Annotated in this window: 106 protein-coding genes, 5 tRNA genes and 1 pseudogene (1 of these 112 only partly in view); 59 read left to right on the top strand and 53 right to left on the bottom strand. The window is 59.5% G+C overall.

All coding sequences use genetic code 11. From position 1 onward, the window contains the following. Positions 1–154: 154 nt before the first annotated feature. On the bottom strand, positions 155–772 hold the full coding sequence (thrH, locus tag HDC30_RS08235) for a bifunctional phosphoserine phosphatase/homoserine phosphotransferase ThrH (protein ID WP_183782135.1): 618 nt from the start codon (positions 770–772) through the stop codon (positions 155–157). 163 nt (positions 773–935) lie between these two features. Here thrH and HDC30_RS08230 point away from each other — a divergent pair, with 163 nt between their 5' ends. The 3 genes from HDC30_RS08230 (at position 936) to HDC30_RS08220 (ending at position 4570) form a co-directional block, all read left to right on the top strand. After that, positions 936–1670 carry a phosphoadenylyl-sulfate reductase gene (locus HDC30_RS08230; RefSeq protein WP_003223260.1) on the top strand — a complete coding sequence of 245 codons (735 nt, stop codon included), beginning with the start codon at positions 936–938 and terminating at the stop codon, positions 1668–1670. 579 nt (positions 1671–2249) lie between these two features. Next, positions 2250–3788: an NCS1 family nucleobase:cation symporter-1 gene (locus tag HDC30_RS08225; protein WP_183782132.1), complete on the top strand. Its 1539-nt coding sequence runs from the start codon at positions 2250–2252 to the stop codon at positions 3786–3788. Positions 3789–3841: 53 nt separating this feature from the next. Beyond that, positions 3842–4570 (top strand): aspartate/glutamate racemase family protein, encoded by a 729-nt coding sequence (locus HDC30_RS08220; RefSeq protein ID WP_027613303.1) that lies wholly within the window; start codon positions 3842–3844, stop codon positions 4568–4570. A gap of 116 nt (positions 4571–4686) precedes the next feature. Here the strand turns inward: HDC30_RS08220 and HDC30_RS08215 are convergent, their stop codons facing one another. Beyond that, positions 4687–5613, bottom strand: coding sequence for a LysR family transcriptional regulator (locus HDC30_RS08215; RefSeq protein ID WP_183782130.1), 927 nt, complete (start codon positions 5611–5613; stop codon positions 4687–4689). 126 nt (positions 5614–5739) lie between these two features. Between HDC30_RS08215 and HDC30_RS08210 the strand changes: the two genes are divergently transcribed. After that, on the top strand, positions 5740–6486 hold the full coding sequence (locus HDC30_RS08210) for a 3-oxoacyl-ACP reductase family protein (RefSeq protein ID WP_183782127.1): 747 nt from the start codon (positions 5740–5742) through the stop codon (positions 6484–6486). 65 nt (positions 6487–6551) lie between these two features. Here HDC30_RS08210 and HDC30_RS08205 read toward each other — a convergent pair whose 3' ends face one another. After that, on the bottom strand, positions 6552–7247 hold the full coding sequence (locus tag HDC30_RS08205) for an HAD-IA family hydrolase (RefSeq protein WP_027613306.1): 696 nt from the start codon (positions 7245–7247) through the stop codon (positions 6552–6554). A 246-nt stretch (positions 7248–7493) separates the two neighbouring features. Between HDC30_RS08205 and HDC30_RS29435 the strand changes: the two genes are divergently transcribed. Beyond that, positions 7494–12272, top strand: a complete 4779-nt coding sequence (locus HDC30_RS29435) for an RHS repeat-associated core domain-containing protein (protein ID WP_183782124.1) — start codon at positions 7494–7496, stop codon at positions 12270–12272. Continuing rightward, entirely contained in the window at positions 12269–12700 is a 432-nt protein-coding gene (locus HDC30_RS08195) for a DUF6896 domain-containing protein (RefSeq protein WP_027613307.1), read from the top strand. The genes HDC30_RS29435 and HDC30_RS08195 overlap by 4 nt, the downstream gene beginning before the upstream one ends. A 150-nt stretch (positions 12701–12850) precedes the next feature. Here the strand turns inward: HDC30_RS08195 and HDC30_RS08190 are convergent, their stop codons facing one another. The 4 genes from HDC30_RS08190 to HDC30_RS08175 form a co-directional block, all read right to left on the bottom strand. Further along, positions 12851–13021 (bottom strand): hypothetical protein, encoded by a 171-nt coding sequence (locus HDC30_RS08190; protein WP_169844085.1) that lies wholly within the window; start codon positions 13019–13021, stop codon positions 12851–12853. Positions 13022–13144: 123 nt separating this feature from the next. Then, positions 13145–13570 carry a YMGG-like glycine zipper-containing protein gene (locus HDC30_RS08185; RefSeq protein WP_027613308.1) on the bottom strand — a complete coding sequence of 142 codons (426 nt, stop codon included), beginning with the start codon at positions 13568–13570 and terminating at the stop codon, positions 13145–13147. A gap of 134 nt (positions 13571–13704) precedes the next feature. Continuing rightward, the gene (locus HDC30_RS08180) at positions 13705–14073 is read right to left on the bottom strand and encodes a glycine zipper domain-containing protein (RefSeq protein WP_007960728.1); all 369 of its coding nucleotides are present in this window, start codon (positions 14071–14073) and stop codon (positions 13705–13707) included. 325 nt (positions 14074–14398) lie between these two features. Further along, positions 14399–14587 carry a hypothetical protein gene (locus HDC30_RS08175; protein ID WP_007960727.1) on the bottom strand — a complete coding sequence of 63 codons (189 nt, stop codon included), beginning with the start codon at positions 14585–14587 and terminating at the stop codon, positions 14399–14401. Positions 14588–14826: 239 nt separating this feature from the next. On the opposite strand from HDC30_RS08175, the gene HDC30_RS08170 reads away from it, so the two are divergent. Beyond that, complete coding sequence (locus tag HDC30_RS08170; RefSeq protein ID WP_103368910.1) at positions 14827–15105, top strand: hypothetical protein; 279 nt, start codon at positions 14827–14829, stop codon at positions 15103–15105. 66 nt (positions 15106–15171) lie between these two features. Here the strand turns inward: HDC30_RS08170 and HDC30_RS08165 are convergent, their stop codons facing one another. Next, positions 15172–15492: a YbjQ family protein gene (locus HDC30_RS08165; protein ID WP_027613311.1), complete on the bottom strand. Its 321-nt coding sequence runs from the start codon at positions 15490–15492 to the stop codon at positions 15172–15174. Between the two features lie 1126 nt (positions 15493–16618). On the opposite strand from HDC30_RS08165, the pseudogene HDC30_RS08160 reads away from it, so the two are divergent. Together HDC30_RS08160 and HDC30_RS08155 are read left to right on the top strand one after the other, a co-directional pair. Further along, positions 16619–17640, top strand: a pseudogene (locus HDC30_RS08160) (tyrosine-type recombinase/integrase); the annotation flags it as partial. A 231-nt stretch (positions 17641–17871) separates the two neighbouring features. Beyond that, a complete protein-coding gene (locus HDC30_RS08155; RefSeq protein ID WP_183782121.1) occupies positions 17872–18810 on the top strand; it encodes a hypothetical protein in 939 nt (312 codons plus the stop codon). A 519-nt stretch (positions 18811–19329) separates the two neighbouring features. On the opposite strand, the gene HDC30_RS08150 is transcribed toward HDC30_RS08155, so the two are convergent. Beyond that, a tRNA-Ser gene (locus tag HDC30_RS08150) sits at positions 19330–19419 on the bottom strand. Between the two features lie 295 nt (positions 19420–19714). Between HDC30_RS08150 and HDC30_RS08145 the strand changes: the two genes are divergently transcribed. From HDC30_RS08145 to HDC30_RS08135, 3 genes are all read left to right on the top strand, one after another. Next, complete coding sequence (locus HDC30_RS08145) at positions 19715–20404, top strand: crotonase/enoyl-CoA hydratase family protein (protein ID WP_096797004.1); 690 nt, start codon at positions 19715–19717, stop codon at positions 20402–20404. Between the two features lie 217 nt (positions 20405–20621). Then, entirely contained in the window at positions 20622–21344 is a 723-nt protein-coding gene (locus tag HDC30_RS08140; RefSeq protein WP_096797005.1) for a 1-acylglycerol-3-phosphate O-acyltransferase, read from the top strand. Positions 21345–21478: 134 nt separating this feature from the next. Next, positions 21479–22450: a magnesium and cobalt transport protein CorA gene (locus HDC30_RS08135; RefSeq protein WP_027613314.1), complete on the top strand. Its 972-nt coding sequence runs from the start codon at positions 21479–21481 to the stop codon at positions 22448–22450. 98 nt (positions 22451–22548) lie between these two features. On the opposite strand, the gene HDC30_RS08130 is transcribed toward HDC30_RS08135, so the two are convergent. The 3 genes from HDC30_RS08130 to HDC30_RS08120 all read right to left on the bottom strand — a co-directional run bounded on the left by HDC30_RS08130 (position 22549) and on the right by HDC30_RS08120 (position 26742). Beyond that, positions 22549–23271, bottom strand: coding sequence for an amidotransferase (locus HDC30_RS08130; RefSeq protein WP_095139972.1), 723 nt, complete (start codon positions 23269–23271; stop codon positions 22549–22551). A 95-nt stretch (positions 23272–23366) separates the two neighbouring features. Further along, positions 23367–25511, bottom strand: coding sequence for a 3-hydroxyacyl-CoA dehydrogenase NAD-binding domain-containing protein (locus HDC30_RS08125; RefSeq protein ID WP_096797006.1), 2145 nt, complete (start codon positions 25509–25511; stop codon positions 23367–23369). 25 nt (positions 25512–25536) lie between these two features. After that, complete coding sequence (locus tag HDC30_RS08120; protein WP_027613317.1) at positions 25537–26742, bottom strand: acetyl-CoA C-acetyltransferase; 1206 nt, start codon at positions 26740–26742, stop codon at positions 25537–25539. 60 nt (positions 26743–26802) lie between these two features. On the opposite strand from HDC30_RS08120, the gene HDC30_RS08115 reads away from it, so the two are divergent. After that, complete coding sequence (locus HDC30_RS08115) at positions 26803–26997, top strand: hypothetical protein (RefSeq protein ID WP_096797007.1); 195 nt, start codon at positions 26803–26805, stop codon at positions 26995–26997. A 383-nt stretch (positions 26998–27380) separates the two neighbouring features. Continuing rightward, positions 27381–28148, top strand: coding sequence for a cytochrome c (locus HDC30_RS08110; RefSeq protein ID WP_183782154.1), 768 nt, complete (start codon positions 27381–27383; stop codon positions 28146–28148). Positions 28149–28268: 120 nt separating this feature from the next. Here HDC30_RS08110 and HDC30_RS08105 read toward each other — a convergent pair whose 3' ends face one another. The 10 genes from HDC30_RS08105 to HDC30_RS08060 form a co-directional block, all read right to left on the bottom strand. Next, positions 28269–29072: a transglutaminase family protein gene (locus tag HDC30_RS08105; protein WP_027613320.1), complete on the bottom strand. Its 804-nt coding sequence runs from the start codon at positions 29070–29072 to the stop codon at positions 28269–28271. Then, positions 29069–30019: an alpha-E domain-containing protein gene (locus tag HDC30_RS08100; RefSeq protein ID WP_027613321.1), complete on the bottom strand. Its 951-nt coding sequence runs from the start codon at positions 30017–30019 to the stop codon at positions 29069–29071. Before HDC30_RS08100 ends, HDC30_RS08105 begins: the two co-directional genes overlap by 4 nt. Positions 30020–30031: 12 nt before the next feature. Then, positions 30032–31441 carry a circularly permuted type 2 ATP-grasp protein gene (locus tag HDC30_RS08095; RefSeq protein WP_027613322.1) on the bottom strand — a complete coding sequence of 470 codons (1410 nt, stop codon included), beginning with the start codon at positions 31439–31441 and terminating at the stop codon, positions 30032–30034. Between the two features lie 474 nt (positions 31442–31915). Beyond that, positions 31916–32263 carry a ribonuclease E inhibitor RraB gene (locus tag HDC30_RS08090; protein WP_007960698.1) on the bottom strand — a complete coding sequence of 116 codons (348 nt, stop codon included), beginning with the start codon at positions 32261–32263 and terminating at the stop codon, positions 31916–31918. Positions 32264–32475: 212 nt separating this feature from the next. After that, positions 32476–32709 (bottom strand): hypothetical protein, encoded by a 234-nt coding sequence (locus HDC30_RS08085; protein WP_027613323.1) that lies wholly within the window; start codon positions 32707–32709, stop codon positions 32476–32478. 215 nt (positions 32710–32924) lie between these two features. Then, entirely contained in the window at positions 32925–33800 is an 876-nt protein-coding gene (gene speE, locus HDC30_RS08080; protein ID WP_041068886.1) for a polyamine aminopropyltransferase, read from the bottom strand. Positions 33801–34055: 255 nt separating this feature from the next. Further along, complete coding sequence (locus HDC30_RS08075; protein WP_007960694.1) at positions 34056–34247, bottom strand: PLDc N-terminal domain-containing protein; 192 nt, start codon at positions 34245–34247, stop codon at positions 34056–34058. 71 nt (positions 34248–34318) lie between these two features. Continuing rightward, entirely contained in the window at positions 34319–34849 is a 531-nt protein-coding gene (locus HDC30_RS08070) for a hypothetical protein (protein WP_183782118.1), read from the bottom strand. A 165-nt stretch (positions 34850–35014) separates the two neighbouring features. Then, positions 35015–35533, bottom strand: coding sequence for an ankyrin repeat domain-containing protein (locus tag HDC30_RS08065; RefSeq protein ID WP_183782115.1), 519 nt, complete (start codon positions 35531–35533; stop codon positions 35015–35017). A 97-nt stretch (positions 35534–35630) separates the two neighbouring features. Further along, positions 35631–37469 (bottom strand): long-chain-acyl-CoA synthetase, encoded by a 1839-nt coding sequence (locus HDC30_RS08060; RefSeq protein WP_183782112.1) that lies wholly within the window; start codon positions 37467–37469, stop codon positions 35631–35633. 379 nt (positions 37470–37848) lie between these two features. On the opposite strand from HDC30_RS08060, the gene HDC30_RS29315 reads away from it, so the two are divergent. Then, complete coding sequence (locus tag HDC30_RS29315) at positions 37849–38127, top strand: DUF3509 domain-containing protein (RefSeq protein ID WP_027613327.1); 279 nt, start codon at positions 37849–37851, stop codon at positions 38125–38127. A gap of 193 nt (positions 38128–38320) precedes the next feature. On the opposite strand, the gene mtnC is transcribed toward HDC30_RS29315, so the two are convergent. The 5 genes from mtnC to aroC all read right to left on the bottom strand — a co-directional run bounded on the left by mtnC (position 38321) and on the right by aroC (position 42538). After that, positions 38321–39004, bottom strand: coding sequence for an acireductone synthase (gene mtnC, locus HDC30_RS08050; RefSeq protein ID WP_027613328.1), 684 nt, complete (start codon positions 39002–39004; stop codon positions 38321–38323). A 4-nt stretch (positions 39005–39008) separates the two neighbouring features. Then, entirely contained in the window at positions 39009–39554 is a 546-nt protein-coding gene (locus tag HDC30_RS08045) for an acireductone dioxygenase (protein WP_027613329.1), read from the bottom strand. Between the two features lie 92 nt (positions 39555–39646). Next, positions 39647–40273, bottom strand: a complete 627-nt coding sequence (locus tag HDC30_RS08040) for a methylthioribulose 1-phosphate dehydratase (RefSeq protein ID WP_041068872.1) — start codon at positions 40271–40273, stop codon at positions 39647–39649. Continuing rightward, positions 40270–41415, bottom strand: a complete 1146-nt coding sequence (locus HDC30_RS08035; RefSeq protein ID WP_183782109.1) for an MFS transporter — start codon at positions 41413–41415, stop codon at positions 40270–40272. The genes HDC30_RS08040 and HDC30_RS08035 overlap by 4 nt, the downstream gene beginning before the upstream one ends. Positions 41416–41446: 31 nt before the next feature. Further along, complete coding sequence (gene aroC / locus HDC30_RS08030) at positions 41447–42538, bottom strand: chorismate synthase (protein ID WP_027613332.1); 1092 nt, start codon at positions 42536–42538, stop codon at positions 41447–41449. Positions 42539–42668: 130 nt separating this feature from the next. Between aroC and HDC30_RS08025 the strand changes: the two genes are divergently transcribed. After that, the gene (locus tag HDC30_RS08025) at positions 42669–43622 is read left to right on the top strand and encodes an alpha/beta hydrolase (protein ID WP_096797012.1); all 954 of its coding nucleotides are present in this window, start codon (positions 42669–42671) and stop codon (positions 43620–43622) included. A 99-nt stretch (positions 43623–43721) separates the two neighbouring features. Beyond that, entirely contained in the window at positions 43722–44513 is a 792-nt protein-coding gene (locus tag HDC30_RS08020) for a hypothetical protein (RefSeq protein WP_183782106.1), read from the top strand. A gap of 99 nt (positions 44514–44612) precedes the next feature. Here the strand turns inward: HDC30_RS08020 and prmB are convergent, their stop codons facing one another. Continuing rightward, the gene (gene prmB / locus HDC30_RS08015; protein ID WP_007960672.1) at positions 44613–45521 is read right to left on the bottom strand and encodes a 50S ribosomal protein L3 N(5)-glutamine methyltransferase; all 909 of its coding nucleotides are present in this window, start codon (positions 45519–45521) and stop codon (positions 44613–44615) included. A gap of 238 nt (positions 45522–45759) precedes the next feature. On the opposite strand from prmB, the gene HDC30_RS08010 reads away from it, so the two are divergent. The 5 genes from HDC30_RS08010 to HDC30_RS07990 all read left to right on the top strand — a co-directional run bounded on the left by HDC30_RS08010 (position 45760) and on the right by HDC30_RS07990 (position 48531). Further along, complete coding sequence (locus tag HDC30_RS08010) at positions 45760–46350, top strand: cysteine hydrolase family protein (protein WP_003223193.1); 591 nt, start codon at positions 45760–45762, stop codon at positions 46348–46350. 130 nt (positions 46351–46480) lie between these two features. After that, positions 46481–46801 carry a hypothetical protein gene (locus HDC30_RS08005; RefSeq protein WP_183782103.1) on the top strand — a complete coding sequence of 107 codons (321 nt, stop codon included), beginning with the start codon at positions 46481–46483 and terminating at the stop codon, positions 46799–46801. Between the two features lie 74 nt (positions 46802–46875). Continuing rightward, positions 46876–47433: a Smr/MutS family protein gene (locus tag HDC30_RS08000; RefSeq protein ID WP_027613336.1), complete on the top strand. Its 558-nt coding sequence runs from the start codon at positions 46876–46878 to the stop codon at positions 47431–47433. A 77-nt stretch (positions 47434–47510) separates the two neighbouring features. Continuing rightward, positions 47511–48056: a GTP cyclohydrolase I FolE gene (gene folE / locus HDC30_RS07995; RefSeq protein ID WP_003442011.1), complete on the top strand. Its 546-nt coding sequence runs from the start codon at positions 47511–47513 to the stop codon at positions 48054–48056. A gap of 103 nt (positions 48057–48159) precedes the next feature. Beyond that, the gene (locus tag HDC30_RS07990) at positions 48160–48531 is read left to right on the top strand and encodes a glutathione S-transferase N-terminal domain-containing protein (protein ID WP_007960660.1); all 372 of its coding nucleotides are present in this window, start codon (positions 48160–48162) and stop codon (positions 48529–48531) included. A gap of 158 nt (positions 48532–48689) precedes the next feature. Here HDC30_RS07990 and HDC30_RS07985 read toward each other — a convergent pair whose 3' ends face one another. Beyond that, positions 48690–49856, bottom strand: a complete 1167-nt coding sequence (locus tag HDC30_RS07985) for a PLP-dependent aminotransferase family protein (protein WP_115990353.1) — start codon at positions 49854–49856, stop codon at positions 48690–48692. Between the two features lie 82 nt (positions 49857–49938). Here HDC30_RS07985 and HDC30_RS07980 point away from each other — a divergent pair, with 82 nt between their 5' ends. From HDC30_RS07980 to HDC30_RS07970, 3 genes are all read left to right on the top strand, one after another. Next, complete coding sequence (locus HDC30_RS07980; protein WP_183782100.1) at positions 49939–50385, top strand: MarR family winged helix-turn-helix transcriptional regulator; 447 nt, start codon at positions 49939–49941, stop codon at positions 50383–50385. 318 nt (positions 50386–50703) lie between these two features. Continuing rightward, positions 50704–52053, top strand: a complete 1350-nt coding sequence (locus HDC30_RS07975; RefSeq protein WP_183782097.1) for an NCS2 family permease — start codon at positions 50704–50706, stop codon at positions 52051–52053. 90 nt (positions 52054–52143) lie between these two features. Further along, positions 52144–52770 (top strand): LysE family translocator, encoded by a 627-nt coding sequence (locus tag HDC30_RS07970; RefSeq protein ID WP_183782094.1) that lies wholly within the window; start codon positions 52144–52146, stop codon positions 52768–52770. Positions 52771–52961: 191 nt separating this feature from the next. On the opposite strand, the gene uraH is transcribed toward HDC30_RS07970, so the two are convergent. Then, positions 52962–53315 (bottom strand): hydroxyisourate hydrolase, encoded by a 354-nt coding sequence (gene uraH, locus HDC30_RS07965; protein WP_003223171.1) that lies wholly within the window; start codon positions 53313–53315, stop codon positions 52962–52964. 421 nt (positions 53316–53736) lie between these two features. Between uraH and puuE the strand changes: the two genes are divergently transcribed. The 8 genes from puuE (at position 53737) to HDC30_RS07925 (ending at position 61886) form a co-directional block, all read left to right on the top strand. Then, positions 53737–54663: an allantoinase PuuE gene (gene puuE, locus HDC30_RS07960; RefSeq protein ID WP_027613340.1), complete on the top strand. Its 927-nt coding sequence runs from the start codon at positions 53737–53739 to the stop codon at positions 54661–54663. Further along, positions 54660–55175 (top strand): 2-oxo-4-hydroxy-4-carboxy-5-ureidoimidazoline decarboxylase, encoded by a 516-nt coding sequence (gene uraD, locus HDC30_RS07955; protein ID WP_098967921.1) that lies wholly within the window; start codon positions 54660–54662, stop codon positions 55173–55175. The genes puuE and uraD overlap by 4 nt, the downstream gene beginning before the upstream one ends. 88 nt (positions 55176–55263) lie before the next feature. Continuing rightward, complete coding sequence (gene alc / locus HDC30_RS07950) at positions 55264–56259, top strand: allantoicase (protein WP_003223166.1); 996 nt, start codon at positions 55264–55266, stop codon at positions 56257–56259. A 117-nt stretch (positions 56260–56376) separates the two neighbouring features. After that, positions 56377–56880 carry an ureidoglycolate lyase gene (locus tag HDC30_RS07945; protein WP_027613342.1) on the top strand — a complete coding sequence of 168 codons (504 nt, stop codon included), beginning with the start codon at positions 56377–56379 and terminating at the stop codon, positions 56878–56880. 51 nt (positions 56881–56931) lie between these two features. Then, on the top strand, positions 56932–58254 hold the full coding sequence (locus HDC30_RS07940) for a urate hydroxylase PuuD (protein WP_027613343.1): 1323 nt from the start codon (positions 56932–56934) through the stop codon (positions 58252–58254). Between the two features lie 169 nt (positions 58255–58423). Then, complete coding sequence (locus HDC30_RS07935; protein WP_027613344.1) at positions 58424–59782, top strand: nucleobase:cation symporter-2 family protein; 1359 nt, start codon at positions 58424–58426, stop codon at positions 59780–59782. A gap of 159 nt (positions 59783–59941) precedes the next feature. Further along, positions 59942–60727: an outer membrane protein OmpK gene (locus HDC30_RS07930; RefSeq protein WP_027613345.1), complete on the top strand. Its 786-nt coding sequence runs from the start codon at positions 59942–59944 to the stop codon at positions 60725–60727. Between the two features lie 373 nt (positions 60728–61100). Further along, positions 61101–61886 (top strand): outer membrane protein OmpK, encoded by a 786-nt coding sequence (locus HDC30_RS07925; RefSeq protein ID WP_027613346.1) that lies wholly within the window; start codon positions 61101–61103, stop codon positions 61884–61886. A gap of 90 nt (positions 61887–61976) precedes the next feature. On the opposite strand, the gene HDC30_RS07920 is transcribed toward HDC30_RS07925, so the two are convergent. Then, the gene (locus HDC30_RS07920; protein WP_103368928.1) at positions 61977–63149 is read right to left on the bottom strand and encodes a patatin-like phospholipase family protein; all 1173 of its coding nucleotides are present in this window, start codon (positions 63147–63149) and stop codon (positions 61977–61979) included. Positions 63150–63184: 35 nt separating this feature from the next. After that, entirely contained in the window at positions 63185–64120 is a 936-nt protein-coding gene (locus HDC30_RS07915) for a lipid A biosynthesis lauroyl acyltransferase (protein ID WP_183782091.1), read from the bottom strand. A 117-nt stretch (positions 64121–64237) separates the two neighbouring features. Here HDC30_RS07915 and minC point away from each other — a divergent pair, with 117 nt between their 5' ends. From minC to HDC30_RS07870, 9 genes are all read left to right on the top strand, one after another. Next, complete coding sequence (minC, locus tag HDC30_RS07910; RefSeq protein ID WP_027613349.1) at positions 64238–64975, top strand: septum site-determining protein MinC; 738 nt, start codon at positions 64238–64240, stop codon at positions 64973–64975. Positions 64976–65174: 199 nt separating this feature from the next. Further along, positions 65175–65987, top strand: coding sequence for a septum site-determining protein MinD (gene minD, locus HDC30_RS07905; RefSeq protein ID WP_007960626.1), 813 nt, complete (start codon positions 65175–65177; stop codon positions 65985–65987). Then, positions 65987–66241, top strand: a complete 255-nt coding sequence (gene minE, locus HDC30_RS07900; RefSeq protein ID WP_003223146.1) for a cell division topological specificity factor MinE — start codon at positions 65987–65989, stop codon at positions 66239–66241. The genes minD and minE overlap by 1 nt, the downstream gene beginning before the upstream one ends. Positions 66242–66332: 91 nt before the next feature. Next, on the top strand, positions 66333–66968 hold the full coding sequence (locus tag HDC30_RS07895) for an RluA family pseudouridine synthase (protein ID WP_027613350.1): 636 nt from the start codon (positions 66333–66335) through the stop codon (positions 66966–66968). Positions 66969–67019: 51 nt separating this feature from the next. Continuing rightward, on the top strand, positions 67020–68117 hold the full coding sequence (locus HDC30_RS07890; protein WP_183782088.1) for a hypothetical protein: 1098 nt from the start codon (positions 67020–67022) through the stop codon (positions 68115–68117). A 172-nt stretch (positions 68118–68289) separates the two neighbouring features. Then, the gene (locus HDC30_RS07885) at positions 68290–69579 is read left to right on the top strand and encodes a M18 family aminopeptidase (RefSeq protein WP_047598982.1); all 1290 of its coding nucleotides are present in this window, start codon (positions 68290–68292) and stop codon (positions 69577–69579) included. A gap of 188 nt (positions 69580–69767) precedes the next feature. Continuing rightward, complete coding sequence (locus tag HDC30_RS07880; RefSeq protein ID WP_007965354.1) at positions 69768–69944, top strand: hypothetical protein; 177 nt, start codon at positions 69768–69770, stop codon at positions 69942–69944. Positions 69945–70021: 77 nt separating this feature from the next. Further along, entirely contained in the window at positions 70022–72175 is a 2154-nt protein-coding gene (locus HDC30_RS07875; protein WP_183782086.1) for a mechanosensitive ion channel family protein, read from the top strand. A 66-nt stretch (positions 72176–72241) separates the two neighbouring features. After that, positions 72242–73576 carry an amidohydrolase gene (locus HDC30_RS07870; RefSeq protein ID WP_183782083.1) on the top strand — a complete coding sequence of 445 codons (1335 nt, stop codon included), beginning with the start codon at positions 72242–72244 and terminating at the stop codon, positions 73574–73576. Between the two features lie 870 nt (positions 73577–74446). Here the strand turns inward: HDC30_RS07870 and HDC30_RS07865 are convergent. Next, positions 74447–75160: a UTRA domain-containing protein gene (locus HDC30_RS07865; protein WP_025113378.1), complete on the bottom strand. Its 714-nt coding sequence runs from the start codon at positions 75158–75160 to the stop codon at positions 74447–74449. A 352-nt stretch (positions 75161–75512) separates the two neighbouring features. Between HDC30_RS07865 and HDC30_RS07860 the strand changes: the two genes are divergently transcribed. The 6 genes from HDC30_RS07860 to HDC30_RS07835 all read left to right on the top strand — a co-directional run bounded on the left by HDC30_RS07860 (position 75513) and on the right by HDC30_RS07835 (position 80869). Further along, a complete protein-coding gene (locus HDC30_RS07860) occupies positions 75513–76580 on the top strand; it encodes an ABC transporter substrate-binding protein (RefSeq protein WP_027613356.1) in 1068 nt (355 codons plus the stop codon). A 179-nt stretch (positions 76581–76759) separates the two neighbouring features. After that, positions 76760–77566 carry an alkaline phosphatase family protein gene (locus tag HDC30_RS07855; protein WP_183782080.1) on the top strand — a complete coding sequence of 269 codons (807 nt, stop codon included), beginning with the start codon at positions 76760–76762 and terminating at the stop codon, positions 77564–77566. Positions 77567–77571: 5 nt separating this feature from the next. Then, a complete protein-coding gene (locus HDC30_RS07850) occupies positions 77572–78408 on the top strand; it encodes an ABC transporter permease subunit (protein WP_163005303.1) in 837 nt (278 codons plus the stop codon). Beyond that, the gene (locus HDC30_RS07845; protein ID WP_007965346.1) at positions 78395–79195 is read left to right on the top strand and encodes an ABC transporter permease; all 801 of its coding nucleotides are present in this window, start codon (positions 78395–78397) and stop codon (positions 79193–79195) included. The genes HDC30_RS07850 and HDC30_RS07845 overlap by 14 nt, the downstream gene beginning before the upstream one ends. After that, positions 79192–80181, top strand: a complete 990-nt coding sequence (locus tag HDC30_RS07840; RefSeq protein WP_003223124.1) for an ABC transporter ATP-binding protein — start codon at positions 79192–79194, stop codon at positions 80179–80181. Before HDC30_RS07845 ends, HDC30_RS07840 begins: the two co-directional genes overlap by 4 nt. 34 nt (positions 80182–80215) lie before the next feature. Then, a complete protein-coding gene (locus HDC30_RS07835; protein ID WP_103368935.1) occupies positions 80216–80869 on the top strand; it encodes an HAD family phosphatase in 654 nt (217 codons plus the stop codon). A gap of 176 nt (positions 80870–81045) precedes the next feature. Here the strand turns inward: HDC30_RS07835 and HDC30_RS07830 are convergent, their stop codons facing one another. Beyond that, on the bottom strand, positions 81046–82008 hold the full coding sequence (locus HDC30_RS07830) for a zinc-binding dehydrogenase (protein WP_150368063.1): 963 nt from the start codon (positions 82006–82008) through the stop codon (positions 81046–81048). Positions 82009–82146: 138 nt separating this feature from the next. On the opposite strand from HDC30_RS07830, the gene HDC30_RS07825 reads away from it, so the two are divergent. Together HDC30_RS07825 and HDC30_RS07820 are read left to right on the top strand one after the other, a co-directional pair. Continuing rightward, complete coding sequence (locus tag HDC30_RS07825) at positions 82147–84231, top strand: carboxy terminal-processing peptidase (protein ID WP_167734107.1); 2085 nt, start codon at positions 82147–82149, stop codon at positions 84229–84231. 133 nt (positions 84232–84364) lie between these two features. Continuing rightward, positions 84365–86155, top strand: coding sequence for a bifunctional diguanylate cyclase/phosphodiesterase (locus HDC30_RS07820; RefSeq protein ID WP_123586140.1), 1791 nt, complete (start codon positions 84365–84367; stop codon positions 86153–86155). Positions 86156–86242: 87 nt separating this feature from the next. Here the strand turns inward: HDC30_RS07820 and HDC30_RS07815 are convergent, their stop codons facing one another. The 9 genes from HDC30_RS07815 to HDC30_RS07775 all read right to left on the bottom strand — a co-directional run bounded on the left by HDC30_RS07815 (position 86243) and on the right by HDC30_RS07775 (position 95152). Further along, on the bottom strand, positions 86243–86659 hold the full coding sequence (locus HDC30_RS07815) for a hypothetical protein (RefSeq protein ID WP_183782077.1): 417 nt from the start codon (positions 86657–86659) through the stop codon (positions 86243–86245). After that, a complete protein-coding gene (locus tag HDC30_RS07810; RefSeq protein ID WP_238547078.1) occupies positions 86659–86829 on the bottom strand; it encodes a hypothetical protein in 171 nt (56 codons plus the stop codon). Before HDC30_RS07810 ends, HDC30_RS07815 begins: the two co-directional genes overlap by 1 nt. Before the next feature lie 299 nt (positions 86830–87128). After that, positions 87129–87503 carry a hypothetical protein gene (locus HDC30_RS07805; RefSeq protein WP_311659856.1) on the bottom strand — a complete coding sequence of 125 codons (375 nt, stop codon included), beginning with the start codon at positions 87501–87503 and terminating at the stop codon, positions 87129–87131. Beyond that, positions 87500–92218: an RHS repeat-associated core domain-containing protein gene (locus tag HDC30_RS07800; protein WP_183782074.1), complete on the bottom strand. Its 4719-nt coding sequence runs from the start codon at positions 92216–92218 to the stop codon at positions 87500–87502. The genes HDC30_RS07805 and HDC30_RS07800 overlap by 4 nt, the downstream gene beginning before the upstream one ends. A gap of 246 nt (positions 92219–92464) precedes the next feature. Next, positions 92465–92863: an SEL1-like repeat protein gene (locus HDC30_RS07795; RefSeq protein ID WP_027613365.1), complete on the bottom strand. Its 399-nt coding sequence runs from the start codon at positions 92861–92863 to the stop codon at positions 92465–92467. Next, positions 92864–93235 (bottom strand): hypothetical protein, encoded by a 372-nt coding sequence (locus HDC30_RS07790; RefSeq protein ID WP_003223109.1) that lies wholly within the window; start codon positions 93233–93235, stop codon positions 92864–92866. Beyond that, positions 93232–93573 (bottom strand): helix-turn-helix domain-containing protein, encoded by a 342-nt coding sequence (locus HDC30_RS07785; RefSeq protein ID WP_027613366.1) that lies wholly within the window; start codon positions 93571–93573, stop codon positions 93232–93234. The genes HDC30_RS07790 and HDC30_RS07785 overlap by 4 nt, the downstream gene beginning before the upstream one ends. 112 nt (positions 93574–93685) lie before the next feature. Further along, positions 93686–94141 carry a YkvA family protein gene (locus HDC30_RS07780; RefSeq protein ID WP_096797729.1) on the bottom strand — a complete coding sequence of 152 codons (456 nt, stop codon included), beginning with the start codon at positions 94139–94141 and terminating at the stop codon, positions 93686–93688. Between the two features lie 294 nt (positions 94142–94435). Then, positions 94436–95152, bottom strand: a complete 717-nt coding sequence (locus HDC30_RS07775; protein WP_007966725.1) for an FKBP-type peptidyl-prolyl cis-trans isomerase — start codon at positions 95150–95152, stop codon at positions 94436–94438. Positions 95153–95422: 270 nt separating this feature from the next. Here HDC30_RS07775 and HDC30_RS07770 point away from each other — a divergent pair, with 270 nt between their 5' ends. Together HDC30_RS07770 and HDC30_RS07765 are read left to right on the top strand one after the other, a co-directional pair. Further along, positions 95423–97231, top strand: coding sequence for a di-heme-cytochrome C peroxidase (locus tag HDC30_RS07770; protein WP_183782071.1), 1809 nt, complete (start codon positions 95423–95425; stop codon positions 97229–97231). Continuing rightward, the gene (locus HDC30_RS07765; RefSeq protein WP_409347905.1) at positions 97228–98391 is read left to right on the top strand and encodes a catalase family protein; all 1164 of its coding nucleotides are present in this window, start codon (positions 97228–97230) and stop codon (positions 98389–98391) included. The genes HDC30_RS07770 and HDC30_RS07765 overlap by 4 nt, the downstream gene beginning before the upstream one ends. Positions 98392–98610: 219 nt before the next feature. Here the strand turns inward: HDC30_RS07765 and HDC30_RS07760 are convergent. The 4 genes from HDC30_RS07760 to HDC30_RS07745 all read right to left on the bottom strand — a co-directional run bounded on the left by HDC30_RS07760 (position 98611) and on the right by HDC30_RS07745 (position 99153). Beyond that, positions 98611–98687 (bottom strand) — tRNA-Asp (locus HDC30_RS07760). Between the two features lie 19 nt (positions 98688–98706). Next, positions 98707–98782, bottom strand: a tRNA-Val gene (locus HDC30_RS07755). Positions 98783–98981: 199 nt separating this feature from the next. Continuing rightward, positions 98982–99058: transfer RNA gene (locus tag HDC30_RS07750), tRNA-Asp, on the bottom strand. Positions 99059–99077: 19 nt separating this feature from the next. After that, positions 99078–99153: transfer RNA gene (locus HDC30_RS07745), tRNA-Val, on the bottom strand. A gap of 159 nt (positions 99154–99312) precedes the next feature. Here HDC30_RS07745 and rdgC point away from each other — a divergent pair. The 3 genes from rdgC to sugE all read left to right on the top strand — a co-directional run bounded on the left by rdgC (position 99313) and on the right by sugE (position 101779). Continuing rightward, positions 99313–100233 carry a recombination-associated protein RdgC gene (gene rdgC, locus HDC30_RS07740; protein WP_003223096.1) on the top strand — a complete coding sequence of 307 codons (921 nt, stop codon included), beginning with the start codon at positions 99313–99315 and terminating at the stop codon, positions 100231–100233. Between the two features lie 146 nt (positions 100234–100379). Further along, a complete protein-coding gene (locus HDC30_RS07735; protein ID WP_096797726.1) occupies positions 100380–101345 on the top strand; it encodes a bile acid:sodium symporter family protein in 966 nt (321 codons plus the stop codon). A gap of 119 nt (positions 101346–101464) precedes the next feature. After that, positions 101465–101779, top strand: a complete 315-nt coding sequence (gene sugE / locus HDC30_RS07730; protein ID WP_003223093.1) for a quaternary ammonium compound efflux SMR transporter SugE — start codon at positions 101465–101467, stop codon at positions 101777–101779. Positions 101780–101874: 95 nt separating this feature from the next. Here sugE and HDC30_RS07725 read toward each other — a convergent pair whose 3' ends face one another. From HDC30_RS07725 to HDC30_RS07710, 4 genes are all read right to left on the bottom strand, one after another. After that, positions 101875–103749: an MFS transporter gene (locus HDC30_RS07725; protein ID WP_183782069.1), complete on the bottom strand. Its 1875-nt coding sequence runs from the start codon at positions 103747–103749 to the stop codon at positions 101875–101877. Positions 103750–103846: 97 nt separating this feature from the next. Beyond that, the gene (locus tag HDC30_RS07720) at positions 103847–104998 is read right to left on the bottom strand and encodes a TDT family transporter (protein WP_096797724.1); all 1152 of its coding nucleotides are present in this window, start codon (positions 104996–104998) and stop codon (positions 103847–103849) included. A 105-nt stretch (positions 104999–105103) separates the two neighbouring features. Continuing rightward, positions 105104–105415 carry a cupin domain-containing protein gene (locus tag HDC30_RS07715; protein WP_115990372.1) on the bottom strand — a complete coding sequence of 104 codons (312 nt, stop codon included), beginning with the start codon at positions 105413–105415 and terminating at the stop codon, positions 105104–105106. Positions 105416–105466: 51 nt separating this feature from the next. Further along, on the bottom strand, positions 105467–106654 hold the full coding sequence (locus HDC30_RS07710; RefSeq protein ID WP_096797722.1) for an MFS transporter: 1188 nt from the start codon (positions 106652–106654) through the stop codon (positions 105467–105469). Between the two features lie 91 nt (positions 106655–106745). Between HDC30_RS07710 and HDC30_RS07705 the strand changes: the two genes are divergently transcribed. Together HDC30_RS07705 and HDC30_RS07700 are read left to right on the top strand one after the other, a co-directional pair. Next, the gene (locus tag HDC30_RS07705) at positions 106746–107288 is read left to right on the top strand and encodes a TetR/AcrR family transcriptional regulator (RefSeq protein ID WP_098967895.1); all 543 of its coding nucleotides are present in this window, start codon (positions 106746–106748) and stop codon (positions 107286–107288) included. Between the two features lie 247 nt (positions 107289–107535). Further along, positions 107536–111006, top strand: coding sequence for a PAS domain-containing hybrid sensor histidine kinase/response regulator (locus HDC30_RS07700; protein WP_183782066.1), 3471 nt, complete (start codon positions 107536–107538; stop codon positions 111004–111006). A gap of 113 nt (positions 111007–111119) precedes the next feature. Here the strand turns inward: HDC30_RS07700 and rmuC are convergent, their stop codons facing one another. Beyond that, positions 111120–112484: a DNA recombination protein RmuC gene (rmuC, locus tag HDC30_RS07695; RefSeq protein ID WP_183782148.1), complete on the bottom strand. Its 1365-nt coding sequence runs from the start codon at positions 112482–112484 to the stop codon at positions 111120–111122. A 175-nt stretch (positions 112485–112659) separates the two neighbouring features. Then, the gene (locus HDC30_RS07690) at positions 112660–112983 is read right to left on the bottom strand and encodes a sel1 repeat family protein (RefSeq protein ID WP_081730279.1); all 324 of its coding nucleotides are present in this window, start codon (positions 112981–112983) and stop codon (positions 112660–112662) included. A gap of 1010 nt (positions 112984–113993) precedes the next feature. Here HDC30_RS07690 and HDC30_RS07685 point away from each other — a divergent pair. Together HDC30_RS07685 and HDC30_RS07680 are read left to right on the top strand one after the other, a co-directional pair. Beyond that, complete coding sequence (locus HDC30_RS07685; protein ID WP_007962908.1) at positions 113994–114218, top strand: hypothetical protein; 225 nt, start codon at positions 113994–113996, stop codon at positions 114216–114218. Positions 114219–114493: 275 nt separating this feature from the next. Next, positions 114494–114570: the 5' end (the start) of a hypothetical protein gene (locus HDC30_RS07680; RefSeq protein ID WP_007962906.1), read on the top strand. Its footprint extends 406 nt past the window's final position; 77 of the gene's 483 nt are visible here — the first part of the coding sequence; its start codon is at positions 114494–114496; its stop codon lies beyond the right edge, outside the window.

Raw genomic sequence — 114570 nt, 5'->3', positions numbered from 1 at the left:
AGCTCTGCCGAGTGGCATTCACCCTGATGAAGAATCAGGGCGAATACCGATCAGTTTGAGATTCTAGGGTTGCTGAGCAACATAGAATCTCCCACATTAGGAATGCATTTCCCTGTGGGAGCGAGCCTGCTCGCGAAAGCGTCCTTCCAGACGACTACAAACTCAACGCTCTGTTAGAAGCTTTGAGGAACTGCTGCTTCAACTCGGCAAACGTATGCACCGCCGGAAACTGCGGGAACTCGCGAATCACGTTGTCCGGCGCATGGAACAGAATTCCCGCATCCGCCTCACCCAGCATGCTCGTGTCGTTATACGAATCCCCCGCCGCAATTACCCGGTAGTACAGGCTCTTGAATGCCAGCACCGACTGACGCTTGGGATCTTTCTGACGCAATTGATAGCCGGTCACCCGCCCGCTGTCGTCAGTGATCAGGCGATGGCAGAGCAAGGTCGGGAAGCCCAGTTGCCGCATCAGCGGCTGGGAGAATTCGTAGAAAGTGTCCGAGAGAATCACCACCTGAAAGCGCTCGCGCAGCCAGTCAACGAACTCCACCGCGCCATCCAGCGGCTTGAGGGTGGCGATCACTTCTTGAATGTCCGAGAGTTTCAGGCCGTGCTCGTCGAGGATGCGCAGACGCTGCTTCATCAGCACGTCGTAATCGGGAATGTCCCGGGTGGTGGCCTTGAGGGATTCGATTCCGGTTTTTTCGGCGAAGGCGATCCAGATTTCCGGCACCAGTACCCCTTCAAGATCCAGGCAAGCAATTTCCACAAGACACTCCCGTTTGTAGTGATTATTGAGTCGAGCGAGCCCGAACTCTAGCGACTCCCCCGCCACCGCGCAACGCAGCGGGCACACCCTACTCCGCCGCTTTTTGTTACCATCGCCGCCATATAGAGCGCCCAGCGCCACCGACCTGTAGGAAGCCGCCCTGATGAGCCCAACGTTCGATGTCGTGGAACTCGCCACGACCTATGCCAACAAATCCGCCCAAGACATCCTGAAACTCGCGTTCGCCGAGTTCGGTGACGAGCTGTGGATATCTTTCAGTGGTGCCGAGGATGTGGTGCTGGTGGACATGGCCTGGAAGCTGAACAAGAACGTCAAGGTGTTCAGCCTCGACACCGGCCGCCTGCATCCGGAAACCTATCGCTTCATCGATCAGGTGCGCGAGCACTACAAGATCGATATCGAACTGGTGTCACCGGACTACACGAAGCTGGAACCGTTCGTGAAGGAAAAAGGCCTGTTCAGTTTCTACAAGGACGGCCATGGCGAATGCTGCGGCATCCGCAAGATTGAACCGCTGCGGCGCAAACTGTCCGGCGTCAAAGCCTGGGCCACCGGCCAGCGCCGCGATCAGAGCCCGGGCACCCGCAGCGCCGTGGCGGTGCTGGAGATCGACACCGCGTTCTCCACGCCCGAACGCACCCTGTACAAGTTCAACCCGCTGGCGCAGATGACCAGCGAAGAGATCTGGGGTTACATCCGCATGCTCGAACTGCCGTACAACAGCCTGCATGAACGCGGCTTCATCAGCATCGGCTGCGAACCGTGCACCCGCCCGGTGCTGCCGAACCAGCACGAGCGCGAAGGCCGCTGGTGGTGGGAAGAAGCGACGCAGAAAGAGTGCGGGCTGCATGCGGGGAATATCATCAGCAAGGCCTGATTTCCAATTCCAGTGACATCCTCTGTGGGAGCGAGCCTGCTCGCGAATGCGTAGTCTCAGTCGACATCTTCGTTGACTGATCCAACGCATTCGCGAGCAGGCTCGCTCCCACATTTTTCAATTGCGCCACCTTAAAAATGTGTACACACGAATGTCACCATCGGTGCCATTTATGTGTGCACTTTTTGCTTTCACGCCCTGAAAAGTTACATCCCTGCTGAATTCCCCTGCGCTCCGCCACCTCCGCAAAATCCCTCGCAAAAAATAAATACCTGTTCAATCGGTCAATTTATAACCACTGATTTTCAGTCACTTAGCGCTCATCGATAACTTTTCGAAATGAGCACAGCGCTGCATAGATCGCTGACTGGCACAGATCTGGCTTTGGTGCATACATGTTTTGTATACAAAACTGCAAAACATCAATCCACACTTTCGATCCGCAAGCCTGAAGCGCCCTATCCCGTACAGGCTGCAGATGCCCCGTAACCAGTGATGTCTGCTGGCCGCGACGAAGATTTGTCGAGCCCTGAGCTCATGCACAGTCATCGCGGCCCCGCCCATCAGGAGCCTGCCGGAATGCGTACAAGTCTCTCCAACAACATCGCGCTGAATCTGCCCGCCTCTGCACTCGACCAGCCATTGCCCAACGCGGGTCTGGCCGAACCGTTACAACTGAGCCCACGCCTGCACAACAGCGACCTGGCACCGACCCGGGCCGAAGGTCGGCGCTGGGGCAAATACAGTATTTTTGCCCTGTGGACCAACGATGTGCACAACATCGCCAACTACTCGTTCGCCATCGGTCTGTATGCGCTGGGCCTGGGGGGCTGGCAGATTCTGTTGTCGCTGGGGATCGGCGCGGCGCTGGTGTACTTCTTCATGAACCTGTCCGGCTACATGGGGCAGAAAACCGGGGTGCCGTTTCCGGTGATCAGCCGGATCAGTTTCGGCATCCACGGCGCGCAGATTCCGGCGTTGATCCGCGCGGTGATCGCCATCGCCTGGTTCGGGATTCAGACGTATCTGGCGTCGGTGGTTTTTCGCGTGCTGCTGACGGCGATTCATCCCGGTTTCGCCGATTACGACCACAACTCGATCCTCGGCCTGTCGACCCTCGGCTGGGTGTGTTTCGTGGCGATCTGGTTCGTGCAGTTGGCGATTCTCGCCTACGGCATGGAAATGGTTCGTCGCTACGAAGCGTTTGCCGGCCCGGTGATTCTGCTGACCGTCGCCGCCCTCGCCGCGTGGATGTACACCCAAGCCAACGCCACGATTGCCTGGTCGATCCGCGAACCGCTGAGCGGTGGCGAGATGTGGCGCAACATCTTTGCCGGCGGCGCCTTGTGGCTGGCGATCTACGGCACGCTGATCCTGAATTTCTGTGACTTTGCGCGTTCTTCGCCGTGCCGCAAGACCATCAAGGTCGGCAATTTCTGGGGCCTGCCGGTGAACATACTGGTGTTCGCCGCCATCACCGTCCTGCTCTGCGGTGCGCAATTTCAGATCAACGGACGGATCATCGAAAGCCCGACCGAAATCATCGCCTCGATTCCCAATACGTTCTTTCTGGTGCTCGGTTGCCTGGCGTTCCTAATCGTCACCGTGGCGGTGAACATCATGGCCAACTTCGTCGCCCCGGCCTTCGTCCTCAGCAACCTGGCGCCGAAGTACCTGACCTTCCGCCGCGCCGGGCTGATCAGCGCGACCATCGCCGTGCTGATCCTGCCGTGGAACCTCTACAACAGCCCGCTGGTGATCGTGTACTTCCTCTCCGGCCTCGGCGCCCTGCTCGGCCCGCTGTACGGGGTGATCATGGTCGACTACTGGCTGATCCGCAGAGGCCGGATCAACGTCCCGCAGTTGTACAGCGAAGACCCCAACGGCGCCTATTACTACAGCCGTGGAGTGAATTTCCGCGCGGTGGCGGCGTTCATTCCGGCAGCGTTGATCGCCATCGTCCTGGCGCTGGTGCCGGGCTTCCACAGCATCTCGCCGTTCTCCTGGCTGGTGGGCGCCGGCATTGCCGCGATGCTCTACCTGATCATCGCCAAACGTCAGCCGCACTACGCCGACATCAGCGGCGAATCGATCGCCGTCGACAACGTCAGCCATTAACTTCCTTGCGGCCCGGATTTGGGCCGCTGAACTGCCCGCAATAAGGACTTCCCATGCGTATTCTTGTGGTCAACGTCAACACCACCGAATCCATCACCCAGGCCATCGCCCGCTCGGCGCAGGCCGTCGCGTCTCCCGGTACGGAGATCGTCGGCCTGACACCGTTCTTCGGCGCCGACTCGGTGGAAGGCAATTTCGAAAGTTATCTGGCGGCCATCGCCGTGATGGACCGGGTGATGTCCTACGATCAACCGTTCGACGCGGTGATTCAGGCCGGTTACGGCGAACACGGCCGCGAAGGTTTGCAGGAATTGCTCAACGTGCCGGTGGTGGACATCACCGACGCGGCTGCCAGTACCGCGATGTTCCTCGGTCACGCCTATTCGGTGGTGACCACGCTGGATCGCACCGTGCCGCTGATCGAGGACCGGCTGAAACTCTCGGGCCTGTGGGATCGCTGTGCCTCGGTGCGGGCCAGTGGTCTTGCGGTGCTGGAGTTGGAGCACGAACCACAGCGCGCGCTGGAAGCCATCGTGCAACAAGCGGAACTGGCGGTGACTCAGGACAAGGCCGAGGTGATTTGCCTGGGCTGCGGCGGCATGGCCGGGCTGGATGAACAGATTCGTCGCCGCACCGGGGTGCCGGTGGTGGATGGCGTGACGGCGGCGGTGACCATTGCTGAATCGCTGGTGCGGCTGGGGTTGTCGACGTCCAAAGTGCGGACTTACGCGACGCCACGGCCGAAGCAGATCATTGGCTGGGCGGAGCGGTTTGCCCGGTAGACCGGGTTATCGCTCTTCGCGAGCAGGCTCGCTCCCACATTGGATCTGTGGCGTTCAAAAATCCCCTGTGGGAGCGAGCCTGCTCGCGAAAAGGTCAACTCGGTCCCAACCCGTCCTCAAATGGCACTGAACCGCCGAGCCAAACCCTGCTGCGCAAACTGCTCAATCACAAAATCGACAAACGCCCGAGTCTTGCCCGGCAACAATTTATGCTCGGCATAGTAGATCGAAATGTTGCCGTCATCGATGTACCAGTCCGGCAGCACGCGTTGCAATGTGCCCGCCTCGAGATAACCCACGGCAAACGGCATGCTGACCAGCGCGATGCCCAGCCCTTGTGCTGCCGTAGCGCAGGCGGCTTCGGAGTCGCTCATGGTCATTCGCGTCTTGAGGGTCAAGGGCTGACAGAGCTGACTGCCGCCACTGATCAACTGCCAGGAGCGCACTCGACCGGTCTGCGGCGAACGAATCAGGATGCCATCGTGACGTTGCAGGTCATCCGGTTCGGCGATGGCTTCGTGCCTTTGCAGATACTCAGCAGATGCGACCAACACACGATGCGCGGGTGCCAATCTGCGTGCGACCACGCCTTGGGGCAATTCAAAGCCGCCGCCAATCGCCGCATCGAAACCCTGCCCAATCAAATCGACCTGACGGTTATCAAAATGCCAGTCAGGGTTGATCGCCGGAAACCGACGTAAAAATTCTTGCAGCAATGGCACGATGTACAAGCGCCCGAATACCGTGCCCATGCTGACTTTCAACGTCCCCGCCGGCAGCCCTTCCACACTCGCCAGATTGGCCACCGCATTCTGAATCGTCGTCAGACTGCCACTGACCTGACTCAAAAACAGCTGGCCGGCCTCGGTCAGGGTCAGGCTGCGTGTACTACGCTGGAACAGCCGTACACCGAGCCGCACCTCGAGCTTCGCCACACTCTTGCCGACGGCGGCCGGGGTCAGGCTCAAGCGCCGGGCGGCCTCGGCAAAGCTGCCGACTTCGGCGCTGCGCACGAAGCATTCGATACTGCTGAAAGTTTCCATGATCGCCACTATAAACTTCTGGTTTACACAGACTATAGCAATCATGGTCTACACGGTTGTCGATGCGAGGCCGATACTCGGCTCCAACTACAAGGCACCCCGCCTTGAATTCTCTGGAGATCGAACATGACCACTCAACACCTCAGCGGCAAAGTCGCTCTGATTCAAGGCGGTTCTCGTGGTATCGGCGCCGCCATCGTCAAACGTCTGGCCGCCGAAGGCGCCGCTGTCGCATTCACCTACGTCAGCTCTACCGCCAAGGCCGAAGAGTTGCAGAACAGCATCACCGCCAACGGCGGCAAAGCCCTGGCGATCAAGGCCGACAGCGCCGATGAAGCCGCAATCCGCAATGCTGTCAGCGCCACCGTCGAAGCCTTTGGCCGCCTGGATATTCTGGTGAACAACGCCGGCGTCCTGGCCATCGCGCCGCTGGAAGACTTCAAACTGGAAGACTTCAACCAGACCCTGGCGATCAACGTACGCAGCGTGTTCATCGCGTCTCAGGAAGCCGCTAAACACATGGGCGAAGGCTCGCGCATCGTCAACATCGGCAGCACCAACGCCGACCGCATGCCCTTTGGCGGTGGCGGGGTGTACGCGATGAGCAAATCGGCGCTGGTCGGCCTGACCAAAGGCCTGGCCCGTGATCTCGGCCCGCGCGGCATCACCATCAACAACGTGCAACCCGGCCCGGTCGACACTGACATGAACCCGGCCCATGGCGATTTCGCCGAGAGCCTGATCCCGCTGATGGCGGTGGGCCGTTACGGCACTGCTGATGAAATCGCCGGTTTCGTCGCTTATCTGGTCGGCCCGGAAGCCGGTTACATCACCGGTGCCAGCCTGACCATCGACGGTGGTTTTGGCGCCTGATTGCGCTGAATCCCGGATACAAAAAACGCCGCACCTCTTTGCAGAGGGCGGCGTTTATTGGCTGATCAAGCCCACTCCAGCGCCGGCAAACCGCAGGCACTCGGGGTAAACGCCTTGAGCGTGCGCAGAATCCCGTCGGCATGCGCGTATTTTTCATCGGCCATGGCCGCGTCGGGAATCGCAATGGCAGTCATTCCCGCCGCTTTCGCGGCGGTGACGCCAAACGGCGAATCCTCGAACACCAGACAGTCTTCAGGCGCTACACCCAGACGCCGGGCGGCGGTGAGAAAGATGTCCGGCGCCGGTTTTGCTGCGCCAACTTCGGGGTCGTCGGCGGTGACGATGAAATCGAACAGGGCAAACCAGTCGCGGTGCAAGGTGGTTTTCTGGCCGAACGACTGCCGCGACGAACTGGTGCCCACGGCGATCGGAATGTTGTGCGCCTTGAGGTGGCGAATCAGCTCCTCCGCGCCGGGCATCGCCTGGGCCTTGGGAAAGCGTTCACGCATCAGCGGCTCGCGGATCAGCAGAAACTCTTCGGCGCTGATCGGCAGATCCAGCGCCTGCACCACGTAGTTCGCCAGGTCATTGGCGCCACGACCGATGATGTTCTGTTTAACGCTCCAGTCGAAGGTTCGCCCGTAACGCTCGGCAATGAGCGAGGTGACCTCGGTGTAGATGCCTTCGGTGTCCAGCAGCAAACCGTCCATGTCGAAAATCACGGCCTTGATCGGGCCAAACGTCTTCATCGGTGCATTCATCATCGGATCCGTTATCAAAAACATCCCGGGCGGCCCAGCCGGCGCCGCTACGCGGATCTGATTAATGGGTTCAGCAGCATAGCGAGGCCAGCGGACATTGAGCAACGGGCAATGTTTACGGGCGGTGGAATGACTCGCTGACATTTAGCGAAATGCCCTACAGATAACGCCTACTTTCCCGACTTCTTTCCACTTTGATCCCCCGCAAAGTCCGCGCACCTCTTTCACGTGCGCGAGTGCTTGCGAATGTTCCAAACCGATCGGCTCCTGGCCCTGAACAACAGCATCGGCCTGCTGGTGGTTGCCGCCCTGAACCCGCAACACCCGGACTTTGAAAGGCTGATCCGCGAGTTTCGCCTGTGCCTGAACGACTACGAGGCCTGGGCCGAGCAGTTCTGGACGGGTACGGCACTGGATGTCGAGCAGGTGTTCAAGGTCGGCGACGACGTGCACCTCAGCGCTCCGGTCAAATCCCGCCAGCCGATCCAGACCTCGGTGGTCATGTGCCCCGCCAGCGGCCCGTTGACTCTGGTGCACCTGTTCGAGGCAGTGCGCTTCGTACCGATCGGCAATACCCCGGTGATGCTGGAACCGGTGATCGGCGAAGTCGACGGGGTATTGAGTTTCGGTGAACCGCTGCGCCATACCATCGGCCCGAGCGGCATTCTGGAAGTCAGCGACTGCGACCGGGGCCAGCGTTATCGCATCACCTTCTTTCCTGATGTTTCCACCGACCATATCCAAGCGCTGTACGCCTCCTATGAAGAGATTCTGGACGGGCTGGAGGTCTGGCTTCGCCAGGAGTGGGACGGGTTTCAGCCGCTGTGGGCGGAGTTTTCCGGCGCCGGTTTGGCTGATCGTTACCAGCAGTTGCAACAGGCCGACTGGCGCGGTTTCGAGAAAGCCCTGCACGACATCTGGGATGACGTTAAACAGCTGTTTGCCCTGCTCGCCGACCTGCAGGCCAACAGTGAAAAACTCCTGCAGTACTTGAGCGATGTCGAGTTGCAAGCGCTGCTCGACGCCTCCGGCGAGGCCATCGCCAATGGCTTGCTGATCCTTAGTGACGAGCCGTTGCTGTTTATCCATCTGGCAGCCTTCACCAGTTGGTTGAAGATGCTGCCGCCGCAGTACCTGGCGGAAGTGGTGGCAGAAGTCCGGGTCGAGTTGTTGATCAGCTTTTTGCTGATGCGCGTTTGCGGCGGCGTTGGCGTGCCCGTGCGACTGAGCAGCAAGGTGCTGAGCAAGATCAAGTCGCCCCGGGCGCGGCAATGGCTGGCAGCGTCGGCGTTGCGCCTGGGCGAGCTGACTTCCCCTGCAGATCTGAACAAGCATGCGGGTGCGCTGAAGCCGTTGATGGTCAATGCACGCAATGTGTCTTTGAAGCCGACACCAGCGATCCCTCTGAACATTCGCCAGGCCGACTCGGTCGTGCTGAGTGTGCCGAATCCGGCGCCGATGGCGCGGGAAAAGTCGCGGAACACCACCCGGATGGAGCGTCACGACCCCCGCGACGATGCTTCGAACCAGGCTAAAAACCCCAACGGCGACAGCGCCGATTGCGCACCGCTGACCTGCACCAACGGCTGTCCGGTGTCGATGGTTACCGGCGAGGAATTGCTGACCCTGACCGACGGCACGCTCGATGGCCTGCTGCCGTTCGAGTTCACCCGGCTGTACCGCACCAGCGCGGTGGAGATCGATGTCGGGCTGGGGGTTGGCTGGAGTCATTCGCTGGCGCATCGGCTGGAGTTCGATGGCGAGGGGGTGATCTGGGTCGATCACGAAAATCGCCGCACGCGGTTTCCGTTGCCCAGTGTGGAGCGGCCGCAGATTCACAACAGCTTGTCGCGGGCAGCGATTTTTCTCGGGGAGGAGCCGGAGGAACTGATCCTCGCGCTGGCCGGGGATACAGCGCGGTTTTATCACTTTCGTGCCGGGCGGTTGGTGGCGATCAGTGATGCGTATGGCAATCGTCTGACGGTGCATCGCGATTTTTCCGAGCGTGTGCAGCGCCTGGATAACGGGGCCGGGCGGTCGTTGTTGTTGCGCTACGACCGGGCGCATCTGGTGGCGGTTGATTACCAGGTGCTTGAGGCTGATGGCTGGCGCACCGAGCAAACGCTGGTCAGTTATTGCTACGACGCCCGTCAGCGGTTGTTGGCCGCGACCAACGCCGTCGGTGACAGCGAGCGTTACGACTACGACGATCAGCACGTCATCCTGCAGCGGCAACTGACCGGCGGCGCGAGCTTTTTCTGGGAGTGGGAGCGCTCGGGCAAGGCGGCGCGCTGCGTGCGGCACTGGGCGTCGTTCGCGCAGATGGACACCCGTTACGTCTGGGCCGATGACGGCAGCGTCGCGGTGCACTACGTCGATGGCAGCGAAGAAACCTACGTCCACGACGACAGCGCACGGCTGGTGCGCAAGGTCGAGGCCGATGGCGGTGAGCACCTCAAGGCTTATGACGACGCGGGCCGGCTGATCGCCGAGCAGGATCCGCTGGGTGCGGTCACCGAATATCGCTACGACGACGTCGGACGGCTGATCGCGCTGCTTCCGCCGGACGATGAGCCAACGTCCTACGAATACCGCAACGGTTTCCTGCACAGCCGTTCTCGCGGCGAGGCGGTGTGGACGTTCCGACGCAACGCCGAGGGCGATGTCACCGAGGCGGTCGATCCTGACGGTCAGGTCACCCATTACTACTACGACACGCGCGGGCAATTGCTGTCGATCCGCTACCCGGACACCAGCCGGCACAAGTTGTCGTGGAACGACCTCGGGCAACTGATCGAGGAAACCCTGCCCGACGGTGGTGTGCGGCGCTTTTCCTACGACGCGCTGGGGCGACGGACGACCACTTGCGACGAACACGGCGCGATCACCCGTCAGCAGTGGGATGCCGTTGGCCGACTGGTGCAGACGACATTTCCTACAGGTGCCACTCGCGCCTACAGCTATGGCGCTTACGGCCAAGTCACTGCCGAGCGCGACGAACTCGGGCGCATCACCCGCTACGAGTATGACGACGACCTGCACCTCGTCTCGCGCAAGATCAATCCCGACGGCACGCGGGTGCAGTACCGCTACGACCATGCGCAACTGCTGCTCACGGAAATCGAGAACGAGTCCGGGGAAAAGTACCGGCTGGACTACACGCCAACCGGATTGATCCGACAGGAAACCGGCTTCGACGGCCGGCGCACCGCTTACGCCTACGACCGCAACGGGCACCTGCTGGAAAAGACCGAGTTCGGTGATGACGGCTCGACGCTGGTCACCGCCTACGCGCGTGATGCGGCCGGGCGCTTGCTGCTGAAAACCCTGCCCGACGGAGTTGAGGTGGCTTACACCTACGACCGCCTGGGCCGATTAACCGGGGTCGATGACGGCCAGCAACATCCACTGGCCTTTGAATATGACCGGCAGGACCGGCTGATCACCGAGCATCAGGGCTGGGGCACCCTGCGTTACACCTACGACGCCTGCGGCCAGCTCAAGCGCCAGCGTCTGCCGGACAACAGCAAGCTCGATTACCACTACGCCAAGGGCGGCGCGCTGACCGCCATCGACCTCAATGGCACGCGGCTGAGCAGCCACGTCTATCAATCGGGTCGCGAACAACAACGCCAGCAAGGCCTGCTGCTCAGCGATTATGCCTACGACGATCAGGGACGTTTGCTGGCCCATGCTGTAGGTCATCAGCACGACTCGCTGTATCGCCGGGATTATGCCTACAGCGCCAACGGCAATCTGGAGCACATTGCCGACAGCCGCCACGGCCAGCGCACCTATGGCTATGACGCCCTCGACCGCTTGATCCGCGTCCGTCACTCGCGCGACGAACTGCCGGAATCCTTCGCCCACGACCCAGCCGGCAACCTGCTGATGCAGGATCGTCCCGGGCCGACCCGGATCAAGGGCAACCGCCTGCTGATGCAGGGCGATCGCCATTACGACTACGACGCCTTCGGCAACCTGATCCGCGAACGCCGTGGCCGCGACCAGCAACTCGTCACCGAATACCGCTACGACTGCCAGCACCGCCTGATCGGCCTGACCCGCGCCGACGGCCAAACCGCGACCTACCAATACGACGCCTTCGGCCGGCGCATTCGCAAAACCGTCGACGGCCAGACCACCGAGTTCTTCTGGCAAGGCGACCACCTCGTCGCCGAAAGCAGCAAAACCCACCACCGCAGCTACGTCTACGAACCTGGCACCTTCCGCCCCCTGGCGCTGCTCGACGGCAAAGGCCCGAAACGCGCTTGCCCGTTCTACTACCAACTCGACCACCTCGGCACCCCGCAGGAACTCACCGACTACAGCGGCGAAATCGTCTGGTCGGCGCAATACGACGCCTACGGCAAGGTGTCGGCGATCACCCTCGCGGGCGAGGACTACCTGGACCAGCCGCTGCGGTTTCAGGGGCAGTATTTCGATGCGGAAAGTGGCCTGCATTACAACCGGCATCGGTATTACGACCCGAGGTTGGGCAGGTATCTGACGCCGGATCCGGTGAAATTGGCTGGAGGACTAAACCAATACCAGTACGTGCCGAATCCGACGGGTTGGGTGGATCCGTTGGGGTTGAATTCCAATTGTCCGCCGCCGAATAAGCCTGGGTGTGAAGTACCGGGTGGGATTGTTGGGGCTAAGGTTGATGAGGGTGAACCGCAGGTACCAAATCTAACTCATGGCGTAGACCCAAAAACATTGAAACGAACACATGCGCTCATGGGGAAAACCTCAACTAGACTAGTCGAGAAAATGAGGATAGAAATGGGAGATATTGGGTTTAACCGCGAGTTTCCTATAGATGTCGCTGAGCACCACGGAAACCTTTACATTTTAGATGGCCATCATAGAGCTTCGGCTGCACGACAAACCTCTACCGAAGTAACGATCCAGCTAATAACCAACATCGAAGATCACCACGGCAACCTAAACACTATTGAAGAAGTGCTAGAGTCAGCGGCTAACGTCGGTAATGACAGATTGGAGCATCGCAGAAGAAGATGAATAAAAAAGACAAAAACCTTGAAGACCTCATTAACGACTTTCTTTCTAAGGTTGATAGTGCGACGTTGCTGCTCGAGAAAAGATTTGGTACCAGAAATATCCTGAGGCTTTGGCGCAGCAATCAAATACAACGGTGCGGTAACATAACTGACAACACCCAATACGAGCTTCATGGAGTTGGATGCATCGTTCACTTCACTACAGAATCAGTGAATTTCGATTACGGTTCAAACAGTAGAATCGACGGTTTTGATGTTTGGCGCCTTTACATTTATGCCAGTGACAGGCCATCCAAATATAAAAAATACTGCGACAAAAAAACAGTTGAAAAGGAGTTTAAAGAGTACATCGCATCAGGCCGAATAAAAAAAATGTCGGCATCAGATAATCTTTACATACTCATCAACCCTGATTTAACTGCCAAATAACAAAATATTTTGTCGGTTTGCTTTCGTCCGCCTTGACGATTGTTTAACAAGCTTGACCTCGAGAACAAACCAATCCGAATCAAAGGGCCTGAAGTACAGGCCCCGGATACTTAAATTCAGTGCGCCGCCACGCTCGACTTTCAAGACAACTTATTGCTCATCCTCATCCTCTTCATACTCCTCATCCAAAGCCTCATCCGCATCATTCAACGGCACCGTCGCATCATCCATCAGCGACCCCGGATCCTCGTTCCCCGGATCATTGATAAACGGCAGACCACTCGGGCCTTTTTCTTCCTTGCCTTCGGTTTCGGGCGTCATGGCAAACCTCTACGTCTGGTGGGTTGTATAACGTTCGAAAAGCCTTACAGCCAATCGTTCCAGTGTCCGACCGCCAGAAACGAAAAACCCGGCGCCAGGCCGGGTTTGTTTTCGAATATTCAATCAGTGATGGCGGTTTTTGTGTTTGTACTTGTTGTGCTTGTGACCACCACCGGAATGAGCTCTGCCACCGTCGTCACCCAGGTTGTTGCCCACCGCACCACCCGCTGCGCCGCCCAAACCGGCACCAATGGCCGAACCAGTGGAGCCGCCCAGGCTGTTGCCGACCACTGAGCCGCCGGCAGCGCCGAGACCACCGCCAATGGCGGCTTCGGTGCGATTGTGTTTATTCGCCCCGACCGCGCTGCCCGCCGCGCCACCGACACCTGCGCCAACCGCGGCACCGGTGCTGCCACCTAGCTGGCCACCGACCACGTTACCGAGGACACCGCCCAAACCGCCACCTACGGCGGCGCTGCCATCTCCGGCGGCCATCGCACCTTGAGCGATGAATAATCCGAAAAACAGTGCAGACAATGACAAGCGCATTTGAACCTCACAGTTCCCGAATCGGGAGGGTATGCCCATAGGGCCTATGTCAGATTGGAGACATTTTTCGAGAAAACGTTCAGCCATGAAAAAGCCCGACATCGAGCCGGGCTTTTTCTGACAAACGTTCGCTATCAGTGACGCTTGTGACCTTTGGACAGGTTAGCGCCGACGGCACCACCCGCAGCGCCACCCAGACCGGCGCCAATGGTCGCGCCATTTCGGCCACCCAGGCTGTTGCCGATCACCGAACCACCGGCCGCGCCAACACCACCGCCGATAGCCGCTTTGGTGCGGCTGCCCTTGCCGGCTGCCATCGCACTGCCGGCCGCGCCTGCAACACCGGCACCAATCGCTGCGCCCGTGCTGCCGCCCATCTTCTGGCCGACCACGTTACCCAGCGCGCCACCCAGACCGCCGCCGAGTGCAGCAGTGCCTTCACCGGCGACCGCACCTTGAGCAACGAGAAGCCCCAGAACCAGAGCAGGCAATGTTAGACGCATGACGAAAACCTCAAAAATAGGGAAATCAAAAGGGGCCGAGATTGAAAGCTGCCGACGCGCTGAAGTCCAGAAAAATCAGCTGCCGCCGCGCACTTGGCGCCGATTGGACAGCGATTTCGCCAAAGGTTTTATCGCAGGCAAAAAAAAGCCCGCTGGGGAGACGGGCTGGAGACTTGCTTTCTAACGGATGGCTTCACCCTACGACCGTGGACGTGAAAAGTTTGTGAAAAAGACCAAACCGGGCCAAGAGTTTGTAGGAGATTTCCTTTTCATAAACAGCAGGCATAAAAAACCCCGTTCATAGACGGGGTCGTTCGGTCTCACTTTATTTTCTTGAGCGGGCCGAGACCTTTGGAAGGAATTTGGCTTTCGGCCCCTTGGGCGCCGTGGACTTGATCTTGCCGGTCTGCACCGGATCCTCGCCAAAGCCCGATTGGTATTCCGTCTGGCCGCAACGGACACAGTTGTTGAATGAAAATTCGGCTCCATCGTCTTCGATATACGGATCAGTCATAGCCTCTCCCCTTTGCGATAGATCGACACCGGCAAAGCCCTTTTGCCTGAAAAAATATCGACCTCCAAGGCTTTTGAGACTAGCCGGTCATTACCGGACTTGTGGTTCAGTTAGACCGATGCCCGACGAATGGCCTACACCTGCTCAACATCCGAACCCACCGTTGATCTCACAACGCTAAAGATTCCCGCCCACAGGCCGTTGCCCTTTTTCATACAAATGAATCTCAAGGAGAGAACATGAAAATCAACGGATTCCCGGAAATGCCGGTCGTAAAACTCACGGACGAACAAATCGCTGCCGGCAAAGCCGCCGGTGAGAAATTCAAGGAAAAGCTCGCTTCAGGCGACATCACCATCACCTACCCGGACAAACCGGTTCTGACCCCTGGCGTTATCTACCACCCGAGTCAGCCGGCCGATCCGACGCCCTCCACCGGCACCCCGCCGATGGTCGCAATCGATACGCCCCTGACCTATGGCGCCCACGGGCTTGTCATCCTCAAGCCACAGGGCTGATCGAAAGCAGAAAAGCAAAAAGCCCATTCATCATCTGAATGGGCTCGCTTGAACACCGCGACTGCATCAACGCAACTTGACCGCCGTACCCGTCGCGAACACCACTACCATGCCACCCTTGCCCGCCGGCATGCTGATCTCGAAATCCAGCCCGACCACCGCATCCGCCTGCAACGCCCGCGCCCGTTCCTTGATCTCGTCCGTCGCCTGAACCCGCGCCTCTTTCAACGCACGCTCCAGCGTCTGCGAGCGCCCACCGAAAAAATCGCGCATGCCGGCAAACATGTCACGGATCACGTTGACGCCCTGCACCGACTCCGCGCTGACAATGTCCAGGTACGCGGTGATCTGTCGGCCTTCGATGGCGTGGGTGGTGGAGATGATCATGGGAACAGTCCTTTTTTCTACTGATAAAACGGCGATTGTAATGCGCTATGGGAAATCAGACCGAACCCTTCCTGTGTAACCTGTACGTCGAATTATTCTAAAGGCAGGACGAAGGCGGAGCGTGCAAGTGCAAAAGCCCGACTCGCCCCTTTGTAGCACGCCAGTCCCCAACTCGTTCTATCGCCCTCCGCGTCCCTCAGTCAGCTCGGTCACACCAATCCTGGTGTCAGCACAAGTCCTACAATGTGCAACTCATAGGGCGAGATGTCACTTTTCTAAGTAGGAATTTTAAAATATTACACATTAAAATTTAGCTAGTAAAAAGCCGCCTCATAGGCGGCTCAGCACTTGGGCAATACTTGAGATTAGAGGTAGCGAACACTCAACTCATTCATCGTACAGTTCGTTTATTTGCAACCTCACGCAGTCAGTTTTTATAGCAATCGTGAACTCAACTGCACAGATTATATTTTCTTTAGCATCCCTGTAAGCTCTCTTCCCGATGGACCATCCATTACGAGATAACGAACTTTGTCTCCAACGGAAAGGTATTGCTTTCCGGTATTCCTATCAAAATTTTCTCCTATAGCGATGGCAACATCCTTACTCCCATCATACGGACTGATAATGGCAAATTTTGCGCTGGACTTCCCCAAACGATGCCAATCTCCGAAAATGATTTAACAACCCCCTTGACATTTCTCTCTGACATATCGATCTCCTTACAAGTGATATAAAAGCTTAATTACGCCGTCCCCGCAGATAAGGCGCTGCACGGAGAAATTTGTATACTGTAAAACTTGACAGGTATTACGATTCAGCTCCGTAGAAAACAAACCGTTCGTCGCCTCATTCATGCTCTAGAAATTCATAACTCAAACAACATATTTAGTGTGTTCAAACGAGCTGGTGCTCTCCTGCGAATCATGGTCCTCTCTGGTGCCAGATCTACCTTACGTAAATGAAAAAGACTGGCTGGCTAAAAATCCTCTTCATCCTTTCGCGAACTTGGTTGCATGGTCAGTGCCCGCATACCTATACCAGCCAATTGCATACCCAAGTGCGGTGCTTCGATTGACTTGATTGCTAAGCAGATTGGGAATAACAACTGGAACTCGTCCGGCAGCACCGCCGGCATTTTCCCGAGTCGACCAAGCTCGCTGTGAACAGTTTCGGGGCACTAACTAGGAGTTGGGCTGACCATCTAAAACAACAGCGTGGCCGCGACTTCTTTCGGGTACAAAAACAAGGCAAAGGTCCACGGGCGGCCGCGTTGGGATAACATTCAAATCGATCAGATTTACCACCTGGACCTGCAAGACTGGATTCAGGGGCCGCTGTCGAAGCGCCCGAAGAAAAGACCATCCGCGACATCATCAGCAATGTGCGCCAGGTGTTCAGACTCTACCGCACACGGCAGAAGGTCGCGCACGATCCGACTGAGGGTTATTCGTGCGTCTGCCCGATCCAGAAGCACCGGATCCATTCACCAGTGCGGAGATAGAGCAGATTCTCGAAACACGCACCAACCGCACCCAGGAACTGCTGATGGTTCAGTTCATGATTTGGGCAGGCCCACGGGTGTCGGAGACCATCGCGCTGGCGTGGGAGGACGTCGATCTGAAACAAGGAACGGTGACTTTCCGCAGATCAAAGGTGCGGGGGGCCTATCGCGTGACGAAGACTCGGCGCTCTACGCGCAAGGTGCGTCTGCTGGAACCCGCGTGGGATGCCCTTCGCAAGTTGAACGCGATCAACCAGCTCAAGACCGTGGATACGGTCGAAGTCGTCGAGCGGGACAACAAGACAGTCCGCAAGCATAAGCTGCACTTTGTATTCCTCAATACCAAGAGCGGCCTGCCGCACGTCAGCGACTTCGTCGTGAGGGACAGATTCTTCAAAGCGCACTTGAAAGCGGCCGGCGTTCGCTATCGCGGTCCTGGCCAGTGCCGCCACACCTACGCCAGCCAGTTGCTGACCACCGGGGTTGCCTCGGTCGACTGGATCGCGGAGCAGATGGGGCACACCAGCGCGAACATGATCCGACAGCACTACGGCACGTGGATCAACGAGGACGGCCCGGATGTCATCGGTATGCTGCAACATGCCATGGGCATACAGCCACCAAATGGTGAGGAATCCCTGTAAACCGAGGTTAAAGCACAGGTCATTCAGCCGCCGGTGTTCCAAAGGATGTCCGCATATAACCGAATGGTGCCCCCACGAAAACTTTAACGTATCCAGGGGGCTAGTAATTTAATTTGACGTTGAAGATCAGATCTGAAATCACAAAGTTAGTTTTGTACTTGTGAGAAGGAGTGAAGAAATCTATGATGGCCGCAAGCCACTATTTTCTACAGCCAAAAAGAACCAATACATATGCTAGACGATATAACAACCACTATAAAAGCCCAACTATATGAGCGTGTAACCAGCCCACTCTTAGGATCATTTCTTATCTCATGGTGCTTGATAAACTACAAACTAATATTAATACTATTCTCATCTCTTTCAGCACCAGAAAAGATAACTTATATAGAGTTCAATCTTTTCTCCTCAGTTCAGGACTACATGCTGAAAGGGGTATTTTTCCCTCTTATAGCGACCCTTGCGATAATTTTAGTTTACCCCTATCCAGCAGCTAAAATTTACGAAATATCCCGAAACAATAGAAAAAAACTAAAAGAAATCCAACAAAAGATTGACGATGAAACACCAATCACCCGAGATGAAGCAAGAAAGATCAGAAAAGCCGCTGTCCAAATACAAATCGACTTTGAAGAGCAAACAAAAAGAAAAGATAGCGAAATAGAATTTTTGAAATCATCCGTCCTTCAGCTGACAGAAGAATCGAAAACAGTTATACCCCGCGAAAAAGACTTAACAGCAAGAATACTTGAGCTCGAGACCATGAGTGCGCTTCAGCGCAGTGATATCACACAGCTAACTAGCGCAAACGAAAAATATAAGGAGTACATCGACACAACACTCCGCTTTACCCCCCAAAATAACTACGGCTCACCCGACAAAAAAACACATGCTAGTTCAGAAAGCACGAACACCAAAAACAATAAAACCAACAGCACCCCACATGAAACATTAATTCTAAAAATAAAAGAATACCTAAAAGATACAAACATATTCCAAAACCAAGACACCAAAATTAAAGCGATTAATAATCAGATAATTCTAGAGTATCCGCACCAAGGAATGATTGAATCTTATAAACTCGGAGAAATGGACCCCGCAAACTTCGCAAAGTCCTTGATGGAGATGATGGATAATGCGAAGTCAGTTTGGAACAATCGGGTTCGATAAACGCTTTGCAGCCATAACTTACACCTACAGTACCTAATACACATGCGAGATGCCTGCGGAAGTTTGACGAATTGAGCAGGCGTAAGCTCGTGGAAACAATAGATATAGTCGACCTAAACAGAGAGACAGTCTGCAAGCACAAGCTGCACTCCGTATTTCTGAACACCAAGAGCGGCCAGCCATACGTCAGCAAATTTGTCGTGGGAGATAGGCTTTTCAAAGCACACTTGAAAGCTAATGGCGTTCGGGAGTAGATGGGCCACACCAGCGCGAACATGATCCGACAGCACTACGGCATGTGGATCAACGAGGACGGCCCGGACGTCATCGGTATGCTGCAGCACGCCTTGGGCATTCAGCCTCCAGGTGGAGACGACGCTCCGTAAACAGGGCTTCGGAAGCGGGCAACCCAGCAGCCCATATTCCCATGGATGTTCCCATGTGGGCCTTTTTTGCCCCCCTAAAAACACAAAACCCCTGAAAACTTTAACGTTTTCAGGGGTTTAGTCGTTTCAAATTTGGCGGTGAAGGAGAGATTCGAACTCTCGATACAGTTTCCTGTATACACACTTTCCAGGCGTGCTCCTTAAGCCACTCGGACACTTCACCGTATCTCTTCAAACATGTTCTGTCTGTCGAGGCGCGCTAATGTAGTCGAAAGCTTTTCTGATGGCAAACTTTTTTTCAGAATTTTCATGCGGTTAAGACAAAAAGGCGTTTCGCCCCACCTTGGGCGATGGCAAACCGGCCAATCTCTGGTGACGGCCGCCCTTCTATATAGAAGCAGAACGGCGTGCTACGCCGGGCGCGGCCGGAAACGGTGACCGGCGAGTCAGTCACAGCGCTTTACCTGGCCTACGGTGGTGGGTAACGTCTGCCCATCTTTCTTACAAGGAATAGCGTCATGAGTGAGTTGATTGCCTACCACCTCGAAGACGGTATCGCGACCCTGACCCTGAACAACGGCAAGGTCAATGCCATTTCCCCGGACGTGATTGCGGCGTTCAACGCGGCGCTGGATCAGGCGAAGACTGATCGTGCCATCGTGATCATTACCGGTCAGCCGGGGATTCTGTCGGGCGGCTATGACTTGAAGGTGATGACCGCCGGCCCGAAAGAAGCCGTGGCGCTGGTGACTGCGGGTTCGACACTCGCCCGTCGCCTGCTGTCCCACCCGTTTCCGGTGATCGTTGCCTGCCCAGGCCACGCCGTGGCCAAAGGTGCATTCCTGCTGCTGTCCGCCGACTACCGCATCGGTGTTGACGGCCCGTTCAGCATCGGTCTGAACGAAGTGCAAATCGGCATGACCATGCACCACGCCGGCATCGAGCTGGCGCGTGATCGTCTGCGTCGTTCGGCGTTCCACCGTTCGGTGATCAACGGCGAGATGTTTGATCCGAAAAGCGCGGTGGATGCCGGCTTCCTCGACAAGGTGGTGGCTGTCGAAGAGCTGCAAGGCGCAGCCCTGGCAGCGGCGCGTCAGTTGAAGAAGATCAACATGAACGCGCACAAGAACACCAAGCTCAAAGTGCGCAAGGCGCTGCTCGAAGCCCTCGACAACGCGATCATCCAGGATCAGGAACATCTGGGCTAAGCCCACGCTTCCCGAGCCGAAGAAAAGCCCGACCGTCGTGTCGGGCTTTTTCTTGCGCGTTCGGTTGATCATCCGCCGACAGCTCTAGGACACGTCTGACGATCAACTTGGAAACATGCGCTTAAACATCGCCTATCTCCGGACTCTATAGCAGCAATTGCCGAAAACAGTGCACATTCGTACACTGCGCCACCTTTTGTCCCGGTGGGGCCTGAAAATGCTGTTTGTGTTTCGTATGTTATTGATGGGCCTGCACTTTGTTCTGGCCGGCGTGTTGGGGGTGATCCTCGGGATGTGCCGGCCGTTCAATCCGGACAACAGCCGACTGTGCGCCCGCCTCTACGCGCTTCCGGCCATGTGCATTCTGCGCTTGCGGGTAAAAGCCGACGTCGGCCCGTTGATGAACAAGCCAGACAGTTGCGTGATTGTCGCCAACCATCAGTCCAACTACGACCTGTTCGTGTTCGGCAACGTGGTGCCCCGGCGGACCGTGTGCATCGGCAAGAAAAGCCTGAAATGGGTGCCGCTGTTCGGGCAACTGTTCTGGCTCGCGGGCAATGTGTTGATCGATCGTGGGAACGCGCACAAGGCGCGCAAGTCGATGCTCACCACCACCCACACCTTGCAGCACGAAGACACGTCGATCTGGGTATTCCCGGAAGGCACGCGCAACCTCGGTGAAGAACTGCTGCCGTTCAAGAAAGGCGCGTTCCAGATGGCGATCGCCGCCGGTGTGCCGATCGTGCCGGTGTGCGTCAGCAGCTACATCAAGCACATGCGCCTGAACCGCTGGCGCAGCGGGAAAATTCTCATACGCTCGCTGCCGGCGATTCCTACAGCCGGGTTGACCATGGATGACATGCCCATGCTCATGTCTCAGTGCCGCGAGCAGATGCGCGAATGCATCGCCGCGATGGATCAGCAGCTGCAAGCTGCGTGAAAAACCAACCCGCCTCGTGCGGGTTTTCTTTTGCCGGGTGAACTGTACAGATTTCACTGACTCTCAAGCAGCGACACAGCTAAGCTGAAGCCTTGTATTCCCTGCCATCTGCCAAGAAGAAGTGAACCACCACCATGGGTCGAGTTGTTGCTGCTGCGGTTTACAGCGCCGGTAAGAAAGTCACCAATATCACGCTTGACGAAGGTGCCGCCTGGGCCGCAAAAACCGGACATTTTGTCTGGATCGGCCTGGAAGAGCCGGACGCTCAGGAGCTGGCCAATCTGCAGCGCCAGTTCAACCTGCACGAACTGGCCATCGAAGACGCCCTGGAAAAACACAGCCGGCCGAAGCTGGAAACCTTTGGTGACGCCTTGTTTATCGTCACCTACTCGCCGATCCGCGAACATGGGATCTTGCAGTTCATCGAAACGCACATCTTCGCCGGCAAGGGCTACATCATTACCGCCCGCAACGGTCACTCGGCGTCCTACGCGCATGTCCGCCAACGCTGTGAGGCGCGGCCGCTGCTGCTGGAGCACGGCGAAGATTTCGTCCTGTATGCGCTGCTGGATTTCGTCATCGAAAACTACCAGCCGGTGGGCGAAGCGATTCATGCCGAGATCGATGAACTGGAGCGCAACGTGCTGTGCAGTGCGTTGAACGAACATGACATTCAGAAACTCCACGGCCTGCGCCGCGACGTGTTGCGCCTGCGCCGCTATGCAGCGCCGATGGTGGAGATTGGCGAGGAGCTGCAGAAGCTGAGCTTCCCGTTCATCGACAAGAACATGCGCCCGTACTTCCGCGATGTGCAGATTCACGTCACGCGGCAGATGGAAGACCTGACTACGCTGGCGGATATCGCCAGCCAGACCATCGAAATCGGCGTGCTGCTCGAGGCGTCACGGCAGAGTGTGGTGCAACGCAAGTTTGCCGCGTGGGCGGCGATTCTGGCGTTCCCGACGGCGGTGGCGGGGATTTACGGGATGAACTTCCAGAACATGCCGGAGCTGAGCTGGCACTACGGCTATTTCGCCGTGTTGGGGTTTATTACGGTGGGGTGTGTGAGTTTGTGGGCGAGTTTCAAGAGGTCGGGGTGGTTGTAGGGAAGCAAAAGCAAAAGATCGCAGCCTGCGGCAGCTCCTACAGTGTGTAACCACCCCGATGTAGGAACTGCCGCAGGCTGCGATCTTTTGATCTGCTATCAAGCAGCCTCAGGCTTGTGCGCCACAAACCGCATCATCCATTCCGCCACGGTGGTGCCATGGTGCTCCTGCTCGAGGCTGGCCACGCCTTTCGAGTAGATCTGCGAACCCAGCGCTTCCTGGCGCAGATCCAGCAGCGCCCGCGAATAGTCGTGAATGAATTCCGGGTGCCCCTGGAAGCACAGCACCTGATCGTTGATGTGGTACGCGGCAAACGGGCAGAAATCGCTGGAAGCGATGACCGTGGCGTTTTCCGGCAGCGCAGTGACCTGATCCTGGTGGCTGATCAGCAGCGTCAGCTCTTCTCGCACCGGGCTCATCCACGGCGCCTTGGCCGCCAGTTTGTAGTTGTGGGTGCCGACGCCCCAGCCTTGGCTGGCGCGCTCGCTCTTGCCACCTAGCAGCAGCGCCAGCAATTGATGGCCGAAGCACACGCCGAGCAGCTTGTCGCCACGCTCGTAGCGGGTCAGCAGGTATTGCTTGAGGGTCTGGATCCACGGGTCGGTGCCGAACGAATCGGCCTTGCTGCCGGTGATCAGGTACGCATCGAAGGTCAGGTCGTCGCTGGGGTATTCGCCCTGCATCACGTTGTACACGGTGAACTCGGCGGCAATCGGTTGCTGCGAGAACAGGCGCTGAAACATCTGCCCGTAACCCTGATATTGATCGACCAATTCCGGACGCAGGATGTCGGTTTCCAGAATGCAGATGCGTAGCGACATAAAAAATACCTGACACGTGATGGGAATAATGAACACTCCAGAGCCTGCCTTGAAACACCCCGGCAAGGCAAGCCCCGCAGCGTTCAGCCGATCACTTAAAACAGCTCGCCTTTCGCGGCTTTCTCCAGCAGCAGCGCCGGTGGCGCAAAGCGCTCGCCGTACTGCTCGGCCAGATACTGCGCGCGTGCGACAAAGTCCTGCACCCCGTATTGATTGATGAACTGCAACGCGCCGCCGGTCCACGGTGCAAAGCCGATGCCGAAGATCGAGCCGACGTTGGCATCCGCCGTCGAAGTCAGCACGCCCTCCTCCACGCAGCGCACGGTTTCCAGGGCCTGCACGAACAGCAGACGATCACGCACATCCTTCGGCGAAATCTGCCCGTCGGCCTTCTCGAAGCGCGTCTTCAACTCCGGCCACAGATGTTTCTGACCACCCGCCGGGTAATCGTAGAAACCACCGCCAGCGGCTTTGCCCGGGCGCTTGTATTCGTTGAGCAGCAAGTCAATCACGGCGAAGGCCGGGTGTTCTATCAGCGGTTTCCCTTCCGCTTGCAGGTCTTTGGCCGTTTGCTGACGGATATGGCTCATCAGGCTGAGGGAAACTTCGTCGGAGATCGCCAGCGGCCCGACCGGCATCCCAGCCTTGCGCGCTTCGGTCTCGATCATCGGCGCGCTCACGCCCTCGCCGAGCATGGCGATGCCTTCATTGGTGAAGGTGCCAAACACCCGCGAGGTAAAGAAGCCGCGACTGTCATTGACCACGATCGGGGTTTTCTTGATTTGCAGGACGAAGTCGAAACCGCGCGCCAGGGTTTCAGCACTGGTCTGCGCACCCTTGATGATTTCCACCAACGGCATTTTGTCCACCGGGCTGAAGAAGTGCAGACCGATGAACTTACTCTGATCGGGTACTGCGGTCGCCAGCCCGGTGATCGGCAAGGTCGAAGTGTTGGAGGCAATCACCGCGTCAGCACCGACAATCTTTTGCGCTGCCGACGAGACATTGGCCTTGAGTTCGCGATCCTCGAACACCGCCTCGATGATCAGATCACAACCCGCCAGATCCGCATCATTTTCAGTGATGTGAATCCGCGCCAGCACCGCTTCGCGCTTTTCGGCCGTCATCTGGCCACGGGCGACTTTCTTGTCCAGCAGCGCCGCCGAATGGGCCCTGCCCTTCTCGGCCGCCGCCAGGTTGATGTCCTTGAGCACCACATCGATGCCAGCCGAGGCACTGACGAAGGCGATCCCGGCGCCCATCATGCCCGCACCGAGCACACCGACCTTGCGCGTGACATACGGCGCAAACCCTTGCGGACGCGAGCCACCGGCATTGATCTCGTTGAGCTGGAACCAGAAGGTGCCGATCAGGTTTTTCGAGATCTGCCCGGTGGTCAGTTCGGTGAAATAGCGGGTTTCGATCAGGTGCGCAGTGTCGAAATCGACCTGTGCGCCCTCCACCGCCGCACACAGAATCTTCTCTGGCGCCGGCAGCGTGCCCTGAGTCTTGCTGCGCAGGATCGACGGCGCTATCGCCAGCATCTGCGCGACTTTCGGATTCGACGGTGTGCCGCCGGGGATCTGATAGCCCTTCACGTCCCAACGCTGCACCGCACTCGGGTTGGCGACAATCCAGGCGCGCGCCTTGGCCAGCAACTCGTCACGATCCGCCGCCAGTTCATCGATCAGACCGGCCTGCAATGCCTGTTGCGGGCGCACCTTTTTGCCTTCGAGCAAGTACGGCAAGGCTTTTTCGATGCCGAGCATACGCACCATGCGCACCACCCCGCCGCCGCCCGGCAGCAGGCCCAGCGTCACTTCAGGCAGACCGAGTTGCACCATCGCATCGTCCAGCGCCACCCGGTGATGGCAGGCCAGACAGATTTCCCAGCCACCGCCAAGCGCGGCGCCGTTGATCGCCGCGACCACCGGTTTGCCGAGGGTTTCCAGGGTGCGCAACTGCCCCTTGAGGCTCAGCACCATGTCATAGAACGCTTTGGCCTCGGGTTTGCCGACCTTGATCAGCTCATTGAGGTCGCCGCCGGCAAAGAAGGTTTTCTTCGCCGAGGTGATGATCACCCCGGCGATGCTGTCTTTTTCCGCCACCAGCCGCGCAACGCAGGCGCCCATGGCATCGCGGTACACGGCGTTCATGGTGTTGGCGCTCTGGCCCGGCATGTCGATGGTCAACACGACGATGGCGTCCTGGCCTTTTTCGTAACGAATGGCTTCGCTCATAACAAGGTTTCCTTGAATTCGGGGCTCAGAGGCGTTCGATGATGGTGGCAATGCCCATGCCGCCGCCGACGCACAGCGTCGCCAGGCCGTAGCGCAGGCGCCGGGTTTCCAGTTCATCGAGCAAGGTGCCGAGGATCGCGCAACCGGTCGCGCCCAGCGGGTGGCCCATGGCGATCGAGCCGCCGTTGACGTTGACTTTGTCCGGGTCCACCGCCATGTCCTTGATGAACTTGAGCACCACCGAGGCAAATGCCTCATTGACCTCGAACAGGTCGATGTCTTCCACGCGCAAACCCGCCTTGGCCAAGGCCTTGCGGGTGGCCGGTGCCGGGCCGGTGAGCATGATGGTCGGGTCAGTGCTGGTGACCGCCGTGGCGACGATCCGGGCCCGTGGTTGCAGGCCGAGCGCACGACCCTTGGCTTCGGAGCCGATCAACATCAGCGCCGCACCGTCAACGATCCCGGAGCTGTTGCCCGGCGTATGCACGTGGTTGATCCGCTCGACGTGGCTGTAGACCCGCAGCGCGGTGGCATCAAACCCCATCTGGCCGATCATTTCGAAACTTGGCTTGAGTTTGCCGAGGCCTTCCATCGTCGACTCGGCGCGAATGAATTCGTCGTGATCGAGCAGGATGATGCCGTTCTGATCCTGCACCGGCACCAGCGACTTGTTGAACGAGCCGTCGGCCCGCGCCCGTGCGGCTTTTTGCTGCGAGTGCAGCGCGTAGGCATCGACATCCTCACGACTGAAGCCTTCAAGGGTGGCGATCAGGTCCGCACCAACGCCCTGCGGGGTGAAGTGGCTGTGCAGATTGGTTTGCGGATCCAGTGCCCAGGCGCCGCCGTCGCTGCCCATCGGCACCCGCGACATCGACTCGACGCCACCGACCACCACCAGATCCTCGAAGCCCGAGCGCACCTTCATCGCACCGAGGTTGACCGCTTCCAGACCCGAGGCGCAGAAGCGGTTGATCTGCACACCGGCCACGCTAACGTCCCAATCCGCCACCTGCACCGCAGTCTTGGCAATGTCCGAGCCCTGATCGCCAATCGGCGTGACGCAGCCGAGCACCACGTCATCGACCTGACTGGTGTCCAGCGCGGTACGGCTTTGCAGTGCGGTCAGCAATCCGGCGACCAGATTCACCGGTTTGACACTGTGCAGCGCGCCATCGGCCTTGCCTTTGCCGCGGGGCGTGCGTAACGCATCGAAAATCAAAGCTTGGGTCATGACGCCCTCGAACCTGTGCGGTGAGTGAATTTCGTAGTGTCACTGTTGTCCCGAGCGCGCATGGATTCAATGACCACAGCGCTCAATGACGTTGACGTGCACGCTCAGACGGACGGTCATCCATCCTCAGGTGAACCGGTTCAGGTCAGCGAGTTGTCTAGCAAGCGGGCGGCGAAGAAGCTGGCAATGAGCCTCATGCCGTTTTTATCGCAAACGGCAGCAAATACATATGAAATGGATCTAAGCCAAGCGTGACGCGGGCTCTAAGGTAGTAAATGTACGTCAGGGTCGTCGGGTTTTGCCGGGGCCGACGTTCTTCAACAGGAAGTGCAGCGTTTGCCGTCATGGATATGCAGGCAGACATCAGGAAATAACAATAAAGGCGGTCAAGCCATGTTCAAACAACCGAAAGTTCGTCAAGCAGGACTCATTCTTTTCGCCACCACGCTGCTGTTGATTTTGCCCAATCTGACCAAGGTGATTGGCTGACTCAAGCGGCAGGCGTCCGTTATCGCCAGACAAAATGTGACTGGCCCGCTACCCGGGCCAGCGTGGCTGTGCGAACCTTTGCGCACTTCCACGACAGGGACGGCGATCATTTGAAAACGCTCATTGTGTTCTGGGCCTTGCTGCTGAGCATGCCCTTGTGTGCGGCGCAGCTCACGCTGGAGCTGGGCGCGAACAGTCGCACCTGGCAGACCGAAGAGTTGCTCAAGCATCCGCAAGCACAAACTCTGACCATCAAGAACGATGTGTCCTACAAGAAAGACATGACTTATCGCGCCGTGCCCGTGGCGGCGCTGCTCACCGGGATCAAACCGGCCGATCACCTGCAAGCGGTGGCGCTGGACGGGTTTGCCGCCGAACTGGCCGCTGCGCCGTTGCTCAACAGCAAAGGCGCGCAGGCTTGGCTGGCGATCGAGGACCCGACGCAGCCGTGGCCGCCGCTGTCCGAGGGTAAACACAGCGCCGGGCCGTTCTATCTGGTGTGGACTGACCCGCAAGCCGGCAACATCAGCCCTGAGCAATGGCCGTTCCAAGTGGCGAGCATCAAGCGCATGGCGCCGGTGGCCGAGCGCTTCCCGGCGCTGTTGCCGGATCCCAAGCTGAAAGCGGATGACCCGGTGAATCAGGGTTTTGCGCTGTTCCAGAAGAACTGCCTGGCCTGCCACCGGTTGAACGGTGCGGGGGATGCGCAGTTCGGGCCGGATCTGAATATTCCGTACAACCCGACCGAGTATTTCGGCGCGGATTTTCTCAAGCGCTACATTCGCGATCCGCAGAGTTTGCGCCAGTGGCCTCAGGCGAAGATGCCGGGGTTTTCGGCAGAGGTGTTGCCGGAGAGGGATTTGCAGTTGTTGATCGGCTATTTGCAACACATGGCTGGGCGCAAGGTTAAGCCCTGATGCAACTCCCCATGTGGGAGCGAGCCTGCTCGCGAAAGCGGAGTTTCAGACACCACATTGCTGACTGATAAACCGCTTTCGCGAGCAGGCTCGCTCCTACAGGGTTTTGTGTGAAGCAAATTACTGTTGTTGCACGGAGATAACCGGCGTCGGCGACACGAACACCTTCGCATGCATCTGCTCACAACCACCGCCCCGTCGCATGCCGCGCACCGGGCAGGCATCCAGATAATCCAGGCCCACCGCCAGTTTCAGATGGCGCTCCGGGCGGGCCAATTGGTTGGTCACATCAAAGCTGTACCAGGCGTCATCCAGCCACGCTTCGGCCCAGGCGTGACTGGCCAGGTGCTCGGCGTCCTCGCTGTACAGATAACCCGACACATAACGCGACGGAATCCCCAGGCTGCGTGCACAGGCGAGAAAGGCATGGGTGTGATCCTGGCAAACCCCGGCGCGCCCGGCAAAGGCTTCGGCGGCGCTGGTGTCGACTTCAGTCGAACCCGGCGTGTAGCTGATGTGCTGGTTCAAACCATGCATCAGGTCGATCAGCGCAGTGCGATCGCGCCGCTGTTTGCAGGATTTGTCGGCAAACGCCCGTAGCGCTTCGTCGGCCTCGGTCAGCCGGGTGAAACGCAGGAACGGCAGCGCCGACTGGCTCTCATGCTCAGCCTCGCGCAATTCGTCGATATCGACCTGGCCACGGGCGCCGATAATGATCGCTTCGTGCGGCTCGTCCATGGTCAGCACATGCAGGATGTTGCCGAACGGATCGAGCTGGGCGCGCACCGGACGCGGCAGGTCGAGCTGCCAGCTCAACACGTGCTGACGCTCGCTGTCGTGCGGGGTCAGGCGCAGATACTGGATGCTCGCCCGCACCTGATCTTCATAGTGATAGGTGGTCTCGTGGCTTATGGAAAGTCTCATGCAGCCTCCAGGTATGAACTGTGAATCGCGTTGCCCAACTGGCGCACCAGCGGGATGAATTCGGTGAGCCAGGCGTGCAGGCCTTCGGCGAGGATTTCGTTGATACCGGTGTAGCGCAGACGCGCGTCCATTTCGGCAGCAAGGCGTTGTGCCGGACGGCCATTGGCGCCGGGCAACTGGGCGAGGATCTGGTCGATTTCCTCGGTGCAGGCGCGCAGTGAGCGCGGCACATCGGCGCGCAACAGCAGCAGCTCGGCGACATGCCGGGCGCCGGGGGCGTCGCGGTAGATCTCGGTGTAGGCCTCGAACGATGACAGCGCTCGCAACAGTGCACTCCACTGGTAATAGGCGTGCGCCGTACCGTCACTGACGGCCTCGGCCTGATCGCCGGCCATTTCATAGCGCGCATCGAGCAGGCGCAGCGTGTTGTCCGCACGCTCGATGAACGTCCCCAGACGAATGAAGCGGAACGCATCGTTGCGCATGATCGTGCCGTAGGACGCGCCACGGAACAGGTGCGAGCGCTCCTTGATCCACTCGCAGAAACGGCTCATGCCGTAACGACTGAGGCCCTGCTCGGCAATGCCGCGAATTTCCAGCCAGGTAGCGTTGATGTTCTCCCACATGTCCGCGGTGATACGCCCGCGCACCGCATGCGCACTGGCTCGCGCTGCGCCGAGGCAGCTGTAGATGCTCGCCGGGTTGGCCGCGTCCAGGGCGAAGAAGTGCAGCAGGCGTTCGGCATGCAGTTCGCCGTGACGCTCCAGGTAATCGTCGAGGGTGCCGGTGATCAACAGCGGCATCGCCAGTTCGTGCAAACCGTCGCCGCGACCGTCCTGCGGCATCAGCGACAGCGAATAGCTGATATCGAGCATCCGTGCGAGGTTTTCCGCCCGCTCCAGGTAACGCGACATCCAGTACAGATCCGAGGCAGTTCTACTTAACATGGCAAGCTTCCTTCAATCCTCGACCACCCAGGTGTCCTTGGTGCCGCCGCCCTGGGAGGAGTTCACCACCAGGGAGCCTTCACGCAGGGCGACACGGGTCAAACCGCCGGGCACGACCCGGGTTTCGCGGCCAGACAATACAAACGGACGCAAGTCGATATGACGCGGCGCAATGCCGTTTTCGACAAAGGTCGGACAGGTCGACAGCGACAATGTCGGCTGCGCAATGTACGCGTGGGGCTTGGCCTTGATCCGCTCACGGAACGCATCGATCTGCGCCGTGGTTGACGCCGGCCCCACCAGCATTCCGTAACCGCCGGAGCCCTGGGTCTCCTTGACCACCAGATCCGGAAGATTGGCCAGTACGTGGGAAAGTTCCGAGGGGTTGCGGCACTGCCAGGTCGGCACGTTCTTCAGGATCGGTTCTTCATCGAGGTAGAAACGGATCATCTCGGTGACAAACGGGTACACCGATTTGTCATCCGCCACGCCGGTGCCAATAGCATTGGCCAGCACCACGTTGCCGGAACGATAGGACGACAGCAGCCCCGGCACACCGAGCATCGAGTCGGGGTTGAATGCCAGCGGATCGAGGAACGCGTCGTCGAGACGGCGGTAGATCACGTCCACCGCTTTCGGCCCGTCGGTGGTGCGCATGTACACCTTGTCGTCACGCACGAACAGGTCGGCGCCCTCCACCAGTTCAACGCCCATTTCTCGCGCCAGGAAAGCGTGTTCGAAGAACGCACTGTTGAAGCGCCCCGGCGTCAGCACCACCACACTCGGGTCGTCGATCGGGCTGGAGCTCTTCAGGGTGTCGAGCAACAGATTCGGGTAGTGGTCGATGGGCGCGATGCGCTGGGCGGCGAACAGCTCCGGGAACAGGCGCATCATCATTTTGCGGTCTTCGAGCATGTAGCTGACGCCGCTCGGCGTGCGCAGGTTATCTTCGAGCACGTAATAAGTACCGTCGCCATCGCGCACCAGATCGACGCCGGAGATGTGCGAATAGATGTCGCGGTGCAGATCCAGGCCCTGCATCGCCAACTGGTACTGCTCGTTGGCCAGCACCTGTTCGGCGGGGATGATCCCGGCCTTGATGATGCGCTGCTCGTGATAGAGGTCGGCGAGGAACATGTTCAACGCCTTGACCCGCTGGATGCAGCCACGCTCGACGATCCGCCACTCGCTGGCGGGAATGCTGCGCGGAATGGTGTCGAACGGAATCAGGCGCTCGGTACCCTGCTCGTCGCCATAGAGCGTGAACGTGATCCCGGCCCGGTGGAAAAGCAGATCGGCCTCGCGTCGCCGTTGTGCCAGCAACTCGTCAGGCGTGTCGGCCAGCCAGCGGGCGAACTCCCGGTAATGCGGGCGGACCTGGCCGCCGGCATCGTACATTTCATCAAAATAGGTGCGGATCATGCCGTACTCCTTGTCACCCGGACCTACAGGCCTTCGCAAGGCCCGTGCCATCGGCATAAACGCTTTGATTTCAATCGGTTGGAGAATCACGCCGCAAGCACCGCACCATTCCTGTGCGGCAATGGCCCCAACCGGATTGCCCCCGCTTCATTGCGACGCATTGCATCGCCTATCACCAGCATAGTCAGAGTTGATTTCACCGCTCGCACCGAGCTGCGGATAATCGGCGCATTCGCTGAAAACTTCCCCGGTGAAGGTTTCAGCTCCACTGATCCGGACTGCCCGCGCAGTCCCCGCAGGCCGTAACCCTGACCGGTTTCCTCTCCTTATCGGTCTTCCCTTTAGCCGCCCTCTCCGGTGGCTTTTTTTTGCCCGGGATTCTTGTTTCAGGGTTTTGCCACGGGCTATTCGGCGGCCAGAAACGACAACGGCCAACCCGAAGGTCAGCCGTTGCTCAATACCTGAAACCAGAGATCAGTTCAGACGATGGCGGTTACGCACCTCCTGCTTGACGCCCCAGCCCTCGATGATGCCGCCCAGCGGCTCGACCACGGCGGAGAAGCCCTGCTCGAAATCGCCAATGTCGTCATAGGTTGCGTACATCACTTTGCTCAGTTCCAGCGACCAGGCGCCATCGTCGCGCGCACTGACCTGGGCATTGATGGATTCACCACGAAATTTGCCTGCCGCCCTGCGCGCCCGCTCCTCGTCCGGGAAAATGGCGTAGAACTCGATGGGATGGAACCGGGAAAAGTCGAAACCGCCTTCTTTCATGCGGCGCAGAACATTGCTGCTGATGTCTTCTTGATAGGCTGTGCTCATGAATCGTCCCCCTCGGATAGATGGATAGACTTTCCGTATTCCCGCCCCGGGCCTTACAGGCCAAAGTACTTCGGCAACGTGGTTGCACGCGGGAAACAAGCATGTAGCTGACAAGACCAGACCTTAGCGATTGTTTCGCTGATCTCGCTTGCAGAGTAGCCCCAAGATAGAGCTGCTGCCAAGGCCTGGTGCTTCAAGTGACAGGAAGAATTTCAGATTGGCGTGATACTGCGGATTTCGATGCTGTTCTGGGTTTTCAGGCTTTTCACGCCAGCGTCGGTGGTGCGCCCTTCAAGATCGTTCATATCCAGTTCGGCGGCCACCGGCAGGAGCCGTTCCTTGATCAGGCGTGCAGCCTCGTCGTCGCTGGGGCATTCCGCGCGCTCGAACACCTCATCGACAATTTCACCATGATCGTCCACGAAAGTGACTTTCCACTTTTGCATCGGTGCCTCCTCGATCAAACCCGCAAATGGGCTTACTACCATCTCGACTTTTGGCGAGATTGATCGTTCAAAAGGATTGCAGCGGACGAACATGAAAAAAAATATATCCACTGTAGGAGTTGCCGCAGGCTGCGATCTTTTGACTTTGATTGTTTAAAAAGCAAGATCAAAAGATCGCAGCCTGCGGCAGCTCCTACAGGGGTTTTGCAGGGCTTTTAGTCGTTGCTTGGCTTGTTGATCGCCTGCAACACGTACTGCGGCAGCGCAAATGCGCCGATGTGGATTTCCGGATTGTAGTAGCGGGTGACGATGCCGCTGCCGATGAAGCGCTGTTGCAGGGTTTCACGGCTCAGTTTGCGGTAGGCAGGGTTGGTCGAGCCCCAGGCGAAGGTCATCGACCCGCCGATGTAGGTCGGCACGGCCGCCTGATAGAAGTGCCAGTCCGGGAACAGGCTGCGCAGGCGACCGGCAGTGGTTTTGACTTCGTCGATCTGCATGAACGGCGTGCCGTTCTGGGTCACGAGGATCCCGCCTTCGTTCAGGCAACGGTGGCACGCCTGATAGAAGTTCTCCGAGAACAGCACTTCGCCCGGGCCGATCGGGTCGGTGGAGTCGGAGATGATCACGTCGAATTTTTCCGTGGTGGTGGCGACGAAACGCATGCCGTCGTCGATCACCAGGTTCAGCCGTGGGTCGTCGTAGGCGCCCTTGGAGTGGTTCGGCAGGAATTCCTTGCACATGTCGACCACGGTGCCGTCGATCTCGACCATGGTGATGTGCTCGACGCTGGCGTGCTTGGTCACTTCGCGCAGCATGCCGCCGTCGCCGCCGCCGATGATCAGCACGCGTTTGGCGGTGCCGTGGGCGAGGATCGGCACGTGGGTGAGCATTTCGTGGTAGATGAATTCATCGGCTTCGGTGGTCTGGATTACGCCGTCCAGCGCCATCACCCGGCCCATGCGCGGGTTCTGGAAAATCACCAGGTGCTGGTGTTCGGTGCGCACTTCGTGCAGCAGTTTTTCCATGCGAAAACGCTGGCCGTAGCCTTCGTAGAGGGTTTCCAGGTACTCGCTGGTTTTGGTGACGGTCATGGTCAAGTGCTCCGATGAATGCGCGGGCGCCAATCGTGGGGGACGATTGCCCGGGAAAGGCGCGCATTCTACGTTGCCGAAGATGACAGGTCGAACCTTCCTCCGACAGAGCACACTCTGGAGGTATCGCAAGACCAATGTGGGAGCGGGCTTGCTCGCGAAAGCGGAGTGTCATTCAACCTGTGTTTCGACTGAACAATCGCCTTCGCGAGCAAGCCCGCTCCCACAGGGGATCAGCGTGTTTTCGGGAAAGCGTCAGACCCGCACATTGCCCCGTGGCCCGGCGATCGCCCAGATGATCAGGCCCAGTACTGGCAGGAGGATGATCAGCAGAACCCAGAGGATTTTCATCCCGGTCTCGGCGCCGCTTTTCAGTACGTTGATGATCGCCCAGATATCGAGGGCAAGAATGATCAGGCCAATCAGACCGTTGAACGTGGAACCCATGGTGTCGCTCCAGAATAGTGGCATGCACTTTTAGGATAGACGGTCGCGCGCAGGGTTCCCTTTTATTGCGTTCAGACGTGAACGGCGACTTTCAGCGCTTCCAGCGAAGGCCCGGCAGCGATGCCGACTTCGGCGCACAGCTCCAGCACCCGTGGCACGTCGTTGCCGTAGACCAGCACCACTTGCAACTCGTCGTCGAGCAACTGGCTGAAGTTCATCAGCGTGTAACCGCCGTTTTCCTTGTTCAGGCTGCTCATCTGCACCTGGATGCGATTGAGCGCAGTCAACGCTTCGGTCTTGGCCAGTTGTTTGGGCTTGAGGTTGAAATCGACGCCCGGGCCGAACGAGGCGACGATCTGCGCGAACAGGTCAGCGTAGGTATCAGCCTGGAACAGCACGGTTTCCGGCAGGCTGCCGACCACCACCCACTCGCCCAGCGGGATCGGGAAGGTGTCGTCGTAGTTGATGTCCGGGTTGGCTGCCAGAAAGGCGTCGGCATCAGCGTAGGCCTGCGCCGCTTCGTCCGCCACGTTCAGGATCTCGTCCTCGCCCATGCAGCCGGAGCTAATTTTGCTGATGAGTTCAACGAGTGCGGCTTTCATGAGGGCGGATCCTGTGGAAGGTTGAATTTGAGGGCGCGGAGGATAGCGCACAAAGCAAAAGATCGCAGCCTGCGGCAGCTCCTACAGGTTTAGTGTTTGTTCGCCAAATGGGCGGCAAACGCAATCATTGTAGGAGCTGCCGCAGGCTGCGATCTTTTGACCTTATCAGGCCAGCAGTTTTTCCAGCTGCGCCGTGGTATCGACTGCGCCCATGGTGCGGGCCGCGTCCAGCGCGGTGACGCCATTGGCATCCTTGGCTTGCGGGTCGGCGCCCTTGCTGATCAGGTATTCAACGATTTCAACACGGTTGAACATCGCCGCCATCATCAACGCGGTGCGGCCGTCGAAGGACGAACCTTCGATCTCGGCGCCCGCTTCCACCAGCGCCTTGACCACCGCCAGATCGCCCTTGAACGCGGCGCCGGCAATCGGGCTCTGGCCGTTGCCGTTACGCATTTCCGGGTCGGCCTTGTGCTTGAGCAGCACCTGCACCGCGTCAACATGGCCATAGTAGCTGGCGAGCATCAGCAGCGTGTCGCCCTTGCTGTTTTTCAGGTTCACCGGTAATCCGGCGCTGATCAGACGATCAAGCATCAGCGCATCACCCTCGCGCGCCTTGTTGAAAACCTGCTCGGTGAATTCGGCAGCTTCTTCAGGGGTCATCTGGCGGCTCTGGTCAGACATAGGGCAACTCCACTTTCGGTTATTCGCAAAGCCGACAGTTTCCCGAGCGCGACGATAGCTGTCACCCCCTTTTTCTCAAGTCATGCCATAGCCAATCTTAATAGCGGTATTTGCCTTGATGAATATCGGCCAGAATTTCGTCCGTCACCTGCACGTAAGTCTGGGTGCCGGGCAGCCATGCGTAGATCGGGTCATCGCCCGTCTGACCGGGGTCAAAGCCTTCGTTTTTCAGCCGGGTCTTCTGGTATTTGAACGTTCCGGTGGTTTCCATTTTCACCTTCACCCGCAAGAACAGCGGCACCGCATAGGCCGGCAGGCGCTGTCGAACGAACGCGAGCAATTCAGCGAAATCCAGGGTCGCCAGCGACTCGGCGGGCGTGATTGCGGCCATACCGGCGCGGCCATTGGTGTTGCGCACCTCCACGCCGTAGGCGACTGCCTCGGAGATAAGCGGATGTTGCAGCAAGAGGTTTTCCACTTCAGTGGTCGAGACATTCTCGCCCTTCCAGCGATAGGTATCGCCGAGGCGATCGACGAACTGCGCATGACCGAAGCCGATATTGCGCAGCAGATCGCCGGTGTTGAAGAAGCGGTCGCCCTTGCTGAACACGTCGTGCAGTACCACCCTGGCGGTTTTCTGCGGGTCGGTATAGCCATCCAGCGGTGCCTTTTCATCAATCCGCGCCAGCAGCAAGCCCTGCTCGCCCTTGCCGATCTTGCGCATGAAACCATCGGCGCTGCGCAACGGCTCACCGCTGTCGTGGTCGTACGCCACCAGCTCCCAGGCCATCAGCGAAAAACCGATGGTGTTGTCGAAGTTGAGAATGTTGCTGAAGCCGATGTTGCCGTCGCTTGCCGCGTACAGCTCACAGATGTGCTCGACAGCAAACCGGGTCTTGAATTCGGCCCAGGCGCCGGGACGCAAGCCGTTGCCGATCATCTTGCGCACCGGGTGACGGCTGTCGTCGGCGCTGGCCGGTTGATCGACCAGATAACGGCACAGCTCGCCGACATAGCCGATGGTGGTCGCGCGATAACGGCGCACGTCATTCCAGAACTGGCTGGCGCTGAACTTGCGACGGATCGCGAACCCGGAGGCGCCGTTGATCGCCGAGCCCCAGCACACGCATAGGCCGGTGGCGTGGTACAGCGGCAAGGTGCAATAGACGACGTCGTCGGGGCTCATGTTCAGGGCGATCATGCCGAAGCTGGCCGAGCTGCGCATCCAGCGGCCGTGCTTGAACACCCCGGCCTTGGGCAGGCCGGTGGTACCCGACGTGTAGATGTAAAAGCACGGATCGTTGAAGAACACTTCGCCGCTGCTGGGCGGGTTTTCAGCGCAAGCGTCGGCACTGGCGCTGATCAGGTTGATGTAGCCCTCGGGCGCAATACCCGGGTGGCTATAGGTGTCACGGTCAGCGATGAACCAGGTGCGCGACGCGGCGATCGACACTTGCTCGCGGATTGCAGAAAACGCTGGCTGCAGTTCCTCGCCAAGCACAATCGCCACCGGCGCCACCAGGTTCACGCTGTGGATCAGCGTGTCGCGGGTCTGCGAAGTATTGAGCAGCGCACTGACCGCGCCGAGTTTGGCCAGCGCCAGAATGGTCACCAGCAGCTCGGGACGGTTTTCGATGAACACCGCGACCACATCGCCCTTGCCGATCCCCTGCGCGCTCAGATAGTGGGCGATGCGATTGGCCCACTGGTTGACCTGCGCATAGGTCAGCAAGACGTTGTCCTGCAAGATCGCCTGCCCCTCTGGATTGCGCAGCGTTGCTTGCTCGAAGGTCCAGCCGAGGCCACACGTTTGGGTCGGATCCGTGACGTTGGCGACTTTCATGCCCTTGACCACCCGCGGGATGGCTTTGGCGATCGTCGGCAGTTTGCGGAGCATCATGCTCCAGGTAATCGTGTCGCTCGACGCGTGACGCATGGCAGCTCCCCGGTCGGCCTGGTTGGCCGGTTTTTTTATTGTTCGGGCTGTGGGCATGACCTGCGTTGTGGGCAAGGTCGAGATCGAAAATACGTCAGCGCTTCTCGGCCTGTACACGCGGTTTTTGCAATGTTTTGTATCCGCCCTGTCACGCCTGGCGGCGGTGATTACGACTTTGCCGTTTGGTTCCGTTCAACTCATGAGAATCCCGCAAAATGCAGGATGCACGATGGCCATTCATGCAGATTGCACGAGCCATGCAAATTTCACGATTTTTAACTTATTGATTTATATACGTTTTTATTTTTCGGTGTGCTGGCACAATCGCTGCAACCTCCTCTGCATGCTTGCCATTCAAGTGCATACGGAGCTGAAAGACATGAGCCTGATCCAAGAAAAATTTACCTCGCTGTTCTCCAACTTCAACGTCACCACTGCGCCACGTCCCGATGGCGGGATTCTGCTGACGCTGCGCAGCAGTGAAGGCAAAGTGTTCAAGCGCGCCCTGACGTATCAGCAAATGCACAACGCCGACCAACTGTCGTGGGCGATCAGCGCGATCCGTCGTGACCTGGCGGAAGAAGCCAGTGAGCTGCCGCAGATTGCGATGCTGCAAAGCCAGCAGCGCTTTGCCCTGCCGACGTATCACTCGCTGTAATTTGATTCGAGGTTTTAAACAGCCTTAAACAAAAACAGGCCGGGCAGTTTTCACTGTCCGGCCTGTTTTTTTGGCTGATGCAAAACTCCGTGTGGGAGCGGGCTTGCTCGCGAAAGCGGCGTGTCAGTCAAAAATATTTGGCTGACACGCCGCTTTCGCGAGCAAGCCCGCTCCCACATTGGATTGAGGGTGGTTAGAAGGCTTCGGGTTCGATGCCGGTGAAGCTGTCGACGGTGATATGGCTTCCCAGCTCCCCACCCTCGCGCGCCAGGCCGCAGGTCTGCAGGCCTGCCGATTGAGCGGCATCCAGCTCCTCAACAATGTCGGACAGAAACAGAATGTCCTGCGGCTCGACACCAATCGCCTGTTGAATGTTGGTGTAAGACTGCGCCTCACGCTTGGGCCCCGACGTGGTATCGAAATACCCGCTGAACAGCGGTGTCAGATCTCCCGCCTCGGAGCAGCCAAAGATCAGCTTCTGCGCCTGGATCGAACCCGACGAATACACAAACAGTTGATAACCGGCCTGATGCCAGCGCTTGAGCGCTTCAACGGCATCCGGGTACACGTGGCCCTTCAACTGCCCGGCGTGATAACCCTGCGCCCAGACCATGCCTTGCAAGGCTTTGAGCGGCGTGGCTTTGCGATCTTCCTCGATCCAGCTCAAGAGAATTTCAACAACCCGTTCAACATCGGCCTGCGGTGCATTGCTGTCGCGGCGCACGGCGTCGAGTTGCTCAGCCACATCGGCACGTTCGGCGTTCTGTCGCACGAAGTCCGGCAGGTGTTTGGCCGCATACGGGAACAGCACATCAAAAACGAAACTCACCGCGCTGGTGGTGCCTTCAATGTCAGTGACAATGGCTTTGATCGGCATCGGCTCAGTCCTCCAGACGTGGGAAGCGCCCGGCGATGTCTTCGCCGGTGAAATTCGCGACCCAGCCTTCCGGGTTGTTGAACAGGCGAATCGCCACGAAGTGCGGGTGCTCGCCCATGTCGAACCAGTGCTTGGTACCGGCCGGCACCGAGATCAGGTCGTTCTTCTCGCACAACACCGCGTAGACATAATCGTCGATGTGCAGGGTAAACAGGCCACGACCGGCAACGAAAAAGCGCACTTCGTCTTCGCCATGGCGGTGTTCTTCAAGGAACTTGGCGCGCAGTTCGGCTTTTTGCGGGTGGTCGCTGTTGAGGCTGATCACATCGACGGTGATGTAACCGCGCTCGGTCATCAGTTTGTCGATCTGCTCCTGATAGGCGCTGATCACCTCCTCCTGGCTGGCGCCGGGCTGGATCTTCGCGGCGGCTTGCCAGCGGTCGAAGCGCACGCCCTGCTCGGCGAGCGTCGAGGCGATGTCTTCGAAATGGGTCAGCACCTTGTTCGGAATCTCGGGGCTGGATACGTGATAGACAGACAGGCTGCTCATGGGCAATTCCTCGGTATCGGCCTTGCCGTCCGGTTCTTGCAGACCGGTCGGGCAGTGCAGTTCATCAGGCAAATGGGCGGCTTCGGGTGAAGTCAGCCTTGGCGGTTCATGACGCTGCGGGTTTTCAACTCGCATTCAAACAGAAATTCAAAGGCCTCGATCTGCCGCAGGGCATCGCTCATCTGCGCGCCCCAGGTGTACAGGCCGTGGCCGCGAATCAGGTAACCGACGCAATCGGGATGGGCGTCGAGCCAAGGCTGCACCTTGGCGGCGAGGCGCGCAATGTCCTGATCGTTGTCGAAGATCGGCACGCGCACCCGCGACTCGTGGGTCGAGATGCCGCTGAAGGCTTTTTGCAGTTCGTAGTCTTCGAACTCGATAAAGTCTTGCGGCGTCAGGCGCGACAGCACCGTGGCGTTCACCGAGTGGGTGTGCAGCACCGCACCAATCTCCGCGCGCCAGCTGTAGAGCTGGGTGTGCAGCAGGGTTTCGGCGGAGGGCTTTTTGCCCGGTTCCAGGCTGTTGCCGGACAAATCCGTGGCGAGCACGTCGTCCAGGCCCAACTGGCCCTTGTGCTTGCCGGACACGGTCAGCAGCGCTTCGCTCGGCGACAGACGCGTCGAGTAATTGCTGCTGGTGGCCGGCGACCAGCCGCGACCATAAAGAAAACGCCCGGCGTCGACGATCTGCTGGGCGAGCTGTTCACGCGTAAGGCTCATGGCCTGTCCTCTTGCATACGTGTGGCAATGATAACGGCAGCAGCGAGCGCCGCGAGACTGGCAATACTAAAGGTCAATGTCGCGCCGAGGGCATTCCAGCTGTAACCGGAATACAACGCGCCCAGCGCGCCACCGGTGCCGGCCAGCGCCGCGTACAACGCCTGACCCTGACCTTGCTGACGCGCACCGAAGCTACGTTGCACGAACGCGATGGCAGCCGCATGAAAGCTGCCGAAGGTCGCCGCGTGCAGCACCTGGGCCAACAACAGTACCCAGAGGAATTCGGCGAACGAACCTAGCAGCAACCAGCGCAGCGCCGCCAGCAGAAAACTCGCCATCAGCACCCGGCTCAAGGAAAACCGCTCGAGAATCCGGCTCATGGCCATGAACATCAGCACTTCGGCGACCACACCCACGGCCCAGAGCATGCCGATTGTGCCGCGTGTGTAACCGAGGCGTTCAAGGTGCAAGGTCAGAAAGGTGTAATACGGGCCGTGGCTCATCTGCATCAGCGCGACACAGGCGTAAAACGCCAGCACACCGGGGCTGCGCAGCTGCTTGAGAAAGCCCTCCCCGCTCGGCCGATTACCTTGCGGTGGCTGCGCGTTCGGCACCCACAGGCTGCTGAGGACGATGCCGGCCATGATCAGCACCAGCGCCGCCGGGTAGATGTCGAGGCTCAGCCATTCGAATAAACGGCCCAGCGCGACCACGGTGATGATGAAACCGATCGAACCCCACAGGCGAATCTGGCTGTAGCGCGAGGTTTGCCCCTGCAAATGCGCGAGGGTGATGACTTCGAACTGCGGCAACACCGCGTGCCAGAAGAACGCGTGTAACGCCATGACCATCGCCAGCCAGGCGTAGGTCTTGCTGACGAACATCAGCGAGAACGTCAGCAGCGTACACACCGCGCCGAAGCGCACGATGGCCAGGCGTTTGCCGGTGTAGTCGCCGAGCCAGCCCCAGATGTTCGGCGCCACACAGCGCATCAGCATCGGGATCGCCACCAGCTCGCCGATGCGCGCGGGGCTGAAGCCGAGGTGATCGAAGTACAGCGCCAGAAACGGCGCTGTCGAACCGAGCAAGGCGAAATAGAACAGATAGAAACTGGACAGCCGCCAGTACGGGAGCGCCGCCACGGTCAGACCGCGACGGCTTGGCGATCAACCATCAAAGCTGACCCAGCACCGGGGTGCTGACGCGTACGTCGGCGTTCTGCCCACGATGACGCAGCAGGTGATCCATCAGCACGATGGCCATCATCGCTTCGGCAATCGGCGTAGCGCGGATGCCGACGCATGGGTCGTGACGGCCCTTGGTGATCACGTCCACCGGGTTGCCGTGGATGTCGATCGAACGGCCCGGGGTGGTGATGCTCGACGTCGGCTTCAGTGCCAGATGCGCGACGATCGGCTGACCGGACGAGATGCCGCCGAGGATGCCGCCAGCATTGTTGCTGAGGAAACCTTGCGGGGTCAGTTCATCGCGATGCTCGGTGCCGCGCTGGGCGACGCAGGCGAAACCGGCGCCGATTTCCACGCCTTTGACCGCGTTGATGCTCATCAGCGCATGCGCCAGTTCAGCGTCGAGGCGGTCGAAAATCGGCTCGCCGAGGCCCGGCATCACGCCTTCGGCGACTACGGTGATCTTCGCCCCGACCGAGTCCTGATCGCGGCGCAACTGGTCCATGTAGGCTTCCAGTTCCGGGACCTTGTCCGGATCCGGGCTGAAGAACGCGTTCTGTTCCACCGAATCCCAGGTCTTGAACGGGATTTCGATCGGGCCGAGCTGGCTCATGTAGCCACGGATGACGATGCCCTGGCTGGCCAGATACTTTTTGGCAATCGCACCTGCCGCCACACGCATCGCGGTTTCCCGCGCCGAGCTGCGACCGCCACCACGGTAGTCGCGCTCGCCGTATTTGTGGTGGTAGGTGTAGTCGGCGTGGGCCGGGCGGAACAGATCCTTGATCGCCGAGTAGTCCTTGGACTTTTGGTCGGTGTTGCGGATCAGCAGGCCGATCGAGCAACCGGTGGTGCGGCCTTCGAACACGCCGGAGAGGATTTCGACTTCGTCGGCTTCCTGACGCTGGGTGGTGTGGCGGCTGGTGCCCGGCTTGCGCCGATCGAGGTCGCGCTGCAGGTCTTCGAGGGAGATTTCCAGGCCCGGCGGGCAGCCGTCGACAATGGCGACCAACGCCGGACCATGGCTCTCGCCAGCGGTGGTGACAGTGAACAACTTGCCGTAGGTATTGCCGGACATGCAGGACGCTCCGTGAAATCAAACCCGAATTCGTGATGCGCGCCAGTATACGCAGGCTAACCGAGTAGTTCATCCTCGAACCTTAGTGGTGTTGGTGAGTCCAACCGGCACCTTGGCGAATGATGGCGTGATGATGCTGCGAGTTCTGATCTTGAGTCTTACCCTGTTTACCGGTTTTGCCCACGCGACTGTCCTGCAGCGCCCGATCTCTCTGGATACCGGGAGCGGTGAACTTTTCGGCTCGCTGTTGCTGCCAAAATCCGACAACCCAGTGCCGGTTGTCCTGATCCTTGCCGGCTCCGGTCCTACAGATCGTGACGGCAATAACCCCGATGGCGGGCGCAATGACAGCCTCAAGCGGCTGGCCTGGGTGCTGGCCAAACACAACATCGCCAGCGTGCGCTACGACAAGCGCGGGGTGGCTGCGAGCCGGCCGGCCACACCTGACGAGCGCAATCTGTCGGTGGAAGGCTACGTCGACGACGCCGTGGCCTGGAGCCAGAAGCTGAAAAACGACCCGCGCTTCGGCCCGTTGATTCTGCTCGGTCACAGCGAAGGTGCACTGATTGCCACCCTCGCCGCCCCGCGTGCCGACGCCGCTGCGCTGATTTCGCTGTCCGGCAGCGCCCGCCCGGTGGATCAGGTGATCCGCGAGCAACTGGCGCGCAGCCTGCCGCCACCGTTGATGTTGCGCAGCAACCAGATTCTCGACAGCCTCAAGGCCGGTCACACCGATGACAATGTGCCGCAACCGTTGCAGGTGATCTTCCGCCCGAGCGTGCAGCCGTATCTGATTTCGCTGTTCCGCCAGGACCCGGCCAAGGCTTTTGCGCAACTGAAGATGCCGGCGCTGATCGTCCAGGGCAGCAACGACATGCAGGTCGGCGTCGGCGATGCGCAGGCGCTCAAAGCGGCCAAACCCGACGCCGAACTGGTGGTGATCGAAGGTATGAACCACGTCATGCGCATCGTCCCCGCCGATGTGAAGCGGCAATTGGCCTCGTACAAGGACCCCAATTTGCCACTGGCGGCGGAACTGGGCGGCAAACTCATCGAATTTATTGACGGCATTCGCAACCGTTAACCGTAGTTTGCCCTCCAGTCCTGCAAAAAACGGCCGATAAGCCTTTGTCGCCAGCGTACCGGCTGGCGACAAGCAGAGCTTGGACAGGATCTCGCCGTTATGACTGATACCCCGACTTCACCCGACACCACCGCTGAAAAAGACGCACCGCCAGCGGTCGAGCTGCCATGGGCGGACGTCAGCGTCGAGCACCACAAGATGCTCCGCCTGGCGCCGTTGCAGACTGACCGTCACACCGGTGGCCGGCCGTTGCGCTTTGTCGAGTTCGGCTACGCCGAGCGCAACAGCAAAGAACACAGCCTGATGCGCATGGCGATCAAACTGCCCGGTCAGCGCGTGCGCAAAGAGCAGAACCATCTGGATGTGTGGGTCAATCACACCAGCAAACGTGTGCACTTCGGCCCCGACAGCGGTTTGCAGATCGAACCGTTGAACCGTGGTATCGGTCGCTTCATGGCCGCGCAAGGCATCAACTGGGCGAAAAAACGCTGGCCCGCCTACACGGTCGACGGCATGGACCTGAACAACAAGGATGCGCTGAACGAAGACACCCGTCTGCGTCGCGATCACTTTTTGCGCGTGCATGGTTTTGATGTGGTGTACGCCGATGCCCAGCATTTGAAGGGCAGCGTCAAAGAGGTACAGGTCGGTGACCTGTTGGGCGACTGGAACAGCGAGAAGCTGCAGATCGTCGAGATTCTCGAAGCGGCGCAGATGCTGCAACAGGCCGAGCAGAACCTCGCCGAGCAGGAAGTGAAGCTGAAGAAGCAGGAAGAGAAGGTCAGCAAGTTCAAGCGTGAAGACGCTGGATTGCGCTTTACCATTACCTGTCTGGTGGCGTTTGCGGTGTTTCAGGCGGGGTTGTTGATCTGGATTGCCACGCACCGCTGATGGCTTGAGACCGCGGCGCGGCTATTCGCGAGCAGGCTCGCTCCCACCTTGGAATGCACTTCCCTGTGGGAGCGAGCCTGCTCGCAAAGCTTTTAGCCTTTAGACGCGGGAAGCGAACAGCGCCTGATGCTCGCGGCACTGCTCCGCCGTCAGCATGAACACGCCATGCCCGCCGCGCTCGAAATCGAGCCAGGCGAAGTCGACTTCCGGGTACAACGCTTCGACGTGTACCTGACTATTGCCCACTTCAACGATCAACAGCCCCTTCTCGGTCAGGTGATCCGCCGCTTCGGCGAGCATCCGCCGTACCAGGTTCAGACCGTCATCTCCGCAGGCCAGACCCAGCTCCGGTTCGTGCTGGTATTCGTCCGGCATGTCGGCGAAATCTTCGGCATCAACGTACGGCGGGTTCGACACGATCAGGTCGAAACGCTGCCCCGGCAGGCCATCGAAACCATCGCCCTGCACGGTGTACACACGCTCATCGACGCCATGGCGCTCGATGTTCTGGTTGGCCACTTCCAGCGCTTCGAACGACAGGTCCGCCAGCACCACTTCAGCGTTCTGGAACTCGTAGGCGCAGGCGATACCGATGCAGCCCGAGCCGGTGCACAGGTCGAGGATGCGTGCCGGCTCGTCGCCGATCCACGGTGCGAAGCGGTTTTCGATCAGCTCGCCAATCGGCGAACGCGGGATCAGCACGCGCTCATCGACGATGAACGACATGCCGCAGAACCATGCCTCACCCAACAGGTAAGCAGTCGGGATGCGCTCTTCGATGCGGCGCTTGAGCAGGCGTTGCAGGTTGACCAGTTCGTCGTCTTCCAGCGCACAGTCGAGATAGCTGTCGGCGATCTCCCACGGCAGGTGCAAGGCACCGAGCACCAACTGCCGGGCTTCATCCCAGGCGTTGTCGGTGCCATGGCCGAAAAACAGATCCTCCCCATGGAAGCGGCTGACGGCCCAACGGATGTGGTCGCGCAGGGTACGAAGTCGGGAAGTGATCACGGGGCAGAACTCCAGAAAAAACGACTGGCGATTCTACCAGCCAAAACGCGTCACGACGACGCGGGAAACATTCGCGGCCGACAGTAGGACTTTTCTGTTTTTTGCATCAGCTATTGAACAGAACGTGTAACTTGACAAGGCTGCAGGCCAGTAACGACGCTGCCTGCGATGGTAGCGGTTCACAGAACCGCTCAGCCAGAGGACAATGCCGCAAAAGCCCCACCCCAAGGAGCCCCGAATGTCCGTTCCAAAAACGATGTTTCAACTCAGCGGCCGCGGTTACGCAGCGGCCACACTGAGCCATGCCACCGTGGTCATCATCGATGCCCAGAAAGAGTACCTCAGTGGCCCGCTGGCCCTGAGCGGCATGGACGCGGCCGTCGCGAACATCAAACAACTGGTCGCCGCGGCCCGTGCAGCCGGTCGGCCGATCGTGCACGTGCGTCATCTCGGCACCGTCGGTGGCCTGTTCGACCCGCAGGGCGAACGCGGCGAATTCATCCCCGGCCTTGAGCCACAAGGTGACGAAACCATCATCGGCAAACTGCTGCCGAGCGCGTTCCACGGCACCGAACTGCTCGACCGTTTGCAGAATCTTGGCTCGCTGGACCTGATCGTCTGCGGTTTCATGAGCCACTCCAGCGTCAGCACCACCGTACGCGCGGCGAAGAACCTGGGCTTCCGTTGCACCCTGGTCGAAGACGCCTGCGCCACCCGTGACCTGCCGTTCAAGGGCCGCGTGCTCAGCGCCGCCGTGGTGCAGGAAGCGGAAATGGCGATCATGGCCGACAACTTCGCCACCCTCGCCCTGACTCAAGATCTGATCTGATCTGCTCTGATGAGCGGCTCAGCACGCCGCTCATCCGCAAAAGCCTCGCATTTGCTTCAATTGCCTTAGCCTCAGGAACAACCCGGTCAACTCCCGGTCGAAGGGCCGATACCCATTGAGGAAGGTCGGAATGAAGTTATCCGATGGATTTGACGCACGCCGCTTGCGGCCCAAAGGCCAAAGCAACTGGCGTTTTCGATTCGGCGCAGCGATCGCCGCCATTCTGGCGACGTTCGGTGTGCTGCTGGCGATGGCCGGTGCCGCCAGCCTGCTGGGGCGCCCGCCGGCGCTCGGCGATTTGAATGCCACGCCGATGGGTTCGGCGATCATTCTCGCGGTCGGCTTGTTGTTCCTGTATTTCGGTGTGGCGCTGTGGCGTCGATGCCGGCGTCGCGTCAGGCAATCGCGGGAGCTGAACATGTCCCCGCACCTGATGAAAAAACACGACTGACTCCACGGCCTGGCTTTTTGCCGGGCCGTTTTGTTTCGACTTGGGTAAACTGGCCGCCCTTCGCGGAGGCTGACATGCAAGACGACGATTTTTCCCTGTTCAAAAGTGCGATCCAAGGCGTCAAGCCGATCAAGCACGACCGCGCCGACACTGGCAAACCCAAGGCTGACCGCGCGCAGATCGCCAAGCTGCGCCAGTCCGCCACCGTGCGCACCGACACCACCACCGTGGATGGCCTGTCCGATCAGTTCGTGATCGACGTCGGCCCCGAAGACGAGCTGATGTGGGCCCGCGACGGGGTGCAGGAAAGCCAGATGCGCAAGCTCAAGATCGGCCAGATCCCGTTCGAAGGCAGCCTCGACCTGCACGGCATGAACGTCGAAAAAGCCCGCGAGACCCTCTGGGCCTTTCTCGCCGAAGCGACCAAATTCGAAATCCGCTGCGTGCGCGTCACCCACGGCAAGGCCGTGCGCCTGGACGGCAAGCGGCCGATGATCAAAAGCCACGTCAACACCTGGCTGCGTCAGCATCCGCAAGTGCTCGGTTTCTGCTCGTGCCAGGCGAAACACGGCGGTGCCGGCGCGGTGTACGTGATGCTCAAACGCACGATGATGGAAGGCCGCGACGAATAATCGCGTTACACCGAACTTGCAGGGTTGTGTCCGCCACCGTACCCTTGCCCTTTGCGAAAATCCCCACAGGTAGTTTCATGTCCCTGGAACAGAATTACACCGCGATTCTCGGCCAACTGGGCGAGGACGTGTCCCGCGAGGGCCTGCTCGACACGCCAAAGCGTGCCGCCAAAGCCATGCAGTACCTCTGCCGCGGTTATGAACAGACGCTCGAAGAGGTCACCAACGGTGCCCTGTTCAGCTCCGACAACAGCGAAATGGTGCTGGTCAAGGACATCGAGCTGTACTCGTTGTGCGAACACCACCTGCTGCCGTTCATCGGCAAGGCCCATGTCGCGTACATCCCGAGCGGCAAGGTGCTGGGCCTGTCGAAGGTCGCGCGGATCGTCGACATGTACGCCCGCCGCCTGCAGATCCAGGAGAACCTCAGCCGCCAGATCGCCGATGCGGTGATGCAAGTCACCGGTGCGCTGGGCGTGGCCGTGGTGATCGAGGCCAAGCACATGTGCATGATGATGCGCGGTGTCGAGAAACAGAATTCGTCGATGATCACTTCGGTGATGCTCGGTGAGTTCCGCGAAAACGCGGCGACTCGCAGCGAGTTCCTCAGCCTGATCAAGTAATCGGCTGCAGAAAAAAACCGGCGTTGATCGCCGGTTTTTTTTCGCCCGTGAAAAATCGGGTAAGCTGCGCGCCCTTCTCTCTTTGCACCGTGAGGCTTTCAACGTGTTCGTAAAAGCGCTTCGTGTCGGCCTTGGCCAACTGATCATCTTCATTGACTTCATCACCCGCCCGGGCAAGAAACAGCGCCCGGCGGAGGTACAGGCGCAAGTCAACGCCGCCGCCAAAGGCCTGACCCTGTATCAGTTCCACGCCTGCCCGTTCTGCGTGAAAACCCGTCGTACGCTGCGTCGCCTGAATGTGCCGGTCGCACTGAAGGACGCGAAGAACAATGAACAGGATCGCCAGACCCTGCTGGACCAGGGCGGCAAGATCAAGGTGCCGTGCCTGCGCATTGAAGAGAATGGGCAGACGACCTGGATGTATGAGTCCAAGGTGATTATTGATTATCTGGATAAGCGGTTTGCGGCGGTCTGAGTCTTTTTGGGTGCATTTGAAGGCCCTATCGCGAGCAGGCTCACTCCTACAATTGGAATGCGTTCTCCTGTAGGAGTGAGCCTGCTCGCGATGAGGCACTTGAGGGCACCATAAATCCCAGACAAAAATAAACCGGCCCTCGAGCCGGTTTATTTTTTTCAGGCTGCTTTGTCTAGTTGCGCCTGCCTCACCACCGCCGCCAGTCGCTTCAACCCTTCATCCAGTCGCGCCGGGTCGATGTGGCTGAAATTCAAACGCAGATGCCCGAGGTTTTTATCCGGTTCGGGAAAGAACGGCTCGCCCGGCATGAACGCCACATCATTGGCCAGCGCTTCGTTGAGCAAGGTTCGCGTATCCAGCGGTTGCTTCAGCGTCAGCCAGAAAAACAACCCACCCTGCGGCATGTTCCAGTTCGCCAGATCGGAAAAGTGCGTTTCCAGCGCTGACTGGAAAGCATCCCGCCGCTGCCGGTAGAAACCGCGCAGGTCGCTCAGGTGCTGCTGATATTTTTCACTGCCGATCCACTGAAGCGCCTGCCACTGGCCGATGCGGTTGGTGTGCAGATCCGCCGACTGTTTTAGCTTGAGCAAATTCGGAAACAGGTCCGGGCTGGCGATCAGGTAGCCGACGCGCAGGCCCGGCAGCAGGGTTTTCGACACGGTGCCGGTGTAGATCCAGCTGGCTTTCTGCAAACGCCCGGCAATCGGCTTGGCGCTGCCGCCATCGAACGTCAGTTCGCGGTACGGCTCGTCTTCGATCAGGGTCACGCCGAATTCATCCAGCAATGCGGCGACGGCGGCGCGCTTGGCTTCGCTGTAGCGCACGGCGGACGGATTCTGAAACGTCGGGATCAGGTAGATGAACGCCGGGCGATGTTGCTCAAGGCGACTGCGCAGTTGGGCCAGATTCGGGCCATCGGCCTCTTGCGGCACGGTCAGGCAATCGGCGCCGAACAGCTGGAAGATCTGCAGCGCGGCCAGATAGGTCGGCGCCTCCAGCAGGATTTCGGTGCCTTTGTCGATGTATAACTTGGCCGCCAGATCCAGGGTCTGCTGGGAACCGCTGACCACCAGCACCTGACTCGCCGTGCACTCCAGCCCCAACGCTCGCGCCTGCGCCGCCAGCGCTTCACGCAGCGCCGGCTCGCCTTCACTCATGCCGTACTGACCAAGCGCCAGCGGCATGTCGGCCCATTCGACTTTCGGCAACATGGCTTCGGCGGGAAGGCCGCCGGCAAACGACATCACCTCCGGACGCTGGGCGGCGGCGAGGATTTCACGGATCAGAGAACTTTTAAGGCGCGAAACACGTTCGGAAAAAGCCATGGGAGTCACCGGTAGCGAGGCCTGGGAAAAATGAGTCAAACTGGTTGACTGAAACTACGACAGCTTGAGCGAGTACGTCAACATGCTTGACCTTAAAAACCCCGCCAGCCAGCAACAGGCGATGGAAGCGTTTTTCTTCGGCTATCAGGCGTTCACCGCCAAAGCGGATGAAATGCTCGAGCGGCGCGGCCTGTCCCGGGTGCATCAGCGGATTGTGTTTTTCATCGCGCGTTATCCGAATTTGAGCGTGAAGGAATTGCTGGGCTTGCTCGGCGTCAGCAAACAGGCGCTGAACATGCCGTTGCGCCAGTTGCAGGAAATGCATCTGGTGCAGAGCGTGGCGTCGGAGGCAGACAAGCGTAAGCGTCTGCTGGAGCTGACTACTGAAGGTGAGAAGTTTGAGCAGGCGTTGCGGCGTGAGCAGGTGAAGTTGCTCGAGCGGGTGTTTGCCGAAGCTGGGGAGGCGGCGGTGAATGGGTGGTTGGCGGTGAATATGGCACTTGGGAGCTCCCAGTCACATCTTGATTGACTGGACTGGCCTCTTCGGGAGCAAGCCCCCTCCCACAGGGTTCTGCGGGTTACCCATGATTCGGGTCCACTGGAGATCCACTATGGGAGGGGGCTTGCTCCCGAAGAGGCCAGAACAGGCGATATATCCCTATCGCCTGACCTTTCGTAAACAAAACCAAAAACAATATTTGCTTTATTTGTACACAAAAGCATAATCCACTGCGTGCGAGTTCCTGACCGCATGGTCAACAAATTCGCGTATGCCTCAAAGGGCTGCTGCCACCCCTCATGGGTCCGGCCCTGGAAATAACAATAAAACTCTTGAGGAGTACTCGCTGTGGAAAGCCGCAAATCCGAAGCATCGCCGCTGGAACTCTCGCCGCCCTTACGCACAGGCGTGCTGGAGCGCATCTTCAAACTCAGCTTGCATGGCACCACGGTGAAGACCGAGCTGATTGCCGGTCTGACAACCTTCATCACCATGGCTTACATCATCTTCGTCAACCCGAACATCATGGCCGATGCCGGGATCGATCACGGTGCAGCCTTCGTCGCCACCTGCATCGCCGCCGCACTCGGCTGCCTGCTGATGGGCCTGTACGCCAACTGGCCGGTGGGCCTGGCACCGGGCATGGGCCTCAACGCTTTCTTCACTTACACCGTGGTCGGCACCATGGGCTACAACTGGGAAACCGCGCTCGGTGCGGTATTCGTTTCCGGTGTGCTGTTCATGATCCTGACCTTCTCGCGGATTCGCGAATGGCTGCTCAACAGCATCCCGGTCAGCCTGCGCTTTGCGATGGGCGCTGGCGTCGGCCTGTTCCTCGGGCTGATTGGTCTGAAAACCGCTGGCATTGTCGTCGACAGCCCGGCCACCCTGATCAAACTCGGCTCCCTGCGTGAACCCGGCCCGCTGCTGGCGGCGATCTGCTTCCTGATGATCGCGATCCTCAGCTACCACAAAGTCTTCGGCGCGATCCTCATCAGCATCATCACCGTGACCCTCGCCGGTTGGGGCCTGGGCATCGTGCACTACGAAGGGATCATGTCGACCCCGCCAAGCCTGGCACCGACCTTCATGGCAATGAACGTCGCCGGTGTGTTCAACGTCAGCATGATCAGCGTGGTGCTGGCTTTCCTCTTCGTACACATGTTCGACACCGCCGGCACCCTGATGGGTGTGGCCCAGCGCGCCAATCTGGTCAACGCTGACGGGCGTATCGAAAACCTTTCCCGGGCGATGAAAGCCGACAGCGCCTCCAGCGTCTTCGGCGCGGTGGTCGGTGTCCCTCCGGTAACAAGCTATGTGGAAAGTGCCGCTGGCGTAGCCGCTGGTGGTCGGACTGGTCTTACCGCAGTCACCGTGGGTGTGCTATTTATAGCCGCGATGTTTTTCGCGCCACTGGCCGGCATGATTCCGGCTTACGCCACTGCTGGTGCGCTGATTTATGTCGCGATGCTGATGATGGGCGGCATGGCGCACATCGAATGGGATGAAGCCACTGACGCCATCCCGGCGATCGTCACCGCGATCATGATGCCGCTGACCTTCTCGGTTGCAGACGGCATTGCGCTGGGCTTCATCACCTATGTGGCGTTGAAGGCCGGTACCGGCAAGTACAAGGAAATTTCCGTCAGCCTGTGGGTGCTCTGCGCGATCTTCATTGCCAAGTTCATCTTCTTGTAAGCGTCACGCGGTTCAAGCGTCAAACCAGCCTCACCCTCGCGGGTGGGGCTTTTGCACATTCTTGAGTACAACAAAAAAAGGAGCAAAGTGATGAGTCTGGAAACCTGGCTGCTGTTCAGCGGCGCTGCATTGGTGGTGATCCTGATTCCGGGGCCGCTGTCGTTGTTGATGATAAGCAACAGTCTGAACTACGGCTTGCGCCGCTCTTACCCGGCATTTCTCGGCGGCGTGATCGCCTCGATCTGCCTGCTCAGTGCATCGGCGCTGGGGCTTGGCGCCCTGCTGCTGGCGTCGGAACAACTGTTCAGCGCCCTGAAAATCGTCGGCGCGCTGTACCTGTTCTATCTCGCTTGGCAGAGCTGGCAGCAATCGCGTGAGCCAGCGGTCGGTGCCGAAGTGCCACAAACCGCACCAGTGCCACGCTTTCGCACACTGTTCGGCCGCGCGTTTGTCCTGGGCGCGAGCAATCCGAAGGACATTCTGTTTTTCGCCGCGTTTCTGCCGCAGTTCCTTAGCGCGCAACAGCCGTTCCTGCCGCAGTTGCTGATCATGATTGCCACGTGGGTGGTGCTGGATCTGTGCTGCAAACTGGCTTACGGGCTGGGTGCACATGGCGCGGCGCGCTATCTGCGCAGCGGCAAGGGACAGAGCTGGTTTAACCGGGTGAGTGCCGGACTGTTCAGTGGTGCCGGTGCTGCGTCGCTGTTGAGCCGCTGACAGCAAAAGCTTCGCGAGCAAGCCCGCTCCCACATTTGGAACGCATTCCCTTGTGGGAGCGGGCTTGCTCGCGAAGGCGTCAGACCAGACAGCACTTTCCTCCAAGCGAAAAAAAGCCCGCAGTGTGAGCGGGCGAAAGACCAAAGAAGCTATATGCGCAGTCGCTTCCCGGTAGGGGCAGCTGCTTGGGGTCAGCTGCCCCGATAGGTGGAATAGCTGTAAGGCGAAATCAGCAGTGGCACGTGATAGTGATCCTGTTCGGCGGAGATGCCGAAACGCAGCACCACCACGTCGAGGAACGCCGGCTCCGGCAGTTGCACGCCACGAGCGCGGTAGTAATCGCCGGCGTGGAACTGCACCTGATAGACCCCGGTGCGGTAGTCATCGCCTTGCAGCAGCGGCGCATCGACCCGGCCATCGCTGTTGGTTATCGCACTGGCGACCAATTCCAGGTGCGAACCTTCAACGCGGTACAGCTCGACCTTGATCGAGCTGCCCGGGCAACCGTGTGCAGCGTCCAAAACGTGTGTTGTCAAACGTCCCATTGATTCTGCGCGCCTGGCCGCAAGGAGCAGTCAGACTTCGCGCCTCCCGAAGTCAGGTAAAAAGGAGACCGCACCAATTCGGAGCACGAAAAGTTGCGGCGAGCGACTGATTAAGACACTTTTCAAAAAAATTGTACACAATAAAAACGACATTTTTCGCATCACCCCCGCCATTCGGGCGTTTACTGCGGATCTGCGCCTAAAGCGCCTGGCTATTGAACCTCACAACCATTAGCTGACTGATCAGGCAGGTTTCTTGCAGGTTTACGCCATTAACAGCAAAAGATGACAGTCGGTGAAAAATGCGAAAATTCAGGCTTACAAATTGCGAATAAAGTTGTATACAATCAGCCCATCGCTGTGACGCCAGCCTGTGCAGGCCGTTACACAAACCTGTCAACGAATAAGAAGGAAGACTGCAGTGAGCGCTGACTACCCACGCGACCTGATCGGTTACGGCAGTAACCCTCCTCACCCACACTGGCCGGGCAACGCGCGCATCGCCCTGTCCTTCGTGCTCAATTACGAAGAAGGCGGCGAGCGCAACATTCTGCACGGCGACAAAGAATCCGAAGCCTTCCTCTCCGAGATGGTCGCTGCTCAACCGCTGCAAGGCGCGCGCAACATGAGCATGGAATCGCTTTACGAGTATGGCAGCCGCGCCGGCGTCTGGCGGATTCTGAAACTGTTCAAGGAATTCGACATTCCACTGACCATCTTCGCCGTAGCCATGGCCGCCCAGCGCCACCCGGACGTGATCCGCGCGATGGTTGAAGCCGGTCACGAGATCTGCAGCCACGGCTATCGCTGGATCGACTACCAGTACATGGACGAGGCGCAGGAGCGCGAGCACATGCTCGAAGCGATCCGCATCCTCACCGAACTCACTGGCGAGCGCCCACTGGGCTGGTACACCGGCCGCACCGGCCCGAACACCCGGCGCCTGGTGATGGAAGAAGGCGGCTTCCTCTACGACTGCGACACCTACGACGACGACCTGCCCTACTGGGAACCGAACAACCCGACCGGCAAACCGCACCTGGTGATCCCGTACACCCTCGACACCAACGACATGCGCTTCACCCAGGTGCAGGGTTTCAACAAGGGCGACGATTTCTTCGAATACCTCAAAGACGCATTCGACGTGCTCTACGCCGAGGGCGCCGAAGCGCCGAAGATGCTTTCGATCGGTCTGCACTGCCGGCTGATCGGCCGTCCGGCGCGTCTGGCCTCGCTCAAGCGCTTCATCGAATACGCCAAAAGTCATGAACAGGTGTGGTTCAGCCGTCGCGTCGACATCGCGCGTCACTGGCACCAAACCCACCCGTACCAAGGGGCCGCCAAATGAGCCGCTTTCAAACCCTGCAACCGTCGACCCTGAGCCGCGACGCTTTCGTCAAAGCCTTCGCCGACATCTACGAACATTCGCCATGGGTGGCCGAGAAGGCTTACGACCTGGGCGTGGACGCTTCGATCGACGAGATCGAAACCCTGCACCAGCGCATGAGCGACATCCTGTTGAGCGCCGATCACGCCAGTCAACTGGCACTGATCAATGCTCACCCGGACCTGGCCGGCAAAGCCGCCGTCCAGGGCCAACTGACCGAAGCCAGCACCAATGAACAGGCGGGCGCCGGTATTCACCAATGCACGGCCGAAGAGTTCCAGCGCTTCACCGAGCTGAACGACGCCTACAAAGCCAAGTTCAAGTTTCCCTTCATCATGGCGGTAAAAGGCAGCAACCGGCATCAGATCCTCGCGGCGTTCGAAACGCGCATTCACAACTCGGTCGACACCGAATTCAAATGCGCGCTGGCGGAGATCAACAAGATCGCCCTGTTCCGTTTACTGACTCTCTAGCGAAGCCTGGCCCGAGTGCATCAAACGCGGAGAGCACCCAGGGCCTTGCAAGCATCCCCAGCCAACTTATTAAAGGCAGACAAGAAGAATGAAAGCTTACGCCGTACCTTTCGAGAAGTTCGTCAACCTGGCCGATGCCCGTCTGGGCACCAAAATCATCTCGGTCACCGATGACTGGTTCGCAGACGCCAATCGTCTGTTTCAGCCGACCCCGGCCGTGTGGAAGGAGGGTGTGTTCGACGACAACGGCAAGTGGATGGACGGCTGGGAATCGCGTCGCAAGCGCTTTGAAGGCTACGACAGCGCGGTGATCCGTCTGGGCGTACCGGGCTCGATCAAAGGCGTGGACATCGACACCTCATTCTTCACCGGCAACTTCCCGCCATCGGCCTCGCTGGAAGCGTGCTTCCTGGCCTCGGGCGAGCCGGACGAAAACACCCAGTGGACTGAAGTGCTGTCGGCCGTCGAGCTGCAAGGCAACAGCCACCACTACCACGAAATCAGCAATGACCAAGCGTTCAGCCACTTGCGCTTCAACATCTACCCGGACGGCGGTGTCGCCCGTCTGCGCGTCTACGGCATTCCGTTCCGCGACTGGTCCGCTGTTGGCGACAATGAGCAAGTCGATCTGGCTGCAGCCCTCAACGGTGGCCGCGCCCTCGCCTGCTCCGACGAACACTTCGGTCGCATGAGCAACATCCTCAACCCGGGCCGTGGCATCAACATGGGCGACGGCTGGGAAACCGCACGTCGTCGCACCCCGGGCAATGACTGGGTGATCGTCGCGCTGGGCCATCCGGGTGAGATCGAAAAAATCATCGTCGACACCCTGCACTTCAAGGGCAACTACCCGGACACCTGCTCGATCCAGGGCGCGTTCGTCAAGGGCGGTACCGACAGCCAGATCGAAACCCAGTCGCTGTTCTGGCGCGAACTGCTGCCGAGCCAAAAGCTGGAAATGCACGCCGAACACACCTTCGTCGAGCAGATCAAGGCACTGGGCCCGATCACCCACATCCGTCTGAACGTGTTCCCGGACGGTGGTGTGAGTCGCCTGCGCGTTTTGGGCAAGGTCGCGAAGTAAGCGGTGAAACCATTCGCGAGCAGGCTCGCTCCCACAGGAGACTGCATTCCAAATGTGGGAGCGAGCCTGCTCGCGAAGGCGTCAGAACAGTCAACACAGAATTCGGAAAAGAACAGCATGCGCACACTAACGATTGAACCGCTGACCAAAGAAGCCTTCGCCCCCTTCGGTGACGTGATCGAAACCGACGGCAGCGACCACTTCATGATCAACAACGGTTCGACCATGCGCTTCCACAAACTGGCGACGGTCGAAACCGCTACGCCTGAGGACAACGCGATCATCAGCATCTTCCGCGCCGACGCGCAGGACATGCCGCTGACCGTGAGCATGCTGGAACGCCATCCGCTGGGCAGCCAGGCTTTCATTCCGCTGCTCGGCAACCCCTTTCTGATCGTGGTCGCGCCACTTGGCGATGTACCTGTATCAGGCTTGGTCCGCGCCTTCGTCACCAACGGCAGGCAGGGCATCAATTACCATCGCGGCGTCTGGCACCACCCGGTGCTGACGATCGAAAAGCGGGATGACTTCCTGGTGGTTGATCGCAGTGGCACAGGCAACAACTGCGATGAGCATTTTTTCAAAGAGGATGAGCGTTTGATCCTCGCCCCCCACCAATAAGAGAAGGTCTGATCACTCGACAACAAGAGTGACAGGCGAGAGGTAAAGACTGTGGAAGCACATCTGTTGGAATGGCTGAACCTGAGCGTGCGCTGGGTTCACATGATCACTGGCGTGGCCTGGATCGGCGCGTCGTTCTACTTCGTCTGGCTGGAGAACAACCTCAACCGCGTCAACCCGAAAACCGGCCTGGCCGGTGATCTGTGGGCAATCCACGGCGGCGGTATCTATCACCTGGAAAAATACAAACTGGCCCCACCGTCGATGCCGGAGAACCTGCACTGGTTCAAATGGGAAGCCTACTTCACCTGGATGTCGGGGATCGCGCTGCTGTGCGTGGTGTTCTACTCCAATCCCGTGCTCTACCTCGTGGCACCCGGCAGCGGCCTGACCGGCCCTGAAGGCGTGGCCATCGGCATCGGTTCGCTGATCGCCGGCTGGTTCATCTACGACTTCCTCTGCGATTCGGCTCTGGGCAAGAAACCCGCCCTGCTCGGCTTCATCCTGTTCGTGCTGATCATCGGCGCGGCGTATGGCTTCAGCAAGGTGTTCAGCGGTCGTGGTGCGTATCTGCACGTCGGCGCGATCATCGGCACCATCATGGTCGGCAACGTGTTCCGCATTATCATGCCGGCGCAGCGTGCACTGGTCGCGGCGATTGCCGAGAACCGCACGCCGGACCCGGCGCTGCCGGCCAAAGGCCTGCTGCGTTCGCGTCACAACAACTACTTCACCCTGCCGGTGCTGTTCATCATGATCAGCAACCACTTCCCGAGCACTTATGGCAGCCAGTACAACTGGTTGATTCTGGCCGGGATCGCGGTGTTGGCGGTGTTGGTGCGTCACTACTTCAACACCCGTCACGACAGCCACAAGTTTGCCTGGACCCTGCCTGTGGCAGCGGTGGGCATGATCACCCTGGCGTACGTCACCGGCCCTGCGCCGATGCCGACCGCACCGGACGTGGCCAAGGCGCCAGCAAAAATCGAGTACCAGCCATTGCCGGAAACGGCACTGGGCGGTGGCGCGAAACCGGCTGAAGCGGCGGCACCTGCAGCGCCAGCCGCTCCGGCTGCCCCTGCTGCGGCACCGGCGCAAGCGTCCAACGCAGGTCCTGCGTTCGACAAGGTGCACAACGTGATCCAGGAGCGCTGCGCGGTCTGCCATTCGGCCAAACCGACCAGCCCGTTGTTCAGCGCGGCACCTGCCGGTGTGATGTTCGACACCCCCGAGCAGATCCGCCAGAACGCGGCGCGGATCCAGGCGCAAGCCATCACCACGCAGATCATGCCACTGGGCAACATCACGCAGATGACCCAGCAGGAACGTGACCTGATCGGTGCATGGATCGCCCAGGGAGCCCAGACCAACTAAGCAGTAAAAGCATCGCTGGCGAGCCAGCTCCCACAGGGTTTTGCAGTGCCTGTGTGGGAGCTGGCTTGCCAGCGATTAGCCGCAACGCGGTTTACCTGATGCAAAGAAACAGCTGTGAGCCACCCGGCAGCTGTTCAATCACAAGAATAAAAAAGATCCGAGGTGTTGCATGTCCGAGCTGTCCAAAGCGCGCATCCCCGACGCACCCGCCATTCAGCGTTTGCCCCTTTTGCAACTGATCCTGGTCGGTTTGCAACATGTTCTGCTGATGTACGGCGGTGCCATCGCGGTGCCGTTGATCATCGGACAGGCCGCTGGCCTGAGTCGTGAAGAAATTGCCTTCCTGATCAACGCCGACCTGCTGGTCGCCGGTATCGCCACCATCGTCCAGTCGCTGGGTATCGGCCCGATGGGTATCCGCATGCCGGTGATGATGGGCGCCAGTTTCGCGGCGGTCGGCAGCATGGTCGCCATGGCCGGCATGCCCGGTATCGGTCTGCAAGGGATCTTCGGTGCGACCATCGCCGCCGGATTCTTCGGCATGCTCATCGCGCCGTTCATGTCCAAGGTCGTGCGTTTCTTCCCGCCTTTGGTGACAGGCACAGTCATCACCTCGATCGGTTTGTCGCTGTTCCCCGTGGCCGTGAACTGGGCCGGTGGCGGTGCCGCCGCGGCGCAATTCGGTTCACCGATTTATCTGGCCATCGCCGCTCTGGTACTGGCGACCATTCTGTTGATCCACCGCTTCATGCGCGGCTTCTGGGTGAATATTTCCGTGCTGATCGGCATGTGCCTGGGCTACGTGCTCTGCGGTGCGATCGGCATGGTCGACCTGAGCGGCATGGCCAACGCGCCGTGGGTTCAGTTCGTCACTCCGCTGCACTTCGGCATGCCGAAATTCGAACTGGCGCCGATCCTGTCGATGTGTCTGGTGGTGGTGATCATTTTCGTCGAGTCCACCGGGATGTTCCTTGCGCTGGGCAAGATCACCGGTCAGGAAGTCTGCCCGCGGATGCTGCGTCGCGGCCTGCTGTGCGATGCCGGCGCGTCGTTCGCTGCCGGTTTCTTCAACACGTTCACCCATTCCTCCTTCGCGCAGAACATCGGCCTGGTGCAGATGACCGGCGTGCGCTGCCGCTCGGTGACCATCGTTGCCGGTGGCCTGCTGATCGTGCTCAGCCTGCTGCCGAAAGCCGCATTCCTGGTGGCGTCGATTCCGCCGGCGGTGTTGGGCGGTGCGGCGATTGCGATGTTCGGCATGGTCGCTGCGACCGGGATCAAGATCCTTCAGGAAGCGGACATCGGCGACCGGCGCAATCAACTGCTGGTGGCGGTGAGCATCGGCATGGGTCTGATCCCGGTGGTGCGTCCGGAATTCTTCGCGCACTTGCCGATGTGGATGAGCCCGATCACCCACAGCGGCATCGCCATGGCCACCCTCAGCGCGCTGACGTTGAATCTGCTGTTCAACATCCTCGGCGGCGCCGAACGCGCAGCGATCAACGACTGCCACGCGCATCAGCACTAACCAAGTCACCACAAAACCTTGTGGGAGCGAGCCTGCTCGCGAAAGCGTTGTGTCATTCAACAGTGATGGCGACTGACATGCCCTCTTCGCGAGCAGGCTCGCTCCCACAGGGGACGTGCAACACCCTGCCTCAACAATAAAAACAAGAGGGAGCAACCGATGATTCGCACGCAAACCAGCGTTCTGTTGAGTGGCGGCCTGCTGGCCGCGAGTCAGGCCATGGCCGGCGATTTACTGCTGTGGCAGACCAACAGCCTGAGCTACCTGTACGGCAAGAACTTCGCGATCAACCCGTCGATCCAGCAGACGGTGACGTTCGAGCACGCCGACAAGTGGAAGTACGGCGACAACTTCCTGTTCGTCGACAAGATCTTCTACAACGGTCAGGAAGACCGCAACAAAGGCCCGCACACCTTCTACGGCGAATTCACCCCGCGCTTCTCGTTCGGCAAGATCTTCGACCAGAAAATCGAGTTTGGCCCGATCAAGGACGTGCTGCTGGCGATGACGTACGAGTACGGCGAAGGCGACAGCGAGGCCTACCTGATCGGCCCCGGCTTCGATCTGAAAGTACCCGGCTTCAACTACGTGACCCTGAACATCTTCCGCCGCCAGACCGAAGGCCCGCGCCCCGGCGACGGCGTCTGGCAGATCACCCCGGGCTGGTCTTACAGCGTGCCGCTGGGCAACTCCGACCTGTTGATCGACGGCTATCTGGACTGGGTCGTCGACAACGACCAGAACTCGCGCGGCACCTACCACGCCAACCTGCACATCAATCCGCAGATCAAATACGACCTCGGCAAAGCCCTCGGCTGGAGCCACAAGCAGCTGTACGTCGGCACCGAATACAGCTACTGGAAAAACAAATACGGCGTCGAAAGCAGCCACAACCTCGACACCAACCAGAACACCGCCAGCCTGCTGGTAAAGGTGCACTTCTGAGATGGCCCGCAACCGTGCCCCATACCTGTCGTCGGTGCTCTGTTGCGGGGCACTTGAGAGCTGGCCGAGGAGTCAGTATTCTCCGCGGCCTCTTGAATTCGGTCTAAAAAAAAGCCCGGATTTAATTCCTGACCGACAAGCCAACTTATCCCGGCCCCGGTCAGTACCGAGGCATCCCGAAAACACGCGCAATCGACTGTTTTTCAGCAGCCGAACGGGCGTTTTTTTGCTTTTCGAAAGCGTTGGCCCAGCTCTTGCTATCACCAGCGAAGCTGACCGATCGGATGACTTTTGCAGCGACGAAAAAAGGCGCCACACCAGAGCGCCGATCTTAAAAAAATAAACGTGGAACACCTACTTTGGGAGCAACCGAATGAAACGTATGTGCACCAGCCTGATGCTCGCGGGATCGATGCTGGCCGGCGGCGAGGCCATGGCCGACGGCCTGCTGCAATGGCAGAACAACAGCCTGACCTACCTCTACGGCAAAGACTTCAAGGTCAACCCGGCGATCCAGCAGACCGTCACCTTCGAGCACGCCGATGCCTGGAAGTACGGGGACAACTTCCTGTTCGTCGACAAGATCTTCTACAACGGCAAGCCGGATGGCGGCGTCGGCAACAACACTTACTATGGCGAATTCAGCCCACGCCTGTCGCTGGGCAAGATCCTCGACCAGAAGATCGAATTCGGTCCGGTCAAGGATGTGCTGCTGGCGATGACTTACGAGTTCGGTGAAGGCGACGTCGAGTCGTACCTGATCGGCCCGGGTTTTGACCTGGCGATTCCAGGCTTCGACTACTTCCAGCTGAACTTCTACCAGCGCCACACCGAAGGCTCGCGCGCCGGTGACAACGTCTGGCAGATCACCCCGGTCTGGTCTTACACCATTCCGGTTGGCGACTCGAACATCCTGATCGACGGTTTCATGGACTGGGTGGTCGACAACGACGTCAACAGCAAAGGCGAATACCACGCCAACCTGCACTTCAACCCACAGGTCAAATACGACCTGGGCAAGGCGCTGAATTTCGGCGAGAAGCAGCTGTATGTCGGTGTTGAATACGACTACTGGAAAGACAAGTACGGGATCGACGACACCCGTGCGTTCACCACCAATCAGAACGTGACCAGCTTCCTGGTGAAGTTCCACTTCTGATCTTAAAAGCTTCGCGAGCAGGCTCGCTCCCACATTCGACCGAGTTCCAATGTGGGAGCGAGCCTGCTCGCGAAGGCTTCACCGCGAATCTCAGACTGGAACCACCGACTCGGTGATCCCGAGAAACCGGCACAACTCCTCACGCTTGGCCAACGCATCGCGCCGTCCCAGGTCGATCAGTTCGCTGCAATACCCCGCCTCGAACAGCAGATAACTCAGCACCCCTGCCCCACTGGTCTTGGTCGCCCCCGGCCCACGCAAAAACAGACGCAATGCCGCCGGCAATTCCTGTCGATGTCGCGCCGCGATCTCGTCGATCGGCTGACTCGGCGCAATCACCAGCACTTCCACCGGCGCCACACCCAACTCACGAGTCGGCACGCCCTCGGGCATCAGTCGACTGAACTGGTTCAAACGCTGCAGCAACTCGATGTCGCTCTCCAGACTGTCAATGAACGTGCTGTTGAGCATGTGTCCGCCAATCTGCGCCAGCGTTGGCTGCTGACCGGTGTAGGCGCGCTCCAGCGGCTGCTGCGGATCAAACCCGCGCGGGTTGCCGCTGACGCCCACCACCAGCACCCGACTCGCACCCAGGTGCAGCGCCGGGCTGATCGGCGCCGACTGGCGTACCGCACCGTCGCCGAAATATTCCTCACCGATTTTTACCGGGGCAAACAGCAACGGGATCGCCGAACTTGCCAGCAGATGGTCCACCGACAATTGCGCCGGCACGCCGATCCGCCGATGGCGCAACCACGCATCGATCGTGCCGCCGCCCTGATAGAAGGTCACCGCCTGGCCCGACTCGTAGCCGAACGCCGTCACCGCCACCGCATGCAATTGCTTGCGCGCGATGGATTCGGCGATGCCGGGCATGTGCAGTTTTTCATTGAGCAGCTCGCGCAGCGGCGAACTGTTGAGCAGCGCCACCGGCAGTTGGCGACCGATGCCGAGCAGACTGTGACTGACAAAGCGGCTGGCCTGACGGATCACCCCCGGCCAGTCGCTGCGCAACACCCGATGACTGCGAAAGCCCTGCCAGAACAAGGTGAGGCGTTCGATCGCCGCGCGAAAATCGGTGGCACCACTGGCCAGGCTGACCGCATTGATCGCCCCGGCCGAAGTGCCGACGATCACCGGAAACGGATTGTCCGCGCCCAGCGGCAGCAATTCGGCAATCGCCGCCAGCACTCCCACCTGATACGCCGCCCGAGCCCCGCCGCCGGAAAGAATCAAACCTGTGACCGGTTCCGCTGGGCTCATCGCAACGCTCCATGGTGCTTGAAAGGGTGAGTGAATCAGCCGCGCCGTTTCGGGTAAAGCTTCGGCTCGCCCGGTGGACGACTCTTGAAGCGGCGATGCGCCCACAAGTATTGCTCAGGGCAGGCGCGCAGCGCACTTTCCACCCACTGGTTGATGCGGATGCAGTCGGCCTCTTCGGTTTCACCCGGGAAGTCTTCCAGCGGCGGATGGATCACCAGCCGGTAACCGCTGCCATCCGCCAGACGTTCCTGAGTGAACGGCACCACCAGCGCCTTGCCCAGGCGGGCGAACTTGGTGGTCGCGGTCACGGTCGCCGCCTGAATGCCGAACAGCGGCACGAAGATGCTTTGCTTGGCGCCATAGTCCTGATCCGGTGCGTACCAGATCGCCCGGCCCGAACGCAGCAGCTTGAGCATGCCACGCACGTCGTCACGCTCCACCGCCAGCGAATCGAGATTGTGCCGCTCACGGCCCCGACGCTGGACGAAGTCGAATAACGGGTTTTTGTGCTCGCGGTACATGCCATCGATGGTGTGCTGCTGGCCGAGCAACGCGGCGCCGATTTCCAGGGTGGTGAAGTGCGCGGCCATGAGGATTACGCCCTTGCCCTCGCGCTGGGCCTTTTGCAGATGCTCCAGACCTTCGACGTGGGCCAGTTTGGCCAGCCGCTCACGGGACCACCACCAGCTCATCGCCATTTCAAAAAACGCGATGCCGGTGGAGGCGAAGTTTTCCTTGAGCAAGCGTTTACGCTCGGCGGCGGGTTTTTCCGGGAAGCACAGCTCGAGATTGCGCTTGGCGATGCGCCGCCGGTCGCCGGCCACGCGATACATCAATGCGCCCAAAACACGACCGATCGTCAGTAAAACCGCATATGGCAACTGCACGACCAGCCACAACAGCCCCAGACCGCACCAGAGCGGCCAGAAGCGGGGAGAAAGAAAGGCTCTTCGAAAACGCGGGCGATCCATTAAAGCTTCCGTAAATTCAGTGGCCGCGCATTCTACATCGTTCGACCCGGCTTGCGGCTCGCGGGCGTTCTCGTTATAAGTCTCGGCACTTTTAGTGACAAGCCGTTGTATGCCGATATGAGCCAAAACGAATCGCCAGACCGAGATCCCGTGTTCCAGTTGAAGGGCAGCATGCTGGCCATCACGGTGCTGGAACTGTCCCGCAACGACCTCGACAGCCTTGATCGGCAACTGGCCGCCAAAGTCGCCCAGGCGCCGAATTTCTTCAGCAATGCACCGCTGGTCCTGGCGCTGGACAAACTGCCGCCAGGCGAAGGCGCGGTCGATCTGCCCGGCCTGATGCGCGTATGCCGCCAGCATGGTCTGCGCACCCTGGCGATCCGCGCCAGCCGTATCGAAGACATCGCTGCCGCCATCGCCATCGACATCCCGGTGCTGCCGCCGTCCGGCGCCCGCGAGCGACCGCTGGAAGCGCCGGAACCGGAAGTCAAAAAGAAGCCGGAAAAGCCGCCGGAGCCGACGGTCAAACCGACCCGCGTCATCACCACGCCAGTGCGTGGTGGCCAACAGATATATGCCCAGGGTGGCGATCTGGTGGTGGTGTCCTCGGTCAGTCCGGGGGCGGAACTTCTGGCCGATGGCAACATCCATGTATACGGCCCGATGCGCGGTCGCGCACTGGCCGGCGTCAAAGGCGACACCAAGGCCCGGATTTTCTGTCAGCAATTGAGCGCTGAACTGATCTCCATCGCCGGGCATTACAAGGTTTCCGAAGATTTGCGCCGCGATCCACTGTGGGGCTCCGGCGTCCAGGTCAGCCTGTCGGCCGACGTGTTGAACATCATTCGGCTTTAACGGATACTGCCGCATTTTCCAAGCATCTCTAAAACGTAGCGAAAACGGCTCAAACGAAGTAGGAAAAAGGAACAAGCAGCGTTTGCCCCCGGCAATTGCGACTTGCGCCGAATTCCAGCCAAGGCTGTCCGACTGCAGTAGTTTTCAAGAGATGTTTTTCAGGGGCTAAAAAGTCCTTCTTCCTTAGGGGTGAAACACCTTGGCCAAGATTCTCGTGGTTACATCCGGCAAGGGTGGTGTGGGTAAGACCACCACCAGCGCCGCTATCGGTACCGGCCTCGCTCTGCGCGGCCACAAAACAGTGATCGTCGACTTCGACGTGGGCCTGCGTAACCTCGACCTGATCATGGGTTGCGAGCGTCGCGTGGTGTACGACTTCGTCAACGTGGTCAACGGCGAAGCCAACCTGCAGCAGGCCCTGATCAAAGACAAGCGCCTGGAAAATCTCTACGTGCTGGCCGCCAGCCAGACCCGCGACAAAGACGCGCTGACCCAGGAAGGCGTGGAAAAAGTCCTGATGCAGTTGAAGGAAGACTTCGACTTCGTGGTCTGCGACTCCCCGGCAGGCATCGAGAAAGGCGCACACCTGGCCATGTATTTCGCCGACGAAGCGATCATCGTGACCAACCCGGAAGTGTCCTCGGTACGTGACTCCGACCGCATGCTCGGCCTGCTGGCCAGCAAATCGCGTCGTGCCGAACTCGGCGAAGAGCCGATCAAGGAACACCTCCTGCTGACCCGTTACAACCCGCAGCGCGTCAGCGATGGCGAAATGCTGGGCGTCGAAGACGTGAAGGAAATTCTGGCCGTGACCCTGCTGGGCGTCATCCCTGAGTCGCAGGCGGTCCTGAAGGCTTCCAACTCGGGCGTCCCGGTGATTCTCGACGACCAGAGCGATGCCGGTCAGGCCTACAGCGATGCCGTTGATCGTCTGCTGGGCAAAGAAAAAGAACATCGTTTCCTCGATGTTACGAAGAAGGGATTCTTCGAGCGCCTGTTTGGAGGTAGGTAATGAACCTTTTTGACTTCTTTCGTGCCAACAAAAAGCCAAGTACCGCCTCGGTAGCGAAAGAGCGTCTACAGATCATCGTGGCGCATGAGCGCGGCCAGCGCAGCACGCCGGATTACCTGCCAGCCTTGCAGAAGGAACTGGTCGACGTGATCCGCAAGTACGTCAACATCGGCAACGACGACGTACATGTTGCACTGGAAAGCCAGGGCAGTTGCTCGATTCTGGAACTCAACATCACCCTGCCCGATCGCTGAGTCGATCCGGCAGGAACGACGGCGGCTCAGGGCCATTCCCATCGCGGAATGGCCCTGAGCCGCCGTTGGCATTTGTTACGAGGCTGTTTTAATGCCGTTGTCCAACATCCGCATCATTCATCAGGACGCCGCCGTACTGGTGGTCGACAAACCGACGTTGCTGCTCTCGGTGCCCGGTCGCGCCGACGACAACAAGGACTGCCTGATCACCCGCCTGCAGGAAAACGGCTACCCGGAAGCGCGTATCGTCCATCGCCTGGACTGGGAAACCTCCGGCATCATTCTGCTGGCCCGTGACGCGGATACTCACCGCGAACTGTCGCGGCAGTTTCACGATCGTGAAACAGAGAAAGCCTACACTGCGCTCTGCTGGGGTCAGCCGGAGCTGGACAGCGGCAGCATCGACCTGCCGCTGCGCTACGATCCACCGACCAAACCGCGGCACGTGGTCGACCACGAATTCGGCAAGCATGCGCTGACCTTCTGGCGCGTACTGGAACGTTGCGGCGACTGGTGCCGCGTCGAACTGACGCCGATCACCGGTCGCTCGCACCAGTTGCGTGTGCACATGCTGTCCATCGGTCACCCGCTGTTGGGCGACGGGCTGTACGCCCATGAGCAGGCCTTGGCGGCCTGGCCGCGTCTGTGCCTGCACGCCAGCATGCTGAGCTTCACCCACCCGCAAACCGGCGAGCGTTTGCGCTTCGAATGCCCGGCACCGTTTTGAGCGCTGCCTGAGTGGCAGTGCTGTTTATTTGGACAAGGATTCTGTTTTCGGATGAGTTGTATTGATTCCCTGGTAACCCCCCTCACGAAAGTTCGTCATCAACTGCTTTACCTGGTTTACGGCAATCAGGATGTGTACCGGCGCGAAGCCAAGTTCAGCATCCTGACCGTCCTGTCCCAGGCTAAAAACGGCGAGCGACCGGCGATCCGCATTCTCACCGATCGCCCCGATGACTATGCGGGCTGGCCGGTCGACACGGTGTTGCTGGACGAAGCGACCCTGACCCGCTGGCAAGGCACCCACGGCTATCACCATCGCCGCAAGGCCTGCGCCATCGCCGCGGGAATGAAGTGGGCGGAAAAAACCCTGTTCGTCGACACCGACACCCTGTTCACCCGCCACCCGAGCCAACTGTTCAAATTCATCGAGCCGAATCGCTCGGTGATGGATCGCTTCGAGTACGACTGGAAAGATGTGCACCAGCGTCCCGACTATCAAAAACTCGGTCGCGACCTGCGCAGCCACGGCGTGACGCCGGATAACGGTTTCAAGCTCTACAACAGCGGCTTGTGCGGCGTGACCGACAGCGACTCAGCGCTGTTCGAAGAGTCGATCCGCCTGATTGATGAGTGGACACTCGGCGGCTTCGAAATCCACACCATCGAACAGATCGCCCTGTCGTATGCCATGCGCGAGCGTCAGGTGGTGGAAGCGCGCAAACACGTCTACCACTACTTCGCGGAAAAACGTTTCTTCCACGCGATGCAGACGTACTTCTTCTCCCAGCACGGCGAGCAGTTCAGCCAGCGCCTGGTGGATCTGTGCAGCGATGTGCCACGGGTCAAACCGTTCCCCTCGGCCTGGCGCCGATTGAAAATCAAATGGAAGCTGCGCCACCAGAAAGGTGCCCTGCGCAAGGTCGGTCGTGATCTGCTGTACGGCAGCGCCGCGCCGGAAGATCCGTACTACAGCGTTTGCCGACACGAATGGTGGGAATGCGCCTCGCGGGAAATTCTGCGTTGGGACGAGAGCCAGCAGAAAAAACTGCTGAGCCAGAAGTCCTGGCCGCAACAGCTGCCGCGTCCGGATAAACCGGAAGATGAAAAAGTCATCATGAACTATTTGAAAAAACGCGTAGCCGCCCGCTGATCCACATTACTCCCTGTGGGAGCGGGCTTGCTCGCGAAAGCGGTGTGTCATCCAAAAATCTGCATCTGACCCACCGCTTTCGCGAGCAAGCCCGCTCCCACCCCGATCCTGCCCGGATTCAATTCCCGGGCCGATGCGTTAAACTCGCGCCCATTGCTGTCTGGAGCTTCTTATGCGCGAAGAGTTGAACCAAGGCCTGATCGACTTCCTCAAGGCCTCCCCTACCCCGTTCCACGCCACCGCCAGCCTTGTTCAGCGTCTGGAGGCCGCCGGTTACGTGCGCCTCGACGAGCGCGAGCCGTGGACTACCGAGGCCAACGGCCGCTACTACGTCACCCGTAACGACTCCTCGATCGTCGCGATCAAAATGGGCCGCAACTCGCCACTGCACGACGGGATCCGTCTGGTCGGCGCCCACACCGACAGCCCGTGTCTGCGGGTCAAGCCGCAACCGGAACTGCAACGTCAGGGCTTCTGGCAACTGGGCGTTGAAGTCTACGGCGGCGCGCTGCTGGCGCCGTGGTTTGACCGCGACCTGTCGCTGGCCGGGCGCGTCACCTTCCGTCGCGACGGCAAGGTCGAAAGCCAGTTGATCGACTTCAAGGCACCGATCGCGATCATTCCCAACCTGGCCATCCACCTGAACCGTGAAGCCAATCAAGGCTGGGCGATCAACGCGCAGACCGAGCTGCCGCCGATCCTCGCGCAATTCGCCGGCGACGAACGCGTCGACTTCCGCGCCGTGCTGACTGATCAACTGGCCCGCGAACATGGCCTGAACGCCGACGTGGTGCTGGATTACGAGCTGAGCTTCTACGACACCCAGAGCGCGGCGGTCATCGGCCTGCATGGCGACTTCATCGCCGGTGCGCGCCTGGACAACCTGCTGTCGTGCTACGCCGGCCTGCAAGCCCTGCTCACTGCCGACACCGAAGAAACCTGCGTGCTGGTGTGCAACGACCACGAAGAAGTCGGCTCCTGCTCGGCGTGCGGTGCCGATGGCCCGATGCTCGAACAGACCCTGCGCCGCCTGCTGCCGGAAGGTGACGAGTTCGTCCGCACCATCCAGAAATCGCTGCTGGTCTCGGCCGACAACGCCCACGGCGTGCACCCGAACTACGCCGAGAAGCACGACGCCAACCACGGTCCGAAACTCAATGCCGGCCCTGTGATCAAGGTCAACAGCAACCAGCGCTACGCCACCAACAGCGAAACCGCCGGGTTCTTCCGCCACCTGTGCATGGCCGAAGAAGTGCCGGTGCAGAGCTTCGTGGTGCGCAGCGACATGGGCTGCGGCTCGACCATCGGCCCGATCACCGCCAGCCACCTGGGCGTGCGCACCGTCGACATCGGCCTGCCGACCTTCGCCATGCACTCGATCCGCGAACTGTGCGGCAGCCACGATCTGGCGCACCTGGTCAAAGTGCTGAGCGCGTTCTACGCCAGCCGCGAGTTGCCTTAAAAGCTTCGCAAGCAGGCTCGCTCCCACAGTTTGGAATGCATTCCAGGGTGGGAGCGAGCCTGCTCGCGAAAGCGGTAGTCCAGACAACACAATTTCATCATTGGACTGACTCAATTCTGATACACATCAGAACCGCTCCGCCAAAAGCGACCTAGACTTAAATCATCCCCTTCGACAAGGCAGTCACCATGATTTCGATGTCCTCCTTCCATGCCATGCTCATTCCGATTCTGTCCGGGATGATTCTGCTGGCGATCGGCTTCAACTTCCGCGACAAGAACGCCGGTGTGTTTGCCATGTGGGTCGGCATGCTGATGATCCTGGCGACCGTGGTCTACAAGATCCTCGCCAAACTCAACGAATAAATCCGCGCCCGGCTCGCATTGATTCTGGCTGCCTCGTACACTCGCTCAATTCGCCCCTTTGCGAGGTTGACCGCCTAGTGTTCGCTCGTCTGTTTGCTCTGCCCTGCCTGCTCCTTGTCTGCCTGATGACGCTGCTGCCGTCGGCCCCTGCCCAGGCGGTCGGTCAGCCGGGGCTGCTGAACACCACCAAGACGCAGCCGGAGGCGCAAGAGCCGCTGGGCCAGTCGCTGGATGAAGTCATCAAGTCGCTGGAAAACGACAAGCAACGCGCGCAATTGCTGAGCGATCTGAAAAAGCTGCGCGACGCCACCAAGAAAGCCCAGGCTTCACCGGAAGAAGGCGTGCTGGGCCTGATCGGCGGCACCCTGGCCAGCTTCGAGAAACAGTTCTCCGGTGACGACAGCCCGCTGACCCGCTGGTCCGACGAGTTCGATCTGGCCAGGGACGAACTCGACAACCTGATGTTGCCGGCCAGCGAATGGCTGCCGATCATCTTCGGCTTCGCGGTGATCCTGATGGTCTGGAGCCTGCTCGCCGCCGCGCTGATCTGGCTCGGTCACCGGGTGCGCATGCGCTTCGGCCTGACCGAAGAACTGCCGCAGCATCCCAAGGCCCTCGACATGCTGCGCTTCGCCCTGCGCAAGCTCGGGCCGTGGTTGATTGCATTGGTCATCACCGTTTACATGAGCTACGCGCTGCCGTCGTCATTGGGTAAAAGCCTGGCGATGGTGCTGGCTTATGCGCTGGTGGTCGGCACCTGTTTCTCGGCGATCTGCGTGATCGCTTTCTCGCTGCTCGACGGCCCGCACCGGCACCGGGCGTTGTACATCCTGCGGCATCAGGCGTTCCGTCCGTTGTGGCTGATCGGCAGCTTCGCCGCATTCGGTGAAGCGCTGAGTGACCCGCGCCTGGTCGAAGGCCTCGGCGTGCACCTGGCGCACACCACCGCGACCATCACCAACGTGCTCGCGGCGCTGTTCACCGGGCTGTTCATCCTGCGTTTCCGCCGGCCGATCGCGCACCTGATCCGCAACCAGCCGTTGTCCCGCCGCCTGACCCGCCGCGCCCTCAGCGACACCATCGATATCCTCGGCACCTTCTGGTACGTGCCGGCTCTGGTGCTGGTCGGGATCTCGCTGTTCGCCACCTTCGTCTCCGCCGGCGACACCAGCACTGCCCTGCGCCAGTCGCTGATCTGCACGGTGCTGCTGGTGATGTGCATGGTGATCAACGGCCTCGTGCGCCGTCATTCACTCAAACCGCAGCGCGGGCCCAAGCGTCACGCGTTGTACTCGGAACGCCTGAAAAGCTTCTTCTACACCCTCGCCCACCTGCTGGTGTGGCTGATCTTCATCGAGCTCGGCCTGCGCGTATGGGGCAAATCGCTGATCGGCTTTGCCGAGGGCGAAGGGCATGACGTCAGCGTCAAACTGTTCAGCCTGATCGGCACGCTGATTTTCTCCTGGCTGATCTGGATCCTCGCCGACACCGCCGTGCACCACGCCCTCACCCGCTCGCGCAAAGGCCTGGCGAATGCCCGCGCACAAACGATGATGCCGCTGATCCGCAACGTGCTGTTCGTGGCGATTTTCATCATTGCGCTGATCGTCGCCCTGGCAAACATGGGCATGAACGTCACGCCACTGCTGGCCGGTGCCGGTGTGATCGGTCTGGCCATCGGTTTCGGTGCGCAGTCGCTGGTGGCGGACCTGATCACCGGCCTGTTCATCATCATCGAAGACTCGCTGGCGATCGACGACTACGTGGACGTCGGCGGCCACCTCGGCACCGTCGAAGGCCTGACCATCCGCACCGTGCGCCTGCGCGACATCGATGGCATCGTCCACACCATCCCGTTCAGCGAAATCAAAAGCATCAAGAACTACTCCCGGGAATTCGGCTACGCGATCTTCCGGGTGGCGGTGCCGTACAACATGGAAATCGACGATGCGATCAAACTGATGCGCGAAGTCGGCCAGAAAATGCGCACCGACCCGCTGCAACGCCGCAACATCTGGTCGCCGCTGGAGATTCAGGGCGTGGAAAGTTTCGAATCCGGCAGCGCGATTCTGCGCGCCCGGTTCAAGACTGCGCCGATCAAACAATGGGAAGTTTCCCGAGCGTTCAACCTGTCGCTCAAGCGCCATCTGGACGAAGCCGGCCTCGATCTGGCGACGCCACGCATGAGCGTGCAGGTCATCACTGCCGGCGGTGGCCAGCCGAAGGAATAGCACTTCGCGCAGACACTCGGGTCACAGGCAGGGAAGCCAGAAAAACAAAAACCATGGAGACACCCGATGCAGCTGACACGTATCGCCCAGACCGTTCTGCTCACCCTGCTGGCCGGCACCGCCAGCGCCGCCACCCTGGACAGCACCCGCGAACAGATCGCCACGCAAGCCAAGGCACTTGAACCGCAACTGCTGGAAACCCGCCGCGACATCCACGCGCATCCGGAACTGGGCAACACCGAGAAACGCACCGCGGAACTGGTCGCCAGGCAACTGAAGGCCATGGGCCTGGAAGTCAAAACCAACGTCGCCCGCACCGGCGTGGTCGCCATCCTCAAGGGCGCCCTGCCCGGCCCGACCGTGGCCCTGCGCGCCGACATGGACGCGCTACCGGTCAAGGAAGTCGCCGACCTGCCCTTCGCCTCGAAAGCCAAAGGCACTTATCTGGACAAAGAAGTCGACGTGATGCACGCATGCGGCCACGACGCCCACACCGCGATCCTGTTGAGCACGGCGAAAATTCTTACGGGCATGCGCGACACCCTGCCCGGCACCGTGGTCTTCTACTTCCAGCCCGCCGAAGAAGGCCCGAGCGACTTCATCCCCGACGGCAAAAACACTTGGGGCGCGAAAATGATGGTGCAGGAAGGCGTGATGAAATCCCCCAAACCCGACGCCGTCTTCGGCCTGCACGTCTGGGCCGGCGTCCCCGCCGGCCAGATCGCCTACCGCCCCGGCGCCACTCTGGCCAGCTCCGACGACCTGCGCATCAAAATCCTCGGCAAACAGACCCACGCCGGCCGCCCGTGGGACGGCATCGACCCAATCACCGTCGGCGCACAAACCATCGTCGGCCTGCAAACCGTGGTCAGCCGCCGCACCGACATTTCGTCCTACCCGTCGGTGGTCAGCATCGGCACCATCAACGGCGGCACCCGCTACAACATCATTCCCGAGTCCGTGGACATGAGCGGCACCATCCGCTCCTACGACTACGGCATCCGCCAGAAACTCCACGCCGACGTACGCCAGACCATCGAAAAAATCGCCGAAAGCGGCGGCGCGAAAGCCGACGTCACCATCATCGAAAAATACGACCCCACAATCAACAACCCGGCACTGACGGAAAAAATGCTGCCGACGTTGAAGTGGGCAGCCAAGGATGACGTGGTCAACGCACCGCTGGTGGGCGGCGCGGAAGACTTCTCGTTCTTCGCCAAGGAAGTGCCGGGGTTATTTGTGTTTCTCGGGGTGACACCACGGGATCAGGACATGAGCAAGGCGGCGCCGAATCACAATCCGGGATTCTTTGTGGATGAGTCGGCGCTGGTGGTTGGGGTGAGGACGATGGCGTCGTTGGCGACGGATTATTTGTATGGGAATGCTCAGCTGGCCAGATAGAGATGGGGTGATTATTGTGCGGGCGACTTCGCGAGCAAGCTCGCTCCCACAGTGGATTGGGTGTGGGCTGTTGGAGATTGGTCGGCTGTCAGGCCGCCTTCGCTGGCAAGCCAGCTCCCACAGTGGGATTGGGTGCAGGCAGTTGGAGATTGATCGGCTGGGAGGTCACCATCACTGGCAGGCCAGCTCCCACAGAGAGATTGGGTGCAGGCAGTTGGAGATTGGTCGGCTGTCAGGCCGCCATCGCTGGCAAGCCAGCTCCCACAGTGGGATTGGGTGCAGGCAGTTGGAGATTGGTCGGCTGTCAGGCCGCCTTCGCGAGCAAGCTCGCTCCCACAGTGGATTGGGTGGGGGCTGTTGGAGTTGGTCGGCTGGGAGGTCACCACCACTGGCAGGCCAGCTCCCACAGTTGGATTGAGTGCAGGCAGTTGGTGATTGGTCGGCTTTCAGGCCGCCATCGCGAGCAGGCTCACCCCTACAGCAAAGCAAAAGCCGACCGCAGGCTCTTCACCACTCAATGGCCGAGTGTCAGCTCGCCGAAAGCTCTTGATCTTGACTCACCGGCCCGTCGGCAGGCTGAGCGGAGGGATTGATCCGGGGGGGGGAGCGAAGCGACCGTTCGACGAAGTCGAACACATCGAGAGGAGGTGCAGCGAAGCAAACCGGAGGCGATGCGCCCGGATCGATCCCGGAGCGAAGGAACCCCGAGCTTTAGCGAGCGGGCCGAACGTCAGGGCACAGACCTTTGGTTCCTTTGGGGCGTTTGCCAAAGGGACTCGCTGTAAAAGCGAAACCGCCAGTGGCAACACCCGAAGCAACGGATATACACCCAAAACCCCAAGAACCTGGTCGGCCCAAAGGCCGCCAAGGTCAAACAACATCTACACCAACGTGAATCGCATCATGCCGCCAAAACTCCAGATCACAATCAATCAACCGCTCATGCTGATCATAATTGACCCGAGCAATCCGTAACCCCGGACTCCCGACAGAAACCCGCAAAGCCGCCGCCGCATCCACCGACAACGACGTCGGCACAATCTCGAACCGCACCCGCCCATAGTGCAAATCGTAATGCCGCGCATAAAGCTCGGTCATCGACTGATTCAAATCAAATCCCAGAATCCCCGGAAAATACTGCGGATTCAGATAGTGCTCCACATACAAAACCAGCCGCCCGTCAATCCGCCGCGACCGGCAAATCTGAATCACGCTCGACAAAGCAGGCAACTGCAACAACGCACACACCGCCACCGACGCCGGCTGCAACCGCGCCGAAATCACCTCGGTCGACGGCACCCGCCCCTGCGCACTGACCATCGCGTGAAAATGACTGCGCTGCATCAGGTTGTACGCCAGACGTGGCGGCGAAACGAACCAGCCACGGCGCTCCTCGCGATAGATCTGCCCCTGCGCCTCCAACTGCAACAAGGCCTCACGCACAGTAATGCGCGTGGTGCCGAACAACTCACTGAGCTTGCGCTCGGCCGGCAACTTGCTCCCGGGCGCGAGCAGGCCGTGATCAAGTTGCTCCTGCAGCACCTGACCAATCGCTGTCACCGCTTTTGTTGCCTCATCGCGCATCAACGTTACCTATCTGGACTAGACCAGCACTGTTTCGGGGCAAAAACCGTACGGCCTGCAAGCCGTTTCCTTGTATTGCAAGCCTAGGCAGTGCAGATGACCGAGAGATGACAAACCCGCCCGACGGTCGCCCTCATGACTTGCAATACATCGGCCAAGTGCCTTGTCCGCCGGGGCTTTGACCTTGGTCTACGCTTACCGGGCAAGCGCCGAAACCGGGCCAATAAAAGGCCTGCCGGGCGACCGCCGACATCAAAGTGTCATCCAGCCCCCTTAAATTGGCTCAGGTATTGCTGACCTAGACCAACACAAACCGCAATCGCAGCGTTGAACACGACCAAGGAGCTTCGGAATGAAACAGCTTTTCCTGGCAACACTGTTAGGCTCGACCATTGCAATGTGCACCTCCGCCATGGCGGCGGGTACCGATCTGAAAACCCTCGAAGCCGCTGCGAAAGCGGAAGGCGCCGTCAACAGCGTCGGCATGCCCGATGACTGGGCCAACTGGAAAGGCACCTGGGAAGACCTGGCCAAGACCTATGGCCTGAAACACATCGACACCGACATGAGCTCGGCCCAGGAAATCGCCAAGTTCGCCGCGGAAAAAGACAATGCCACTGCCGACATCGGCGACGTCGGCGCGGCCTTCGGCCCGATCGCGGTCAAGCAGGGCGTGGTGCAACCGTACAAACCAAGCACCTGGGATCAAGTCCCGGACTGGGCCAAGGACAAGGACGGCAACTGGGCACTGGCCTACACCGGCACCATCGCCTTCATCGTCAACAAGAAGCTGCTGCACGGCTCCGAAGTCCCGACCAAATGGGCTGACCTCAAGGGCGGCAAATACAAGGTTTCCATTGGTGACGTAAGCACCGCTGCGCAAGCCGCCAACGGCGTACTGGCCGCTGCCCTGGCCAACGGTGGCGACGAGAAAAACATCCAGCCGGCCCTGCTGCTGTTTGCAGACATCGCCAAGCAAGGTCGCCTGTCGATGGCCAACCCGACCATCGCCACCATGGAAAAAGGCGAGATCGAAGTCGGCGTGGTCTGGGACTTCAACGGCCTGAGCTACAAGGCCAAGATGGCCAACCCGGATGACTACGTGGTGCTGATCCCGTCGGATGGCTCGGTGATTTCCGGCTACACCACCATCATCAACAAGTACGCGAAAAACCCGAACGCCGCCAAGCTGACCCGCGAATACATCTTCAGCGACGCCGGCCAGACCAACCTCGCTCGCGGCAATGCTCGTCCGATCCGCGCCGAACACCTGCAACTGCCGGAAGACGTGAAGGCCAAGCTGCTGCCGAACGAGCAGTACAAGAAGGTCACGCCGATCAAGGACGCCGACGCCTGGGAAAAAACCTCCAAGGCCCTGCCGCAGAAGTGGAACGAAGAAGTCATCGTCGAGATGAAGTAATCCTGTAGATCCCGACTCGGGATCCATTGGAGATCCAAATGTGGGAGCGGGCTTGCTCGCGAAGGCGGTGGATCAGTCAAGCATCTATCGACTGACACTCCGCCTTCGCGAGCAAGCCCGCTCCCACAGGGGATCCAGGTTGAATCTGAAATTTCCTGTTTAGCGGAGTTTTTGCCCCTATGAAGCACAACGTCATCCTTGTCGTGCTCGACGGCCTCAGCCATGAGGTCGCGCGTCACGCCATGGGGCATCTGCAGGCTTACGTTGGCGCAGGACGCGCCGCGCTCTATCAATTGGAGTGCGAGTTGCCGGCCCTGTCCCGACCGCTTTACGAATGCATCCTTACCGGCGTGCCGCCGATCGACAGCGGCATCGTCCACAACAACGTTGCGCGCCTGTCCAATCAGCGCAGCATCTATCACTACGCCCGCGACGCCGGCCTGAAAACCGCCGCAGCGGCTTATCACTGGGTCAGCGAGCTGTACAACCGCTCGCCGTTCGTAGCGGCCCGCGACCGGCATACCGACGATCCAGCGCTACCGATCCAGCACGGGCACTTCTACTGGAACGATCACTACCCGGATTCGCACCTGTTCGCCGACGCGGAAAGCCTGCGCCTGCGCCATGCGCCGAATTTCTTGTTGATCCACCCGATGAACATCGACGACGCCGGGCACAAGCACGGCCTCGACTCCGCGCAATACCGCAACAGCGCGCGCTCAGCGGACATCATCCTCGCCGATTACCTGCAAGGCTGGCTCGACGCCGGTTATCAAGTGCTGGTGACTGCCGATCACGGCATGAACAACGACCGCTCGCACAACGGCTTGCTGCCGGAAGAACGCCAGGTGCCGCTGTTCGTCCTCGGCAACGCCTTCAGCCTCAACGCTGACGCCGCGCCGAAGCAGACCGAGATCTGTGGCACCGTCTGCGAACTGCTCGGCGTGCCCCACGACAAACCTGTGTGCCGGGAGCTGCTCAAGTGAACGCCATGACTCGCGGCAAATGGCTGGCGGCCCTGTGTCTGGTGCCGTTCGCGCTGTTCTTTATCGTGTTCGAAATCGCCCCGCTGGTCTGGGTGATGATCAACAGCCTGCAGTCGGAAGAGTTCGGCTGGGGCTTTGCCAACTTCAGCAAGATCTTCAGTTCGAAGTTCTATCTGCAGGCGATCCAGTACAGCCTGGAGATCAGTTTCTGGTCCAGTGTGTTCGGCATCATCATCGCCGTGCTCGGGGCGTATTCATTGCGCCGGGTCGACTCGAAGCTGCGCAACTTCGTGAATGCCTTCGCCAACATGACCAGCAACTTCGCCGGTGTACCGCTGGCCTTCGCATTCATCATCCTGCTCGGCTTCAACGGCAGCATCACGATCATGCTCAAGCAGGCCGGGATCATTCAGGACTTCAACCTGTACTCGAAAACCGGTCTGATCATCCTCTACACCTACTTCCAGATTCCCCTCGGCGTGCTGCTGCTGTACCCGGCGTTCGACGCCTTGCGTGAAGACTGGCGCGAATCCGCCGCGCTGCTCGGCGCCAACGGCTGGCAGTTCTGGCGCCACATCGGTCTGCCGGTGCTGACCCCGGCCCTGCTCGGCACTTTCGTGATCCTGCTGGCCAACGCCCTCGGCGCCTACGCCACGGTGTACGCCTTGACCACCGGCAACTTCAACGTGCTGCCGATCCGCATCGCGGCAATGGTTTCCGGGGATATTTCCCTCGATCCGAATCTCGCCAGTGCCCTGGCTGTGGTGCTGGTGGCGTTGATGACCATCGTCACCGTCGTGCATCAACTGCTGTTGAAGAGGAGCTACCATGTCTCGCGCTGAATCCGGCCCGGCCGGCGTCTACCACCGCGTCGTGGTTTATCTGCTGTTCGCGATTCTGCTGCTGCCGCTGGTGGGCACGCTGATCTACTCGATTGCCAGCAGTTGGTCGGCGACCATCCTGCCCAGCGGTTTCACCTTCAAGTGGTACCTCCAGTTGTGGAGCGATCCGCGCTTCCTGCACGCCTTCGGCCAGTCGCTGCTGGTGTGCGTCGGTGCGCTGGTGCTGTCAGTGGTGCTGATCCTGCCCCTGCTGTTCGTGGTGCATTACCACTTCCCGAAACTCGATGCGCTGATGAACATCCTGATCCTGCTGCCCTTCGCGGTGCCGCCGGTGGTGTCGTCGGTGGGTCTGTTGCAACTGTACGGTTCCGGGCCGCTGGCGATGGTCGGCACACCGTGGATTCTGATCGGTTGCTACTTCACCGTGGCGCTACCGTTCATGTACCGGGCGATCACCAACAACCTGCAGGCGATCAACCTGCGCGACCTGATGGACGCCGCGCAACTGCTCGGCGCCAGCACCTTTCAGGCGGCATTTCTGGTGGTGCTGCCAAACCTGCGCAAGGGCCTGATGGTCGCGTTGCTGCTGTCGTTCTCGTTCCTGTTCGGTGAGTTCGTGTTCGCCAACATCCTCGTCGGCACGCGCTACGAAACCCTGCAGGTGTACCTGAACAACATGCGCAACAGCAGCGGCCACTTCACCAGTGCGCTGGTGATCTCGTACTTCTTTTTCGTGCTGGTCCTGACCTGGATCGCCAACATCTTGAACAAGGACAAAAGCGAATGAGCTATGTCAGCGTCCAACACCTGCAGAAAAACTACGCGGGCACGACCGTGTTCAGCGACATCAACTGCGAAATCAACAAGGGCGAATTCGTCACCCTGCTTGGCCCGTCGGGTTGCGGCAAGTCCACCCTGCTGCGCTGCATTGCCGGCCTGACGCCGGTGGATGGCGGCAAGATCCTGCTTGATGGCGTCGACATCGTGCCGCTGAGCCCGCAGAAACGCGGGATCGGCATGGTGTTCCAGAGCTACGCGCTGTTCCCCAACATGACCGTCGAACAAAACGTTGCCTTCGGCCTGCGCATGCAGAAGGTCAATGCCGACGACAGCCACAAGCGTGTCGCCGAGGTGCTGAAACTGGTTGAGCTCAACGACTTCGCCAGTCGTTATCCGCATCAGCTCTCCGGCGGCCAGTGTCAACGCGTTGCCCTCGCCCGCTCGCTGGTGACTCGCCCACGCCTGTTGCTGCTGGATGAACCGCTGTCGGCGCTGGATGCGCGTATCCGCAAACACCTGCGTGAACAGATCCGGCAGATCCAGCGCGAACTCGGCCTGACCACGATTTTCGTCACCCACGATCAGGAAGAAGCATTGACCATGTCCGACCGGATTTTCCTGATGAACCAAGGGAAGATCGTGCAGAGCGGCGATGCCGAAACCCTCTACACCGCACCAGTGGACATATTCGCCGCAGGCTTCATCGGCAACTACAACTTGCTTGACGCCGACAGCGCCTCGAAGTTGTTGCAACGGCCGATCAACCACCGCATCGCGATTCGCCCGGAAGCCATCGAACTGAGCCTCAATGGCGAACTCGATGCGCAGATCCGCAGCCACAGCCTGCTCGGTAACGTGATCCGCTATCGGGTCGAAGCGCGCGGTGTGGAACTGGTGGTGGACGTGCTCAACCGCTCGGCGGCGGATCTGCATCCCGACGGTCAGCGTCTGGCGCTTTCCATCGATCCGACGGCCCTGTGTGAGGTAGCCTGATGACTTTGCTGACGTTGAAGAGAGAACTGCACTGATGGCCCTGGCAATTTTTGATCTGGACGAAACCCTGATCCACGGCGACTGCGCCACCCTCTGGAGCGAGCAGATGGGGCGCCTGGGCTGGGTCGATCCCGAGTCGTTCATGCGCAAGAACAACGAGCTGATGGACGCCTACAGCCATGGCAAATTGCGCATGGAAGAATTCATGGCGTTCAGCCTCGAACCGATGGTCGGCCGTACCCCGGAAGAGGTCGAACACCTGGTCGGCCCATGGGTGGAAGACTTCATCGAACCGATCATCTTCAGCGACGCCACCAAAACCATCGCCGCCCACCGCAAGGCCGGCGACCGGATTCTGGTGATCTCGGCTTCCGGCACGCACCTGGTCAAACCGATCGCCGAGCGCCTGGGCATCGACGAAATTCTCGGCATCGAACTGGAAGTCGCGCACGGTGTTTACACTGGCCAGACCGTCGGCACGTTGACCTACCGCGAAGGCAAGATCACTCGCCTGCTGGAATGGCTGGACGCCGAGGAAGAGAATCTGGAAGGCGCGAGTTTCTACTCCGACTCACGCAATGACTTGCCGTTGCTGCTGAAGGTGGATTTCCCGCATGTGGTGAATCCGGATCCGGTCCTGCTGGAGCACGCCGAAAAAGCAGGCTGGCCGATCCATCTCTGGAAATAACCAAAGATCCAGATATGGATTATTGACTGTGGCAAGGGAGCTTGCCGAAAAATCCGGCTAAACATCGATCCTAATGTGGGAGCGGGCTTGCTCGCGAAGGCGGAGTGTCAGTCGATAAATTCGTGTCTGATTCACCGCTTTCGCGAGCAAGCCCGCTCCCACAGGGGTTTGTGTTTTCAGGTTAGGCTTTCGTCGACCACCAGCACCAGTTTGCCGGCAACGTTGTTGCTCGCCAGCTCGGCAAACGCCGCTTCGGCATCCTTTACCGCAAAGGTTTTTGCCAGTTGCGGACTCAACCGTCCTTCGGCAAACAGCGGCCACACATGCTGTCCCAGGTCACTGAGCAGATCAGCCTTGAACTGATCATCACGACTGCGCAACGTCGAACCAAGCAATTGCACGCGCTTGGCCAGAACCTGTGCCAGATCCAGTTTCGCCTCACGCCCGCCCATCAAGCCGATCAAGACCCAGCGTCCGTCCAGCGCCGTCAGCTTGAGGTTCAGTGCCGCATAGTTGCCGCCGACCGGATCAAGGATCACGTCAAACGGCCCGAAGTCGCGCAGGCTTTCCAGATCATCGGTGCGCACCACGCCGCCCTGGGCTCCCAGCGCCTCACAGTAGGCCAATCGCTCAGCCGACCCGACGCTGACCCAACAGGGATTGCCGAACGCCTTGCATAGCTGAATGGCGGCTGAACCAATTCCACTGGCCCCGGCGTGCAGGAGAACCTTCTCGCCGGGTTTCAGCGCCGCCAGTTGAAACACGTTGAGCCAGACCGTTGCATAAACCTCGGGTAATGCCGCGGCCTCGATCAACGAAACGCCCTCGGGCACCGGCAGCACGTGCCGTCCGTCGACCACCACCTCCTCGGCCATTCCGCCCCCGGCCAGCAAGGCGCAGACCCGGTCGCCGACCTGCCAGGACGAGCCGGCGCCGACTTCGCTGATCACCCCGGAACACTCCAGACCGAGCACCTGACTGGCGCCCGGCGGCGGTGGATAAAGCCCGGCTTTCTGTAATAAATCGGCGCGATTGAGGCCCGCAGCCGCCACGCGAATGCGCACTTGTCCTACGTCACATGCCGGACTCGGCTCTTCAAGCCATGCCACTTGACCTTCAACGCCTTGCAATGCCTTCACAGTGCCTCCATAGTGAGTCTGGACTGAGCCCGAAGCTGTAGCGCCGGGCTTTTTGCATTATGCGACCGGCTCTCGTAGAACCGGCGACTTCAAAGACGGCCTAATATGCGTTATCAATTGTCCCCGCGTCGAATCAGCATGAAGCATTTGCTCCCCAGCACCGCCCTCGCTCTTTTCATCGGTATCGGCTTGTTGCCGGTGTCGGGCACTACATTCGCAGCCAACAGCTGGGACAAGTTGCAGCCGGATCGCGACGAAGTGATCGCCAGCCTCAACGTCGTCGAGTTGCTCAAGCGTCACCACTACAGCAAGCCGCCGCTCGACGATGCGCGCTCGGTGATCATCTACGACAGCTACATCAAGCTGCTGGACCCGTCGCGCAGCTACTTCATGGCCAGCGACATCGCCGAATTCGACAAGTGGAAGACCCAGTTCGACGACTTCCTCAAGAGCGGCGACCTCAACGCCGGGTTCACCATCTACAAGCGCTATCTGGACCGCGTCAAGGCGCGCCTGGACTTCGCCATTGCGGAGCTGAACAAGGGCGTCGACAAGATGGACTTCACCACCAAGGAAACCTTGCTGATCGATCGCAAGGACGCCCCTTGGCTCAAATCCACCGCTGAACTCGACGACCTGTGGCGCAAACGCGTCAAGGACGAAGTGCTGCGGCAGAAGATCGCCGGCAAGGATTCCAAGCAGATCCAGGAAACCCTGACCAAGCGCTACAAGAACCAGTTGGCGCGCCTGGACCAGACTCGCGCGGAAGACATCTTCCAGGCGTACATCAACACCTTCGCCATGTCCTACGACCCGCACACCAACTATCTGTCGCCGGATAACGCGGAGAACTTCGACATCAACATGAGCCTGTCCCTCGAGGGCATCGGCGCCGTGTTGCAGAGCGACAACGATCAAGTGAAAGTCGTGCGCCTGGTGCCGGCAGGCCCGGCCGACAAGACCAAGCAGGTCGCACCGGCCGACAAGATCATCGGCGTTGCCCAAGGCAACAAAGAGATGGTCGACGTGGTGGGCTGGCGCCTGGACGAAGTGGTCAAGCTGATCCGCGGCCCGAAAGGCACCGTGGTGCGCCTGGAAGTGATTCCGGCCAGCAATGCGCCGAACGACCAGACCAGCAAGATCGTGCCGATCACTCGCGAAGCGGTGAAGCTTGAAGACCAGGCGGTGAAAAAATCCGTGCTGAACCTGAAACAGGACGGCAAGGACTACAAGCTCGGCATCATCGAGATCCCGGCCTTCTACCTCGACTTCAAGGCGTTCCGTGCCGGTGATCCGGACTACAAGAGCACCACCCGTGACGTCAAGAAACTGCTGACCGAACTGCAGAAAGAGAAAGTCGACGGCGTGGTCATCGACCTGCGCAACAACGGCGGCGGCTCCCTGCAGGAAGCCACCGAGCTGACCAGCCTGTTCATCGACAAAGGCCCAACCGTACTCGTGCGTAACGCCGATGGCCGCGTCGATGTGCTGGAAGATGAAAACCCGGGCGCGTTCTACAAAGGCCCGATGGCTCTGCTGGTCAACCGCCTGTCCGCCTCGGCTTCGGAGATTTTCGCCGGCGCCATGCAGGACTACCATCGCGCATTGATCATCGGTGGCCAGACCTTCGGCAAAGGCACCGTGCAGACCATTCAGCCGCTGAACCATGGCGAACTGAAACTGACCCTGGCCAAGTTCTACCGGGTTTCCGGGCAGAGCACGCAGCATCAGGGCGTACTGCCGGACATCGACTACCCGTCGATCATCGACACCAAGGAAATCGGCGAAAGCGCCCTGCCGGAAGCCATGCCGTGGGACACCATCAAGGCAGCGATCAAGCCGGCCTCCGATCCGTTCAAGCCGTACCTGGCGCAGCTCAAGTCCGAGCATGACGCACGCAGCGCCAAAGATGCCGAGTTCGTGTTCATCCGTGACAAGCTGGCCCTGGCGCAGAAGCTGATGGAAGAAAAAACCGTCAGCCTCAACGAAGCCGACCGCCGTGCCCAGCACGCGGACATCGATGCCAAGCAACTGGCCATGGAAAACATTCGTCGCAAAGCCAAAGGCGAAGAACCGCTCAAAGAGCTGAAGAAAGAAGATGAAGACGCGCTGGCTGCGGCTGAGCCGGACAAGGTCAAACCAGAAGACGACGCCTACCTGAGCGAAACCGGGCGCGTGCTGCTGGATTATCTGAAGCTGAGCAATCAGGTGGCCAAGAAGTAAGATGATGGCAATTTAGTGGTGACGCTCCCCGGAGCGTCATCAAACAGTCATCATTCTGTCGTGAAATAAAGGACTGGGAGCGCCTCTTCAAGCAAGAGCGCTCCCAGTCCTTTTTTTATCTCCAGAGATTGCCATGACCACGACCGAACAGCTGAGTGCCTTGAGCTCGATCCTGACTCAAAGCGGTTTGCACAGCCTGTTCCAGCCGATCATCTGTCTCTCCGAGCGTCGTATTCTCGGCTACGAAGCTCTCACTCGCGGCCCGTCCAACAGCCCTCTGCATTCGCCAATCGCGCTGTTCGCCGTGGCGCGTCAGGCCGGCCGCCTGAGCGAACTGGAAATTGCCTGCCGCCAGTCTGCCTGCCGTCGTTTCAACGAGCAGCAACTGCCGGGCAAGCTGTTCCTCAACGTCTCACCGGAATCCCTGCTTGAAGCCGCGCACCAACCGGGGCGGACCCTGCAACTGCTGCAGGACTTCGGTATTCCACCCAGCCAAGTAGTGATCGAACTCACCGAACAGACGCCAATCGACGATTTCCAGTTGCTGCAAACCGCCCTGCATCACTATCGGGCGATGGGCTTTTCGATTGCATTGGATGACTTGGGTGCCGGCTATTCGAGCTTGCGTCTATGGTCGGAGCTGCGTCCGGACTATGTGAAAATCGACCGCCACTTCATCGACGGCATCCATCAGGACGCATTGAAACGCGAGTTCGTCGGCTCGATCCTGCAAATCGCCAAGGCTTCGCGGGCGCAGGTGATTGCCGAGGGGATCGAGTTGCCGGAAGAACTGGCGGTGCTGACCGAGATGGGCGTCGATCTGGTGCAGGGTTACCTGCTCGCTCGCCCTCAGGAGCATCCACCCCGCGATGCCCGGGCCCTGATGCCAAAACACGACAGCAGCGCCGTGGCATTGAACGACGAAGGCAGCGACCTCAGCGCCCTGCTCAATGACCAACCGGCGGTGCATCGCGACACACCGACTGCCACCGTACTGGAAGCCTTCCGCCGCCAGGCCAATCTGAACTCACTGGCGGTGCTCGACGAACAGGGCCAGCCGTGCGGCATCGTCCATCGCCATTCGTTGTCCGACGCGCTGCTCAAACCGTTCGCCACTGACCTGTTCGCACGCAAACCGATCAGCCGCCTGATGAACGACGACTTCCTCGCTGTGGAAATGAGCCAGTCGCTGCAACAGGTCAGCCGCCTGATCACCAGCCGCGCCCGGCAGCGCATCGAAGAAGATTTCATCATCACCCTCAACGGCGGTTATCTGGGCCTTGGCCGGGTGATCGACGTGCTCAAACTGATCACCGAACTGAAAATCCAGCAGGCGCGCTACGCCAACCCGCTGACCCTGCTACCCGGCAACGTGCCGATCCAGCAATGCCTGACCCGCCTGCTGCAACAGGGCCGCGAATCGATCATCTGCTACGTCGACATCGACAGCTTCAAACCCTTCAACGACATCTACGGCTACGGCCGTGGCGACGAAGTCCTGCTGTGCCTGGCGCAATGTCTGAACGAACGCGTCGACCCTTCCCGCGACTTCGTCGGCCACATCGGCGGCGACGACTTCCTGCTGGTACTCGGCCCGGAAGACTGGCGCAAACGCCTCAACCAACTGCTCGACGACTTCCAGAGCCAATGCCGCCGCTTCTATCGCCCTGAGCATCTTGAGGCCGGCTGCTTCATCGCGCCGAATCGCCAGGGTGTGCGGCAGGAGTTTCCACTTCTATCGTTATCGATCGGCGTAGTCCACCTGCAACCCGAGGCCTGCGCAGAACTGGATGCGAGTCAACTGGCGGAGATGGCTTCGCAGGCGAAACATCATGCGAAGAATGTTCCGGGGTATAGCGTGCATGTGATTGATAGCCTTGCTGCTGCCGACCTTCAACTGCCGCAACTGATTGGCCAACGCTGACTCTCCAAACAACATCATCCCCTGTGGGAGCGGGCTTGCTCGCGAAGGGATCAGTAGCATCACTCAAGATTCCGCTTCTAATGCCGGCTACCACGTGGAGCAGTCTTCCTGACTGGCGAGATACAACTCATCAATCCAAACTTCGGAGAGAATAGAGTACACATGCTCAAAAAAACTCCTGGGATCTTTTATTTCATTCCAGCCAAGTGGAAGCAATGAATGAGAAAAAGGATCATGTTTAAAAACCTCAGAGAGCTTACTCGCTTCGCCATCCAGAGCCTCACCAAATACAAAAAACAAGACAAATTTGTGCCGATGAGTCAAACCCGAAAATCTTCTCACAATAAATTTATAAATTAATTCCGCTCTATCTGAAGGACACTCAGGATCGTACTCTGCCAACTCTGCGCCCAGCGTCTCTTCGCGATCGTATATATCAAACCCACCAAGAAAGTGCTTCAACTTAGGGCTGTATGGAACATCAAGATAGGGATGCATCAACATCAAACGTGCTCCACCGGATATAGAGCGAAAGGTTGCAATGTTTCAAAGTCAAATTTCATTTCAAACCCATTCATTTTTTGAATGTAGCGGGGTTCTGATGGATCTGATGGGTTAGGTTCGTACCCTTCCCCCACATCTTCGGCAGCCATTCTCACAACCAAATTACCCATGCTGTCTTCTCCCGTGAATCGCGACATCTTCCGTGCCTCTCTTGTCATCGCTTCATTTAAAGCATTCAACTGCGCTCGATGGGTTAAAAACCGCGAACTATAAACACCTCTGAACATCTTCCACCTGTTCCCTAACTCAACTCATTATCGAAAAACAGCAAAAAACAAATCTTTCAAATTAAGAATCAAAACTCTATAAAATTTTCTACCTTTGACATCAACCATTAGAAAACCGATCTTGAAAAAATCAAGCCCCACAAAGATTAGAGGCGATGAATCGCTTTAAGAACTAATCCAATTCATATAAAAAATCGTTGCTCATCTGGATCGCTTGTTAAATCCTGATCTTCATAATCAAATATATATACAAGATCATCTAAAGAGGCTTCTTTACCAACCACTAGTTGGTATGCTTTCAGTCCAAGAGACATTTGAGAAGACATGCTTGACGGATGAACATTTATTTTCGCCCCCTTGCAAAAAAACGTTAACTCTGGATTATCTTTCCTCAACAAAGCAAAACATTTATAAAAATCACACCCAAAGTAGATCCGCTTACACCCACTTTCACAAATGAATGCTATTGATATTTCCTCACGATTACAAACCAGGTCAATCTCTTGCCTGTCATTACCATCTGAAATTTTAATTGTAGCTACAAACACTGATTTCATTTGTCTATTTTCCTATGCGGATTTGGAATGGAATAGCCAAACTCCTTACCATCATCAATAATTAATGTAGCACCGAGAACATCCTCCCTCCTTATCCTACCTGGGATTGCAATTTCCTGTTCTTTACTAAAATTATAGGCTGCTCCTAGCTCTTTTTTAAGATCGCGACCTGGAATCATTTTAAGTGTGTAAAGAAACCCTGGCCTTGTGAAGTAGCTTGTAGCGAATGCTTTTCCCATATCTCTCGAAAGAGATGTGCTAATAAAGTTACTAGGAGGAAAGTCGCTATCGATTGAGTGAAGAAATAGATCATTGCTATCTCCTTTACTTTTAAAACCGTGCTCAAAAACTTCCGAAGGATCCTTCGTATCTCCACGGTACAAATACGTATTTTTAGTTTTCGCTGCGGGAGGAGAGGAAATAGCTTCCCCTCCAAGTATCTTTTTAGTCGGATCGTTTGATTCAAAAGACGGTTTGTTGCACCCCGCTCCTCCCGGGCAATCATTCAACCCCAACGGATCCACCCAACCCGTCGGATTCGGTACGTACCGGTACTGATTCAACCCACCCGCCAACTTGATCGGGTCCGGCGTCAAATACCTCCCCAATCGCGGGTCGTAATACCGATGCCGGTTGTAATGCAGCCCACTCTCCGCATCGAAATACTGCCCCTGAAAGCGCAGCGGCTGGTCCAGGTAGTCCTCGCCCGCGAGGGTGATCGCCGACACCTTGCCGTAGGCGTCGTATTGCGCCGACCAGACGATTTCGCCGCTGTAGTCGGTGAGTTCCTGCGGGGTGCCGAGGTGGTCGAGTTGGTAGTAGAACGGGCAGGCCTTTTTCGGGCCTTTGCCGTCGAGCAGCGCCAGCGGGCGGAAGGTGCCGGGTTCGTAGACGTAGCTGCGGTGGTGGGTTTTGCTGCTTTCGGCGACGAGGTGGTCGCCTTGCCAGAAGAACTCGGTGGTCTGGCCGTCGACGGTTTTGCGGATGCGCCGGCCGAAGGCGTCGTATTTGTAGGTCGCGGTTTGGCCATCGGCGCGGGTCAGGCCGATCAGACGGTGCTGGCAGTCGTAGCGGTATTCGGTGACGAGTTGCTGGTCGCGGCCACGGCGTTCGCGGATCAGGTTGCCGAAGGCGTCGTAGTCGTAATGCCGGTCCCCCTGCATCAGCAGGCGGTTGCCCTTGATCCGGGTGGGGCCGGGACGATCCTGCATCAGCAGGTTGCCGGCCGGGTCGTGGGCGAAGGATTCGGGGAGTTCGTCGCGCGAGTGGCGCACGCGGATCAAGCGGTCGAGCGCGTCGTAACCGTAGGTGCGCTGGCCGTGACGGCTGTCGGCAATGTGCTCGAGGTTGCCGTTGGCGCTGTAGGCGTAATCGCGGCGGTACAGCGAGTCGTGCTGATGACCTACAGCATGGGCCAGCAAACGTCCCTGATCGTCGTAGGCATAATCGCTGCGCAGCAGGCCTTGTTGGCGTTGTTGCTCGCGACCGGACTGGTAGACGTGACTGGTCAGCCGCGTGCCATTGAGGTCGATGGCGGTCAGCGCGCCACCCTTGGCGTAGTGATAGTCGAGCTTGCTGTTGTCCGGCAGACGCTGGCGCTTGAGCTGGCCGCAGGCGTCGTAGGTGTAACGCAGGGTGCCCCAGCCCTGATGCTCGGTGATCAGCCGGTCCTGCCGGTCATATTCAAAGGCCAGCGGATGTTGCTGGCCGTCATCAACCCCGGTCAAACGGCCCAGGCGGTCGTAGGTGTAAGCCACCTGAACCCCGTCGGGCAGGGTCTTGAGCAGCAGACGCCCGGCCGCATCACGCGCGTAGGCAGTGACCAGCGTCGAGCCGTCATCGCCGAACTCGGTCTTTTCCAGCAGGTGCCCGTTGCGGTCGTAGGCGTAGGCGGTGCGCCGGCCGTCGAAGCCGGTTTCCTGTCGGATCAATCCGGTGGGCGTGTAGTCCAGGCGGTACTTTTCCCCGGACTCGTTCTCGATTTCCGTGAGCAGCAATTGCGCATGGTCGTAGCGGTACTGCACCCGCGTGCCGTCGGGATTGATCTTGCGCGAGACGAGGTGCAGGTCGTCGTCATACTCGTAGCGGGTGATGCGCCCGAGTTCGTCGCGCTCGGCAGTGACCTGGCCGTAGGCGCCATAGCTGTAGGCACGGGTGGCGCCCGTAGGAAAGGTCGTCTGAATTAGTCGGCCAACAGCGTCCCACTGCTGGCGGGTGATCGCGCCGTGTTCGTCGCAAGTGGTCGTCCGTCGCCCCAGCGCGTCGTAGGAAAAGCGCCGCACACCACCGTCGGGCAGGGTTTCCTCGATCAGTTGCCCGAGGTCGTTCCACGACAACTTGTGCCGGCTGGTGTCCGGGTAGCGGATCGACAGCAACTGCCCGCGCGTGTCGTAGTAGTAATGGGTGACCTGACCGTCAGGATCGACCGCCTCGGTGACATCGCCCTCGGCGTTGCGCCGAAACGTCCACACCGCCTCGCCGCGAGAACGGCTGTGCAGGAAACCGTTGCGGTACTCGTAGGACGTTGGCTCATCGTCCGGCGGAAGCAGCGCGATCAGCCGTCCGACGTCGTCGTAACGGTATTCGGTGACCGCGCCCAGAGGATCCTGCTCGGCGATCAGCCGGCCCTGATCGTCATAGGCCTTGAGGTGCTCACCACCATCGGCCTCGACCTTGCGCACCAGCCGTGCGCTGTCATCGTGGACGTAGGTTTCTTCGCTGCCATCGACGTAGTGCACCGCGACACTGCCGTCATCGGCCCAGACGTAACGGGTGTCCATCTGCGCGAACGACGCCCAATGGCGCACGCAACGCGCCGACTTGCCCGAGCGTTCCCATTCCCAGAAAAAACTCGCGCCGCCGGTCAGTTGCCGCTGCAGGATGACGTGCTGATCGTCGTAGTCGTAACGCTCGCTGTCACCGACGGCGTTGGTCGCAGCCAACAACCGCTGACGCGCGTCGTAGCAATAACTGACCAGCGTTTGCTCGGTGCGCCAGCCATCAGCCTCAAGCACCTGGTAATCAACCGCGACCAGATGCGCCCGGTCATAGCGCAACAACAGCGAGCGGCCCGCGCCATTGTCCAGGCGGACAATCCGCTGCTGATGATCGCGAGAAACGCTCAGCCGATTGCCATACGCATCACTGACCGCCACCAACCGCCCGGCCCGAAAGTGATAAAACCGCGCCGCATCCCCGGCCAGCGCGAGGATCAGTTCCTCCGGCTCATCGCCGAGAAAAATCGCCGCCCGCGACAGGCTGTTGTGAATCGCCGGGCGCTCCACACTGGGCAACGGAAACCGCGTGCGGCGGTTCTCGTGATCGACCCAGATCACCCCCTCGCCATCGAACTCCAGCCGATGCGCCAGCGAATGACTCCAGCCAAACCCCAGCCCGACATCGATCTCCACCGCGCTGGTGCGATACAGCCGGGTGAACTCGAACGGCAACAAGCCATCGAGCGTGCCGTCGGTCAGGGTCAGCAGTTCTTCGCCGGTAACCATCGACACCGGACAGCCGTTGGTGCAGGTCAACGGGGCGCAATCGGCGCTGTCGCCGTTGGGGTTTTGCGCTTGATCGGGAGCGTTATCGTGATGCTCGTTTTTCTTCAGGGCGGCATTGCGCTTCGCATCCCAGCGCAATTGCATGCGGCCCTTTTTCACCCCGGCGGCGATACCCCGCGCGGCGACAGTTTTGTACTGGTCGACGTAATGGATGAACGTGTTGACGATGCCGAACATCGCCTTGACCAGGCGTTTCACAACCGAGAGCAACTGGGCGGCGCGATCCGCCAGGCGTAGCGTCAGATAAGCGATCCCGGCGCCAGCCCCGACGAATGTCAACACAACGCCGATCAGCACATCGATCAGCACCTGCACGATCATCATCGACGCCGTTTCTGCGGTTTTGCCGGGGATCTGGCTGGGCGGCAGCATCTCCAGCCAGAGACTCGCCGCACGCAACAGCAAACACAGCGCCGCTTCATCACTGACCAGCAACTGCAGTTTCTGCATGACATCCGGAGCTGATTCTGCGAGATGAATCAGATCAGCCGCGCCGCTTCCCAGCCGCTCGGCAAATGCGCCTGGATCCTTGAGAATCTCCGACAGCATGCCGATGCTGTCCCACACCCCCTCGATCGCCGCCCAGCTCCCGGCGAGCATGCCGTTGCCCGCCGCCGTCGCCACCGACTGCGACCACTGCGGCTTGAACCCCTGCCACTCGCTGCGCAACCAGCCATCCAGCTCGCCGGTCAAGCCGTTGTAGGACTGGAACAGCGCCTCGATCTGCTCCGGGGTAACGTCGCTGTGCACCTGCACGCGATAGAACTTGCCTGGCGTACCGGCGAATGTTCCCCGGCCTTGCGCATCAAGTGCGACGGGGAAAGTTTGGCCATCACCCACCGCCACCACATCCACCACGATGTCGCCCAGCGGAATGTCGTACACCGACTCGAATTTGCTCTCGATCGCCAGCACCCCGCTTTTCGGGCACTGCACGACGCCGGAGGCAAACTCACTGTCGCCCGTGCTGACGGCGGTGACGCGATCACCGAAGCGGATAACCCGCTCCATGCCCATCAGCGACGGCAAATCCGCCGCATGGCTGACCTGATCGGCCGCTCTGCTGAACCAATGTTCAAGCTGCTGGCGATAGAGGCTGAGGGTGTCGGGGAAGCTGTCGAGTTCCTGCTCGATACGGCTGACGGCTTCCATCAGCGCACGCGACGATGCGGGGTGGAATGAAAAACCGGGTCAAACATGAGCGTTCCCTCGCGCAAAAATTAGGCGCGGGGACTTTGCGGGGGATCAATCAGGAAAGAAGTCAGGCGAGTAGGTGTTTGCTGTAGGACTAATCCGCAAAAGGGTGATTACTACAAAACGTATAGCGATAAACGCAAACGTGGCGTGAGGTTTCCCTCACGCCACGTTTATCGAGCGATACAAAATGATTTACCGGGTTTAATCCCGAGCGCTCAACTCTTTGAGTTTGAGCTCGGCCAACGGGTGGCCGGCCTTGGCGGCCAGCGTCCACCAGCGTGCTGCTTCGGTCGGATCCGGCGCTTTGCTCGGCGTACCGGCCAAGCTGATCACGCCGACCTGATAGGCCGCTTTGCCGTCGCCGGCAAGCGCCGCCAGACGCAACAGCCGCACACCCTCTTCGCGGGCACCCAGGCCAACCCCGCGAAACGTCAGAATGTGCCCATAAAAGCTCTGCGCGCCGACATCGCCAAGATTGGCCATGCGCGCAAACTGCCCTTCGAGCCAGCGCCAGCCTCTGGGCTGGCGAACAAACCAAGACCAGTGAAACAGCCTACGGGCCAACCAGTAACTGGCCGACGCCTTGAGTCGTAAGAACACTCAGGCCTCCGCCGATTCCGGGTACTCGTATTCGAAAACCCTGACCACTTCCGACGCATGCCAGGAGGCAGCCGCAACGCCATCGGACGGCCCGGAAAAGCGTCCAAGACGCTCGACGCATTCAAAAAAACCGGTACGTGGCAAACGGCTGGCACCCTGGCTGATCACCAGCGAACTGCGCAACGGCTGTTCAGCCTTGGCGTCCAGCGCGGCCAGATGCTCAAGTGCCGCGGTCAGCGTCTGCATCGCCGGCGTCGGCAGTTGCAAACGCTCGAGCAAGGCTCGATAGGTCAACAGATGGCGCTGCCTGCGCGCCTGATCCAGCTCCCCGAGCAATCCGTCCCAATGTTGACGACTGATGCGTACGCTCACGATTCATCCCTCCAACCCGGCACCGTCAGTTCCCAGGCCAGGCTGCGACGAATCGCGGCGTCAGGTTGACGCTCGCCGCTTTCGATCATGGCCAGATAAGACGGGCTGATGCCTACCGTGCGGGCCAGCGCCTCAATGGCGATGCCCTTCCCTTCGCGCAAACTGCGTAGTTGATCCAGACCTGGAAGAATCGGGTCTGGCGTTGCGGCGGCCGGCGCTGGCGCCTGCTGCTGCGGTGTTTCGTTGATGCCTGCTGCTTTCAGTAGAGCCTGATACTGAACCCATGGCAGAACCGCATATTCGGGTTCGCCATCGCGTGCAATTATCTGAATATCCATGACTACCCCGTAGGACAACAACACTTAGCGAGTCGGCACTTTTCCCTAGAAGTGTAATCCTAACAGCGGCCAAGGTCGCGGGGGGTATCTATCTGTCTGCAGGCGGAGTGAATCAGGGCTTTTTCGGGCCCTGGAGCTGAAGTAGCTCGGGGGTATCAGGCAGGCGCTCGACCACCGCGAGTTTTTCCGGCTGCTGGCGGTTGCGCCAGAGCCGAAAAGCATTGAGCTCATCGTCGAGGGTTTTCATCAGCCAGGCCAGAACGGCGATGTCATCGAGCATACCGAACACCGGAATGAAATCCGGAATCGCATCCACCGGGCTGAGGAAGTACATCAGGCCCGCCACCACCGAGACGATGGCTTTCGGGCTGATCGCTCGGTATTCGCCACGCCAGTATGCAAGACACAGTGCCTGGAGCAAACGCAGATCTTCCTTGAGTTTGCCAAGGCGATTGCCTTGCGCCGCTCCTTTGCTCGCCACCGCGAACAACAGGGTCGGCAGACGCCCACGCGCCAGCAATCGACCGGCGAGGGGCAGAAATCGGGCGAAATTCCACGGCGCTTTCATCTATTTCTCCCGTTGAAATGTTATCCACACAAATTGTGGATAACCTTGTGAACAGAGCTGCATTTCAGCGCTGAAAGCCCCGTTTTATAAGGGCCGCGCTCAGATCGGGCGTTTTTTACTCACATAAAAAACCCCAATATTTCATTGACTTGGCGGCTCAGGGCGTCTAGCGCTGGCAGCCTCAATCTCTAGGACTGCTGTAAGCGCCATCCGTTCGCTCTGTTTACCGCCAGCATCGTCCAGATGCAACAACGCCCCGCATATGCGAGGCGTTGTCTTCGAAGCTACAGCCGATTACTTGGCGGCGGCGTCTTCTTTGGCAGGATCCTTGATGGCCAGCAGTTCCAGGTCGAAGACCAGAACCGAGTTGGCCGGGATTGCCGGGCTTGGCGATTGCGCGCCGTAAGCCAGATCGCTAGGAATGTACAGTTTGTACTTCTCGCCAACGTGCATCAGTTGCAGACCTTCAACCCAACCCGGGATCACGCCGCTGACCGGCAGATCAATCGGGCTGCCACGTTCAACAGAGCTGTCGAACACGGTGCCGTTGGTCAGCTTGCCGGTGTAGTGAACAGTCACGACGTCGGTAGGCTTAGGCTGTGGGCCGTCGGCTTTCTTGACCACTTCGTACTGCAGACCGGAAGCGGTGGTGGTGACACCAGGCTTCTTGCCGTTTTCTTCGAGGAATTTCTTGCCAGCGGCTGCCGACTCTTCGCTCATCTTGGCCATACGCTCTTCAGCACGCTTTTGCAGCGCGGCAAAGGCTTCGACCAGTTCTTCGTCTTTCAGCTTCTGTTCTTTCTTGCCGACGGCATCTTCGATGCCCTGGGCTACCGCTTTGGAGTCCAGATCATCCATGCCTTCCTGAGCAAGGCTCTTGCCCATGTTCAGGCCGATACCGTAGGAAGCTTTTTGCGCCGGGGTTTTCAGCTCTACGCTGGTCTGCGAATCACAACCCGCGAGGACCAGGCTAACCAGGGCTACCGCCGCCGCCAACCGATGCTGTTTCATGCTATTTCCTTGTTCATGCGCCGAAAGGGCAATCGAGTAAAGCCGCGAGCTTATCAGGCCGCCACGACCAATGGCTACCGGCATGAGAGCAGGAAATGTCCGATAAGTTCAGGGATTAAAACGCATTCGGGCCAAGGGACGATGAAGCTTCTGTCATCTGGAGCTGACAAGGGCTGATGAGACTTCCTACGACAGTTGGCGTAATGGCCACTTGCCGCACCTGCAACAGCTGAGGCATAACAAGGCAACAACTCGACAAGGATGTTTATCTTGCGCCTCTTATACCGTGTGCTGGCACTGATCATTGTGCTGCTGGGCCTGGCTCTGGCAGTGATTCTGTACTACGTCGCCTACCCGAAACTGCCCTTCTATACCCCGGCCCAACAGGTGCATTACCTGCAGCAGTGGAGCGAGGAGGAACGCCAGACTTACTACTTCACGCCGCAGGGCACACAGGTCAAAGGCCTGCGCTATGAGTGGTTCGAGGCGCTGGAACTGCCCTTCTCGCAGCAGCGTTTCGCGTCCCCGGAATACCTCGCACGCTTCGGATTTCTGGTTGATCCACAGCAGAAAGCCACGTCGAACAACCCCGGCAATCTGCCGGTCGGCTTCACCCGCCACGCGAATCCTGGTGGCACCGAGCAATATCTCGATATCACCTGCGCTGCTTGCCACACTGGCGAATTGCGCTTCAAAGGCCAGGCCGTGCGAATTGACGGTGGTTCAGCGCAGCATGTCTTGCCTTCCAGCGTTCCTACATTACGCGGTGGCAGTTTCGGACAAGCCTTGGTCGCAAGTCTGGCCGCGACTTACTACAACCCATGGAAATTCGAGCGTTTCGCCAAAAATGTTCTGGGCGATGAATACGAGACACGCCACGAGCAACTGCGCAAAGACTTCAAGCAATCGCTGAACACCTTCCTCAAAGTCGCCTGGAACGACACGCATCGCGGCCTCTACCCGACCGAAGAAGGCCCGGGCCGCACCGACGCATTCGGCCGCATCGCCAACGCCACCTTCGGCGACGCGATCTCCCCCGCTAACTACCGCGTGGCCAATGCACCGGTGGACTACCCGCAACTGTGGGACATGTGGACGTTCGACTGGGTGCAGTGGAACGGCTCGGCGCAGCAACCGATGGCGCGCAATATCGGTGAGGCACTGGGGGTCGGCGCCACGCTGAATTTCTTCGACAACAACGGCCAGCCGCTGCAGGGCGATGCGCGTTATGCCTCAAGTGTGCGCGTGCGCGATCTGCATAAAATCGAAGAAACCCTGCAACGCCTGCAACCGCCGGCCTGGCCGGAGGATGTTCTGGGCGCCATCGACAAACCGCTGGCCGCCAAGGGCCGCGCCCTGTTTGCGGAGAACTGCGCCGGTTGCCACGTGCCGCGCAAGACCCAAGAGGGCGAACGCTGGGTGCAGCATTTGCACCTGCTGCCGGTGGAGGTAATCGGTACCGATCCGAATGCGGCGACCAACATTGCCAACCACCGTTTCGACCTGACGCCGCTGCAATGGGACCTGAAGGAGTTGGAGCAGATGGATGTGAAGTTGCATCCAACGCCCAAAGAGCCATTGGATCTGAGCCAGCTATCGGTGGCCAAGGGCCTGGCTTACGTCACCGCATTCGTCGAAAACCGCGCTTATCGCGAGGCTGGTGTCACCCCTCAGGAAAAGCCAAAACTTGATGGCTTCGGTCTGCCGATCGGCGTGCGCGAAAAGGTCGCCTACAAGGCCAGGCCGTTGGCCGGTATCTGGGCCACCGCGCCGTTTCTGCACAACGGTTCAGTACCGAGCCTTTATCAACTGCTGTCACCGCAGGATGAGCGTGCCACAACGTTTTATAAAGGTTCGTTCGAATACGACCCGCGTCATCTGGGCTATCGCACCGAAGCCTTTACCAATGGTTTCCTGTTCGACACGCGAATTTCCGGCAACCACAACAGCGGTCATGAATTCCGCGCCGGCGAGCGTGGCAATGGGGTCATCGGCCGACTGCTGCAACCAGAAGAACGCTGGGCCTTGCTGGAGTACCTGAAAGTACTGGGCGGACCGTTGGAGGCGCAATTGCCATGATGATCAACCCGTACAAAAGACCGTCGATGTTCGCCCGCGTCTGGTTATGGCTGGGGCGCCTGCTAGGCAAAGCCCTACTGACATTGCTGATTATCGGCCTGCTGGGCTGGGCCATCGCGAGCGCATGGTTCGTCTGGCAACACAGAGGCCCGGTATCGGCGCAGGAACAGATTCCCGCTGGTGAAGCGGCGATGACCCAGGATGTGATCCAGACCGCCGTACGCATCGTCGATCAACATCGCGAAAGCACGCGTTATCTGCGCGACGCGCATGCCAAGGCCCATGGTTGCGTGAAAGCCGAAGTGACGGTGTTGCCGGAACTGGCACCAGCGCTGCGCCAAGGGGTGTTCAGCGAACCGGGCAAAACCTGGCAGGCGATGATTCGCCTGTCCAATGGCAACGCCTACCCGCAGTTCGACAGCATCCGCGATGCCCGGGGCATGGCAATCAAACTGCTCGATGTGCCCGGCAAACCATTGCTGGGCGACCGTCAGCAGCGCCACGAGCAAGACTTCGTGATGTTCAGCCACCCGAACTTCTTTGTCAGCGATGTCGCCGAGTATCGTCAGAATGTGGCGGCTCAGGCTGACGGCAAAAAAATCATGGCGTTTTTCCCCGGTTGGGACCCGCGCAGCTGGCAGATCCGCCACCTGTTCATCGCGCTGGCCACTCTGGCGCCGCCACCGGACAGCCCGACCGCGACCACCTACTTTTCGGTATCGCCTTACAAATTTGGCGAGGCCAATGCCAAGTTTCGCGTTGCGCCGGATCCGGATAATTGCCCGGCGTATGCCCTGCCCCCGCAAAACCACGACCTGCCGAATTTCCTGCGCAGCGCCTTGAACCAGCAACTGTCGACGGATCGGGTGCCAGCGTGTTTTGTGCTGCAGATTCAGCGCCAGGACGCGAACAAGTACATGCCGATCGAGGACACCAGCATCGAATGGCGCGAGCAGGATTCACCGTTCGAAACAGTGGCGCGGATTACCCTGCCTGCGCAGGACTTCGACACACCGGCATTGAATCTGGAGTGTGACAACCTGTCGTTCAACCCGTGGTTTGGTATCGAGGCGCATCGGCCAATTGGCGGGATCAACCGCTTGCGCAAAGCGGTGTATGAGGCGGTGAGCGATTATCGGCACAGTCGCAATGCCGAATAGAGATGACGAGGAGATGATTTGTGGTGAGGGGATTTATCCCCGATGGGATGCGAAGCAGCCCCAGCTTCAAGATTTTGGGCCTGCTGCGCAGGCCATCGGGGATAAATCCCCTCGCCACACAGGCATTGCAGAAATGCTCAAATCGCAGACAGCAAAAAGCCCGCACTTGGCGGGCTTTCTGTGGTGACCTGGCGTTCAGTGGGTCCAGGTGACCGAATATGGCGCAGCGGACGGGACTCGAACCCGCGACCCCCGGCGTGACAGGCCGGTATTCTAACCGACTGAACTACCGCTGCGCGAAACGCTTGAAACGAATGGTGGGTGATGACGGGATCGAACCGCCGACATTCTGCTTGTAAGGCAGACGCTCTCCCAGCTGAGCTAATCACCCTTCGCTTCGTTACGGGGCGCATTATGCCACAAGTTTTCGTAATGTGTTGATTTAATTGAAGTTTTTTTCAAAAAAATCCGAAAACCGGTGAAACGACACAAACCCGATGGAACAAGGTACAAACTTGAGACAGAAAAAAACCCGCTTCAGCGGGTTTTTCCGTGGTGACCTGGCGTTCAGTGGTCCAGGTTACCGAATATGGCGCAGCGGACGGGACTCGAACCCGCGACCCCCGGCGTGACAGGCCGGTATTCTAACCGACTGAACTACCGCTGCGCTAAACACTTGAAACGAATGGTGGGTGATGACGGGATCGAACCGCCGACATTCTGCTTGTAAGGCAGACGCTCTCCCAGCTGAGCTAATCACCCTTCGCTTCGGTGTGGCGCGCATTCTACGGAGCGACCCAACCTCTGGCAAGCACTTTTTTAATTAATTTTCTCAGGCCTTCCAAAGGCTTAGAGAAGGGTTGGCCTATGACCCGGCGAAGACAATAATGCCCCCCTTTGTATAAAGGAGAGACTCACCCCATGTGGTTCAAAAACCTGCTTATCTATCGCCTGACCCAAGACCTGCCTGTCGATGCCGAGGCGTTGGAAACTGCACTGGCCACCAAACTGGCGCGTCCATGTGCAAGCCAGGAGTTGACCACCTACGGTTTCGTCGCGCCGTTCGGCAAAGGCGAAGATGCGCCACTGGTGCACGTCAGCGGTGACTTCCTGCTGATCGCTGCGCGTAAAGAAGAACGCATTCTGCCGGGCAGCGTCGTGCGCGACGCGGTCAAGGAAAAGGTCGAAGAGATCGAAGCCGAGCAGATGCGCAAGGTCTATAAGAAGGAACGCGATCAGATCAAGGATGAAATCATCCAGGCGTTCCTGCCGCGCGCCTTTATCCGTCGCTCGTCGACCTTCGCCGCCATCGCGCCGAAACAGGGCCTGATCCTGGTCAACTCCGCCAGCCCGAAACGTGCCGAAGACCTGCTTTCCACAATGCGTGAAGTGCTCGGCACCCTGCCCGTGCGTCCGCTGACCGTGAAAACCGCACCGACCGCCGTGATGACCGAGTGGGTGACCACCCAGCAAGCCGCCCCGGACTTCTTCGTGCTGGACGAGTGCGAGTTGCGCGATACCCACGAAGACGGTGGCATCGTGCGTTGCAAGCGTCAGGATCTGACCAGCGAAGAAATCCAGCTGCACCTGAGCACCGGCAAAGTAGTCACCCAATTGTCGCTGGCCTGGCAGGACAAACTGTCGTTCATGCTCGACGACAAGATGACCGTCAAACGCCTGAAGTTCGAAGACCTGCTGCAGGATCAGGCGGAACAGGACGGCGGCGACGAGGCTCTGGGCCAACTGGACGCCAGCTTCACCCTGATGATGCTGACCTTCGGCGACTTCCTGCCGGCACTGGTGGAAGCGTTGGGCGGTGAAGAGACTCCGCAGGGGATCTAATCCTGACGAGTTTCAAAACTGTGGGAGCGAGCCTGCTCGCGAATGCGGAGTGACAGTTAACATTAATGTGTCTGGCACGCCGCTTTCGCGAGCAAGCCCGCTCCCACAATTGGTTTTGTGGTGTAACTAATAATAAGGATCGGGCCATGCGCGCACTGGCTGCACTCAGCCGCTTTGTCGGCAACACTTTCGCTTACTGGGTTCTGATTTTCGCCGTGATCGCGTTCCTGCAACCGGCGTGGTTTCTCGGTCTCAAGGGTGCGATCGTGCCGCTGCTGGGACTGGTGATGTTCGGCATGGGCCTGACCCTCAAACTCGATGACTTCGCTGCCGTCGCCCGCCATCCGTGGCGCGTGGCTTTGGGCGTGGTCGCACATTTCGTGATCATGCCCGGCGTGGCGTGGTTGCTCTGCCAGATCTTCCACCTGCCGCCGGAAATCGCCGTCGGGGTGATTCTGGTCGGCTGCTGCCCAAGCGGCACCTCTTCCAACGTCATGACCTGGCTGGCCCGCGGCGATCTGGCGCTGTCGGTGGCGATTGCTGCCGTCACCACCCTCCTCGCCCCGCTGCTGACCCCGGCGCTGATCTGGCTGCTGGCTTCGGCGTGGTTGCCGGTTTCGTTCATGGAATTGTTCTGGTCGATTCTGCAAGTGGTGCTGCTGCCGATCGTGCTCGGCGTGGTCGCGCAACGCGTGCTCGGCGATAAGGTGCGCCACGCGGTGGACGTGTTGCCACTGGTGTCGGTGGTCAGCATCGTGATCATCGTCACCGCCGTAGTAGCTGCCAGTCAGGCGAAGATTGCCGAATCCGGGCTGCTGATCATGGCCGTGGTGATGCTGCACAACAGCTTCGGCTACCTGCTGGGTTACTTCACCGGACGTCTGTTCAAGCTGCCACTGGCGCAACGCAAGTCGCTGGCGCTGGAGGTCGGCATGCAGAACTCGGGGTTGGGCGCGGCGTTGGCCAGTGCGCACTTCTCGCCGCTGGCCGCGGTGCCGAGCGCGTTGTTCAGCGTCTGGCACAACATTTCCGGGGCGTTGCTCTCGACGTACTTCCGGCGCATGAGCGAGAAAGAAGACCGTGAGGCGCTAGCGCAGCAGCCGGCCGACTGACCGGCAAACTTGATCCCCGGATTAATGCTCGGCAGACTGTTGCGTTACGCGGGGACGACCCTGCGGCTCGATCGAGTTATCAATCTGGGGACGGCCCCGTCAATCGATGGAGGTCTCTTATGTCCTGGATCATTCTGTTTTTCGCCGGCCTGTTCGAAGTCGGCTGGGCCGTCGGCCTGAAATACACCGACGGCTTCACCCGCCCGCTCCCCACCGTCCTGACCGTTGCGGCCATGGCCATCAGCCTTGGCCTGCTGGGTCTGGCAATGAAGGAATTGCCGCTGGGTACGGCTTATGCAATTTGGACCGGGGTCGGCGCCGTGGGCACGGTGATTGCGGGGATCATTCTGTTTGGCGAGTCGATGGCATTGATTCGGCTGGCCAGTGTGGCGTTGATCATTACCGGGTTGATTGGCCTCAAGGTCAGCGCTTAAGCAACTAGCGCTTTCGCGAGCAGGCTCGCTCCCACACTGGAGTGCATTTCAAATGTGGGAGCGAGCCTGCTCGCGAAGGGGCGCGATCAATATATCTACCTGACAGTCCCGCGCAACGCCCCCACCAACCCCTGCAGTTTCGCCGGCTCCGCCGCGTCCACTGTCACCGCCGAACCCGCCACCAACGTCACCCGCGACCACAACCGCTTGAACAGCCCCTTGTTCGGATCGCGGCTGAAGAAACTCCCCCACAACCCTTGCAACGCCAGCGGAATCACCGGCACCGGCGTCTCTTCGAGAATCCGCGTCAGCCCGCCCTTGAACTCGTTGATCTCGCCATCGGTGGTCAACTTGCCTTCGGGGAAGATGCACACCAGCTCACCGTCCTTCAGATACTGGGCAATCCGGGTGAAGGCCTTTTCGTAGATCTGGATGTCTTCGTTGCGTCCGGCAATCGGAATTGTTCCCGCCGTGCGGAAGATAAAGTTCAGCACCGGCAGGTTATAGATTTTGTAGTACATGACAAAGCGAATCGGCCGACGCACCGCACCGCCGATCAGCAGCGCATCGACGAACGACACGTGGTTGCACACCAGCAGCGCCGCGCCCTCGTCCGGGATCGCCTCGAGGTTGCGGTGCTCGACGCGGTACATGGAATGGCTGAGCAGCCAGATCATGAAACGCATGCTGAACTCGGGGACGATCTTGAAGATGTAGGCGTTGACGCCGATGTTCAACAGCGACACCACCAGGAACAGCTGCGGAATCGACAGTTTGACCACACTCAGCAACACGATCGAAACGATCGCCGAGACCACCATAAACAGAGCGTTGAGAATGTTGTTGGCGGCAATCACCCGCGCCCGCTCGTTCTCGGCGGTGCGCGACTGGATCAACGCGTACAGCGGCACGATATAGAAACCGCCAAAAATGCCGAGGCCGAGAATGTCGACCAGCACCGCCCAGGTATGCGCAAAGCCCAGCACTTCAGTCCAGCTGTGGCCGGTGACGCTCTCGGGGATTCCGCCGGAATGCCACCACAGCAACAGGCCGAACACGGTCAGACCGAACGAACCGAACGGCACCAGTCCGATCTCGACCTTGCGCCCGGAGAGTTTCTCGCAAAGCATCGAACCCAGCGCAATCCCTACCGAGAACACCGTGAGGATCAGCGTGACTACGGTTTCGTCGCCGTGCATCCATTCCTTGGCGTAGGCCGGGATCTGCGTCAGATAAATCGCCCCGACAAACCAGAACCACGAATTGCCAACAATAGAGCGCGACACCGCAGGCGTCTGGCCCAGCCCGAGCTTCAGCGTGGCCCAGGACTGGCTGAAAATATTCCAGTTCAGGCGCATTTCCGGCGATGCGGCGGCAGCGCGCGGAATGCTGCGACTGGCGAGATATCCCAGCACCGCAATCCCGACAATCGCGGTCGAAACCAGCGGCGCGTAGTGCGTCGAGGACATGATGATCCCGGCGCCGATGGTCCCGGCGAGAATCGCCAGGAACGTGCCCATCTCCACCAGACCGTTGCCGCCGACCAGCTCATCCTCGCGCAACGCCTGCGGCAGGATCGAATACTTCACCGGCCCGAACAGCGCCGAATGCGTGCCCATGGCAAACAGCGCCACCAGCATCAGCGACAGGTGATCGAACAGGAAACCGATCGATCCGACGGCCATGATCGCGATTTCCGCGAGTTTGATCAGACGGATCAGCGCGTCCTTGGCGAATTTTTCCCCGAACTGCCCGGCCAGCGCCGAAAACAGAAAGAACGGCAGGATAAACAGCAGCGCACACAGGTTGACCCAGATCGAACGGTCACCTTCGATGGTCAGCCGATACAGAATGGCGAGGATCAGCGACTGCTTGAACACGTTGTCGTTGAACGCGCCCAGCGACTGCGTGATGAAAAACGGCAGGAAGCGCCGAGTGCGAAGCAGGTTGAACTGTGAGGGGTGACTCATCTTCCGTGTTTCCCTGAGGTCGGTAGAGAATGGCCTGGATCTGCTTATTGGAATCTCGATCGGCGTTCCAGGCCACACCTTACCTAAACTTTTCAGGTTATTTCTTCAACCCTGCAATACAAGGTGAGACAAACAGCTCACCGCGCCACGCGCCTTGCACGGTGCGTTTACCGACGATCAGCCACATCACCGCCAGCAGGCTCACCAGCATGCAGCCGACCACGCTGAAAAAACCGAGGTTCAGCGTACTGGCGAGCTTGAGGGTCGCCAGCGAATACACGCCCAGCGGGAAGGTAAAACCCCACCAGCCGAGGTTGAACGGGATGCCGTCACGCAGGTAACGCGCGGTGATCAGCAGCGCCATCAACATCCACCACAAGCCGAAGCCCCACAGCGTGATACCGGCGACCAGCCCCAGCCCCGCAGCGATTTCACCGATGCCCGGCAGGCCGTTGGCGGCGAAGATCGCCGGTGCATCAGCGCCCAGCAGCAACATACCCAACGCACCGGTACCGATCGGACCGAGGGCCAGCCAGCTCGAAGCGGCCATGTTTTCGTGAGGCAGTTTATGCAGGGCCATGCGCAGCAACAGGATAGTCAGAATGCTGAACGCCACCGGCAGGGAAAATGCCCAGAGCACGTAGCTGGTGGTCAGCACCACCAGTTGCGCGTGGGCATCGGCCAGATGCGGCGCGAGCAAGCCGCCGCTGGCCGCCGCCACTTCCGCCGCCACCACCGGCAACAGCCAGACCGCCGTCATCTGGTCGATGCTGTGTTCCTGGCGGGTAAACATCATGTAAGGGATCAACACACCGCAGGCCAGCGACATCGCCACGTCGAGCCACCACAGTACCTCGGCAAGATGAATCACACCCTCGCCCCAGCGTGGCAGACCGAACAGCAGAAAGCCGTTGATGATGGTCGCCAGGCCCATGGGAATGGTGCCGAAGAACATCGATACGGTGGAGTGGCCGAAGATCCGCCGCGCTTCATCGAAGAATAAAATCCAGCGCGCGGCATAAGCGAAGGTAAACAGGGTGAACAACAGAATGTTGAACAGCCACAAACCTTCGGCCACCGCGTGCAACCCGGGAATCGCCACCGGCAGTTGCGCCAGCGCCAGGGCCAGCACGCCGGTACCCATGGTCGCGGCGAACCAGTTCGGGGTGAATTGACGGATCACTTCACGCGGATGCTGAAGCTGGCTGAACGGCTTGATGCCGGGTTTAGCAATGTTGGGGCAAGTCATCATGAACTCCTGTCCTCTGGTGAGGTTGAGCCCATGGTAGAACCGAATCGAATATCTATATAACGGGTAATTTCTCTATCTGTTATCTACTTTACAGATAAGCAGTCAAACACTGCCTTCGCTCTCGATCACCAGAATCCGCGCCGCGCCCCGTGGATGCGCCACGTGCTCGGTGCCGACCGAGGCGTAGAAGATATCGCCAACCTCAAGCAGCACCTGTTTTTCTTCGCCCTGTTCGCGATAGTGCATCTGCACCTGCCCATCGAGCACCACGAACACTTCCTCGCCATCGTTGACGTGCCATTTGTACGGCTGATCAGTCCAGTGCAGACGCGTGGTGATACCGTTCATGTTGGCGATGTCCAGCGCACCCCAGGCACGCTCGGCGGTGAACGACTTGCTGCGGATAATCTTCATCTGTCGATCCGTGAAAAGAAGGCCGGACAAAGGTAGCTGAAACCATCACGTTTATGGAGTGCTGCAAGCCTTCACTGCTTGCGGGCGCAGGCTGAGCAACAGCGCGGCGACGGCAAGGACGATCAATCCGGCGCCGTAGCCGTCGGTGGTCGCCAGCAACCCATAGGCTCGGGTCAAATGCCCGGCCAACAAGGCCGGCAGGCAGAACGCCAGATAACTCAGCGCGTAGTACGCCGACATCAAACCGGCCCGTTCATGCGGCAGGGCCAACGGCACCAGGCTGCGCACCGCGCCGAGGAAACCCGAGCCAAAGCCGCAACCGGCAACCAGTGTGCCGAGGAAAAACAGCGCCAGACTGGCGCTGTGCACGCCGAGCAAAATCAGCAGCACGCCGATAGGCAGCAGACTGGCGCCGATTTGCAGGGCTTTGCCGGCGGGACGATTGCGCAAAGTGAAGATCATCAGCGCCCCGGTCACGGTCAACGCCGAAACGGTAGCGCCGCCGATCAGGTTCGAAGTCGAACCGGTAGCAGTGCGCACCAGCGACGGTGCCAGTGAGGCAAAAAAGCCGCCGAGGGCCCAGGTTGCGGTGTTCAGCGGCAGCACACGCCATAAGGTCGAACGCGCCTGAACCGGCACATGCAGGGTCGGCCGCAGTGAAGCCCAAGCCCCGGATTGCGGGGTGACGCTTTCCGGCAGACGCCAGACATACACCGCCTGCAACACAAACAGCGCCAGCAGCAGCCAGTAAGTCAGTTGCAACGGCGCCGGGGCGAACTCGGCCAGCAAGCCGCAGCCCATGCTGCCCAGCGCCATGCCGAGCAACGGTGCGACGCTGTTGATCAACGGCCCTTGCTGACGGTCGGTGTCGAGCAGTGTGGCGCTCAAAACAGCGGTGGCCATGCCGGTGGCGAAACCCTGCAATACGCGGGCGCTGATCAGCCAGGCAACACTGTCGGCGCTGATAAACAGCAACATCGCTAGCGCATTGAGCAGCACGGCAGTGAAAATCACCGGTTTACGTCCCAGGTGATCGGACAGCGATCCGACCGTCAGCAGCGCCGCCAGCAGACTCAGCGCATACACGCCGAAAATCAGGGTCAGCACCGCTGCCGAGAAGTGCAGTTGATCCTGATACAGGTGATACAACGGCGTCGGCGCCGTGGAAGCGGCGAGAAAACTGAGTAAGGTGATCGCCAGAAAAATCAGGCTGCCACGGTTGGAAGCAAGGCTGGTCATGGGCACACTCCGCAAAAGCTAATTTTTTGCTTTTGCGGAGTGTGCTCTCGGCTTTGGCTTAAAGCAAATTCTTTGTGTTAAGGTCTGACGCATGGCTATTAAAGAAGGTTTACGCCCCGGTGGCCGCAGTGCCCGGGTGCAAGAGTCGATTCATTCGGCAGTTCGCGCGCTTCTGCAGGAACAGGAGCGCAGCAGCGTGACCGTCCCGCAAATCGCGGCGCGCGCCGGGGTCACGCCGTCGACGATCTATCGGCGCTGGGGTGATCTGGCGGCGTTGCTCGCCGACGTCGCCCTCGCCCGCATGCGCCCTGACAGCGAACCGGCGGTGACCGGTGACCTGCGCGGTGATATCCGCGCCTGGGCCGAGCAATATCTGGACGAAATGAGTTCGGAGCCGGGGCGCAACATGATGCGCGACGTGCAGGCCAGTGCCACGCCGGGTTATTGCGTGACGATTCTTGGCGCGCAGTTGCAGACCATCATCGAGCGTCACCCTGACGAGCCGGCGCCGAGCGTTGATCATCTGATCAATCTGGTGGTGGCGCCGGTGGTGTTCCGGATTCTGTTTTCGGCGGCGGCGCTGGAGGTGGATGAGCTGCATCGGTTGATCGATATCGCGCTGAAGCAGGACTGACGCTTTCGCTGGCAAGCCAGCTCCCACAGGGTCTGTGATGCTCACAAAAGCTGTGCCCACTGCAGATCCTTGTGGGAGCTGGCTTGCCAGCGATGGGGCATGACCGGTCACCTCAAAAACCACCCGGTTTCAAACCTGCGACACCCCGCCACGCCACGACCTTGGTCGACACTGACTAACCGCCATACTCATGCGAGACTGTCCGCCCGGGCAGGACTGCCGGGGAGTCTTTTGTCGGGAGTGTTGCATGTCGCTGTCCACCGGGCTGATCGCCGCCGTCGCCCTGGCCTATATGGCCATCATGTTCGCCATCGCCTTCTACGGCGACCGTCGCAGCACGCCGTTGCCGCCGCGGATGCGCGCGTGGGTGTACAGCCTGTCGCTGGCGGTTTATTGCACCAGTTGGACGTTCTTCGGCGCGGTCGGTCAGGCGGCGGAACAGCTGTGGTCATTCCTGCCGATCTACCTCGGACCAATCCTGTTGCTGCTGGGCGCGCCGTGGGTCCTGCAGAAAATGGTGATGATCAGCAAACAGGAGAACATCACCTCGATTGCCGACTTCATCGCCGCGCGCTACGGCAAATCGCAATCGCTGGCAGTGGTGGTGGCGCTGATCTGTCTGGTCGGCGTCCTGCCTTATATCGCTCTGCAACTCAAAGGCATCGTCCTCGGTGTGAACCTGTTGATCGGCGCCGGTGCCGACGCCATGGGCACCCGCGCCCAGGACACCGCGCTGATCGTGTCGCTGGTACTGGCGCTGTTCACCATCGTCTTCGGTACGCGCAACCTCGACGCCACCGAGCACCACCGCGGCATGGTGCTGGCGATTGCGTTTGAATCGCTGGTCAAGCTGTTCGCCTTTCTTGCCGTTGGCGCGTTCGTGACCTACGGGCTGTACGACGGTTTTGACGACCTGTTCAATCAGGCGATGCTCGCGCCACGCCTCGAGGAATACTGGAAGGAAACGATTAACTGGCCGTCGATGGTGGTGCAGACCGGGGTGGCGATGATGGCGATCATCTGCCTGCCGCGGCAGTTTCACGTCACCGTGGTGGAGAACATCGACCCGCAGGACCTGCGCCTGGCCAAGTGGGTGTTTCCGGCGTATCTGGCGCTGGCCGCGCTGTTCGTGGTGCCGATCGCCCTCGCCGGGCAGATGATGCTGCCGAGCCACGTGTTGCCCGACTCGTTCGTGATCAGCCTGCCGCTGGCCCAGGCCCATCCGGCCCTGGCGTTGCTGGCGTTCATCGGCGGCGCATCGGCGGCCACCGGGATGGTGATTGTGGCCAGCGTGGCACTGTCGACCATGGTCTCCAACGACATGCTTTTGCCGTGGTTGCTGCGTCGTAACAACGCCGAGCGCCCGTTCGAGGTGTTCCGCCAGTGGATGCTATCGGTGCGCCGCGTGAGCATCGTGCTGATTCTGTTGCTGGCCTACGTCAGCTACCGCTTGCTCGGCTCCACCGCGAGCCTGGCGACCATCGGCCAGATCGCCTTCGCCGCTGTCACCCAACTGGCCCCGGCGATGCTCGGCGCGCTGTACTGGAAACAGGCCAATCGTCGTGGGGTGTTCGCCGGTCTGGCCGCCGGTACGTTCCTCTGGTTTTACACGCTGATCCTGCCGATTGCCGCCCACAGCCTCGGCTGGTCGCTGAGCACGTTCCCGGGCCTGGCGTGGCTGCACAGTAACCCGCTGAACCTGCCGATCACCCCGCTGACCCAAGGCGTGGTGCTGTCACTGGCGGGCAACTTCACGCTGTTTGCATGGGTCTCGGTGTTGTCGCGCACGCGGGTCTCGGAACACTGGCAGGCCGGGCGCTTCATCGGCCAGGAAATCAGCGCGCGGCCGAGTGCGCGCTCGATGCTCGCGGTGCAGATCGACGACTTGCTGCAACTGGCGGCACGCTTTGTCGGCGAAGAGCGCGCGCGGCAGAGCTTCATTCGTTTCGCCTACCGCCAGGGCAAGGGCTTCAACCCGAACCAGAATGCTGATGGCGAATGGATCGCCCACACCGAACGCCTGCTGGCCGGCGTGCTTGGTGCTTCTTCGACGCGCGCCGTAGTAAAAGCCGCCATCGAAGGTCGGGAAATGCAGCTGGAGGACGTGGTCCGTATCGCTGACGAAGCCTCGGAAGTCCTGCAGTTCAACCGCGCGTTGCTGCAGGGCGCGATCGAGAACATTACCCAAGGCATCAGCGTGGTCGACCAGTCGCTGAAACTGGTGGCATGGAACCGGCGTTATCTGGAGTTGTTCAACTACCCGGACGGTTTGATCAGCGTCGGCCGGCCGATTGCCGACATCATTCGCTACAACGCCGAACGCGGCTTGTGCGGTCCGGGCGAGGCGGAAGTCCACGTTGCCCGGCGCCTGCACTGGATGCGTCAGGGCCGTGCGCACACGTCCGAACGCTTGTTCCCCAACGGCCGGGTGATCGAGCTGATCGGCAACCCAATGCCCGGTGGCGGTTTCGTCATGAGTTTCACCGACATCACCGCGTTCCGCGAAGCCGAGCAGGCGCTGACCGAGGCCAACGAAGGTTTGGAGCAACGGGTCAGCGAGCGCACCCAAGAGCTGTCGCAGCTCAACGTCGCACTGACCGAAGCCAAGGGCCATGCCGAGGCCGCGAATCAGTCGAAAACCCGCTTCCTCGCCGCCGTCAGTCATGACCTGATGCAGCCGTTGAACGCCGCGCGCCTGTTCTCTGCCGCCCTCTCCCATCAGGACGACGGCTTGAGCAGCGAGGCGCAGAAACTGGTGCAACACCTCGACAGTTCGCTGCGATCGGCAGAAGACTTGATCAGCGACCTGCTGGATATTTCCCGCCTGGAAAACGGCAAGATCAACCCCGATCGCAAGCCGTTCGCGCTCAATGAGCTGTTCGATACGCTCGGTGCCGAATTCAAGGCACTGGCCCAGGAACAAGGCCTGAGGTTCCGTGTGCGCGGCAGCCAGTTGCGCATCGACAGCGACATCAAGCTGCTGCGGCGGATTCTGCAGAACTTCCTCACCAACGCTTTCCGCTATGCCAAGGGCCCGGTGCTGCTGGGCGTACGTCGGCGCGATGGCGAGCTGAGCCTGGAAGTGTGGGATCGCGGGCCGGGGATTCCGGAAGACAAACAACAAGTGATTTTCGAGGAGTTCAAACGCCTCGACAGCCATCAGACCCGCGCCGAAAAAGGCCTCGGGCTGGGCCTGGCGATTGCCGACGGTTTATGTCGCGTGCTCGGCCACACCCTGCGCGTACGCTCGTGGCCGGGGCGCGGCAGCGTGTTCAGTGTCAGCGTACCGCTGGCCCGGGCGCAATCTCTGCCACAGAAAACTGCGGTGGAGTTGAACGGCAAGCTGCTCAGCGGCGCGCAGGTGCTGTGCATCGACAATGAAGACAGCATTCTGATTGGCATGAACAGCCTGCTGACCCGTTGGGGCTGTCAGGTGTGGACGGCGCGCAATCGCGAAGAATGCGCGGCGTTGCTGAACGAGGGTGTGCGACCGCAACTGGCACTGGTCGACTATCACCTCGATCACGGCGATACCGGGACCGAGCTGATGGCGTGGTTGCGCACCACGCTGGGTGAGCCGGTGCCGGGGGTGGTGATCAGCGCCGATGGCCGCCCGGAGACGGTGGCGCAGGTGCATGCGGCAGGGCTGGATTATCTGGCCAAACCGGTGAAACCGGCGGCGTTGCGGGCGTTGCTGAGTCGGTATGTGCCGCTGTAATCGTTTGACTTGAGTGTTGCAGCGCTACCACTGACGCCTTCGCGAGCAAGCCCGCTCCCACCTTTGGAATGCATTTCACTGTGGGAGCGAGCCTGCTCGCGAAGCTCTTCGGGTTATTCCGGGATTTCGACCAGCCCATCGACATCGGTCATCGCCCGCTCCAGCAGATCCGCCGGCAAACTCTTGCTGGCCCGCGCACCGAGCAGTTTGAGCTGCTCACTGCGGCTGACCAGGTTGCCGCGCCCTTCCGTGAGTTTGTTGCGCGCCGAGCTGTAGGCCTTGTCCAGCTGCTGCAGGCGATTGCCGACTTCGTCCAGATCCTGAATGAACAGCACGAACTTGTCGTACAGCCAGCCGGCACGCTCGGCGATTTCCCGGGCGTTCTGGCTTTGCCGCTCCTGCTTCCACAGGCTGTCGATCACCCGTAACGTCGCCAGCAACGTGGTCGGACTGACGATCACGATGTTGCGGTCGAACGCTTCCTGGAACAACGCCGGCTCGGCTTGCAGGGCGGCGGAAAATGCCGCTTCGATCGGCACGAACAGCAAGACGAAATCGAGGCTGTGCAGGCCTTCCAGACGCTTGTAATCCTTGCCGGCGAGGCCCTTGACGTGGCTGCGCAGAGACAGCACGTGCTGCTTGATCGCGACCTGGCCGAGGGTGTCATCTTCGGCGGCAACGTACTGCTGATAGGCAGTGAGGCTGACCTTGGAGTCGACCACCACCTGCTTGTCGCCCGGCAGGTAAATGATCACATCCGGCTGGAAGCGCTCGCCGTCCGGCCCCTTGAGATTGACTTGGGTCTGGTACTCGCGGCCCTTCTCCAGCCCCGCGTGTTCCAGCACCCGTTCAAGGATCAATTCACCCCAGTTGCCTTGGGTCTTCTGGCCTTTGAGGGCGCGGGTCAGGTTGGTCGCTTCGTCGCTCAGGCGCAGGTTAAGCGCTTGCAGACGCTCCAGCTCCTTGGCCAGCGAGAAGCGTTCGCGGGCTTCGGCCTGATAGCTTTCTTCCACGCGTTTTTCGAAGGATTGGATGCGTTCTTTCAGCGGATCGAGCAACTGCCCGAGGCGCTGTTGACTGGTCTCGGCAAAACGCTGTTCACGTTCATCGAAGATCTTCCCTGCCAGCTCGGCGAATTGCGCGCGCAGCTCATCGCGCGAGCCTTGCAGGTCGTTGAGGCGTTGTTGATGGCTTTCCTGTTGCTCGCGCAGTTCGGCGTTGAGCGACGCGGCCTGAGCGTCGAGACGCCGCAATTCGGCTTCTTTGTTGGCGCGCTCGATGTTCCACGCGTGGGAAGCGTCACGGGCATCATCGCGCTCGATCTGCAGCAGCTCGACTTCGCGGCGCAGGGCCGCCAGCTCCGCCTGCTTGGCCGCGTTGGCCTGAGCGAGATCGACGGTTTCATCACGGCTGGCTTCAAGCTGGGCGTTGAGCCCGTCCTGCGCCAGTTGCGCCATGGCCAGGCGCTCTTCGAGCAAGGCGACCTCGGCTTGCCGATCACTGGCCCGCCGTTGCAGTTGCCAGGCCAGCGCCAGCAGCGGCAATCCCGCGCCCGCCAGACCCAGCAACACGCTGGTCAAGTCCATAGCCATAGCCACTCCTGCCGATTCGATAAAGCCTGAAGGTTAACCAAGGCGTGGGGCGTTGGACAGCTCAGTCTTCGAGCAGACCGAGTTCCCGTTGTGCACGCCGGTCGCCGGCGCGGGCGGCCTGGCGCAGCAGATCCTGCCCGATGCGCCGATCACGGGCATTGCCGCACTCGCGGCACATCAATTGGCCGAGACGACTTTGCGCGGCGACCACGCCTTCGCGCGCCGGTTGCTTGAGCAGACGCCCCGCCAGATGCTTGGCATTACGGCTATCGCCCAGGCGCGGGCTGTCGAGCAGCCATTCGGCCACACGCACGGAAAATCGCTTGGGAGGGGTAACACGAGGGTGTTCGGAGGTAACAGAGTCTGATACTGAGCGAAACTTCATAAAACACTGTGGGACAGATCGGAAGGCGCGCCACTCTACTCTCTTTTTCGTACAGGTAAAGTCGAAAAAAACCCGGCACGCCCGTCCTAGAGCAAGCGCTAGGGACAATCCACAGAAGCTGTGGATAACTCAGTGGACAACCGCTCCCGAACCTCCGCAAAGCCTTGTGGAATGGGGCTCGCAGTCAAACTGACGATTTTTTCACCAACAAAAAAAGACGATATTTTTCATTGACTTAAACTTTTGATACAGGCAGCCATCGGGGTCAGGATTGATATGACAGCAAGGTTACCGTCTGCGCAACTAATGTGCACAAGTACCTGTTACCCGGTTATATCGATGCGCTTTTTTGGCCCTTTTGGCGCCTCGGACTGGGGATAAGCGGGTTGGCGCTGGGCATGGCTGCACGCTTTTGTGGCGACGGATGGTTTCTTCGCGAGCAGGCTCGCTCCTACAATCGGCCCCGTTCTCCTGTGGGAGCGAGCCTGCTCGCGAAGGGGCCAGCCCTGTCCCCGGTGATCCGCGCCACCGACCGAAATCTTTTTTTGCCGCCGGGTTTGCATTGCCCAGGACGTTCCGTTACTATCCGCGGCGTTAGTACCAAGCTGAAAGTCAATTCCGGTCGAACACATCCCCACGGTCAACCTTCTTCCCAGAAGCCCTTCACCGAAAAAAGCGGGAACGACCCCTCGATGGTTTCCAGGTAAATCTTGCGCCGACACAGCCTTTGAATGAATGCAAAGGGTGTTGCGAAGACCACTTACTCTGACCGAACCAGCCTGCAAATTGATCAGGATCTTCACCCCGGGCCCAGAACCTTTGCCCTCGATGTGTTGCCTGTCCTCCTAAGTACCTACCTGCCAGCCCAAGCGCGCCAACTTATCAGCGCTTCAAACTGGCTGCTTTGTTCCAGTCGGGTTCTTTGTACGACCAATGGTGGTCGACATTACTGGAACGTTTTAACGTTGCACGGTTCTTATCCGTGTCATTTGTAGGAACACCTAATAACTATGTCTACTCAAATCCAGACTCAGGATGCCATTCGCACCCTAACCAACGCTTTTGCCCCAATGAACTGCCTGATCATGGCCGCTCGCAAAGGCTGCTTCAGCTTCACAGTGGTCAATGAACACGGGATCGCTCGCCACAGCGAGCGTCTGTACCCAGATCAGTACTCCAGCGCCGAACCGCTGCAGGCCATTATTGATCGTACGCGTCAGGCCTTGATTGCCTGAGAGCCGAAAAGGCTGCAAAAGCAAAAGCCCCGCACAAAAATGCGGGGTTTTTTATTGCCCGATATTTCGCTTTTAGCCCTTCGCGCCTAAGCACCTTCGGATATAACGCCTGTGGCTCGCTGCCGGAAATATTTTAAAAACAGGCCTTTACGTCGCGAATATGACACTACACTTCAACTCAAGCGGCTTGATCCGCTTTCGGCGAGCCTGAGTCGATCCACTGCTGCCAAGGCCCTTTCAGGTATCGCCGGCCAATTACAAGATCCGAGGGTTTTATGGGTATCGCTGCCAGCGAACTGTGCCGCTATGTGATCCGTCCCACACTGATCTATCTGGGACGCCACTGCGCAAC

This window comes from Pseudomonas sp. JAI115 (assembly GCF_014200835.1).
GTDB lineage: Bacteria > Pseudomonadota > Gammaproteobacteria > Pseudomonadales > Pseudomonadaceae > Aquipseudomonas > Aquipseudomonas putida_A.
Note: the sequence above shows the minus strand (reverse complement) of the source record. Positions and strands in the feature narration are given on the sequence as shown.

Excerpts from the sequence above, each read along its gene's own strand:
- HDC30_RS07870 (WP_183782083.1), top strand. The coding sequence starts at position 72,242 with ATGCAGCTGACACGTATCGCCCAGACCGTTCTGCTCACCCTGCTGGCC.
- sugE (WP_003223093.1), top strand. The coding sequence starts at position 101,465 with ATGTCCTGGATCATTCTGTTTTTCGCCGGCCTGTTCGAAGTCGGCTGG.
- HDC30_RS08205 (WP_027613306.1), bottom strand. The coding sequence starts at position 7,247 with ATGAATGCACCGATGAAGACGTTTGGCCCGATCAAGGCCGTGATTTTC.
- HDC30_RS08185 (WP_027613308.1), bottom strand. The coding sequence starts at position 13,570 with ATGCGCTTGTCATTGTCTGCACTGTTTTTCGGATTATTCATCGCTCAA.
- HDC30_RS07805 (WP_311659856.1), bottom strand. The coding sequence starts at position 87,503 with ATGAAATCAGTGTTTGTAGCTACAATTAAAATTTCAGATGGTAATGAC.
- HDC30_RS07970 (WP_183782094.1), top strand. The coding sequence starts at position 52,144 with ATGAGTCTGGAAACCTGGCTGCTGTTCAGCGGCGCTGCATTGGTGGTG.
- HDC30_RS07945 (WP_027613342.1), top strand. The coding sequence starts at position 56,377 with ATGCGCACACTAACGATTGAACCGCTGACCAAAGAAGCCTTCGCCCCC.
- HDC30_RS08145 (WP_096797004.1), top strand. The coding sequence starts at position 19,715 with ATGAGTGAGTTGATTGCCTACCACCTCGAAGACGGTATCGCGACCCTG.
- uraH (WP_003223171.1), bottom strand. The coding sequence starts at position 53,315 with ATGGGACGTTTGACAACACACGTTTTGGACGCTGCACACGGTTGCCCG.
- HDC30_RS08085 (WP_027613323.1), bottom strand. The coding sequence starts at position 32,709 with ATGCAAAAGTGGAAAGTCACTTTCGTGGACGATCATGGTGAAATTGTC.
- HDC30_RS07735 (WP_096797726.1), top strand. The coding sequence starts at position 100,380 with ATGCGCGCACTGGCTGCACTCAGCCGCTTTGTCGGCAACACTTTCGCT.
- HDC30_RS08165 (WP_027613311.1), bottom strand. The coding sequence starts at position 15,492 with ATGATCATCTCCACCACCCACGCCATCGAAGGCCGACAGATCACCGCG.
- HDC30_RS08220 (WP_027613303.1), top strand. The coding sequence starts at position 3,842 with ATGCGTATTCTTGTGGTCAACGTCAACACCACCGAATCCATCACCCAG.
- HDC30_RS08025 (WP_096797012.1), top strand. The coding sequence starts at position 42,669 with ATGATGCTGCGAGTTCTGATCTTGAGTCTTACCCTGTTTACCGGTTTT.
- HDC30_RS07935 (WP_027613344.1), top strand. The coding sequence starts at position 58,424 with ATGTCCGAGCTGTCCAAAGCGCGCATCCCCGACGCACCCGCCATTCAG.
- HDC30_RS08005 (WP_183782103.1), top strand. The coding sequence starts at position 46,481 with ATGAAGTTATCCGATGGATTTGACGCACGCCGCTTGCGGCCCAAAGGC.
- HDC30_RS07845 (WP_007965346.1), top strand. The coding sequence starts at position 78,395 with ATGTCTCGCGCTGAATCCGGCCCGGCCGGCGTCTACCACCGCGTCGTG.
- HDC30_RS08065 (WP_183782115.1), bottom strand. The coding sequence starts at position 35,533 with ATGTCTGACCAGAGCCGCCAGATGACCCCTGAAGAAGCTGCCGAATTC.
- HDC30_RS07780 (WP_096797729.1), bottom strand. The coding sequence starts at position 94,141 with ATGAAAGCGCCGTGGAATTTCGCCCGATTTCTGCCCCTCGCCGGTCGA.
- HDC30_RS07865 (WP_025113378.1), bottom strand. The coding sequence starts at position 75,160 with ATGCGCGATGAGGCAACAAAAGCGGTGACAGCGATTGGTCAGGTGCTG.
- HDC30_RS08210 (WP_183782127.1), top strand. The coding sequence starts at position 5,740 with ATGACCACTCAACACCTCAGCGGCAAAGTCGCTCTGATTCAAGGCGGT.
- HDC30_RS08130 (WP_095139972.1), bottom strand. The coding sequence starts at position 23,271 with ATGTCGCTACGCATCTGCATTCTGGAAACCGACATCCTGCGTCCGGAA.
- HDC30_RS07980 (WP_183782100.1), top strand. The coding sequence starts at position 49,939 with ATGCTTGACCTTAAAAACCCCGCCAGCCAGCAACAGGCGATGGAAGCG.
- HDC30_RS07775 (WP_007966725.1), bottom strand. The coding sequence starts at position 95,152 with ATGAAACAGCATCGGTTGGCGGCGGCGGTAGCCCTGGTTAGCCTGGTC.
- speE (WP_041068886.1), bottom strand. The coding sequence starts at position 33,800 with ATGACCGTCACCAAAACCAGCGAGTACCTGGAAACCCTCTACGAAGGC.
- HDC30_RS07800 (WP_183782074.1), bottom strand. The coding sequence starts at position 92,218 with ATGGAAGCCGTCAGCCGTATCGAGCAGGAACTCGACAGCTTCCCCGAC.
- HDC30_RS08175 (WP_007960727.1), bottom strand. The coding sequence starts at position 14,587 with ATGACTGATCCGTATATCGAAGACGATGGAGCCGAATTTTCATTCAAC.
- HDC30_RS08000 (WP_027613336.1), top strand. The coding sequence starts at position 46,876 with ATGCAAGACGACGATTTTTCCCTGTTCAAAAGTGCGATCCAAGGCGTC.
- HDC30_RS08105 (WP_027613320.1), bottom strand. The coding sequence starts at position 29,072 with ATGAGACTTTCCATAAGCCACGAGACCACCTATCACTATGAAGATCAG.
- aroC (WP_027613332.1), bottom strand. The coding sequence starts at position 42,538 with ATGTCCGGCAATACCTACGGCAAGTTGTTCACTGTCACCACCGCTGGC.
- HDC30_RS08090 (WP_007960698.1), bottom strand. The coding sequence starts at position 32,263 with ATGAGCACAGCCTATCAAGAAGACATCAGCAGCAATGTTCTGCGCCGC.
- rdgC (WP_003223096.1), top strand. The coding sequence starts at position 99,313 with ATGTGGTTCAAAAACCTGCTTATCTATCGCCTGACCCAAGACCTGCCT.
- HDC30_RS07920 (WP_103368928.1), bottom strand. The coding sequence starts at position 63,149 with ATGAGCCCAGCGGAACCGGTCACAGGTTTGATTCTTTCCGGCGGCGGG.
- HDC30_RS07725 (WP_183782069.1), bottom strand. The coding sequence starts at position 103,749 with ATGAGTCACCCCTCACAGTTCAACCTGCTTCGCACTCGGCGCTTCCTG.
- HDC30_RS07710 (WP_096797722.1), bottom strand. The coding sequence starts at position 106,654 with ATGACCAGCCTTGCTTCCAACCGTGGCAGCCTGATTTTTCTGGCGATC.
- HDC30_RS08155 (WP_183782121.1), top strand. The coding sequence starts at position 17,872 with ATGCTAGACGATATAACAACCACTATAAAAGCCCAACTATATGAGCGT.
- HDC30_RS08170 (WP_103368910.1), top strand. The coding sequence starts at position 14,827 with ATGAAAATCAACGGATTCCCGGAAATGCCGGTCGTAAAACTCACGGAC.
- HDC30_RS07765 (WP_409347905.1), top strand. The coding sequence starts at position 97,228 with ATGATGATCAACCCGTACAAAAGACCGTCGATGTTCGCCCGCGTCTGG.
- HDC30_RS08020 (WP_183782106.1), top strand. The coding sequence starts at position 43,722 with ATGACTGATACCCCGACTTCACCCGACACCACCGCTGAAAAAGACGCA.
- HDC30_RS07835 (WP_103368935.1), top strand. The coding sequence starts at position 80,216 with ATGGCCCTGGCAATTTTTGATCTGGACGAAACCCTGATCCACGGCGAC.
- HDC30_RS07860 (WP_027613356.1), top strand. The coding sequence starts at position 75,513 with ATGAAACAGCTTTTCCTGGCAACACTGTTAGGCTCGACCATTGCAATG.
- HDC30_RS08110 (WP_183782154.1), top strand. The coding sequence starts at position 27,381 with ATGCCCTTGTGTGCGGCGCAGCTCACGCTGGAGCTGGGCGCGAACAGT.
- HDC30_RS08040 (WP_041068872.1), bottom strand. The coding sequence starts at position 40,273 with ATGAGCCTTACGCGTGAACAGCTCGCCCAGCAGATCGTCGACGCCGGG.
- HDC30_RS07685 (WP_007962908.1), top strand. The coding sequence starts at position 113,994 with ATGTCTACTCAAATCCAGACTCAGGATGCCATTCGCACCCTAACCAAC.
- HDC30_RS08230 (WP_003223260.1), top strand. The coding sequence starts at position 936 with ATGAGCCCAACGTTCGATGTCGTGGAACTCGCCACGACCTATGCCAAC.
- HDC30_RS08070 (WP_183782118.1), bottom strand. The coding sequence starts at position 34,849 with ATGAAAGCCGCACTCGTTGAACTCATCAGCAAAATTAGCTCCGGCTGC.
- HDC30_RS07825 (WP_167734107.1), top strand. The coding sequence starts at position 82,147 with ATGAAGCATTTGCTCCCCAGCACCGCCCTCGCTCTTTTCATCGGTATC.
- HDC30_RS07880 (WP_007965354.1), top strand. The coding sequence starts at position 69,768 with ATGATTTCGATGTCCTCCTTCCATGCCATGCTCATTCCGATTCTGTCC.
- HDC30_RS08095 (WP_027613322.1), bottom strand. The coding sequence starts at position 31,441 with ATGATCCGCACCTATTTTGATGAAATGTACGATGCCGGCGGCCAGGTC.
- HDC30_RS08115 (WP_096797007.1), top strand. The coding sequence starts at position 26,803 with ATGGATTCAATGACCACAGCGCTCAATGACGTTGACGTGCACGCTCAG.
- HDC30_RS08180 (WP_007960728.1), bottom strand. The coding sequence starts at position 14,073 with ATGCGTCTAACATTGCCTGCTCTGGTTCTGGGGCTTCTCGTTGCTCAA.
- HDC30_RS08140 (WP_096797005.1), top strand. The coding sequence starts at position 20,622 with ATGCTGTTTGTGTTTCGTATGTTATTGATGGGCCTGCACTTTGTTCTG.
- HDC30_RS07690 (WP_081730279.1), bottom strand. The coding sequence starts at position 112,983 with ATGAAGTTTCGCTCAGTATCAGACTCTGTTACCTCCGAACACCCTCGT.
- HDC30_RS07985 (WP_115990353.1), bottom strand. The coding sequence starts at position 49,856 with ATGGCTTTTTCCGAACGTGTTTCGCGCCTTAAAAGTTCTCTGATCCGT.
- HDC30_RS07855 (WP_183782080.1), top strand. The coding sequence starts at position 76,760 with ATGAAGCACAACGTCATCCTTGTCGTGCTCGACGGCCTCAGCCATGAG.
- HDC30_RS07895 (WP_027613350.1), top strand. The coding sequence starts at position 66,333 with ATGCCGTTGTCCAACATCCGCATCATTCATCAGGACGCCGCCGTACTG.
- HDC30_RS08190 (WP_169844085.1), bottom strand. The coding sequence starts at position 13,021 with ATGACGCCCGAAACCGAAGGCAAGGAAGAAAAAGGCCCGAGTGGTCTG.
- HDC30_RS07890 (WP_183782088.1), top strand. The coding sequence starts at position 67,020 with ATGAGTTGTATTGATTCCCTGGTAACCCCCCTCACGAAAGTTCGTCAT.
- HDC30_RS08010 (WP_003223193.1), top strand. The coding sequence starts at position 45,760 with ATGTCCGTTCCAAAAACGATGTTTCAACTCAGCGGCCGCGGTTACGCA.
- uraD (WP_098967921.1), top strand. The coding sequence starts at position 54,660 with ATGAGCCGCTTTCAAACCCTGCAACCGTCGACCCTGAGCCGCGACGCT.
- HDC30_RS08075 (WP_007960694.1), bottom strand. The coding sequence starts at position 34,247 with ATGGGTTCCACGTTCAACGGTCTGATTGGCCTGATCATTCTTGCCCTC.
- HDC30_RS07850 (WP_163005303.1), top strand. The coding sequence starts at position 77,572 with ATGACTCGCGGCAAATGGCTGGCGGCCCTGTGTCTGGTGCCGTTCGCG.
- HDC30_RS08125 (WP_096797006.1), bottom strand. The coding sequence starts at position 25,511 with ATGAGCGAAGCCATTCGTTACGAAAAAGGCCAGGACGCCATCGTCGTG.
- HDC30_RS07885 (WP_047598982.1), top strand. The coding sequence starts at position 68,290 with ATGCGCGAAGAGTTGAACCAAGGCCTGATCGACTTCCTCAAGGCCTCC.
- minE (WP_003223146.1), top strand. The coding sequence starts at position 65,987 with ATGAACCTTTTTGACTTCTTTCGTGCCAACAAAAAGCCAAGTACCGCC.
- HDC30_RS07930 (WP_027613345.1), top strand. The coding sequence starts at position 59,942 with ATGATTCGCACGCAAACCAGCGTTCTGTTGAGTGGCGGCCTGCTGGCC.
- HDC30_RS07785 (WP_027613366.1), bottom strand. The coding sequence starts at position 93,573 with ATGGATATTCAGATAATTGCACGCGATGGCGAACCCGAATATGCGGTT.
- HDC30_RS07840 (WP_003223124.1), top strand. The coding sequence starts at position 79,192 with ATGAGCTATGTCAGCGTCCAACACCTGCAGAAAAACTACGCGGGCACG.
- HDC30_RS07720 (WP_096797724.1), bottom strand. The coding sequence starts at position 104,998 with ATGACTTGCCCCAACATTGCTAAACCCGGCATCAAGCCGTTCAGCCAG.
- HDC30_RS29435 (WP_183782124.1), top strand. The coding sequence starts at position 7,494 with ATGTTCCAAACCGATCGGCTCCTGGCCCTGAACAACAGCATCGGCCTG.
- HDC30_RS07810 (WP_238547078.1), bottom strand. The coding sequence starts at position 86,829 with ATGGGTAATTTGGTTGTGAGAATGGCTGCCGAAGATGTGGGGGAAGGG.
- HDC30_RS07715 (WP_115990372.1), bottom strand. The coding sequence starts at position 105,415 with ATGAAGATTATCCGCAGCAAGTCGTTCACCGCCGAGCGTGCCTGGGGT.
- HDC30_RS07915 (WP_183782091.1), bottom strand. The coding sequence starts at position 64,120 with ATGGATCGCCCGCGTTTTCGAAGAGCCTTTCTTTCTCCCCGCTTCTGG.
- HDC30_RS08060 (WP_183782112.1), bottom strand. The coding sequence starts at position 37,469 with ATGCGTCACGCGTCGAGCGACACGATTACCTGGAGCATGATGCTCCGC.
- HDC30_RS07925 (WP_027613346.1), top strand. The coding sequence starts at position 61,101 with ATGAAACGTATGTGCACCAGCCTGATGCTCGCGGGATCGATGCTGGCC.
- HDC30_RS07700 (WP_183782066.1), top strand. The coding sequence starts at position 107,536 with ATGTCGCTGTCCACCGGGCTGATCGCCGCCGTCGCCCTGGCCTATATG.
- HDC30_RS08100 (WP_027613321.1), bottom strand. The coding sequence starts at position 30,019 with ATGTTAAGTAGAACTGCCTCGGATCTGTACTGGATGTCGCGTTACCTG.
- HDC30_RS07705 (WP_098967895.1), top strand. The coding sequence starts at position 106,746 with ATGGCTATTAAAGAAGGTTTACGCCCCGGTGGCCGCAGTGCCCGGGTG.
- HDC30_RS08045 (WP_027613329.1), bottom strand. The coding sequence starts at position 39,554 with ATGAGCAGCCTGTCTGTCTATCACGTATCCAGCCCCGAGATTCCGAAC.
- HDC30_RS29315 (WP_027613327.1), top strand. The coding sequence starts at position 37,849 with ATGAGCCTGATCCAAGAAAAATTTACCTCGCTGTTCTCCAACTTCAAC.
- folE (WP_003442011.1), top strand. The coding sequence starts at position 47,511 with ATGTCCCTGGAACAGAATTACACCGCGATTCTCGGCCAACTGGGCGAG.
- HDC30_RS07820 (WP_123586140.1), top strand. The coding sequence starts at position 84,365 with ATGACCACGACCGAACAGCTGAGTGCCTTGAGCTCGATCCTGACTCAA.
- HDC30_RS08195 (WP_027613307.1), top strand. The coding sequence starts at position 12,269 with ATGAATAAAAAAGACAAAAACCTTGAAGACCTCATTAACGACTTTCTT.
- HDC30_RS08120 (WP_027613317.1), bottom strand. The coding sequence starts at position 26,742 with ATGACCCAAGCTTTGATTTTCGATGCGTTACGCACGCCCCGCGGCAAA.
- alc (WP_003223166.1), top strand. The coding sequence starts at position 55,264 with ATGAAAGCTTACGCCGTACCTTTCGAGAAGTTCGTCAACCTGGCCGAT.
- mtnC (WP_027613328.1), bottom strand. The coding sequence starts at position 39,004 with ATGCCGATCAAAGCCATTGTCACTGACATTGAAGGCACCACCAGCGCG.
- HDC30_RS08135 (WP_027613314.1), top strand. The coding sequence starts at position 21,479 with ATGGGTCGAGTTGTTGCTGCTGCGGTTTACAGCGCCGGTAAGAAAGTC.
- HDC30_RS08215 (WP_183782130.1), bottom strand. The coding sequence starts at position 5,613 with ATGGAAACTTTCAGCAGTATCGAATGCTTCGTGCGCAGCGCCGAAGTC.
- HDC30_RS07815 (WP_183782077.1), bottom strand. The coding sequence starts at position 86,659 with ATGTTGATGCATCCCTATCTTGATGTTCCATACAGCCCTAAGTTGAAG.
- minC (WP_027613349.1), top strand. The coding sequence starts at position 64,238 with ATGAGCCAAAACGAATCGCCAGACCGAGATCCCGTGTTCCAGTTGAAG.
- HDC30_RS08225 (WP_183782132.1), top strand. The coding sequence starts at position 2,250 with ATGCGTACAAGTCTCTCCAACAACATCGCGCTGAATCTGCCCGCCTCT.